Source organism: Pseudomonas sp. TWR1-1-4 (assembly GCF_049897165.1).
Taxonomy (GTDB): Bacteria; Pseudomonadota; Gammaproteobacteria; order Pseudomonadales; family Pseudomonadaceae; genus Aquipseudomonas; species Aquipseudomonas canadensis.
On sequence record NZ_JAFCVS010000005.1, the window covers coordinates 339,358 to 450,579 of the forward strand.

Annotated in this window: 109 protein-coding genes and 1 other RNA gene (1 of these 110 only partly in view); 50 read left to right on the forward strand and 60 right to left on the reverse strand. The window is 61.0% G+C overall.

Annotation, left to right across the window (positions count from 1 at the left end; genetic code table 11):
* Positions 1-84: 84 nt before the first annotated feature.
* Positions 85-1,386, reverse strand: a complete 1,302-nt coding sequence (gene argA / locus ACP7C6_RS17340; protein WP_068937307.1) for an amino-acid N-acetyltransferase — start codon at positions 1,384-1,386, stop codon at positions 85-87.
* Positions 1,387-1,522: 136 nt separating this feature from the next.
* Positions 1,523-2,671, reverse strand: a complete 1,149-nt coding sequence (gene argE / locus ACP7C6_RS17345; RefSeq protein ID WP_311893571.1) for an acetylornithine deacetylase — start codon at positions 2,669-2,671, stop codon at positions 1,523-1,525.
* 158 nt (positions 2,672-2,829) lie between these two features.
* Between argE and ACP7C6_RS17350 the strand changes: the two genes are divergently transcribed.
* Positions 2,830-4,197 (forward strand): inorganic triphosphatase, encoded by a 1,368-nt coding sequence (locus ACP7C6_RS17350; RefSeq protein WP_311893570.1) that lies wholly within the window; start codon positions 2,830-2,832, stop codon positions 4,195-4,197.
* Positions 4,198-4,216: 19 nt separating this feature from the next.
* On the opposite strand, the gene ACP7C6_RS17355 is transcribed toward ACP7C6_RS17350, so the two are convergent.
* Entirely contained in the window at positions 4,217-4,687 is a 471-nt protein-coding gene (locus ACP7C6_RS17355; RefSeq protein ID WP_010207358.1) for an Lrp/AsnC family transcriptional regulator, read from the reverse strand.
* 127 nt (positions 4,688-4,814) lie between these two features.
* Between ACP7C6_RS17355 and ACP7C6_RS17360 the strand changes: the two genes are divergently transcribed.
* From ACP7C6_RS17360 to ACP7C6_RS17385, 6 genes are all read left to right on the forward strand, one after another.
* Positions 4,815-5,153 (forward strand): hypothetical protein, encoded by a 339-nt coding sequence (locus ACP7C6_RS17360; protein ID WP_311893569.1) that lies wholly within the window; start codon positions 4,815-4,817, stop codon positions 5,151-5,153.
* 84 nt (positions 5,154-5,237) lie between these two features.
* A complete protein-coding gene (locus tag ACP7C6_RS17365; RefSeq protein ID WP_311893568.1) occupies positions 5,238-6,917 on the forward strand; it encodes a GspE/PulE family protein in 1,680 nt (559 codons plus the stop codon).
* A gap of 77 nt (positions 6,918-6,994) precedes the next feature.
* Positions 6,995-7,915, forward strand: coding sequence for an SPFH domain-containing protein (locus ACP7C6_RS17370; RefSeq protein ID WP_010207363.1), 921 nt, complete (start codon positions 6,995-6,997; stop codon positions 7,913-7,915).
* A gap of 10 nt (positions 7,916-7,925) precedes the next feature.
* Positions 7,926-8,372 carry an NfeD family protein gene (locus ACP7C6_RS17375; protein WP_016978979.1) on the forward strand — a complete coding sequence of 149 codons (447 nt, stop codon included), beginning with the start codon at positions 7,926-7,928 and terminating at the stop codon, positions 8,370-8,372.
* Between the two features lie 69 nt (positions 8,373-8,441).
* Positions 8,442-8,756, forward strand: coding sequence for a DUF2388 domain-containing protein (locus tag ACP7C6_RS17380; protein ID WP_003176799.1), 315 nt, complete (start codon positions 8,442-8,444; stop codon positions 8,754-8,756).
* 270 nt (positions 8,757-9,026) lie between these two features.
* Positions 9,027-10,169, forward strand: coding sequence for a DegT/DnrJ/EryC1/StrS family aminotransferase (locus ACP7C6_RS17385; RefSeq protein ID WP_068931513.1), 1,143 nt, complete (start codon positions 9,027-9,029; stop codon positions 10,167-10,169).
* 126 nt (positions 10,170-10,295) lie between these two features.
* Here the strand turns inward: ACP7C6_RS17385 and gcvH are convergent, their stop codons facing one another.
* From gcvH to ACP7C6_RS17430, 9 genes are all read right to left on the reverse strand, one after another.
* Positions 10,296-10,679 (reverse strand): glycine cleavage system protein GcvH, encoded by a 384-nt coding sequence (gene gcvH, locus ACP7C6_RS17390; protein ID WP_426109036.1) that lies wholly within the window; start codon positions 10,677-10,679, stop codon positions 10,296-10,298.
* 53 nt (positions 10,680-10,732) lie between these two features.
* On the reverse strand, positions 10,733-11,815 hold the full coding sequence (gene gcvT, locus ACP7C6_RS17395) for a glycine cleavage system aminomethyltransferase GcvT (protein ID WP_122686927.1): 1,083 nt from the start codon (positions 11,813-11,815) through the stop codon (positions 10,733-10,735).
* Between the two features lie 156 nt (positions 11,816-11,971).
* Entirely contained in the window at positions 11,972-13,588 is a 1,617-nt protein-coding gene (locus ACP7C6_RS17400; protein ID WP_426109037.1) for an ABC transporter permease, read from the reverse strand.
* Between the two features lie 139 nt (positions 13,589-13,727).
* Positions 13,728-14,732 carry an extracellular solute-binding protein gene (locus ACP7C6_RS17405; RefSeq protein WP_028618388.1) on the reverse strand — a complete coding sequence of 335 codons (1,005 nt, stop codon included), beginning with the start codon at positions 14,730-14,732 and terminating at the stop codon, positions 13,728-13,730.
* 160 nt (positions 14,733-14,892) lie between these two features.
* On the reverse strand, positions 14,893-16,110 hold the full coding sequence (locus ACP7C6_RS17410; protein ID WP_305385627.1) for a 2-octaprenyl-3-methyl-6-methoxy-1,4-benzoquinol hydroxylase: 1,218 nt from the start codon (positions 16,108-16,110) through the stop codon (positions 14,893-14,895).
* 9 nt (positions 16,111-16,119) lie between these two features.
* The gene (locus tag ACP7C6_RS17415; RefSeq protein WP_028618390.1) at positions 16,120-16,605 is read right to left on the reverse strand and encodes a DUF4442 domain-containing protein; all 486 of its coding nucleotides are present in this window, start codon (positions 16,603-16,605) and stop codon (positions 16,120-16,122) included.
* Positions 16,598-17,785, reverse strand: coding sequence for a 2-octaprenyl-6-methoxyphenyl hydroxylase (gene ubiH, locus ACP7C6_RS17420; RefSeq protein WP_426109038.1), 1,188 nt, complete (start codon positions 17,783-17,785; stop codon positions 16,598-16,600). Before ubiH ends, ACP7C6_RS17415 begins: the two co-directional genes overlap by 8 nt.
* Positions 17,782-19,104: a Xaa-Pro aminopeptidase gene (gene pepP / locus ACP7C6_RS17425; RefSeq protein WP_028618392.1), complete on the reverse strand. Its 1,323-nt coding sequence runs from the start codon at positions 19,102-19,104 to the stop codon at positions 17,782-17,784. Before pepP ends, ubiH begins: the two co-directional genes overlap by 4 nt.
* A 20-nt stretch (positions 19,105-19,124) precedes the next feature.
* Positions 19,125-19,682: a YecA family protein gene (locus ACP7C6_RS17430; RefSeq protein ID WP_017739071.1), complete on the reverse strand. Its 558-nt coding sequence runs from the start codon at positions 19,680-19,682 to the stop codon at positions 19,125-19,127.
* 138 nt (positions 19,683-19,820) lie between these two features.
* Between ACP7C6_RS17430 and ACP7C6_RS17435 the strand changes: the two genes are divergently transcribed.
* From ACP7C6_RS17435 to ACP7C6_RS17450, 4 genes are all read left to right on the forward strand, one after another.
* On the forward strand, positions 19,821-20,030 hold the full coding sequence (locus ACP7C6_RS17435; RefSeq protein WP_007982902.1) for a TIGR02449 family protein: 210 nt from the start codon (positions 19,821-19,823) through the stop codon (positions 20,028-20,030).
* Complete coding sequence (locus ACP7C6_RS17440; protein ID WP_003176812.1) at positions 20,027-20,344, forward strand: cell division protein ZapA; 318 nt, start codon at positions 20,027-20,029, stop codon at positions 20,342-20,344. The genes ACP7C6_RS17435 and ACP7C6_RS17440 overlap by 4 nt, the downstream gene beginning before the upstream one ends.
* Before the next feature lie 30 nt (positions 20,345-20,374).
* Positions 20,375-20,553: non-coding RNA, 6S RNA (ssrS, locus tag ACP7C6_RS17445), on the forward strand.
* Positions 20,554-20,609: 56 nt separating this feature from the next.
* Positions 20,610-21,239: a 5-formyltetrahydrofolate cyclo-ligase gene (locus tag ACP7C6_RS17450; protein ID WP_028618394.1), complete on the forward strand. Its 630-nt coding sequence runs from the start codon at positions 20,610-20,612 to the stop codon at positions 21,237-21,239.
* A 7-nt stretch (positions 21,240-21,246) separates the two neighbouring features.
* On the opposite strand, the gene ACP7C6_RS17455 is transcribed toward ACP7C6_RS17450, so the two are convergent.
* Positions 21,247-21,396: a hypothetical protein gene (locus ACP7C6_RS17455; RefSeq protein ID WP_010207387.1), complete on the reverse strand. Its 150-nt coding sequence runs from the start codon at positions 21,394-21,396 to the stop codon at positions 21,247-21,249.
* A gap of 195 nt (positions 21,397-21,591) precedes the next feature.
* Between ACP7C6_RS17455 and ACP7C6_RS17460 the strand changes: the two genes are divergently transcribed.
* The 4 genes from ACP7C6_RS17460 (at position 21,592) to ACP7C6_RS17475 (ending at position 27,019) form a co-directional block, all read left to right on the forward strand.
* Positions 21,592-22,041: an EVE domain-containing protein gene (locus tag ACP7C6_RS17460; protein ID WP_028618395.1), complete on the forward strand. Its 450-nt coding sequence runs from the start codon at positions 21,592-21,594 to the stop codon at positions 22,039-22,041.
* Between the two features lie 174 nt (positions 22,042-22,215).
* Complete coding sequence (locus ACP7C6_RS17465; protein ID WP_122686930.1) at positions 22,216-23,181, forward strand: HlyD family secretion protein; 966 nt, start codon at positions 22,216-22,218, stop codon at positions 23,179-23,181.
* Positions 23,178-25,904: a ribosome-associated ATPase/putative transporter RbbA gene (rbbA, locus tag ACP7C6_RS17470; RefSeq protein ID WP_426109039.1), complete on the forward strand. Its 2,727-nt coding sequence runs from the start codon at positions 23,178-23,180 to the stop codon at positions 25,902-25,904. Before ACP7C6_RS17465 ends, rbbA begins: the two co-directional genes overlap by 4 nt.
* Positions 25,904-27,019 carry an ABC transporter permease gene (locus ACP7C6_RS17475; RefSeq protein WP_028618398.1) on the forward strand — a complete coding sequence of 372 codons (1,116 nt, stop codon included), beginning with the start codon at positions 25,904-25,906 and terminating at the stop codon, positions 27,017-27,019. The genes rbbA and ACP7C6_RS17475 overlap by 1 nt, the downstream gene beginning before the upstream one ends.
* A 19-nt stretch (positions 27,020-27,038) precedes the next feature.
* Here ACP7C6_RS17475 and ACP7C6_RS17480 read toward each other — a convergent pair whose 3' ends face one another.
* On the reverse strand, positions 27,039-27,446 hold the full coding sequence (locus ACP7C6_RS17480; protein ID WP_016978962.1) for a flagellar basal body-associated protein FliL: 408 nt from the start codon (positions 27,444-27,446) through the stop codon (positions 27,039-27,041).
* A 150-nt stretch (positions 27,447-27,596) separates the two neighbouring features.
* Between ACP7C6_RS17480 and ACP7C6_RS17485 the strand changes: the two genes are divergently transcribed.
* Together ACP7C6_RS17485 and glpT are read left to right on the forward strand one after the other, a co-directional pair.
* Positions 27,597-28,574 (forward strand): NADPH:quinone oxidoreductase family protein, encoded by a 978-nt coding sequence (locus ACP7C6_RS17485; protein ID WP_028618399.1) that lies wholly within the window; start codon positions 27,597-27,599, stop codon positions 28,572-28,574.
* A gap of 252 nt (positions 28,575-28,826) precedes the next feature.
* Entirely contained in the window at positions 28,827-30,164 is a 1,338-nt protein-coding gene (glpT, locus tag ACP7C6_RS17490) for a glycerol-3-phosphate transporter (RefSeq protein WP_028618400.1), read from the forward strand.
* Here the strand turns inward: glpT and ACP7C6_RS17495 are convergent.
* Positions 30,161-30,814, reverse strand: a complete 654-nt coding sequence (locus ACP7C6_RS17495; protein WP_028618401.1) for a gamma-glutamylcyclotransferase — start codon at positions 30,812-30,814, stop codon at positions 30,161-30,163. The two genes, glpT and ACP7C6_RS17495, sit on opposite strands and share 4 nt — an antisense overlap.
* 26 nt (positions 30,815-30,840) lie before the next feature.
* Complete coding sequence (locus tag ACP7C6_RS17500; RefSeq protein ID WP_028618402.1) at positions 30,841-33,228, reverse strand: TonB-dependent receptor plug domain-containing protein; 2,388 nt, start codon at positions 33,226-33,228, stop codon at positions 30,841-30,843.
* A 326-nt stretch (positions 33,229-33,554) separates the two neighbouring features.
* On the opposite strand from ACP7C6_RS17500, the gene ACP7C6_RS17505 reads away from it, so the two are divergent.
* On the forward strand, positions 33,555-34,037 hold the full coding sequence (locus ACP7C6_RS17505) for a sn-glycerol-3-phosphate transporter (protein ID WP_068935472.1): 483 nt from the start codon (positions 33,555-33,557) through the stop codon (positions 34,035-34,037).
* Here ACP7C6_RS17505 and ACP7C6_RS17510 read toward each other — a convergent pair.
* The 5 genes from ACP7C6_RS17510 to ACP7C6_RS17530 form a co-directional block, all read right to left on the reverse strand.
* Positions 34,034-35,002 (reverse strand): CDP-6-deoxy-delta-3,4-glucoseen reductase, encoded by a 969-nt coding sequence (locus tag ACP7C6_RS17510; RefSeq protein WP_122686933.1) that lies wholly within the window; start codon positions 35,000-35,002, stop codon positions 34,034-34,036. The two genes, ACP7C6_RS17505 and ACP7C6_RS17510, sit on opposite strands and share 4 nt — an antisense overlap.
* Positions 35,002-36,468 carry a 4-hydroxy-3-polyprenylbenzoate decarboxylase gene (ubiD, locus tag ACP7C6_RS17515; RefSeq protein ID WP_028618405.1) on the reverse strand — a complete coding sequence of 489 codons (1,467 nt, stop codon included), beginning with the start codon at positions 36,466-36,468 and terminating at the stop codon, positions 35,002-35,004. Before ubiD ends, ACP7C6_RS17510 begins: the two co-directional genes overlap by 1 nt.
* Positions 36,469-36,624: 156 nt before the next feature.
* On the reverse strand, positions 36,625-37,884 hold the full coding sequence (rho, locus tag ACP7C6_RS17520; RefSeq protein WP_016973082.1) for a transcription termination factor Rho: 1,260 nt from the start codon (positions 37,882-37,884) through the stop codon (positions 36,625-36,627).
* Positions 37,885-38,118: 234 nt separating this feature from the next.
* Entirely contained in the window at positions 38,119-38,448 is a 330-nt protein-coding gene (trxA, locus tag ACP7C6_RS17525; protein ID WP_015886460.1) for a thioredoxin TrxA, read from the reverse strand.
* 121 nt (positions 38,449-38,569) lie between these two features.
* Positions 38,570-39,265 carry a FadR/GntR family transcriptional regulator gene (locus ACP7C6_RS17530; RefSeq protein ID WP_028618406.1) on the reverse strand — a complete coding sequence of 232 codons (696 nt, stop codon included), beginning with the start codon at positions 39,263-39,265 and terminating at the stop codon, positions 38,570-38,572.
* Between the two features lie 255 nt (positions 39,266-39,520).
* Between ACP7C6_RS17530 and ACP7C6_RS17535 the strand changes: the two genes are divergently transcribed.
* From ACP7C6_RS17535 to ACP7C6_RS17550, 4 genes are read left to right on the forward strand one after another with little or no spacing between them, the layout of a single operon-like run.
* Positions 39,521-40,306, forward strand: a complete 786-nt coding sequence (locus tag ACP7C6_RS17535) for a transporter substrate-binding domain-containing protein (protein WP_095013955.1) — start codon at positions 39,521-39,523, stop codon at positions 40,304-40,306.
* A gap of 17 nt (positions 40,307-40,323) precedes the next feature.
* Positions 40,324-40,992 carry an amino acid ABC transporter permease gene (locus ACP7C6_RS17540; protein ID WP_426109040.1) on the forward strand — a complete coding sequence of 223 codons (669 nt, stop codon included), beginning with the start codon at positions 40,324-40,326 and terminating at the stop codon, positions 40,990-40,992.
* The gene (locus tag ACP7C6_RS17545; RefSeq protein ID WP_028618409.1) at positions 40,989-41,639 is read left to right on the forward strand and encodes an amino acid ABC transporter permease; all 651 of its coding nucleotides are present in this window, start codon (positions 40,989-40,991) and stop codon (positions 41,637-41,639) included. The genes ACP7C6_RS17540 and ACP7C6_RS17545 overlap by 4 nt, the downstream gene beginning before the upstream one ends.
* Positions 41,626-42,363, forward strand: coding sequence for an amino acid ABC transporter ATP-binding protein (locus ACP7C6_RS17550; protein WP_016978950.1), 738 nt, complete (start codon positions 41,626-41,628; stop codon positions 42,361-42,363). Before ACP7C6_RS17545 ends, ACP7C6_RS17550 begins: the two co-directional genes overlap by 14 nt.
* Here the strand turns inward: ACP7C6_RS17550 and ACP7C6_RS17555 are convergent.
* From ACP7C6_RS17555 to ACP7C6_RS17570, 4 genes are all read right to left on the reverse strand, one after another.
* Positions 42,344-42,874, reverse strand: a complete 531-nt coding sequence (locus tag ACP7C6_RS17555; protein ID WP_426109041.1) for a hypothetical protein — start codon at positions 42,872-42,874, stop codon at positions 42,344-42,346. The genes ACP7C6_RS17550 and ACP7C6_RS17555 overlap by 20 nt on opposite strands.
* Positions 42,864-45,380 (reverse strand): fimbria/pilus outer membrane usher protein, encoded by a 2,517-nt coding sequence (locus ACP7C6_RS17560; protein WP_426109042.1) that lies wholly within the window; start codon positions 45,378-45,380, stop codon positions 42,864-42,866. The genes ACP7C6_RS17555 and ACP7C6_RS17560 overlap by 11 nt, the downstream gene beginning before the upstream one ends.
* 7 nt (positions 45,381-45,387) lie before the next feature.
* On the reverse strand, positions 45,388-46,089 hold the full coding sequence (locus ACP7C6_RS17565; protein ID WP_372514818.1) for a fimbria/pilus chaperone family protein: 702 nt from the start codon (positions 46,087-46,089) through the stop codon (positions 45,388-45,390).
* Between the two features lie 130 nt (positions 46,090-46,219).
* The gene (locus tag ACP7C6_RS17570; RefSeq protein WP_028618413.1) at positions 46,220-46,870 is read right to left on the reverse strand and encodes a DUF1120 domain-containing protein; all 651 of its coding nucleotides are present in this window, start codon (positions 46,868-46,870) and stop codon (positions 46,220-46,222) included.
* Between the two features lie 444 nt (positions 46,871-47,314).
* On the opposite strand from ACP7C6_RS17570, the gene ppx reads away from it, so the two are divergent.
* Positions 47,315-48,817, forward strand: a complete 1,503-nt coding sequence (gene ppx, locus ACP7C6_RS17575; protein WP_028618414.1) for an exopolyphosphatase — start codon at positions 47,315-47,317, stop codon at positions 48,815-48,817.
* 220 nt (positions 48,818-49,037) lie between these two features.
* Here ppx and ppk1 read toward each other — a convergent pair whose 3' ends face one another.
* Both ppk1 and hemB read right to left on the reverse strand, forming a co-directional pair.
* Positions 49,038-51,260, reverse strand: coding sequence for a polyphosphate kinase 1 (gene ppk1 / locus ACP7C6_RS17580; protein WP_426109043.1), 2,223 nt, complete (start codon positions 51,258-51,260; stop codon positions 49,038-49,040).
* 18 nt (positions 51,261-51,278) lie between these two features.
* Positions 51,279-52,292: a porphobilinogen synthase gene (gene hemB, locus ACP7C6_RS17585; protein ID WP_068935457.1), complete on the reverse strand. Its 1,014-nt coding sequence runs from the start codon at positions 52,290-52,292 to the stop codon at positions 51,279-51,281.
* A 208-nt stretch (positions 52,293-52,500) separates the two neighbouring features.
* On the opposite strand from hemB, the gene ACP7C6_RS17590 reads away from it, so the two are divergent.
* On the forward strand, positions 52,501-53,136 hold the full coding sequence (locus tag ACP7C6_RS17590) for a DedA family protein (RefSeq protein ID WP_033897595.1): 636 nt from the start codon (positions 52,501-52,503) through the stop codon (positions 53,134-53,136).
* Here the strand turns inward: ACP7C6_RS17590 and ACP7C6_RS17595 are convergent.
* Positions 53,117-54,352 carry a sterol desaturase family protein gene (locus ACP7C6_RS17595; RefSeq protein WP_426109044.1) on the reverse strand — a complete coding sequence of 412 codons (1,236 nt, stop codon included), beginning with the start codon at positions 54,350-54,352 and terminating at the stop codon, positions 53,117-53,119. The two genes, ACP7C6_RS17590 and ACP7C6_RS17595, sit on opposite strands and share 20 nt — an antisense overlap.
* Before the next feature lie 116 nt (positions 54,353-54,468).
* On the opposite strand from ACP7C6_RS17595, the gene elbB reads away from it, so the two are divergent.
* A complete protein-coding gene (gene elbB, locus ACP7C6_RS17600) occupies positions 54,469-55,134 on the forward strand; it encodes an isoprenoid biosynthesis glyoxalase ElbB (RefSeq protein ID WP_426109045.1) in 666 nt (221 codons plus the stop codon).
* A gap of 36 nt (positions 55,135-55,170) precedes the next feature.
* On the opposite strand, the gene ACP7C6_RS17605 is transcribed toward elbB, so the two are convergent.
* Together ACP7C6_RS17605 and ACP7C6_RS17610 are read right to left on the reverse strand one after the other, a co-directional pair.
* A complete protein-coding gene (locus ACP7C6_RS17605; protein ID WP_426109046.1) occupies positions 55,171-55,626 on the reverse strand; it encodes a YaiI/YqxD family protein in 456 nt (151 codons plus the stop codon).
* Position 55,627: 1 nt separating this feature from the next.
* Positions 55,628-57,523 (reverse strand): FTR1 family protein, encoded by a 1,896-nt coding sequence (locus ACP7C6_RS17610; RefSeq protein WP_426109047.1) that lies wholly within the window; start codon positions 57,521-57,523, stop codon positions 55,628-55,630.
* A 268-nt stretch (positions 57,524-57,791) separates the two neighbouring features.
* On the opposite strand from ACP7C6_RS17610, the gene ACP7C6_RS17615 reads away from it, so the two are divergent.
* Genes ACP7C6_RS17615 through ACP7C6_RS17630 form a run of 4 tightly spaced genes read left to right on the forward strand, consistent with a single transcriptional unit; the run spans position 57,792 to position 60,935 of the window.
* Positions 57,792-59,186: a COG3014 family protein gene (locus ACP7C6_RS17615; RefSeq protein WP_426109048.1), complete on the forward strand. Its 1,395-nt coding sequence runs from the start codon at positions 57,792-57,794 to the stop codon at positions 59,184-59,186.
* 10 nt (positions 59,187-59,196) lie between these two features.
* Positions 59,197-59,568, forward strand: coding sequence for a YcfL family protein (locus ACP7C6_RS17620; protein WP_028618423.1), 372 nt, complete (start codon positions 59,197-59,199; stop codon positions 59,566-59,568).
* Positions 59,569-59,603: 35 nt separating this feature from the next.
* Positions 59,604-60,191, forward strand: a complete 588-nt coding sequence (gene lpoB / locus ACP7C6_RS17625; RefSeq protein ID WP_028618424.1) for a penicillin-binding protein activator LpoB — start codon at positions 59,604-59,606, stop codon at positions 60,189-60,191.
* A 3-nt stretch (positions 60,192-60,194) separates the two neighbouring features.
* A complete protein-coding gene (locus ACP7C6_RS17630) occupies positions 60,195-60,935 on the forward strand; it encodes a penicillin-binding protein activator LpoB (RefSeq protein WP_426109049.1) in 741 nt (246 codons plus the stop codon).
* Between the two features lie 91 nt (positions 60,936-61,026).
* On the opposite strand, the gene ACP7C6_RS17635 is transcribed toward ACP7C6_RS17630, so the two are convergent.
* The 3 genes from ACP7C6_RS17635 to ACP7C6_RS17645 form a co-directional block, all read right to left on the reverse strand.
* Entirely contained in the window at positions 61,027-61,659 is a 633-nt protein-coding gene (locus ACP7C6_RS17635) for a LysE family transporter (RefSeq protein WP_028618426.1), read from the reverse strand.
* An 88-nt stretch (positions 61,660-61,747) separates the two neighbouring features.
* Complete coding sequence (locus ACP7C6_RS17640) at positions 61,748-62,320, reverse strand: mechanosensitive ion channel family protein (RefSeq protein WP_028618427.1); 573 nt, start codon at positions 62,318-62,320, stop codon at positions 61,748-61,750.
* Positions 62,320-64,230: an ATP-binding cassette domain-containing protein gene (locus ACP7C6_RS17645; protein ID WP_028618428.1), complete on the reverse strand. Its 1,911-nt coding sequence runs from the start codon at positions 64,228-64,230 to the stop codon at positions 62,320-62,322. The genes ACP7C6_RS17640 and ACP7C6_RS17645 overlap by 1 nt, the downstream gene beginning before the upstream one ends.
* Positions 64,231-64,280: 50 nt before the next feature.
* On the opposite strand from ACP7C6_RS17645, the gene ACP7C6_RS17650 reads away from it, so the two are divergent.
* Positions 64,281-64,748 (forward strand): TIGR02444 family protein, encoded by a 468-nt coding sequence (locus ACP7C6_RS17650; protein WP_028618429.1) that lies wholly within the window; start codon positions 64,281-64,283, stop codon positions 64,746-64,748.
* Here ACP7C6_RS17650 and ACP7C6_RS17655 read toward each other — a convergent pair.
* Complete coding sequence (locus tag ACP7C6_RS17655; protein WP_426109050.1) at positions 64,745-65,932, reverse strand: AlgP family protein; 1,188 nt, start codon at positions 65,930-65,932, stop codon at positions 64,745-64,747. The genes ACP7C6_RS17650 and ACP7C6_RS17655 overlap by 4 nt on opposite strands.
* A 192-nt stretch (positions 65,933-66,124) precedes the next feature.
* On the opposite strand from ACP7C6_RS17655, the gene ACP7C6_RS17660 reads away from it, so the two are divergent.
* Positions 66,125-66,802: an FKBP-type peptidyl-prolyl cis-trans isomerase gene (locus ACP7C6_RS17660; protein WP_028618431.1), complete on the forward strand. Its 678-nt coding sequence runs from the start codon at positions 66,125-66,127 to the stop codon at positions 66,800-66,802.
* A 53-nt stretch (positions 66,803-66,855) separates the two neighbouring features.
* Here ACP7C6_RS17660 and ACP7C6_RS17665 read toward each other — a convergent pair whose 3' ends face one another.
* The 7 genes from ACP7C6_RS17665 to ACP7C6_RS17695 form a co-directional block, all read right to left on the reverse strand.
* Entirely contained in the window at positions 66,856-67,314 is a 459-nt protein-coding gene (locus ACP7C6_RS17665; protein WP_028618432.1) for an Rsd/AlgQ family anti-sigma factor, read from the reverse strand.
* A 209-nt stretch (positions 67,315-67,523) separates the two neighbouring features.
* On the reverse strand, positions 67,524-68,045 hold the full coding sequence (locus ACP7C6_RS17670; RefSeq protein WP_028618433.1) for a disulfide bond formation protein B: 522 nt from the start codon (positions 68,043-68,045) through the stop codon (positions 67,524-67,526).
* Positions 68,046-68,281: 236 nt separating this feature from the next.
* On the reverse strand, positions 68,282-69,523 hold the full coding sequence (locus tag ACP7C6_RS17675; RefSeq protein WP_426109051.1) for a heme biosynthesis protein HemY: 1,242 nt from the start codon (positions 69,521-69,523) through the stop codon (positions 68,282-68,284).
* A gap of 5 nt (positions 69,524-69,528) precedes the next feature.
* Positions 69,529-70,641, reverse strand: coding sequence for a uroporphyrinogen-III C-methyltransferase (locus ACP7C6_RS17680; RefSeq protein WP_028618435.1), 1,113 nt, complete (start codon positions 70,639-70,641; stop codon positions 69,529-69,531).
* 18 nt (positions 70,642-70,659) lie between these two features.
* Positions 70,660-71,418, reverse strand: a complete 759-nt coding sequence (locus ACP7C6_RS17685; RefSeq protein ID WP_028618436.1) for a uroporphyrinogen-III synthase — start codon at positions 71,416-71,418, stop codon at positions 70,660-70,662.
* Positions 71,415-72,356 (reverse strand): hydroxymethylbilane synthase, encoded by a 942-nt coding sequence (gene hemC, locus ACP7C6_RS17690; RefSeq protein ID WP_028618437.1) that lies wholly within the window; start codon positions 72,354-72,356, stop codon positions 71,415-71,417. Before hemC ends, ACP7C6_RS17685 begins: the two co-directional genes overlap by 4 nt.
* 138 nt (positions 72,357-72,494) lie before the next feature.
* Complete coding sequence (locus ACP7C6_RS17695) at positions 72,495-73,241, reverse strand: LytR/AlgR family response regulator transcription factor (protein WP_028618438.1); 747 nt, start codon at positions 73,239-73,241, stop codon at positions 72,495-72,497.
* A 505-nt stretch (positions 73,242-73,746) separates the two neighbouring features.
* Between ACP7C6_RS17695 and argH the strand changes: the two genes are divergently transcribed.
* Entirely contained in the window at positions 73,747-75,141 is a 1,395-nt protein-coding gene (gene argH, locus ACP7C6_RS17700) for an argininosuccinate lyase (protein ID WP_028618439.1), read from the forward strand.
* Between the two features lie 93 nt (positions 75,142-75,234).
* Here argH and ACP7C6_RS17705 read toward each other — a convergent pair whose 3' ends face one another.
* Complete coding sequence (locus tag ACP7C6_RS17705; protein ID WP_028618440.1) at positions 75,235-75,894, reverse strand: glutathione S-transferase family protein; 660 nt, start codon at positions 75,892-75,894, stop codon at positions 75,235-75,237.
* Between the two features lie 126 nt (positions 75,895-76,020).
* On the opposite strand from ACP7C6_RS17705, the gene ACP7C6_RS17710 reads away from it, so the two are divergent.
* From ACP7C6_RS17710 to ACP7C6_RS17720, 3 genes are all read left to right on the forward strand, one after another.
* Positions 76,021-76,305 carry a hypothetical protein gene (locus ACP7C6_RS17710; protein WP_028618441.1) on the forward strand — a complete coding sequence of 95 codons (285 nt, stop codon included), beginning with the start codon at positions 76,021-76,023 and terminating at the stop codon, positions 76,303-76,305.
* Between the two features lie 96 nt (positions 76,306-76,401).
* Complete coding sequence (locus tag ACP7C6_RS17715) at positions 76,402-76,656, forward strand: TIGR02647 family protein (RefSeq protein WP_010207442.1); 255 nt, start codon at positions 76,402-76,404, stop codon at positions 76,654-76,656.
* A 168-nt stretch (positions 76,657-76,824) separates the two neighbouring features.
* Entirely contained in the window at positions 76,825-79,665 is a 2,841-nt protein-coding gene (locus tag ACP7C6_RS17720) for a class I adenylate cyclase (protein ID WP_068935439.1), read from the forward strand.
* On the opposite strand, the gene rnk is transcribed toward ACP7C6_RS17720, so the two are convergent.
* The 3 genes from rnk to cyaY form a co-directional block, all read right to left on the reverse strand.
* On the reverse strand, positions 79,662-80,075 hold the full coding sequence (gene rnk / locus ACP7C6_RS17725; RefSeq protein ID WP_028618443.1) for a nucleoside diphosphate kinase regulator: 414 nt from the start codon (positions 80,073-80,075) through the stop codon (positions 79,662-79,664). The two genes, ACP7C6_RS17720 and rnk, sit on opposite strands and share 4 nt — an antisense overlap.
* A gap of 131 nt (positions 80,076-80,206) precedes the next feature.
* Complete coding sequence (locus ACP7C6_RS17730; protein WP_028618444.1) at positions 80,207-80,425, reverse strand: DUF1289 domain-containing protein; 219 nt, start codon at positions 80,423-80,425, stop codon at positions 80,207-80,209.
* 2 nt (positions 80,426-80,427) lie between these two features.
* Complete coding sequence (gene cyaY, locus ACP7C6_RS17735; protein ID WP_028618445.1) at positions 80,428-80,760, reverse strand: iron donor protein CyaY; 333 nt, start codon at positions 80,758-80,760, stop codon at positions 80,428-80,430.
* A gap of 238 nt (positions 80,761-80,998) precedes the next feature.
* Here cyaY and lptM point away from each other — a divergent pair, with 238 nt between their 5' ends.
* The 6 genes from lptM to ACP7C6_RS17765 are packed head-to-tail and all read left to right on the forward strand — an operon-like array spanning position 80,999 to position 85,584.
* The gene (gene lptM, locus ACP7C6_RS17740) at positions 80,999-81,169 is read left to right on the forward strand and encodes an LPS translocon maturation chaperone LptM (protein ID WP_010207449.1); all 171 of its coding nucleotides are present in this window, start codon (positions 80,999-81,001) and stop codon (positions 81,167-81,169) included.
* Between the two features lie 9 nt (positions 81,170-81,178).
* Positions 81,179-82,426, forward strand: a complete 1,248-nt coding sequence (gene lysA / locus ACP7C6_RS17745; RefSeq protein WP_068935427.1) for a diaminopimelate decarboxylase — start codon at positions 81,179-81,181, stop codon at positions 82,424-82,426.
* 3 nt (positions 82,427-82,429) lie between these two features.
* Positions 82,430-83,260 (forward strand): diaminopimelate epimerase, encoded by an 831-nt coding sequence (gene dapF, locus ACP7C6_RS17750; protein WP_028618447.1) that lies wholly within the window; start codon positions 82,430-82,432, stop codon positions 83,258-83,260.
* Positions 83,261-83,273: 13 nt separating this feature from the next.
* Positions 83,274-83,990 (forward strand): DUF484 family protein, encoded by a 717-nt coding sequence (locus tag ACP7C6_RS17755; RefSeq protein WP_068935429.1) that lies wholly within the window; start codon positions 83,274-83,276, stop codon positions 83,988-83,990.
* A 2-nt stretch (positions 83,991-83,992) separates the two neighbouring features.
* Positions 83,993-84,892: a tyrosine recombinase XerC gene (xerC, locus tag ACP7C6_RS17760; RefSeq protein WP_028618449.1), complete on the forward strand. Its 900-nt coding sequence runs from the start codon at positions 83,993-83,995 to the stop codon at positions 84,890-84,892.
* Positions 84,889-85,584, forward strand: coding sequence for an HAD family hydrolase (locus ACP7C6_RS17765; protein WP_426109052.1), 696 nt, complete (start codon positions 84,889-84,891; stop codon positions 85,582-85,584). Before xerC ends, ACP7C6_RS17765 begins: the two co-directional genes overlap by 4 nt.
* 160 nt (positions 85,585-85,744) lie before the next feature.
* On the opposite strand, the gene sutA is transcribed toward ACP7C6_RS17765, so the two are convergent.
* From sutA to glnK, 4 genes are all read right to left on the reverse strand, one after another.
* Positions 85,745-86,071: a transcriptional regulator SutA gene (sutA, locus tag ACP7C6_RS17770; RefSeq protein WP_015886504.1), complete on the reverse strand. Its 327-nt coding sequence runs from the start codon at positions 86,069-86,071 to the stop codon at positions 85,745-85,747.
* Between the two features lie 103 nt (positions 86,072-86,174).
* Complete coding sequence (locus tag ACP7C6_RS17775; RefSeq protein ID WP_010567185.1) at positions 86,175-86,600, reverse strand: secondary thiamine-phosphate synthase enzyme YjbQ; 426 nt, start codon at positions 86,598-86,600, stop codon at positions 86,175-86,177.
* A 211-nt stretch (positions 86,601-86,811) separates the two neighbouring features.
* Positions 86,812-88,149, reverse strand: a complete 1,338-nt coding sequence (locus ACP7C6_RS17780; protein WP_016975881.1) for an ammonium transporter — start codon at positions 88,147-88,149, stop codon at positions 86,812-86,814.
* 34 nt (positions 88,150-88,183) lie between these two features.
* Complete coding sequence (gene glnK / locus ACP7C6_RS17785; protein ID WP_002555808.1) at positions 88,184-88,522, reverse strand: P-II family nitrogen regulator; 339 nt, start codon at positions 88,520-88,522, stop codon at positions 88,184-88,186.
* 422 nt (positions 88,523-88,944) lie between these two features.
* Here glnK and ACP7C6_RS17790 point away from each other — a divergent pair, with 422 nt between their 5' ends.
* From ACP7C6_RS17790 to ACP7C6_RS17800, 3 genes are all read left to right on the forward strand, one after another.
* On the forward strand, positions 88,945-89,205 hold the full coding sequence (locus tag ACP7C6_RS17790) for an accessory factor UbiK family protein (RefSeq protein WP_010207460.1): 261 nt from the start codon (positions 88,945-88,947) through the stop codon (positions 89,203-89,205).
* A gap of 17 nt (positions 89,206-89,222) precedes the next feature.
* Positions 89,223-90,503 (forward strand): MFS transporter, encoded by a 1,281-nt coding sequence (locus tag ACP7C6_RS17795; RefSeq protein WP_426109053.1) that lies wholly within the window; start codon positions 89,223-89,225, stop codon positions 90,501-90,503.
* Between the two features lie 94 nt (positions 90,504-90,597).
* Complete coding sequence (locus ACP7C6_RS17800) at positions 90,598-92,094, forward strand: YifB family Mg chelatase-like AAA ATPase (protein WP_236317239.1); 1,497 nt, start codon at positions 90,598-90,600, stop codon at positions 92,092-92,094.
* Here ACP7C6_RS17800 and ACP7C6_RS17805 read toward each other — a convergent pair.
* The gene (locus tag ACP7C6_RS17805; protein WP_426109054.1) at positions 92,091-92,675 is read right to left on the reverse strand and encodes a TetR/AcrR family transcriptional regulator; all 585 of its coding nucleotides are present in this window, start codon (positions 92,673-92,675) and stop codon (positions 92,091-92,093) included. The genes ACP7C6_RS17800 and ACP7C6_RS17805 overlap by 4 nt on opposite strands.
* 111 nt (positions 92,676-92,786) lie before the next feature.
* Between ACP7C6_RS17805 and ACP7C6_RS17810 the strand changes: the two genes are divergently transcribed.
* Positions 92,787-93,701 carry an ABC transporter six-transmembrane domain-containing protein gene (locus ACP7C6_RS17810; protein ID WP_177005061.1) on the forward strand — a complete coding sequence of 305 codons (915 nt, stop codon included), beginning with the start codon at positions 92,787-92,789 and terminating at the stop codon, positions 93,699-93,701.
* Between the two features lie 3 nt (positions 93,702-93,704).
* Here the strand turns inward: ACP7C6_RS17810 and ACP7C6_RS17815 are convergent, their stop codons facing one another.
* Entirely contained in the window at positions 93,705-95,681 is a 1,977-nt protein-coding gene (locus ACP7C6_RS17815) for a methyl-accepting chemotaxis protein (RefSeq protein WP_122729850.1), read from the reverse strand.
* A gap of 177 nt (positions 95,682-95,858) precedes the next feature.
* Complete coding sequence (locus ACP7C6_RS17820) at positions 95,859-96,779, reverse strand: LysR substrate-binding domain-containing protein (RefSeq protein ID WP_028618456.1); 921 nt, start codon at positions 96,777-96,779, stop codon at positions 95,859-95,861.
* A gap of 152 nt (positions 96,780-96,931) precedes the next feature.
* Here ACP7C6_RS17820 and ACP7C6_RS17825 point away from each other — a divergent pair, with 152 nt between their 5' ends.
* Positions 96,932-98,329 (forward strand): NorM family multidrug efflux MATE transporter, encoded by a 1,398-nt coding sequence (locus ACP7C6_RS17825; RefSeq protein ID WP_028618457.1) that lies wholly within the window; start codon positions 96,932-96,934, stop codon positions 98,327-98,329.
* Between the two features lie 113 nt (positions 98,330-98,442).
* Here ACP7C6_RS17825 and ACP7C6_RS17830 read toward each other — a convergent pair whose 3' ends face one another.
* Positions 98,443-100,107: a putative bifunctional diguanylate cyclase/phosphodiesterase gene (locus ACP7C6_RS17830; RefSeq protein ID WP_311893535.1), complete on the reverse strand. Its 1,665-nt coding sequence runs from the start codon at positions 100,105-100,107 to the stop codon at positions 98,443-98,445.
* Positions 100,108-100,362: 255 nt separating this feature from the next.
* On the opposite strand from ACP7C6_RS17830, the gene rep reads away from it, so the two are divergent.
* Together rep and ACP7C6_RS17840 are read left to right on the forward strand one after the other, a co-directional pair.
* The gene (rep, locus tag ACP7C6_RS17835) at positions 100,363-102,372 is read left to right on the forward strand and encodes a DNA helicase Rep (protein ID WP_028618459.1); all 2,010 of its coding nucleotides are present in this window, start codon (positions 100,363-100,365) and stop codon (positions 102,370-102,372) included.
* A gap of 58 nt (positions 102,373-102,430) precedes the next feature.
* On the forward strand, positions 102,431-103,003 hold the full coding sequence (locus ACP7C6_RS17840; protein ID WP_025856334.1) for a xanthine phosphoribosyltransferase: 573 nt from the start codon (positions 102,431-102,433) through the stop codon (positions 103,001-103,003).
* Positions 103,004-103,086: 83 nt separating this feature from the next.
* On the opposite strand, the gene ACP7C6_RS17845 is transcribed toward ACP7C6_RS17840, so the two are convergent.
* The 6 genes from ACP7C6_RS17845 to dadA form a co-directional block, all read right to left on the reverse strand.
* The gene (locus tag ACP7C6_RS17845; RefSeq protein ID WP_426109055.1) at positions 103,087-105,009 is read right to left on the reverse strand and encodes an acetyl-CoA hydrolase/transferase C-terminal domain-containing protein; all 1,923 of its coding nucleotides are present in this window, start codon (positions 105,007-105,009) and stop codon (positions 103,087-103,089) included.
* 133 nt (positions 105,010-105,142) lie between these two features.
* Positions 105,143-105,556 (reverse strand): c-type cytochrome, encoded by a 414-nt coding sequence (locus tag ACP7C6_RS17850; protein WP_016975909.1) that lies wholly within the window; start codon positions 105,554-105,556, stop codon positions 105,143-105,145.
* 181 nt (positions 105,557-105,737) lie between these two features.
* A complete protein-coding gene (locus ACP7C6_RS17855; RefSeq protein ID WP_003176893.1) occupies positions 105,738-106,286 on the reverse strand; it encodes a cupin domain-containing protein in 549 nt (182 codons plus the stop codon).
* Between the two features lie 116 nt (positions 106,287-106,402).
* Positions 106,403-107,476, reverse strand: coding sequence for an alanine racemase (alr, locus tag ACP7C6_RS17860; RefSeq protein WP_028618461.1), 1,074 nt, complete (start codon positions 107,474-107,476; stop codon positions 106,403-106,405).
* 79 nt (positions 107,477-107,555) lie between these two features.
* Positions 107,556-107,909, reverse strand: a complete 354-nt coding sequence (locus ACP7C6_RS17865; RefSeq protein WP_028618462.1) for a RidA family protein — start codon at positions 107,907-107,909, stop codon at positions 107,556-107,558.
* On the reverse strand, positions 107,881-109,182 hold the full coding sequence (gene dadA / locus ACP7C6_RS17870) for a D-amino acid dehydrogenase (protein ID WP_028618463.1): 1,302 nt from the start codon (positions 109,180-109,182) through the stop codon (positions 107,881-107,883). The genes ACP7C6_RS17865 and dadA overlap by 29 nt, the downstream gene beginning before the upstream one ends.
* 156 nt (positions 109,183-109,338) lie before the next feature.
* On the opposite strand from dadA, the gene ACP7C6_RS17875 reads away from it, so the two are divergent.
* A complete protein-coding gene (locus tag ACP7C6_RS17875; protein WP_003176896.1) occupies positions 109,339-109,827 on the forward strand; it encodes an Lrp/AsnC ligand binding domain-containing protein in 489 nt (162 codons plus the stop codon).
* Between the two features lie 8 nt (positions 109,828-109,835).
* Here ACP7C6_RS17875 and ACP7C6_RS17880 read toward each other — a convergent pair whose 3' ends face one another.
* Positions 109,836-110,189 carry a YkgJ family cysteine cluster protein gene (locus ACP7C6_RS17880; protein WP_068935975.1) on the reverse strand — a complete coding sequence of 118 codons (354 nt, stop codon included), beginning with the start codon at positions 110,187-110,189 and terminating at the stop codon, positions 109,836-109,838.
* 115 nt (positions 110,190-110,304) lie between these two features.
* Here ACP7C6_RS17880 and ACP7C6_RS17885 point away from each other — a divergent pair, with 115 nt between their 5' ends.
* Positions 110,305-111,222: the 5' portion of an NAD(P)/FAD-dependent oxidoreductase gene (locus tag ACP7C6_RS17885; protein ID WP_426109056.1), read on the forward strand. Its footprint extends 375 nt past the window's final position; only the first 918 of its 1,293 coding nucleotides appear in the window; it begins with the start codon at positions 110,305-110,307; the stop codon falls past the right edge of the window.

Here is a 111,222-nt window from a genome sequence, read left to right on the forward strand (position 1 = left end):
CCCCCCGTTTGGTGGGGGGGGGTGGCGGGGTGTGCCCCCATAAAAACCCCCCCCCCCCCCCCCCCGACTCCTACAGAATGGGGATTACAGGGCCTTCTCGAAAATCTTCGAATTACGCTGATAGTTGTACAGCGATGCCCGCGCCGACGGTAGACGGTCCACGCTACTCGGCACAAACCCCCGCTCACGGAACCAGTGGGCGGTGCGGGTGGTGAGCACAAACAAAGTCTTCAACCCCTGCGCACGAGCGCGGGCCTGGATGCGTTCCAACAACACATCGCCGCGCGCGCCATGACGGTATTCCGGATTCACCGCCAGGCACGCCAGCTCACCTGCGTCCGAATCTGCGATCTGGTACAGCGCCGCACAGGCGATGATCATGCCTTCGCGCTCCACCACACTGAACTGTTCGATCTCACGCTCCAGCACTTCCCGCGAACGGCGCACCAGGATGCCCTGCTCTTCCAACGGGCTGATCAGGTCGAGCAAGCCGCCCACGTCTTCAATCGCCGCTTCACGCACCTGCTCAAATTGTTCCTGGGCCACCAGCGTACCGCCGCCGTCCCGGGTGAAGAGTTCAGTAAGCAAGGCACCGTCTTCGGCGTAGCTGACAATATGACTACGCCCTACCCCACCCCGGCACGCTTCGGCAGCCGCATCGAGCAATTCAGCCTGATAGTTGCTGTTGCCCAAGCGCTGCAGGTGAGCCGGCACTTGTTGCGGGCGCAGTTCGCGCACCAGGCGACCGTTTTCATCGAGCAGGCCCATGTCGGCGCCGAACAGCAGCAGCTTGTCGGCACCCAGGTCGATGGCGGCGCGGGTGGCGACGTCTTCGCAGGCCAGGTTGAAGATTTCACCGGTCGGCGAGTAGCCCAACGGCGACAGCAGCACGATGGAGCGCTCGTCCAGCAGGCGGTTGATGCCCTTGCGGTCGACACGGCGCACTTCGCCGGTGTGGTGGTAGTCCACGCCGTCCAATACGCCGATGGGGCGTGCGGTCACGAAATTACCGCTGGTTACACGCAAGCGCGAGCCCTGCATCGGCGACGAGGCCATGTCCATCGACAGGCGCGCTTCAATGGCGATGCGCAGGTGGCCGACCGCGTCGATCACGCACTCCAGCGTCGCCGCGTCAGTGATGCGCATGCCTTCGTGATAAGTCGGGATCAGGCCACGCGCTTCAAGGCGCACTTCGATCTGTGGCCGCGAACCGTGGACCAACACCAAGCGCACGCCCAGGCTGTGCAGCAGCACCAGGTCGTGGACGATATTGCCGAAGTTGGGGTGTTCCACACCATCGCCGGGCAGCATGACCACAAAGGTGCAGTCGCGGTGGGCGTTGATGTAGGGGGACGCGTGACGAAGCCAATTAACGTAGTCGGGCATAACACCTGGGCCTGTAATAAAAAGCAGCCGAAAAAGGATGAATCGTGAAAGCGCACAGCGGGCTGATGGTTATCGTCGGAACAGGCTTGGCGACACGCTCACTCTCCTTTCTATGTACGAACAGGTTGGGGTTAATTTATGCAGGTTTCAGGCAGTAATGGTCGATCAGTTCCCGCAATAGACGCACTGTAGGCGTCAAGCGTGACATTTCGAGGTACTCGCCGGGTTGGTGAGCGCAGGCGATGTCGCCAGGGCCGAGCACCAGGGTTTCACACCCAAGGCGCTGAAGATAAGGCGCTTCGGTGCCGAACGCTACTGCTTCGGCACGATGGCCAGTCAATCGTTCCGCGACCCGCACCAGTTCGGCATCTTCGGGTTGCTCGAAAGGCGGCACTTCGGGGAACAGCGGCGCGTAATCGATCTTGACCTGATGGCGTTCAGCCAAGGGGACGAGCTTTTGCCGGATGGCGTCGCGCAGCACCTGCGGGTCCATGCCGGGCAGAGGGCGCAGGTCGAATTCCAGGGAACACTGACCGCAGATGCGGTTGGGGTTGTCGCCGCCGTGGATGCAGCCGAAGTTCAGGGTCGGTTGCGGCACGCTGAATTGCGGGTTGCGGTATTCGCGCTGCCAGGCCAGGCGCAAGCCGCGCAGTTCGCCAATGGCGTCGTGCATGGCTTCGAGGGCGCTGTGCCCAAGGCTGGGATCCGACGAATGGCCGCTTTGGCCAAGAATGTCGATGCGTTCCATCATTACGCCTTTGTGCAGGCGGATCGGCTTGAGCCCGGTTGGCTCGCCAATCACCGCGGCGCGGCCCAACGGGCGCCCTGCCTCTGCCAATGCGCGAGCGCCGGACATGGAGCTTTCTTCATCGCAGGTGGCGAGAATCAGCAGTGGCTGCTTGAACGGCTGATCCAACAACGGCAGCACCGCCTCGATGGCCAGGGCGAAAAAGCCTTTCATGTCGCAACTGCCCAGTCCTACCCAACGACCGTCGACTTCCGTCAGCTTGAGCGGATCGGTCTTCCACAACGCGGCGTCATAGGGAACGGTATCGCTATGGCCTGCCAACACCAGCCCGCCGGGGCCGCTGCCGTAACTGGCCAGGAGGTTGAACTTGCCGGGGCTGACTTGCTGAATGTCGATGGCGAAACCCAGGTCGCCCAGCCAACTGGCGAGCAAATCGATCACCGAGCGGTTGGTCTGGTCGAGAGACGCCTGGGTACAACTGACCGATGGCGCGGCAATCAGCGCGGCGAACTGCTCTTTCATGGACGGTAATGGCATGCGCGGCCTCTCGACTTCCCGGATGAGCCCCACTATAGAGCCATCTGCACGACACAATAAACCGTTGCGGCACGTTGCCGGGCTCAGTCCTGTACACTGCACGACCTTGGCAGCCACTCTTTTCCCCGGCTGCGCTCCCGATCCTGGATGTACCGGCCATGCAAAAAGAAACTGAAATCAAGCTTCGCGTCAGCCGCGAGACCCTCGCCGCGCTGCGTGAGCACCCGCTGCTGAAAAAACGCAACAAAAGTGGCTGGGAACGCCGTGAGTTGATGAACCAGTATTTCGACACCCCCGAGCGCGACCTGGCCCAGGCCAAAGTCGCCCTGCGCCTGCGCAAGGACGGTGACGACATCATCCAGACTCTCAAGACACGTGGCCAGAGCGTCGCCGGCTTGTCGGAACGTAACGAATACAATTGGGAATTGCCCAAAGCCAAGCTCGACGTGAAAAAACTCGACGGCGAATGCTGGCCCGAGCAACTGGCCGAGCTGGACAAAAAGACCCTCAAGCCGATCTTCACCACCGACTTCGTGCGTGAACGCGCCGAAATCGCCTGGGGCCGTGGCAAGGCCAAGGTGGTCATCGAAGCTGCTCTGGACCTGGGCCACGTGGTGGTCGGCAAGCAGAAAGAAGAAATCTGCGAGCTGGAACTGGAACTGCGCGAAGGCGAACCGGCCGCCCTGCTGGAGTTGGCCGCCGAACTGGCCGCCACCCTGGCCCTGATGCCGTGCGATATCAGCAAGGCCGAGCGTGGCTACCGCCTGTACGACGCCAGCAGCTACTCCCTGAGCCTGCCGGCGCCGCAGATCCACGCTGAAATGCCGCTGGACGATGCCTTCGCCGCGATCATGTGGCACCTGCTGGGCAGCAGCCAACGCCTGGCCGAGCAATACCGCTTCAATGGCCACTGGCGCCTGCTGCAAGATTGGGTCGACAACCTCGGCGAACTGCGCGCCTTGGTCGGCAGCCTCGGCCAGGCAGCACCACGTCAATCCACCAGCGAGCTGCGCAGCGCATTGGATGCCCTGCTGGAAGACTGGCGCCCACTGGTGCAAGCCGGTGACGACGACGAAGACATCCGCAAAGCCGCGCCGGAACAGTTCGCCGAAGAACTGGAAGACGTACGCTGGGGCCTGTTCTCACTAAACGCTTCACGCTGGCTGCTGGCCCGTACCTGGACCGCCGACCGCAACGTGCGTGGCAACCGCCAGGGCGCTGCACAAATCACCAACTGGCTGCCACGCCTGCTGGCCGAAGACGCCGTCGCCCTGCAACTGCCGCGCTACCAGCAACAGCCGGAAGACCTGGCCGAGCAACTGCCGCGCATCGAACGCATCCAGGCCTGGCTGCACCATGCGCGTCAGGTGGTGGACATCCCGGAACTGGACCGTCTGTACGGCGAGCTCAACAAGTTGGCACAACTGGCTAACCAGCCGATTACCGATGAGTCGCTGGATGCGCGGATGCATCAGGCGATTGCGGTGTACCAGAACCGTGCGTGGAAGACGCTGCTGCGTCTGTAAAATCGCTACCTCCAGCCTGTCAGCGCAACACTGGCAGGCTGGTGGTGGACTTGATCTCCGACAACGCCACAATCGAATTGACCTCCTGAATCCCCGGCACCATCGACAACTTCTCGAAGAAAAACCGCTCGTACGCCTCGATATCCGAGGTGACGATACGCAACAGAAAATCCACCGCCCCCATCAGCACATAACACTCCAGCACTTCCGGAAACCCGCGAATCGCGTCGGTGAACTCGGTGAAGTTGGAGCGGCCGTGGGCGTTGAGTTTGACCTCGGCAAAGATCTGCGTGTTGAGGCCGATCTTCTTGCGGTCCAGTAACGTCACCTGGCCGCGAATTACCCCCTCTTCCTTGAGACGTTGAATACGCCGCCAGCACGGTGACTGGGATAAGCCGACCTGCTCGGCGATCTGAGCACTGGACAGCGAGGCGTCCTCTTGCAGCAAGGCCAGGATACGGCGGTCGTAGGCGTCCAACTCACTGTGCATATAAATACCCTAAATGGTGCCTGTCTTGAATTGATCAATTCGATTAATCCTGAAACAGCCTCATCTTAGATAAGAAATCTCCGTTGGCGAATGTAAAAATTTCTACAGTCGAATCTGGAGCTTTCCCATGCACGCCGTTGAAACCCCCCATCCTGTTACCCGCGTCGATGCGTGGGCCGTCACCAGCGTTCATTGCCAGGCGCATTACCGGATCGTTGCCGAGGCGGAGCCTGATGTTTTGTGCCGGGTCCTCAACTATTTCGCGCTGCAATTCCTCACGCCGCGACAGATCATGGTGAACCGGGAAGGTGACCTGCTGAACATCGACATCATGATGGACGGCCTGAGCTGGCACCGCGCGCAAGTGATCGGTGAAAAGATTCGAAACCTGATCAGCGTGTGCACGCTGGATGTGTGGTCGGCTGACTCCATGGGGCCTCAAGCGGTGGTGGCGGTCGCCCAGTAAAAGCCTGCAATACACGTTGGGAGGCAGATATTCAGGGGCTGGCTAGCCTGGGATTTACACCCACTGCCACCCAGGAAAACCTTCATGCCGGTTGATCAACGATTGGAACTGCATCAGCTGTTGCCGGCTTTGGTCGAAGGGCGGCTGATCACGCCTGAACTCGCCCACCGCTTGTCGGCGCTGCCGGCCAGCAACACCCAGCATCCACTAGAGAGCATCGCAGCCCAAGGCGCATGCCTGGAGACCCTGACCGAATGGCTCGCCCAGCAGGCCAGGCAACCTTATCTGCGCATCGACCCGTTGAAGATCAACGTGGCGACAGTGGTGCCGCTGATGTCCCACGCATTCGCCCAGCGCCACGCCATCCTCGCGGTGGCGGTGGATGCGCAAACCGTTACCATCGCCAGCGCCCAGCCCCATGTCACCAGCTGGGAAGCCGGGCTTGCGCAGGTGCTCAAGCGCTCGATCAAACGCGTGGTCGCCAATCCCCAGGACATTACGCGCTGTATCGATGAGTTCTACCGACTGGCGAAATCCGTCAGCAGCGCCGATCAAAAGGTCACGGCGCCTGGCAATGTCGACCTGCTCAACCTTGGCGCCAGCGACCAGGAACCGGATGCCAACGACGCGCACATCGTTAATATCGTCGATTGGCTGCTGCAGTACGCGTTCGCCCAGCGCGCCAGCGATATCCATGTCGAACCCTGCCGTGAACAAGGGCGTGTGCGGTTTCGCATCGACGGGCTGCTGCACGACGTCTATCAATTTCCGCCCCAGGTGACGATGGCCGTCGTCAGCCGCCTGAAAAGCCTGGGTCGCATGAACGTGGCAGAAAAACGCAGGCCCCAGGACGGACGGGTCAAGACCAAAAGCCCGGCGGGCGTGGAAGTTGAGCTGCGCCTTTCCACCTTGCCCACGGCGTTTGGCGAGAAGCTGGTAATGCGGATTTTCGACCCGCAGGTCCTGCTCAAGGGCTTTGACCAGCTGGGTTTGTCGGCTGATGACCAGCAACGCTGGCAATCCATGACGCGCCAGACCCACGGCATCATCCTGGTGACCGGTCCGACCGGTTCGGGCAAGACCAGCACGCTCTACACCACGCTCAGGCAACTGGCGACCCGGGAGGTCAACCTATGCACCGTGGAAGACCCGATTGAAATGGTCGAGCCGGCGTTCAACCAGATGCAGGTGCAGCACAACATCGACCTCACCTTCGCCAGCGGCATCCGCGCCCTGCTGCGCCAGGACCCGGACATCATCATGATTGGCGAGATCCGCGACCAGGAGACCGCCGAAATGGCGATCCAGGCCGCACTGACCGGGCATCTGGTGCTGTCGACCCTACATACCAACGACGCACCCAGTGCCATCAGCCGTTTGCAAGAACTGGGCATTGCTCACTATTTGATCAAGGCCACGTTATTGGGGGTGATGGCGCAGCGGTTGGTGCGGGTTCTGTGTCCTCACTGCAAGCGGACGCTGGGTGAGGTCCATGAGGCGGTCGGATGCGTGGAATGTCGACACAGCGGTTATCGGGGCCGAGCGGGTGTTTACGAAATCATGGTGCTGAACCAAGCGCTCAAGATGCTGATCACACCCGGCGCCGATGTACAGGCCTTGCGCCAGGCGGCGATTACCCAAGGTATGTGCAGCCTGCGCATGGCTGGCCTGCATAAGGTCGAGACGGGGCTGACCACGATGGCGGAAGTGTTACGAGTGACACCTGGGGATTCGGTAACAAATCCTTTGTTTGATGAGCAGTGAAACCGTTCTTATCGGTGACAACACCGTTACAATCGGCCCAACGTCGTTTCACTGACACATTCAGATAGGGAATCGCTATGCAGATCGGAACCGTACTGCTTCTTTTCGTGGGCTTGGCCATCGCCATCCTGTTCATGGGTTTCAAGGTCGTCCCCCAGGGTTACCAGTGGACAGTCGAGCGTTTCGGCCGCTACACCAACACCCTCAAGCCTGGCCTGAACATCATCATCCCGGTCATGGACCGCATCGGTCGCAAGATCAACGTGATGGAAAGCGTGCTGGATATCCCGCCCCAGGAAGTCATCACCGCCGACAACGCCACCGTGCAGATCGACGCCGTGTGCTTCTTCCAGGTGGTCAACACCGCCCAGGCCGCGTACGAGGTCAACAACCTCGAACACGCCATCCGCAACTTGCTGCAAACCAACATCCGTACCGTGCTCGGTTCCATGGAGCTGGATGCCATGCTCAGCCAGCGTGACGGCATCAACGAAAAACTCCTGAAAACCGTGGACGAAGCCACCGCACCGTGGGGCATCAAGATCACCCGTATCGAGATCAAGGACATCAGCCCGCCTGCCGACCTGATGGCCGCCATGTCGGGCCAGATGAAAGCCGAGCGGATCAAGCGTGCGCAAATCCTTGAGGCTGAAGGCCTGCGAGCGTCGGCAATCCTGACCGCCGAAGGCAAGAAGCAAGCGCAGATCCTGGAGGCCGAAGGTAGCCGACAGGCGGCATTCCTTGAGTCCGAAGCCCGTGAGCGTCAGGCCGAAGCCGAAGCCCGCGCGACCCAGGTGGTGTCGGAAGCGATTGCGTCGGGCAACGTGCAAGCGGTCAACTACTTTGTCGCGCAGAAGTACATCGATGCGCTGGGCAAGCTGGCATCGGCCAACAACAGCAAGGTCATCCTGATGCCGCTGGAAGCCAGCCAAGTGATCGGTGCGGTCGGCGGTATCGGCGAAATCGTCAAGGCAACGTTCGACAACAAGAAAGGCTGAGGCCAGCGCCATGTGGGATTTCCTGCAGCATCTGTCGTTTTGGGATTGGCTGGCGCTGGGTACGGTCCTGTTGATTCTTGAAGTATTCGGCGCCGGTGGTTACCTGCTGTGGATGGGCATCGCCGCGGCAGCCGTGGGCGTGATCAAGTTCCTGGTGCCGCCTTTGGGGCTGGAGTGGCAACTTCTATTGTTTGCCGTGTTGTCGATCCTGACAGCCGTGTATTGGTGGAAGCGCCAGCGCAGCAGTGCCAAAGCCAGCGACCAGCCGGGCCTCAACGAACGCGGTTCGGAATTGATCGGCCGCACATTCATGGTGCATCAAGCGATTGTGGATGGCCGGGGCAAGGTAAAAGTCGGTGACGGCGTGTGGATGGTGACGGGTCCAGACAGTCCCGTAGGCGCTCAAGTCCGGGTGGTTGGCCAGGATGGTGTGGTGTTAAGGGTTGAAACTGTTTAGTCAGTGATGGAACTCGGTTGGGTTAACTACAATCATAAAGTACAGATAACCCACCCGGAGTCACCCATCATGCGTCTCAAATATGCTGTCGCAACCCTTGCTGTGCTTTCCCTCCCAGTCGGTTCAGCCATGGCCGACAGTTTCTGGCGCAATGTCATCTCGTCGGGCGCCACTACCGGCTCGACGTACCTGACCTTCAAGGACCATAAGCTGGTGGTCGCTGCGCAAGACGACGCAGGCAGCTTTGTTGCCAGCGACGGCGGCATCCGTGGCCCGTACCTGGAAGCCGCCATGCAGAAAGTCCGCGCCGACAACCCTGGCCTGCAAGCCACGGATATGGAGCTGGCCAACGCCATCCTCGCGAAAAACGCCGTTACCGAATAACTCGGGTTTAGTAAAAAATACCGCTTTGAACAGCGGTATTTTTTTGTCTTCAATTCCTATGATCATCGCGGCTGAGCACTACGTAAGCATTCCTGCTTTCACAGCTGATAAAGCCCGGTAGAGAATGCCGCTGTTGAAGCGGCATTTTTTTGCCCGGACGGTGACGATTCATTCACAGGCGACAGGCTATATTCAGTCAAGCCGTGCAACCATGCCGGTACTGATACCTCGCCTACTCATCGCCAATCTGAAACGGATGCCTTCGTCGTCATGAGCCAACAGCCCTTCCTGCCGTTCTCCAAACCCACCATTGATGAAGCCACCATCGCGGCGGTCGGCGATGTACTGCGCTCGGGCTGGATCACCAGCGGGCCGAAAGTGCAGGCATTCGAAGCTCAGCTGTCGGAATACTTTGGCGGCCGGCCGGTGCGCACCTTCAACTCGGGCACCTGCACCATGGAGATTGCCTTGCGCATTGCAGGGATCGGGCCTGGCGATGAAGTCATCACCACGCCGATCTCCTGGGTTGCCACGGCCAACGTGATCCTGGAAGTCGGCGCCACGCCGGTGTTTGCCGATATCGACCCGGTCACCCGCAACATCGACTTGGCCCAGTTGGAAGCCGCGATTACCCCACGTACCAAGGCGATCATCCCGGTTTACCTGGCCGGCCTGCCGCTGGACATGCCGATGCTGTATGCACTGGCGAACAAGTACAACCTGCGCATCGTCGAAGACGCGGCCCAGGCACTGGGGTCGAGCTGGGATGGCGAACGCATTGGCGCCACCGGTGATTTCGTGTCGTTCAGCTTTCAGGCCAACAAGAACATCACTTCTTCCGAGGGCGGTTGCCTGGTCTTGAACAACGCCGAAGAAGCGCGGCTGGCGGAGAAGTATCGCCTGCAAGGCGTGACCCGCACCGGCTTCGATGGCTTGGATGTGGATGTGCTGGGCGGCAAATTCAACATGACCGACATCGCCGCAGCCATTGGCTTGGGGCAGTTTGCCCATATCGAGCAGATCACCACGCATCGCCAGCACCTGGCGCGGCACTATTTCAAATGCTTTGGCAGTGATTTTGAAGAGCAGTACGGCGCACAACTGCCACCAGCCGACTTCGAAAACAGCAACTGGCACCTGTTCCAACTGGTGCTACCGGAACGCCAGGACGGCCAGCCGGCCCGCGCCACCTTCATGGAACAGATGCAGGCCCACGGCGTCGGCATTGGCTATCACTACCCGCCAATCCACCTGCTGAGTCTTTATCGGGCACAGGGCTTCAAGGAAGGCATGTTCCCGGTGGCGGAAAAAGTCGGTCGTTTGATTGTGTCGTTGCCGATGTTCACGGCGATGACGGAGGCGGATGTGGAGCGGTCGGTGGCAGCAGTGAAAGCGGTTCTGAAAGCGAACTAAGCACTCACAGCTGACACAATCCAATGTGGGAGCGGGCTTGCTCGCGAAAGCGGTGTATCAGAGACACATTCAGTGACTGACATTCCGTTTTCGCGAGCAAGCCCGCTCCCACAGTGGGTTTTGCGTTTACTCGCCGATGGCGGCTTTGTAGCCAGCAGCATCCAGCAGTTTTTCCAGATCAGCCGGGTTGCTTGGCTTGAGCTTGAAGATCCACGCGCCGTACGGGTCGGAGTTCAGCAGCTCAGGGCTACCGCTCAGTTCCTCGTTGACTGCAATCACTTCGCCGGCAACCGGGGCGTAGATATCCGAAGCAGCCTTCACCGACTCAACCACACCCGCCTGGCCTTCGGCTTCAAACGTAGCGCCGACTTCAGCCAGCTCAACAAACACCACATCACCCAATGCTTCCTGAGCATGGTCGGAAATACCGACGGTCACGGTGCCGTCAGCTTCCAGGCGTGCCCATTCGTGGCTTTCGGCAAAACGCAGTTCGGCAGGGATATTGCTCATAATCTGTGTCCTCAATAAGTAATGTCAGCGGCCACTGGCCTGCCGGAAATAGGTTAGATCAAGGTTTTGCCATGGCGCACGAAGGTCGGCTTGACCACTCGAACCGGGTACCACTTGCCGCGGATTTCCACTTCGGCCCGATCAGCGGTTGCCGTCGGTACTCGCGCCAGGGCAATGGATTTGCTCAGCGTAGGAGAGAAACTACCACTGGTGATCTCCCCTTCGCCAATATTGGCGATACGAACCACCTGGTGAGCGCGTAAAACCCCACGTTCTTCCAGTACCAGCCCGACCAGTTTGAACTGCACACCCGCCGTTTTTTCCGCTTCCAGCGCGGCGCGGCCGATGAAATTGCGCTCGGCCGGCTCCCACGCAATGCTCCAGGCCATGTTCGATGCCAACGGCGAAACCTCCTGATGGATGTCCTGGCCGTAGAGGTTCATACCGGCTTCCAGGCGCAGAGTATCGCGAGCGCCGAGGCCAATGGGGGAAATACCGGCGCCTACCAGATCGTTGAAAAAGCCCGGCGCCTGATCAGCCGGCAGTACAATCTCCAGTCCATCTTCGCCGGTGTAACCCGTGCGTGCGATAAACCAATCGCCATCGGCCTGGCCTTCGAAAGGCTTGAGCTGGTGAATCAGCGTGCTGCGAGACTGCGTGACCAACTCGGCGATCTTCTGCCGGGCGTGGGGGCCTTGGATGGCGAGCATGGCCAACTCAGGGCGTTCATGCAGCTTCACCTGGTAATTGCCCAGTTGCGCGTGCATCCAGGCCATGTCTTGGTCACGGGTAGCAGCATTCACCACCAGCCGATAAGCGGCTTGCGTGCGGTAGACAATCATGTCGTCCACCACGCCGCCCTTTTCGTTGAGCATGGCGCTATACAACGCACGGCCGCAGCCATGCAGACGTTCGACATCGTTGGCCAGCAGGTACTGGAGCCATTCCTTGGCCTGGGGGCCGGTGACATCGATCACGGTCATATGAGATACATCGAACACCCCGCAGTCGCGTCGCACCTGATGGTGTTCTTCAACTTGCGAGCCGTAGTGCAGAGGCATATCCCAACCGCCAAAATCGACCATTTTCGCGCCGAGGGCGAGATGCAGGTCATACAGAGGCGTACGCTGTCCCATGGGTTTCTCCTTCCGGGCGTGGCGAAGGTGCGCGGAGCTACTGTTCGTGCTGAACGCCTTGAATTACAAGGCCTGCAGCCACGCCCAGCGACCCGCTCCGAAAGACGAAGCGCACCGAATGCCGCGCATTGTAGCCGCAAGCTGTAGGACTGGCACCTAACCGATTTGCCGGGCGGAGCGTCGAATCAGCCCGATCACCGGCAACAGGCCGACCAGCACCAGTGTCAACGCGGGCAGAGAAGCCCGTGCCCATTCGCCTTCACTGGTCATTTCAAAGATCCGCACCGCCAGCGTGTCCCAGGCGAACGGGCGCATCAGCAGGGTCGCGGGCATTTCCTTGAGCACATCGACGAAGACCAACAGCGCTGCACTCAAGGTCCCCGGCAGCAGCAACGGCAGATACACTTTGCAAAACAGTCGTGGGCCGCTGACGCCAAGGCTGCGCGCTGCCTCCGGCAACGAGGGCCGGATGCGCGCCAGGCTGTTTTCCAGCGGCCCATAGGCCACTGCCAGGAATCGCACCAGATACGCCAGCACCAGCGCCGACAGGCTACCCAACAGCAAGGGCTTGCCCGCGCCGCCGAGCCAGCCGGACAACGGCACCACCAATTCACGGTCCAGATAGCTGAACGCCAACATGATCGACACCGCCAGCACCGAACCCGGCAAGGCATAACCGACATTGGCCAGACTAATGCCGGAGCGGATCGCCCGCGTCGGTGCCAGCCGATTGGCGAAGGCCAGCACCAGCGCCACACTGACCGTGATCAAGGCGGCGATCCCGCCCAGATAAAGCGTGTGAACTATCAAGCCGGAGTAGCGCTCATCCAGATCGAAGCGACCGCGCTGCCAGAACCAGGCGACCAGTTGCAGCATCGGGATGACAAAAGCGCAGGCGAACACCAGCCCACACCAACCACTGGCCGCCGCCGCCTTGAACCCGCGCAGGTGATACAGCGCCTTGCCCCGTGGCCGCTCGTTGCTCGGCCGGCTGGCGCCGCGTGCTCGGCGCTCGCCATACAGCACCAGCATCACCACCAGCAGCAACAGGCTGGCCAACTGGGCGGCGCTGGATAGGCTGAAAAAGCCGTACCAGGTCTTGTAGATGGCTGTGGTAAAGGTATCGAAGTTGAACACCGAGACCGCACCGAAATCCGCCAGGGTTTCCATCAACGCCAGGGCCACCCCGGCCCCAATCGCCGGCCGCGCCATGGGCAGGGCCACATGCCAGAACGCTCGCCACGGCGATTGCCCCAACACCCGCGCCGCTTCCATCAGGCCTTTGCCCTGGGCCAGGAATGCGCTGCGCGCCAGGAGGTAAACGTAGGGGTAGAACACCAGCACCAACACGATGATCACTCCACCGGTGGAACGTACCCGTGGCAGCCTCAAGCCGCTGCCGAACCATTCGCGCAGCAAGGTTTGCACCGGGCCGGAGAAATCCAGCAAGCCGACAAACACAAAAGCCAGGACGTACGCAGGAATGGCAAACGGCAGCATCAACGCCCAGTCGAGCCAACGCCGACCGGGGAACTCACAGAGGCTGGTCAGCCAGGCCAGGCTCACGCCCAGCAGGGTCACGCCGACACCGACACCCAACACCAGGGTCAGGGTGTTGCCCAGCAGGCGCGGCATCTGGGTTTCCCAGAGGTGGGACCAGATTTGTGCGTCGATACTTTGCCAGGACAGCAACAGCACACTCAGCGGCAGCAGCACCAGGGCGGCGACGGTGAAGACCGGCAGGTACCAGCGGCGTTGGGCGGGGTGGGCCAAAGTCAGTTCTCAGTGAGTGAATAGCTTGAAAACACCACAATCGAATCTGGGAGGGGGCTGCTGCGCAGCCCAGCGCGGGGCAAGCCCGCTCACCACAGCAAGCCCGCTCCCACATTTCGATCTGCGGCGTTTTACAAATTTAGTTCCAGCCAGCTCGATCCATCAACCGGATCGCCTCGGCCTGGCGCTTGCCCGCCACTTCCACCGGCAAGGTGTCCGCCACGAACTTGCCCCAGCTCGCCACTTCCGCCGACGGCGGCACGGCCGGGTTGGCCGGGAATTCCTGGTTCACGTCGGCAAAGATCTTCTGCGCCTCAGGCGTGGTCATCCACTCCACCAGTGCCTTGGCGGCTTCCGGGTGCGGAGCGTGTTGGGTCAGGCCGATGCCCGACAGGTTCACGTGCACACCACGGTCACCCTGGTTCGGCCAGAACAGTTTTACCGCCAGGTCCGGCTTCTGCTTGTGCAAGCGACCATAGTAGTAGGTGTTGACGATGCCCACGTCGCATTGCCCGGCGTTGATGGCCTCCAGCACGGCAATGTCATCGGAGAACACGTCGGTGGACAGGTTGTTCACCCAACCCTTGACGATCTCTTCGGTCTTGGCCGCGCCATGGGTTTCGATCAGGGTGGCGGTCAGCGACTGGTTGTAGACCTTTTTCGCCGTGCGCAGGCACAGGCGGCCTTCCCACTGCTTGTCGGCCAAGGCTTCGTAGGTGGTGAGGTCACCCGGTTTTACCCGGTCGGTGGAATAGGCGATGGTCCGCGCGCGCAGGCTCAGGCCGGTCCAGGTGTGTTTGGAAGAACGGTATTGCAGGGGGATGTTCTTGTCGATCACCGGGGAGGTGAACGGTTGCAGGATGCCCATTTGCTCAGCCTGCCAGAGGTTGCCGGCATCGACGGTGAGCAGCAGGTCGGCGGTGGCGTTTTCGCCCTCGGCCTTGATGCGCTGCATCAGCGGGGCTTCCTTGTCGGTGATGAACTTCACCTGCACGCCGGTTTTTTTGGTGTAGGCATCGAACACCGGCTTGATCAGTTCGTCGATGCGCGAGGAGTAGACCACCACTTCGTCGGCGGCCTGCACGGTGGTGCTGCCGATCAGGGTGAGTGCCAGGGCAGTCAGGAGGCGCTTGGGTGCCAACATGGGTGCGGTCTCTCATTTGCAAAAAGTGGGCAAATGATAAGGACTCACATTTGGTAGCGCTCGGTGGAGGCGTTACCAGATGTTGCATGGCCGGGATTTGCAGTGCGGCTTATGGCCTCATCGCGGGCAAGCCGGCGCCCACAGGGATCGTATTTCAATGTCAGGGCTTGGCCAGCTCCGGCAGATCCCCGCTCAGCCCCAGCGCCTGGCGCACAAACACGGCCTTGGCTTCGGGCATTTGATCGACCATCTTCAATCCGGCATTACGCAACCAGCGCAGCGGCAGTTGATCGGCCTGGAACAGTCGCTCAAACCCTTCCATTGCCGCCATCAACGCCAGGTTATGCGGCATGCGTCGACGCTCGTAGCGGCTCAACACCTTCACATCGGCCAGGCGCTCGCCGCGCTCGGTTGCCGACAACAAGACTTCAGCCAATGTCGCCGCATCCAGGAAACCCAGGTTCACACCCTGCCCCGCCAAGGGATGGATGACGTGAGCCGCGTCGCCAATCAACGCCAGGCCTTCGGCCACATAGCGCTTGGCGTGGCGCTGGCGCAGTGGCACGCAGACGCGCGGGTCGGCGCTTACCACCGTACCGAGCCGCCCCTCAAAGGCGCGCTCCAGCTCATGGCAGAAGCTTGCATCATCCAGCGCCATCAAGCGCTCAGACTCAGCAGGCGTGGTCGACCAGACGATCGAACACCAATCCTCCTGACCATCGCGCACCAGCGGTAAGAACGCCAGTGGGCCGGTGTCGGTAAAGCGTTGCCACGCAGTGCGCTGGTGCGGCTGGCTGCTGCGCACGCTGGTGACGATGGCGTTATGCAGGTAATCCCATTCGCGGGTCGCGGTGCCGGTCAGGCGGCGCACGGCGGAGTTGGCGCCATCGGCCGCCACCACCAGCGGCGCGCGTAACGTGCGGCCGTCAGCCAGGGTTAGCAGCCAGTCATCGCCGGAACGGCGCATCTGTTCCAGGCGCGCATTGGCCAACAGGCCCAGATCGCAGTCGTGCAGACGGTCGAGCAGCGCATCCTGCACCACGCGGTTCTCGACGATATGCCCCAGCACCTCGGCATGCACGCTGGCGGCCGAAAAGTGAATCTGACCGGTGCCGCTGCCGTCCCACACCTGCATCTCGCCGTAAGGGCTGGCGCGGCGCGACACAATGCCGTCCCACACGCCCAGGCGCTCAAGGATGCGCTGGCTCGCGGCCGACAAGGCGCTCACGCGCGGTTCGAAAGCGGCCTCGCGGTCGAACGGCTTGACGCTCAGCGGGCTGCCGTCGAGCAGCAGCACCTGCAGGCCACTGCCCTGTAACGCCAGCGCCAGGGCGCTTCCGACCATTCCGGCCCCGACAATCAGCACATCTGCGCGCATGTCCATGCTTTAAGCCTGTCTCACTGGCGGCTTGCGCCGCACGTAAAGGGTTTTGTCGACCTGCGCCACCAGGGTGCCGGAGCCGTCATGAATCTGGACCTTCAGGTGGGGCAAGTACTTCTCGCCTCCTTCGGTCTGCCGGCGGACCTCATCGAGCAAGGCGTCGTCGATGGAGAACTCCGCGTACACCGGGCCTTTGCCCGGCGAAATGAAGTCGATACTCGCGGCCTTGTCCCACACGATGTAATCGCGGCCCAGGTTCTCCATCAGCATCAGCATGTAGAACGGATCAACCATCGAATACAGGCTACCGCCGAACTGCGTGCCGACATAGTTGCGGTTGTACCAGCCCAGGCCCATGCGCACTTTGACGTGACGAAAATCGGCGCTCATGTGCCGCACGCTCACTCCCGCACCCAAGTAGGGCGGATACAAGGTCATGATCCAACGCAACAACCGCGCCTTGCCCAGGCGCTCGATCAACCACTTACGCATCGGGACGCGTGCCCAGGCCCATGGCCTGACGGGCGAACCAGCGCTTGGCCGGCGGCAGCAAGTCCAGGCCCAGCAGGCCCATATTGCGGCCCAGGGCGACCAGCGGCTGGGCGCTGCCGAACAGGCGCGTGACCTGGTCGGAGAAGCCCACGGTGAGTTTCTGGTCCAGGCGCTGACGCTCGCGATAGCCTTGCAAGGTCGCCAGGTCACCTGGCACTTGCGGTCCGGCCAGCAAGGCCTCGGCCAGCGCATTCGCATCGCGCAGGGACAGGTTGAAGCCCTGCCCGGCAATCGGGTGCAAGCTGTGAGCGGCATTGCCGAGAATCGCCAAGTGCGAGCGTACTTGCTCCTCGGCTTCCACCAATGTCAGCGGGTACAGATGACGGGCGCCCACTTGCTTAAGCGTACCCAGACGGTAGCCGAACACGCCCTGCAATTCACTCAAGAAGCTGCGCTCATCGAGATTGGCCAGGCGCTGGGCGTCCATGCCGATGCGCGTCCACACCAGTGCGCAGCGGTTTTCCGGCAGCGGCAACAGGGCCATCGGGCCTTCGTCGGTGAAACGTTCGAAGGCTTCGCCGTTATGGGATTCGCTTGGCGTGATGTTGGCGATCAACGCGCTCTGGTTGTACGGGCGGGTTTTCACGCCGATGCCCAACTGCTCGCGCAAGCCGGAACGGCCACCGTCAGCCAGCACGGCGAGGTCGCATTCCAGCAAGGTTTCATCATTGAGGGTCAGACGGTAGCCGTCGGGCAGCGGCTCCATGCGTGTGACTTCGGCCGGGCAACGCCAGCTGACCACGTCTTTGTCCAGGCCCTGCCACAGGCATTGGCCCAGCCAGGCGTTCTCCACCACGTAGCCGAGGGCCGGCACGCCCTCTTCCATGGCAGACAAGCGCGCGGTGGAGAAACGCCCACGGTCAGACACATGGATTTGCTTGATCGGTTCGGCGCGGCGCGAAATGTCCTGCCACAGGCCCAGGCGCTGATAAATCTGCCGGGCGCCGTAGGAGAGCGCCGAAGAACGCGCATCGTAGCTCGGCTGGTAGCTGTCGCCCGGCGCAAAGGGCTCGATCAGCACGATCTTCCAACCGCGCGCTTTGGCCCCAGCCTGCAACGCCAGCGCCAGGCTGGCGCCGACCAGGCCGCCGCCAATGATTGCCAGGTTGACCCGGCTCATCGGGCAGCCGCCATCAACGCTTCAATTTCAGCGACGGTCTTGGGCACGCCACCGGTCAGGATTTCACAGCCTTGCTTGGTCACTACCACGTCGTCCTCGATGCGTACGCCAATGCCACGCCATTTCTTTGCCACGTTCGGGTTGTCCGGCGAAATGTAGATGCCCGGCTCCACGGTCAACGCCATGCCAACTTCCAGCACCCGCCATTCACCGCCCACTTTGTACTCGCCCACGTCATGCACATCCATGCCCAGCCAGTGGCCGGCGCGGTGCATGTAGAAGGCTTTATAGGCTTCGCTGGCGATCAACTCGTCGACGTCACCCTGCAACAATCCCAGCCTCACCAACCCGGCGGTGATCACCTGCACGGTTGCCTCATGCGCCTGGTTCCAATGCTTGTCCGGGGCGATCTCGGCAAACGCGGCTTCCTGGGAAGCCAGCACAATTTCGTAGATCGCCTTCTGTTCCGGCGAAAACCTGCCATTGACCGGCCAGGTGCGGGTGATGTCGCTGGCGTAGCAGTCGATCTCGCAGCCGGCGTCGATCAGCACCAGATCGCCGTCCTTGAGCACCGCGTCATTCTGCTGGTAATGCAGGATGCAGCTGTTGCGCCCGGCGGCGACGATGGAGCCGTAGGCTGGCATTTTCGCGCCGCCTTTGCGGAATTCATAATCCAGCTCGGCTTCCAGGCTGAACTCATGGAGACCGGCACGGCTGGCCTGCATCGCCTTCACGTGGGCGGCGCAGGAGATTCGCGCGGCCTCGCGCATCACCTTCACTTCCGCAGCCGATTTATACAGGCGCATGTCGTGGAGCAGATGATCCAGGGCAACGAATTCGTTCGGTGGCTGGGCGCCCAGGTGGGCCTTGGAGCGGATCACGTTGATCCATTCCATCAGGTGCCGGTCAAACTCGGCATTGCTGCCCATGGCCGAGTACACCCGGTCGCGGCCTTCGATGAGGCCGGGCAGGATGTCGTCAATATCGGTGATGGGGAACGCGTCGTCGGCGCCAAAGTCACGGATCGCGCCTTCGGTGCCGGCGCGCAGGCCGTCCCACAGTTCGCGTTCGGCGTTGCGCTCGCGGCAGAACAGCACGTACTCGCCGTGCTGGCGACCGGGCATCAGCACGATCACCGCTTCCGGCTCCGGGAAACCGCTCAGGTACTGGAAGTCACTGTCCTGGCGGTACACGTGCTCGACATCACGGTTGCGGATCGCCACGGCGGCAGCCGGCAGGATCGCGATGCTGTTGGGTTCCATCTGCGCCATGAGCGCCTTGCGGCGTCGGGTGTATTCCGCTCGGGGGATATGGATCATGGGCAGATGGACTTCCTTTCTTAGTGCAGCGAAGGCTTGGGCGCGGCTGGCTCAGCGGACTTCTTGGTCTCGGTGAACAGCAGCAACGGCGCGACGCGCAGGTATTCCATGACTTCCATGTAGTCGCCTTCGCCATCTTCGGACTCTTCCAGGGCGTCTTGCACCTGGGAGATCGCCGCGAGGTCCTGCAACACTTCCTTGGCGTCGGTGCTCAGTTCCAGGCCGCCGGCGTTGACGCCGAAACCGTGGAGGAAGCCTTGGCACCATTGGCCCAGGGCGGCGGCGCGCTCGGTGAGCGGCGCGTCGTCGGTCGGCAGCAGCAGGACCACGGTGACGTCATCACCGGTCAGCTCGCCCTTGACCATCTCTTGCAGGCCGATCAGTGCGTTACGCACGTTCTCGGTCGGTTCGGTTTCCAGCAGCTCGGCCACGTCGGCCAGCCAGTTGTCGGCATCAAAGCCAACGCCAGTGCAGCTGCGGCCCAACAGCACGCCGTGCAGTTCGGCAGGCGAGCAAGGGTGGCCGCTGGTGCTCAGCAGTTTGGAAAAAGCATCGTACGGGGAGTTCTGAATGGGCATGGTGAGCTAGGCGCCAGACGGCGCAATGTCTAGAATGGAGCGCTGTATCCTAGCACCGGCAGACGTACCAAGACTATCAAGGGCGTCAGATCGTTTATCCTGCAGTTGCCATTCATCAGACAAATCCAGTGGAACCCAATGGAAGACACCGACCTGCAAGCGCTGATGGCCAGACTCGAACTGCTAATTACTCGGGTCGAGCAACTTAAGAGTCAAAACGGACTCCTATTAGCTCAGGAAAAGACCTGGCGCGAGGAACGCGCTCACCTCATTGAAAAAAACGAAATCGCCCGGCGTAAGGTCGAATCGATGATTTCGCGCCTGAAGGCCCTGGAGCAAGACTCATGAGTTCAAGCAATAGCGTCACCGTGCAGATCCTCGATAAAGAATATTCGATCATCTGCCCCCAGGAAGAGCGCAACAACCTGGTGAGCGCCGCCCGCTACCTGGATGGCAAGATGCGCGAAATCCGCAGCAGCGGCAAAGTGATCGGCGCAGACCGTATCGCCGTGATGGCCGCGCTGAACATTACCCACGATTTGCTGCATAAGCAGGAACGCCCTGACGTACAGGCCAGCGGCTCGACGCGTGAGCAGGTGCGTGACCTGCTGGAGCGTGTCGATCTGGTGCTTTCCAGCGATTCAGACGCACCCAAGGGCTGATTGCCGCGACTGTTTAAGGTATACTCGCCCCACTCCCTGGCGTGTTTGCCAGTCGGCGATGTCCCTGAGCCGATTCGCACTACCCTGGAAGTTGCACGTTGGGCTGGTGTGCATGTCCGCTAGACGGAAAGCCTTAAAGCCTACTGCATCTTCCACCTTGAACTTTCGGGTTCAAGGGCTAAGTCGACAGCGGCTCTGTCGGGGAGCCTGAATTCCTAAACTCAATGCCAGTCCTCGGACTGGCATTGTTTTATGAGCCGAAACCATGACCGAACCTGCGCCGCTTTCCCGTCCGCAACTTCGACGCATGTTGCGTAAAGCCCGCCGCGCCCTCACGCCGAGCGAGCAACGCAAGGCCGCCCACGGCCTATATCGGCAACTGGCACAGCACCCGCTGTTTCGCCGGGCCAAACATATCTCTTTGTATCTACCGACGGACGGTGAAATCGATCCGCGCCTGCTGCTGCGCGCCGCCCAGCGCCGTGGCAAGGCCACTTACCTGCCGGTGCTCAGCGCGTGGCCGCGAACCAAGATGGTGTTCCAGCGTGTACGGCCTGGGGAAAAGCTGCTGCCCAACCGTTTTCGCATCCTGGAGCCACGGGTGAATATCAGCCGCCAACGCAAAGTCTGGGCGCTGGACCTGGTGCTGCTGCCGCTGGTGGGGTTCGATGATGCCGGGGGGCGCCTGGGCATGGGCGGCGGGTTCTACGATCGCAGCCTGGCTTACCTGGCGCGGCGACAGAGCTGGCGCAAGCCGACGCTACTGGGCCTGGCCCATGAATGTCAGAAGGTTGATCGGTTGGCACAGGCAAGCTGGGATGTGCCGTTGGCGGGCACCGTCACTGATAAGCATTGGTATATTGCGAAGACGCCACTGGAGTCAGCGGCGCCTTGAAGACGGGTCAGCGTTTGAACGGTTGCGGCTGCTGCTGAGCCAGTTCAACGGGAGCATCGGTCTTGTTCGACCATAAGCTTTGGGCATACCCGGTGGTCACGACGCCCAGACCAAACAAAATCACCAAAATCCATAGTAAATCCGGTTTACGTTGCATCGATTGCCCCCCTGCAGGCACCTCGTACACGATGACAACAACGTTCCAAAGTAGTCCGTTGCAGCTGCGTCAAGCTTTAAAAGCCGGCATTCTGCGGTAACGTGAACCAACACGCAAACCTTGACGCCAACCGACTGTCGGTTTGTCACCAAATTGCCTGACAACTTGCCCACTGCCTTTTTCAGGAGCCCCAAAATGGCCTACTGGCTGATGAAATCCGAGCCCGACGAACTCTCTATCAAAGGCCTGGAAAAGCTCGGCGAAGCGCGCTGGGACGGGGTGCGCAACTATCAGGCGCGCAACTTCCTGCGTGCCATGGCGGTGGGTGACCAATTTTTCTTCTACCACTCCAGCTGCCCGGAGCCGGGCATTGCCGGCATCGGCAAAATCGTCGAGGCGGCCTACCCGGACCCCACCGCGCTGGAGCCCGATAGCCACTACTTCGACGCCAAGGCCACCCCGGAAAAAAATCCGTGGAGCGCGATCAACGTCGCGCATGTCCAGACGTTCCCCAAAGTGCTGGGCCTGGGCTACCTGAAACAGCAAACCGCCCTCGCCGAAATGCCTTTGGTGCAAAAAGGCAGCCGGCTTTCGGTGATGGCCGTCACGCCCGAGCAATGGGCCGCCGTACTGGCGCTGCGCTAAGCACTGTAGGAGCGAGCTTGCTCGCGAAAAACGCCAGGACACCGCGTCAAATCAGAGAGGACGCGTTATCGTTGACGTTTTTCGCGGGCAAGCCCGCTCCTACAGTTGATGGGTATCAACACTACGCAGGGGCGAACCGCTCACACTAGGACGCTAATGCCGCAGGAAGCAGCCATGTCGACGAACCACCACACCTCCCGTCTTTTCGCTATCGCCCTCATCGCCCTGTTGTTGGGTGCCGGTGGCTTCGGCTACTGGCGCTCCACCCAGGACCGCTTGCCCGAAGGCCTGAGCATGGGCAACGGCCGCCTGGAATCCACCGAAGTGCAGATCGCCGCCAAGATCCCAGGGCGCCTGGCAGAGGTGCGGGTGGACGAAGGCGACAAGGTCCTCAAAGGCCAACTGCTCGCACGCATGGATACTCGCACGCTGGAAGCCCAGCGCGCCCAGGCCGAAGCCGAAGTGCTGCGCGCCAAGGAAAACTTCGCTGCCGCCGAGGCCAACGTGCAATTGCGCCAGAGCGAGCAACTGCTGGCCAACCAGGAACTCAAGCGCACCCAGGAGCTGTACAAACGCGGCTTCGCCAGCAGCCAGTTGATTGACCAACAGCAGGCGCGGCAGAACACCGGCAATGCGGCCGTGATCGCGGCACAAGCCCAAGTCAACTCGGTGAAGGCCGCGATCGGCGCCGCCGAGGCCCAGGTCGCCCAGCTCACCAGCGAGATCGACGACAGCAGCCTACGCGCGCCCATCGACGGGATTATCCAACTGCGCCTGGCCGAGCCGGGCGAAGTACTCGGCGCCGGCGGGCGTGTCCTGTTGCTGATCGATCCCAACGATCAATACATGAACCTCTACCTGCCGGCCTCCGTCACCGGCCAGCTCACCGTCGGCAGCGATGCGCGCATTCTGCTCGACGCCCTGCCCGGCCAACCGCTGCCGGCCAAGATCAGCTTTGTCGCCGCCAAATCCCAGTTCACTCCCAAGGAAGTGGAAACCCGAGACGAACGCCAGAAACTGGTGTTCCGGGTCAAACTGCGCCTGACCCAACCCAGCGCCGTGCCCCAAGCCAAACCGGGCATGCCCGGCGCCGGCTACGTGCGCACGGCTGATATCGACTGGCCGGCCAACCTGCGATGAGCGCCCTGGCGCTGAAAGCCACGGCAATCAACCATCGCTACGGCAAGCAACAGGCCCTGGTCGACATTACGTTCAGCCTGCCAGCCGGTACGCGTTGCGGGTTGATCGGACCGGATGGCGCGGGCAAGTCGAGCCTGCTGGGGTTGATCGCCGGGGTTAAAAAGCTTCAGGACGGTCAACTGCAAGTGCTTGGTGGTGCGATTGAAGACCGCCGCCACCGCAACAGCCTGTACCCGCGCATCGCCTTCATGCCTCAAGGGTTGGGCGGCAACTTGTATCCCGAGTTGTCCATCAGCGAAAACATCCGTTTCTTTGCCACGCTGTTTGGCCTGTCGAAAGCCGACTGCGACCAACGCATGCACAACCTGCTGCTGGCCACCGACCTTGCGCGCTTCGCCGAACGCCCGGCGGGCAAGCTCTCCGGTGGGATGAAGCAGAAACTCGGCCTGTGTTGCGCGCTGATCCACGACCCGGACCTGTTGATTCTCGACGAGCCCACCACCGGCGTCGACCCACTGTCACGTCGGCGCTTCTGGGAGCTGGTCGAAAGCGTACGTAGCGAACGCCCGCAACTGACACTGCTGGTGGCCACGGCCTACATGGAAGAAGCCGAGCAATTCGAACATTGCCTGATGCTCGATCGCGGCAAGCTGATTGCGGACGGCCTGAGCCGTGAATTGGCGGGCGCGACCGCCAGCGGCAAACTGGACGAAGCGTTCACCCACTTCCAGGGCGACAGCGCCCACGACAACCAGCCGCTGGTGATTCCACCGCGACAAAGCGACAACGCCGATATCGCCGATATCGCCATCGAAGCTCACGACCTGACCCTGCGTTTCGGCGATTTCACCGCCGTGAACAAGGTCAGCTTCGCCATTGGCCGCGGCGAGATCTTCGGCTTCCTCGGCTCCAACGGCTGCGGCAAGACCACCACCATGAAGGTGCTCACCGGCCTGATGCCCGCCACCGAGGGCAGCGCGACGCTGCTGGGCAATCCGGTGAACGCCAAGGACCTCGCGACCCGCAAGCGCGTGGGCTTCATGTCGCAAAGCTTCTCGTTGTATGGCGAACTCAGCGTGCGCCAGAACCTGGTGCTGCATGCGCAATTGTTCGACCTGCCCAAGGCAGACAGCGGCCCGCGCATTGATGAGCTGATCCAGCGTTTCGACCTCGCTGACGTGGCCGAACAACCGTCCGGCGAGCTGCCGCTCGGCTTGCGTCAGCGTTTGTCATTGGCCGTGGCGGTGCTGCATCGCCCGGAAGTGCTGATCCTCGACGAACCTACGTCGGGCGTCGACCCGGCGGCGCGGGATGACTTCTGGCGATTGCTGATCGAGCTGTCCCGCGAACAAGGTGTGACAATTTTCCTGTCCACGCACTTTATGAACGAGGCCCAGCGCTGCGACCGCATTTCCCTGATGCACGCGGGCAAGGTGCTCGCCTGCGATACGCCGGATGCGTTGCAACGGCAGTTCCAGGGCGACACCTTGGAAGCCGCGTTCGTCACCTGCCTGGAGCAAGCACAGGGTGAACCGGAGCCCACTGTGCCCGCCGCGACCGTCAGCGAAACCAGTGCCCCTCCCGTGAGCAAACGCGGCTTCAGCCTGGCCCGCCTATTGGCCGTGGCCAGCCGCGAAGGCAAAGAGCTGCTGCGCGACAAGGTGCGCATGGCCTTCGCGTTGCTGGGCGCGATGTTCATGATGGTGATCTTCGGCTACGGCATTTCCCTGGATGTGGAAAAACTCGCCTTCGCCGTCTACGACCAGGACCAGACACCGCAAAGCCGCGCCTACCTGGAGGCATTTCGCAGTTCACGCTATTTCGCCGAGCAGCCGCCGATTCAGGACTCAACCGAATTGCACCGGCGCCTGCAACGTTCAGAAATCAAACTGGCCCTGGAGATACCACCCGGCTTTGGCCGCGATCTCTACGCCGGCCGCCAGCCCAGCGTGGCCGCCTGGCTCGATGGCGGCATGCCGTTTCGCGCGGAAACCAGCCGCAACTATGTCGAGGCCGTGCACCAGGAAAACCTGCAGCAACTGGCCGAACTGAGCAGCCTGCCGCGCAACACCCCAGCGGCCGCCAAGCTGGAAACGCGCTTTCGCTATAACCAAGACGTGGTCAGCGTGAATGCCATCGGCCCCGGTGTGATGGCACTGATCCTGGCGTTTATCCCGGCGATGCTCACCGCCCTCGGCATCGTGCGCGAGAAGGAACTGGGCTCGATCACCAATTTCTACGCCACACCGCTGACGCGCCTGGAGTTCCTGCTCGGCAAACAGGCGCCGTACCTGGCCGTGAGCCTGGTCAACCTGGCAGTACTGGTGGCGATGAACCGCTGGCTGTTCGGCGTGCCGTTCAAGGGCAGCGGCCTGACGCTGGCGTTCGGCGGCCTGCTCTATGTGCTGGCGACCACCAGCATGGGCCTGCTGATTTCGGCGTTCACCCGGACGCAGATCGCGGCGATCCTCGGCACCATGATCATCACCAGCCTGCCGACCATTCAATTCTCCGGACTGATCGTGCCGCGCTCGTCCCTTGAAGGCGCAGCGGCGTTGATGGGCATGCTGTTTCCGGCGGGGCACTTCCTGGATGTCGCCGTGGGCACCTTCACCAAGGCCTTGGACCTGCGCCAGTTGTGGCCGCAATGCCTGGCGCTGTTCGGGTTCTTTGTCGGGTTTACCGGGCTGAGCCTGGTCATGCTCAAGAAGCAGGAGGCCTGATGCATAAGTTCGCGCACATCCTGCGCCTAGGGATCAAGGAACTGACCAGCCTGCGCCATGACAGCGTATTGCTGCTGTTTCTGTTCTACGCCTTCACCGTCGCCATCTATATGCCCGCCGCCGGCTCGGTGATCGGCGTGCATAACGCCAGCGTGGCGTTTGTCGATGAAGACCACAGTTCGCTGTCGCGGCAACTGGCCGAGGCGCTGCAGCCGCCCGAGTTTCAAACCCCCACGCCGTTGGCCTATGACCAGTTGGACAGGGTCATGGACAGCGGCGAATACACCTTCGTGATCAATGTGCCGGCGAACTTCCAGGCTGACCTGTTGGCCGGTCGCCAACCCGGCGTGCAGGTGAACGTGGACGCCACGGCCATGAGCCAGGCGTTCATGGGCGCGGGCTACATCGGGCGGATTTTCCAGCGGGAATTGCTGACCTACAGCGGGCAAGCCGCCGCCAGCCCGACGCCCGCCCTGCTCACGACTCGCGCGCTGTTCAACACCAACCTGGAGGGTGGCTGGTTTTTGGCAGTGATCCAGATCGTCAACAACATCACCATCCTCGCCATTATCCTGACCGGCACCGCGCTGCTGCGTGAACGCGAACACGGCACCCTCGACCATCTGCTGGTATTGCCGCTGACAGCGCTGGAAATCATGCTGGCGAAAATCTGGAGCAATATGCTGGTGGTGGTGCTGTGCACTTGGCTGTCGCTGGAAGTGGTGGTCAAAGGTTTGCTCGGCGTGCCGCTGGCCGGGTCGCTGAGTTTGTTTCTGTTGGTGACGGCGCTGTACTTGTTTGCCAGCACCGCGCTGGGCATCTTCCTCGCCACCCTCGCCCGCTCGACGCCGCAGTTCGGCCTGCTGGCAATCCCGGTGATCATCCCGATGCTGCTGCTCTCCGGCGGCAGTACGCCGTTGGACAGCATGCCCGAGTGGTTGCAGTGGGTGATGCAGGGCTCGCCGTCGACGCATTTTGTGAGTTTGAGCGCGGCGATTCTGTTCCGCGATGCGGGCGTGAGCGTGGTGTGGCCGGACTTGCTGGCGCTGGCGGGGATTGGGTTGGTGTTCTTTGCAGTGGCACTGGCGCGGTTCAGGAAGAGCCTGGCTTCCTGAAACCGCACCCTATTGGTGATTACTGGATGATCAAGTTGTTGAACAGCAGATCTTCCACCACCGGTTTGCCGGTCTCGTCATTCATCACTTGCTGGGTTTGCTTGAGGGCTTCCTGGCGCAGTTTTTCCTTGCCTTCAACGGTGCTCATAGCCTCGTTGGTCTGCTGGGTGAACAGCGCCACCAGCTGATTACGGATCAACGCGTCGTTGGCTTTGACGGCAGCAGCCGCTTCGGGGCCGGTCACGCGCAGGGCGATGTCGGCCTTGAACACCTTGAGTTTCGCCGTGCCATCCAGGCCGTAGTTGCCCACAAATGGCGGGCTCAGGCTGATATAGCTGACCTTCGGCGCCTCGCCTTCTTTGGCTTCTTCGGCTTGGGCCGCCATCGGCAACGTCAGGGCCAGCATCAACAGGATCCACGCTTTCACAGTTCATTCCTCACATTCGGTTGCCGGGTAGCATAACGCTAGCAAGGCAGAGCACAAGCTTATGGCGGCTTATCAGGCCCGGGCATGCTCGTTGACCCACGGGCGTACCCTCCTACACTTATCGGCCACGATGCCAAAAGGAATAGTCCGATGAAAGCTGTGCTGTGCAAAGCCTTCGGCCCCGCCGAAACCCTGGTGCTGGAAGAGATCGCCAGCCCGGCGATCAAGAAGAACGAAATCCTGCTGGACGTGCATGCCGCCGGGGTCAACTTCCCGGACACGCTGATCATCGAGGGCAAGTACCAGTTCAAGCCGCCTTTCCCGTTCTCGCCGGGTGGCGAGGCGGCGGGCGTGGTCAGTGAAGTCGGGGAAAAGGTCAGCCACCTGAAAGTCGGTGACCGGGTGATGGCGCTGACCGGCTGGGGCAGTTTTGCCGAGCAGGTCGCGGTGCCCGGCTACAACGTGCTGCCGATCCCGCCTAGCATGGACTTCAACATCGCCGCCGCCTTCAGCATGACCTACGGCACCTCCATGCACGCGCTGAAACAACGCGCCAACCTGCAACCCGGCGAAACCCTGCTGGTGCTCGGCGCCTCCGGTGGCGTGGGCCTGGCCGCCGTAGAGATCGGCAAGGCCATGGGTGCGCGGGTAATCGCCGCCGCCAGTAGTGCCGACAAACTCGCAGTGGCCAAGGCCGCCGGCGCCGATGAGCTGATCAACTACAGCGAAGCCAGCCTGAAAGACGAGATCAAGCGCCTCACCGACGGCAACGGCGCCGATGTGATCTACGACCCAGTGGGTGGCGACCTGTTTGACCAGGCCATCCGTGCCATTGCCTGGAACGGCCGCCTGCTGGTGGTGGGTTTTGCCAGCGGGCGCATACCGGAGCTGCCGGTGAACCTGGCGCTGCTCAAGGGTGCCGCGGTGGTCGGGGTGTTCTGGGGTTCGTTTGCCCAGCGCCAGCCGCAGGATAATGCCGCGAATTTCCAGCAGTTGTTCAGTTGGTATGGTGAAGGCAAGCTCAAGCCGCTGGTGTCGCAGGTGTATCCGCTGGAACAAGCCGCCCAGGCGATCAATGACCTGGGGCAGCGCCGGGCTGTGGGCAAGGTCGTCGTCCAGACTCGCTGACCTTCCCCTGTAGGAGCCGGCTTGCCGGCGATGACCGCCGAAAGATCACCGCCACCTTTCGGGCCTCATCGCCGGCAAGCCAGCTCCTAGAGATCTATTTACGACCATCACTTATCTATTCGCGACATGTTCGTAAGAGAACATGCAATTGCTCTGATTTCCGGTGTTTGCAGATAAGAGGCGATGCTATTTTCGGTAACGAAACTGTAACATTCGCATCCGCAGTCAAAACAAGAAATTTGGAGCTCTTGAATGTTTGCTTTCTTTCGTCCTGCCGCCCATCAGGCGCCCCTGCCTGAAGAAAAAATAGACAGTACCTACCGACGTCTGCGCTGGCAGATCTTCGCCGGTATTTTCTTCGGCTACGCCGGTTACTACCTGCTGCGCAAAAACTTCTCCCTGGCCATGCCCTACTTGATCGACGAGGGTTACACCCGCGGCGAACTGGGCCTGGCGATGTCGGCCATCGCGATTGCCTACGGCCTGTCCAAGTTCCTCATGGGCCTGGTGTCCGACCGCTCCAACCCACGCTACTTCCTGCCCTTCGGCCTGCTGGTTTCCGCCGGGGTGATGTTCATTTTCGGTTTCGCACCTTGGGCGACGTCCAGCGTGACCATGATGTTCATTTTGCTGTTCATCAACGGATGGGCCCAAGGCATGGGCTGGCCGCCAAGTGGGCGCACCATGGTGCACTGGTGGTCGCAGAAAGAACGCGGCGGCGTGGTTTCGGTATGGAACGTGGCGCACAACGTCGGCGGCGGCCTGATCGGCCCGCTGTTCCTGCTGGGCATGGCCTGGTTCAACGACTGGCACGCAGCCTTCTACGTACCGGCCACTGTGGCCCTGCTGGTGGCGGCCTTTGCCTTCATCACCATGCGCGACACCCCACAGTCGGTGGGCCTGCCCCCGATCGAGCAGTACAAGAACGACTACCCGGAAGGCTACGACGCCAGCCACGAAGACGAATTCAGCGCCAAGGAAATCTTCGTCAAGTACGTACTGCGCAACAAAATGCTGTGGTACATCGCCTTCGCCAACGTGTTCGTCTACCTGCTGCGCTACGGCGTGCTGGACTGGGCACCGACCTACCTGAAAGAAGCCAAGCACTTCACCGTGGATAAATCCTCGTGGGCGTACTTCTTCTATGAGTGGGCCGGTATCCCGGGCACGCTGCTGTGCGGCTGGATGTCGGACAAGATCTTCCGTGGCAACCGTGGCCTGACCGGCATTGTGTTCATGGCGCTGGTAACGGTGGCGACCCTGGTGTACTGGCTCAACCCGCCAGGCAACCCGATGGTCGACATGATCGCGTTGTTCTCCATCGGCTTCCTGATCTACGGCCCGGTGATGCTAATCGGCCTGCAGGCGCTGGAGTTGGCTCCGAAGAAAGCTGCGGGTACGGCTGCGGGCTTTACCGGCCTGTTCGGTTACCTGGGTGGTTCGGTGGCGGCCAGTGCGGCCATGGGCTACACCGTGGACCATTTCGGCTGGGACGGTGGTTTCGTGCTGCTGATCGGTGCGTGCCTGCTGGCGATCGCCTTCCTGATCCCAACGCTGTGGCACACCAACAGCGTCAGCTCGGCGCGTTAAGCGCCTGAGCCACCCTTTGCACAACGCTTGAGCCGCGCCTCCAGATTCTTGTCTGGCATGGCGTGGCTACGCAGGGCGTTGACGGTCTGCTCGACATAATCGCGAGTGGTACCGTAACGCCCGCAAGCACTCTGCAACACATGGTTCAACACGATATCGGGCAAGTTGCCGGCGTAGCTGGGCAAGTGCCGCTCCAAGACAAATCCCAACGCCTGCACCGTGCTGCCATCTTCGAGACGGCAACTGAGCCAATGCGGCCGGTAAGAAGGATAGGGCATCTCGCGCTGCCACAAGGCGTAGAGCGAGGCCTCCAGCTGATCTTCCGGCAAGCGGTAGGCAAACCCGCTGCAGGAACCGCCGCGATCCAGCCCAAAGACCAATCCTGGAATTTCCGGTGTCCCACGATGCTCATGGGACCACAGGTACAGGCCCCGGTGATAACCGTGGACCCGTGCCCGCATCCGCTCGGTGGACGAACACTCAGGGCGCCAGATCAGCGAACCATAAGCGAAAAGCCAGACCGGCCCACCCTTATGCTGGGCCATGGTGGCCTGCATCGAGCTCATCAACTGTTCGTGAGTGAGTTGCGGCCCAAGATCGAGCCGCGGAGGGTAAGCCAATTGCAAAAGATCGGATTCAATAACGGTCATGGCGGATCGCTTAGGTCTCCTGTGCTTTACCAGTTATAGGCAACTTTACCGTAATAGAACGCGCCGCTGTAACCGTACGGCGAAAAAGTGCTATAGGCCAAATTGCCACCACTGCTGGCGAAGGCATTGACCTTTTCCGGGTATTTATCGGTGACGTTGTCGCCGCCGAGGGTGAAGGTCCAGTTCTTCAACTTGTAGTCCGCCGACAAATCCAACACCCAGGCCGCCTTGAAGGTCTGGTCGTTGGCCTTGTCGGCCTGGTAGCTGGTGAATTCACCATAGCGCACCAGGTTACTGTGCAGCGCCCAATTGCCGAAGGTGAAGTCGTTACCCAGGCTCAGCTTGTGTTCAGGCGTGGTATCGCCCAGCAAACCGCTCTTCTCGCGACGGTCCACGCGCACCAGATTGGCGCCCAGGCTGTCGAGGATGGCCGGATTGGGCTTCACGTCCGTGACCTTGGTGTGGTTGTAGTTGTAGCCCACGGTGCTGTTCCAGCGGATGCCGTTATCGAACTGGTAGCGGTAGTTGGCCACCAGGTCGACGCCGTCAGTGCTGGTATCGGTGGCGTTGGTGAAGTAGCGGGCAGTGGTGTAGTTGATGTTGCCCACGCCATTGGCGCGCAGATAAGCCTGGGTGGCCGGGTCCAGGTTGAGGTTGGACGACAGGCTGATGCGATCACGAATGTCGATGCGGTACACGTCCACCGTTACGGTCAGGTCGTCGGCGGGCTCCAGTACCAGACCAAGACTGTAGTTACGCGACTTCTCGGCCTTCAGGTCCTCTGCGCCCAGCAGGCGTGCGACCTGGCTGGAGGCTGGGAAAGTACCGGCCTCGCGGATGTCGCTGCCGATCAACTGCGACGAAGTAAACGCGAAGTTCTGCTGAGCCAGGGACGGCGCGCGGAAACCGTTGGAAATACTACCGCGCAAGGCCACCTGCGGGGTGAAGTCGTAGCGGGCCGACAGCGAGCCGCTGACATTGGAACCGAAGTCACTGTAATCCTCATGCCGTACGGCTGCCGACGCGCTGAGTTTGTCGGTGAAGTTGGTTTCCAGGTCCAGGTACTGCGCCCAATTGTGACGTGAACTGCTGCCGGCGTCGGCATCACGGAAACCACCGAGGCCCGAACTGCCGGTCTGGTAGTAGGACGCCGGCTCACCCGCTTCAATCTCATAGCCCTGGCGCAGGTATTCTCCGCCAAAAGCCACGGAGACCGGGTATGGCAGGAAGCCCACGTCGAATTCACGGGACAGGTCCAGGCTGACTTGTTTCTGGTCGTTGCTCAGGGTGCCGTTGTCGAACTTGCGCGGCGTGGCCAGGCCCAGTGACGTGTTGATGGTTTCGGTGCTCAGCTCGTACTGGTTCTTGCCGTAGTTGGCCGACAGGTCGTAATGCCAGTCATAGGCCAACAGCCCACGCAGGCCCACCACCAACGACGTGTCTTCCAGGTTGCCCTTGATCAACGGCAGGTAGCCATTGGGGTTCAGCGCCGGAATATTGTTGGACGCATTGCTCGCCCGGTAGAACGCCGCCGTCTCGCCGCGACGCTTGCTGTAGCCGCCGAAGGTGTAGAACTCGGCCGCATCGTTGAAGGAATATTCCGAGTTGAACTGGAACTTGCCTTCATTGGTAGCCGGCTCGCCCTGGCGAAACACCTGCTGGCCGTAGGTCGTAGAACCTACGCTGGCCGGGCGCAAATCCTTGCCGGCGCGGTTGGTGTAGTCGTTGTCGGCGCCTTCGGCCGAGAGATTGATAAAGCCGTTGTCACCCAATGCCACGCCGGTATTGCCACTGAGGTTGCGCTGGATGCCGTCGCCCTTCTTGTACTCGCCGAACTTGGAGGAGATCGAACCACCATGGTCGGCGTGTTTGAGGATCACGTTGATCACCCCGGCAATCGCATCGGAGCCATAGCGCGCGGACGCACCATCGCGCAGCACTTCGATATGGTCGACTGCCGACAGCGGGATCGCATTCAAGTCCGCCGGGGCCGAGCCACGGCCCACCGCCCCGCCCAGGTTGACGAAAGCACTGGTGTGGCGGCGCTTGCCATTGACCAACACCAGCACCTGATCCGGCGACAACCCACGCAACTGCGCAGGGCGCACCAGTTCGGCGCCGTCCACCAGGCTTGGACGCGGGAAGTTGATCGACGGAATCAGCCGCGCCAATACCGCCCCCAGCTCATCGGAGCCGGTGCTGCGCAGGGTGTCGCCGGAAATCACATCGATCGGCGACAGCGACGCACTGGCCGTGCGCTCTTGGGCGCGGGTGCCGGTGACGATCACGGTGTCGAGCTTGGGTGCATCGGTGGCGGACGTTTCGGCCGCGAAGACTGGATTGAAACTCACGGCGGTCAGCAAATTGGCCGACAAAATCGCCGAGTACAGCGCGTGTTGCTTGTAGCTCCCCATACCGCTCCCCTTGAATCAAAAACCAGAACGTCGTGTCCTGAGTTCATACGATCGATCCGGCTGGCGGGCGGTGGCGGTCAGTTATTGGTGGTTGTGAATGAGTCGGTAGTCCGTTGCGATATAGCTTAAGGATATTTATGTAACAAATTAAATACCTTTAAAGCATAAGCGAATGCATAAGCAAATGGCCCATTCGTCAGGATTGCATGGGCCAATCCAGCTACTTTCAGCCCCGGTTCAGCCTGGGAACACGCCAAGCCGTCAAAATGGCGCACAGATCACGACCCACCTAGCCGCCCATCACATCGACTACCGAGGTCGCACCCATGAAAAAATTCCGCTTGCCTGGCCTGCTGTTCCTGGCCCAGGCCACCACCGCCCTGGCGGGTGAAGCGCCGGTCACCGAAGACGACAAAGGCTTCTGGTACGCGCAAACCAGCGTCTACACCCGGCATTTCGCGCCCGACCCCGAGCACAACAATAACCAGGACTTGATTGGCCTGGAGCGCAATGAAGCCTCAGGTTTTGTGTATGGCGGGGCGACGTTCCGCAACTCGTTCCGGCAGCGCTCGTACTATGCGTATGCGGGAAAACGCTACGACATGGCCGACTATCCGGTGTATTTGAAGCTGACGGGCGGGGCGATCCAGGGTTATCGCGGCAAGTACCGCGACAAGATCCCGTTGAACCGTTTCGGCGTGGCGCCGGTGATCATTCCGTCCGTGGGCGCGCATTACGGGCCGGTGGCGGCGGAATTGGTGTTGCTGGGGTTCAATGCCGCAATGGTCACGACTGGCGTACGCTTTTAGGGCCGAGGCGCGTAGGCAAATACATCGGCACGCATCTGGTGCGCATCCATACCAGCCTCGACCAGTGCGTCCAGCGTGCCGTAGATCATGGCCGGTGAACCGCTGGCGTAGACGTGTACCGACTTGAGGTCGGTGATGTCTTCGCACACGGCTTCATGCAACAACCCGCAACGCCCCTCCCAGCCGCACAGGTCACTGACGACTTTGTGCAGGAACAGGTTGGGCAGTTGCAGCCACTGGTCCCAGTGTTCGATCTGGTAGAAATCTTCCGGGCGACGCACGCCCCAGTACAGGTGCACCGGGTGCTTGAAGCCGGACGCGCGGCAATGTTCGATCAGGCTGTGCATCTGCGCCATGCCGGTGCCAGCAGCGATCAACACCAGCGGCCCATCCGGCAGCTCGGCCAGGTGGGTATCACCAAATGGCAGCTCGACGCGGGCCATCTGGTTGCGCTGCAGTTGCTCCAGCAGGCTGCGCGCGCTGTCTTCACGCACCAGCACATGCAGCTCCAGCTCGCGCCCCGCATGGGGTGCCGAGGCCAGGGAGAATGCCGACTTCTCGCCGTTCTCGCGCTCGATCATCAGGTACTGACCGGCGTGGTAACGCACCGCCTTGCCGGCCGGCGCGCGCAGGCGCACACGCCACACATCGCCACCGACCTCGACGCATTCACTCAATTGGCACGACAACTTGCGCAACGGCAACTCTCCCGGCGCCAGCACGCCATCCCACAACACCACGCAATCTTCCAGCGGCTCGGCAATGCAGGTGTAGAACTCACCATGGTCACGCACTTCCCCGGCTTGCTGCACCCGGCCTTCTACCAACAGCGCGGCACACACGTGGCACACGCCGTTGCGACAGGCCTGAGGGCATTCGTACCCTAGGCGGCGCGCGCCTTCGAGGATTCGCTCGCCAGGGACCAGCTCCAGCACGGCGCCGGAAGGTTGCAGGGTTACACGCATCAATCTATTCCCAATTCTTTCCAGATCGCATCGACACGGGCGGTGACAGCCTCATCCTTGACGATCACCCGACCCCATTCGCGGGTGGTTTCACCCGGCCACTTGTGGGTGGCGTCCAGGCCCATCTTCGAACCCAAGCCCGACACCGGCGAGGCGAAGTCGAGGTAGTCGATCGGCGTGTTGTCGATCATCACCGTGTCGCGCTTGGGGTCCATGCGCGTGGTGATGGCCCAGATCACGTCGTTCCAGTCGCGGGCATTGATGTCGTCGTCGGTGACAATAACGAACTTGGTATACATGAACTGTCGCAAAAACGACCACACACCGAGCATTACCCGCTTGGCATGGCCTGGGTACGACTTCTTCATGGTCACAATGGCCATGCGGTACGAGCAGCCTTCCGGCGGCAGGTAGAAGTCGGTGATCTCCGGGAATTGCTTTTGCAGGATCGGCACGAACACTTCGTTGAGTGCCACGCCCAGAATCGCCGGCTCATCCGGCGGACGGCCGGTATAGGTGCTGTGGTAAATCGGTTTGATCCGGTGGGTGATGCGCTCGACGGTGAACACCGGGAAGCTGTCGACTTCGTTGTAGTAGCCGGTGTGGTCGCCGTAAGGGCCTTCATCGGCCATTTCGCCCGGATGAATCACACCCTCAAGGATGATTTCGGCAGTAGCCGGCACTTGCAGGTCGTTGCCACGGCACTTCACCAACTCGGTGCGGTTACCTCGCAGCAGGCCGGCGAAGGCGTATTCGGACAGGCTGTCGGGCACCGGGGTCACGGCGCCGAGGATGGTGGCCGGATCGGCGCCCAGGGCCACGGAGACCGGGAAAGGTTTGCCGGGGTGTTTTTCGCACCATTCGCGGAAGTCCAGCGCGCCGCCACGGTGGCTCAGCCAACGCATGATCACCTTATTGCGGCCGATCACTTGCTGGCGGTAGATACCGAGGTTCTGGCGGTCCTTGTTCGGGCCCTTGGTGACGGTCAGGCCCCAAGTGATCAACGGGCCGACATCGCCGGGCCAGCAGGTTTGCACCGGCAGCATGGACAGGTCGACATCGTCGCCTTCAATAACTACTTCCTGGCACACCGCGTCCTTGACCACTTTGGGGGCCATGGCAATGATCTTGCGGAAGATGGGCAGCTTCGACCAGGCGTCCTTGAGCCCCTTGGGCGGCTCGGGCTCCTTGAGGAAGGCCAGCAGCTTGCCGATCTCGCGCAGCTCGCTGACCGACTCGGCGCCCATGCCAAAGGCCACGCGCTCGGGCGTGCCGAACAGGTTGCCGAGCACCGGGATATCAAAGCCGGTCGGGTTCTCGAACAGCAGCGCCGGACCCTTGTTACGCAGGGTACGGTCGCAAATCTCAGTCATCTCCAGCACCGGGGAAATCGGCATCTGGATACGTTTCAACTCTCCGCGCTGCTCAAGTTGCTGCACGAAATCCCGAAGATCCTTGAATTTCATTAACCATGCCACCCGTAAAATAGGCGTACATCCTACCTGCTATGGCGGCCGCTGGCAGCTTATCGCGGTGCATTTGGGTGCCAACGGCGCTTAAAAAGCAGGCGAAAAAAAATGGCGCCCCTGAGGGCGCCATTCTTTCGGACCTGAAACGTCGTATTACTTACGCTTCATCGACAGGAAGAACTCGTCGTTGGTCTTGGTGGTTTTCAGCTTGTCGACCAGGAACTCGATGGCTGCAACTTCATCCATCGGGTGCAGCAGCTTGCGCAGGATCCACATGCGCTGCAGTTCGTCGTCGGCGGTCAGCAACTCTTCGCGGCGAGTGCCGGAACGGTTGATGTTGATCGCCGGGAACACGCGTTTTTCCGCGATGCGACGGTCCAGGGGCAGTTCCATGTTACCGGTACCCTTGAACTCTTCGTAGATCACTTCGTCCATCTTCGAACCGGTTTCAACCAGTGCGGTGGCGATAATGGTCAGCGAGCCGCCTTCTTCGATGTTCCGCGCGGCGCCGAAGAAACGCTTCGGTTTCTCCAGGGCGTGGGCATCGACACCACCGGTCAATACCTTGCCAGAGCTTGGGATCACGGTGTTGTAGGCACGGGCCAGACGGGTGATGGAGTCGAGCAGGATCACCACGTCTTTCTTGTGTTCGACCAGGCGCTTGGCCTTCTCGATCACCATTTCGGCAACCTGCACGTGGCGGGTTGGCGGCTCATCGAACGTGGAGGCAACCACTTCGCCGCGCACGGTGCGCTGCATTTCGGTCACTTCTTCCGGACGCTCATCGATCAACAGCACGATCAGGTGAACTTCAGGATTGTTACGCGCGATGTTCGCTGCAATGTTCTGCAGCATGATGGTCTTACCGGCTTTCGGCGGTGCGACGATCAGGCCACGCTGGCCCTTGCCGATCGGGGCGCACAGGTCGATCACACGACCGGTCAGGTCTTCGGTGGAACCGTTGCCGGCTTCCATCTTCATGCGCACGGTCGGGAACAGCGGGGTCAGGTTCTCGAAGAGAATCTTGTTTTTCGCGTTCTCGGGACGATCGAAGTTGATCGTGTCGACCTTGAGCAGGGCGAAATAACGCTCGCCTTCCTTCGGAGGTCGGATCTTGCCAACGATGGTGTCACCGGTGCGCAAGTTGAAGCGACGGATCTGGCTCGGCGAGACGTAGATATCGTCTGGGCCGGCAAGATAGGAGGCGTCAGCAGAGCGGAGGAAGCCGAAGCCGTCCTGGAGAATCTCCAGCACGCCATCACCGGAGATTTCCTCGCCGCTTTTCGCGTGCTTTTTCAGCAGGGAGAAAATCACGTCCTGCTTGCGCGAACGGGCCATATTTTCTATGCCCATTTCTTCGGCCAGCTGGAGCAGGTCGGTAATCGGCTTTTGCTTGAGTTCAGTCAGATTCATATAGGAATGACGTAATCATTTATGGAGGGGGGAAATTAAGCTTTTGGCTTAATGAGGCCGCGCCGCGGAGAAGGCGACAGGATCGCGTACTAATCGAAAAGGAGTGCGTCGGCGACGGCATGCAGGGGGCAGTGGAGAAACCAGTGCGGGGCCGAATGTACCACCTGAGTTTCGGAGCGTCTAGCCCTGTTTCACGAAAAAGCCCCGCTATTTGCGGGGCTTTTTTGACGACGCTTAGATGTTCGCGTCGAGGAAAGCTTGCAGCTGAGACTTCGACAGCGCGCCTACTTTGGTCGCTTCGACGTTGCCGTTCTTGAACAGCATCAGGGTCGGGATACCACGCACGCCGTGCTTGGCCGGGGTTTCCTGGTTGTCGTCGATGTTCAGCTTGGCAATGGTCAGCTTGCCTTCGTAGGTGGTCGCAATGTCGTCCAGGACTGGAGCGATCATTTTGCAAGGGCCACACCATTCAGCCCAGTAGTCAACCAGCACCGGGCCAGCAGCCTTGAGTACTTCGGCCTCAAAGGTCGCGTCGGTGACGTGCTTGATAAGATCGTTGCTCATGGATGTCTCCGGATTGTAAGCAAAAAAAACGTGGCCCATCATAGCCGCCCTTCCACCGTTCAGGAAGCCGCCTCTGATTGAGTCTTGCTATGGTGATGCATGAGTTTGGGTATAGCCCAACTCAGGGCGTGACGGGAATCACGAAGGCAATACCTGTACGCAGCGCCGCATTGCGCACGTGTTCCTGCATGGTTTTCTGCGCCGCCGCACTGGCGCGCCGAGCCAGGGCGCGCAGGATCCGGCGGTGTTCCTGCCAGGTTTCCATGGCCCGCTCCGGCCGGATGAACGGTAGCTTCTGACTCTCCAGGAACACCTCGGCGCTGGCACTCAGGATGCTCACCATGGCCTGATTACCGCTGGCCAGCAGGATGCGCTGGTGGAATTCGAAGTCCAGTCGGGCGGCCGCCTCGAAGTCGCCAGTCTTGAGTACCTTGCGCATGGCCTCGACGTTATCTTCCAGGCTGTCCAGCTCATCAAGGGTCAGCGTCACCGCCGCCAATCCCGCCGCGAACCCTTCCAAGGCATAACGCAGTTGGAAGATATCCAGTGGCGTGGCCTGGGCCGCGAAGGGCCAGGCAAACCCTGGCGATTCCTCCGCGGCCTGCACGAACACGCCCTTGCCGGGCTGCACACTGACCACACCCAGCGCGCTGAGGGACGACAACGCCTCGCGCAACGACGCCCGGCTCACGCCCAACTGCACCGCCAGGTCGCGTTGGGACGGCAGTGCATCGCCCGGCCCGAAGCCTTGCTCCTTGATCAGTTTGCGGATGGCCTGCAGGGCCGCTTCCGGTACGGCTTGGGCGATGGAATTCATAGAAAACTCAAGGTTCCAGTCAACTGAGCGGCTAGTTGTAAAGCTATTCGAAGCCGGCGGCAAGCCACGCCCCAAAGGGGCTCGCGGGGTTTTGTCGGCGCTCGAAAAGGGTGCGAAAAGTCCGCGAACTGTTCAGACCAGTCCGACCACCAAAACGCAATGGGTGCCTGGCTTTCAAGCGTTATTGAGCGTGATGGCATGGGCTGTGCACTGAGCAAATCCAGAAAATTCCTTCGCCCTTCTCGGAGAGTTGCCATGACCAAGCGCTACAGCGCCCTGCTTACTGCCCTGTTTGCCAGCCTGATGCTGAGCCAGGCACCCGCCCAGGCCAACGGTCTGGACGACATCGTCGCCCGTGGCACCCTCAAGGTCGCCGTGCCTCAGGACTTCCCGCCGTTCGGCTCGGTCGGACCCGACATGAAGCCCCGCGGCCTGGACATCGACACCGCCAAGCTGCTGGCCGACCAGCTCAAGGTCAAGCTGGAACTCACCCCAGTCAACAGCACCAACCGCATTCCCTTCCTCACCACCGGCAAGGTCGACTTGGTGATCTCCAGCCTGGGCAAGAACGCCGAGCGGGAAAAGGTCATCGACTTCTCCAAGGCCTATGCACCGTTCTACCTGGCCGTGTTCGGCCCGCCTGAAGCGGCCATCAGCAGCACCGACGACCTCAAGGGCAAGACCATCAGCGTGACCCGTGGCGCCATTGAAGACATCGAGCTGACCGCCGTCGCGCCCAAGGAAGCCACGATCAAGCGTTTCGAAGATAACAACTCGACCATCGCCGCCTACTTGGCCGGCCAGGTCGACCTGATCGCCAGCGGTAACGTGGTGATGGTGGCGATCAGCGAACGCAACCCGAAACGCGTGCCCGCGCTGAAAGTGAAGCTCAAGGATTCGCCGGTGTACGTGGGCGTGAACAAGAACGAGCCGGCACTGCTGGAGAAGGTCAACCAGATCCTGGTCGCGGCCAAGGCCGATGGCAGCCTGGAAAAGAACGCACTGCAATGGCTTAAAGAGCCACTGCCCGCCGATCTCTGAAACGACGGAGCTGACTCATGGCGTATCAATTTGACTTCGTGCCGGTGCTGGCCAATACCGACCTGCTGTTGCGCGGCGCGCTGTTCACCCTGGAGCTGACGGCCATCGGCGCTATCCTCGGCGTGGCCCTGGGCACCGTTGGCGCCGTGGTGCGGGCGTGGAAGATCCAGCCGTTTGCGTGGATCTTCGGTGTGTATGTCGAGTTGATCCGCAACACGCCATTCCTGGTGCAGTTGTTCTTCATCTTCTTCGGCCTGCCGTCCCTGGGGCTGAAGATCACCGAATGGCAAGCCGCGGTGCTGGCGATGGTGATCAACCTGGGCGCCTACTCCACAGAAATCATCCGCGCCGGCATTCAAGCGATACCGCGCGGGCAGCTGGAAGCCGCCGCCGCGCTGGCCATGACGCGCTTCGAAGCCTTCCGCCACGTACTCCTGCTGCCGGCGTTGGGCAAGGTGTGGCCGGCCCTGAGCAGCCAGATCATCATCGTGATGCTCGGTTCGGCGGTGTGCTCGCAGATCGCCACGGAAGAACTCAGTTTTGCCGCCAACTTCATCCAGTCGCGCAACTTCCGCGCCTTTGAAACCTATGCCCTGACCACCCTGGTGTATCTGTGCATGGCGCTGATGATTCGCCAGTTGCTCAACTGGATCGGCCGCCGCTTCGTGATGAGGAACAGCCGATGAGTGATTTTTCGTTCTGGGACATCGTGCGCAACCTGGCTACAGGCCTGCAGTGGACCTTGCTGCTGTCATTGGTGGCGTTTGTCGGTGGCGGGGTGATCGGTTTGCTGGTGATGACGATGCGCATCAGCCGCAACGCGTTCCCGCGCAACCTTGCGCGCACCTATATCGAACTGTTCCAGGGTACGCCGCTGTTGATGCAGCTGTTCCTGGTGTTTTTCGGCATCGCCCTGCTCGGCGTGGATATCTCGCCCTGGCTGGCGGCGGCAATTGCCCTGACGTTGTTCACCAGCGCCTACCTCGCCGAAATCTGGCGGGGCTGCGTCGACTCCATCGCCCACGGGCAATGGGAAGCTTCGGCCAGCCTTGCACTTAACCCGCTTGAGCAACTGCGCTACGTGATCCTGCCCCAAGCGCTGCGGATTGCCGTCGCGCCCACCGTGGGGTTTTCGGTGCAGGTGGTCAAAGGCACCGCCGTGACCTCGATCATCGGCTTTACCGAACTGACCAAGACCGGCGGCATGCTCGCCAACGCGACCTTTGAGCCCTTCATGGTCTACGGCCTGGTGGCCCTTGGTTACTTTTTGCTCTGCTACCCCTTGTCCCTCAGTGCGCGCTACCTGGAAAGGAGACTGCATGCCTCTGCTTAGAATTTCCGCCCTGCATAAGTATTACGGCGATCACCATGTACTCAAAGGCATCGACCTGACCGTTGAAGAAGGCCAGGTGGTCGCGATCATCGGCCGCAGCGGTTCGGGCAAATCCACTTTGCTGCGTACCCTCAACGGCCTGGAATCGATCAACGACGGCGTGATCGAAGTCGATGGCGAATACCTCGACGCCGCCCGCGCCGACCTGCGCAGCCTGCGGCAGAAAGTCGGCATGGTGTTCCAGCAATTCAACCTGTTCCCGCACCTGACCGTCGGCGAAAACGTCATGCTCGCGCCGCAAGTGGTGCAGAAAGTGCCGAAGGCCAAGGCGGCCCAGTTGGCCAGGCAAATGCTGGAGCGCGTCGGGCTGGGCGAAAAGTTCGACGCCTTTCCCGATCGCCTGTCCGGTGGACAGCAACAACGCGTGGCGATTGCACGCGCCCTGGCCATGTCACCCAAGGTGCTGCTGTGCGACGAAATCACCTCGGCCCTCGACCCGGAACTGGTCAATGAAGTGCTCAGCGTGGTGCGCCAACTGGCCAAGGACGGCATGACCCTGATCATGGTGACCCACGAAATGCGCTTCGCCCGTGAAGTCGGCGACAAGCTGGTGTTCATGCACCAGGGCAAGGTGCATGAGGTGGGCGACCCCAAAGTGTTGTTCGCTAGCCCGCAAACCGCCGAGCTGGCCAATTTCATTGGTTCTACGGAACAGCCGGGCTGACCAGTTCGAATTGGCCATTGCCTTCCAGCAGCGTCTCACGAGTCACCGCGAGGGCATTGGCCGGCAGTTGAACCGCGACCTCCACCTGGGCTGTCAGCCGACGGCCCGTCACCGGCGTACCGCCTACGCTTGCATACAACATACGCCCCGGTAGCAACTGTCCGCTGGAGGTGTCATCGGACTGCCACGATACCGGCCTGCCGTCGACCTGAGCCTGCCTCAGGTTCAAGGTAAAACGTCCCTGTCGACCAAACTGGAAGCCCTGGGCATCGGCGGCTGCACCGTTGAAACGCAGCGACATCGCCGAAGGGTCCGTGCAAAGCAAGCTCAAGTGCAGCGTGCGCGGTGTGTCCAGCGTCATTAGCGCCCTGCTGGAGGAAGCTTGCGCTGGGCGAATCACACCATAGTCGACACGGGGCTCACTCAGGGTCATCCGGCAGTTTTCAGCCTGCACCTGGGTCGCCACAAGGGCCACCCACAACAGCCACAGGTTCCTGCGCTTAGCGAACATGGCAGACCACCGGTGCGGTTTCATAGAGTTTGTCATCGTCAGGCTCTTGCTCCCGGTTGACTTGCAGCAGGCAGGATTGCGAATCCGGCAGTGAAACCTTCAAGGTTTGAGGACCATCGATATTGCTGAGGAAAATCATGCCGTCACCCACCACACTGGTCACAAAGGTGTTGTCCTGACCAAACACTGCGGCGCCTTGAGGCAGTGGCCGGCCCTGTTCGTCCTGGGCTTCAAGCAACAGACGACGGACTTTCACCACATCAAAGTTGAGAATATTGACTGAACCCCGACCGGCAGCGAGCACCTTGGTGCCGTTCTTCAAGTCGACGCGCTTGGGCAGCGACTGGGTCTGCACCTGCAGATGGTTGTTGCTGTAGGCCTGCAGCCCGGGGATCACCGCCTGGCCGCTGAAATCGGTCCATACCGGTCCTTGGGGCGTCGAAACCTTGGCCGTCCCGATATCGCCCACCGAAACAATGCCAAAGGTGTCCTGCACCGCATACGGCGAGAAGGTTACCCCGCGCTCATGGGCTACGATGCCGCCTTGCAGTTGGCCGGAATAGTTGGTGTTCGTCGGATCGCGGTCGATACCCAAGCTCACGCGGGTATACAGCGGTAAGGCGTCCACACGACCGCGCACACTTTGCTCGCGCTCTTTCATGTCCCGATCAACACCGACCTCGTAGTTCACATAGTCGTTGACCCGCTCGCTGAGGGCGGTGCCGGCATCCAGCCGGTCACCTCGACGACTGATGTAAGTGCTCATACTCCGATCGGCCCCGAGGGGCACCGTGACCTGCAGCCTGACAGACGTGCCCTCATCCAGCCGATCGTCGCGGCGACTGCCCCGAGCCGGGTCCAGGCGCCGAGGCTCGGTCGCACCTACCTGGGCGTCGGCAATCAGTGCAACACCCACGCCGTTGAACGTGTTGTTCCACGAGGCAAAGAGGTGATCGTTGGATTGCCCGTCGAATTGCGAATTGCGGGTAAAACCGAAGGAGAAGCCGCCCAAGGACGGGTCCGCCCAGTTCAACCCTGCCGTGTACTGGCGCTTGAAACGCGCATCGAGGTTGTACCCCCGCGACGCCTGGCCGGCGTCCAGTACCTCACGGTAGCCGCGAGTCTGTGCCGAAGCGCTCAGGTTGATATCAAGATTGGCGAATAGAGGAGCTCCCAAAGATAGCGTGCTACGCGCGCCACCCACTTCATCTTGAGCATCACGGGACAGGTTATGACGCACGCCCACGGTCATCTGATGGAAAAACACACTGCTCAGTGATCCGCCGGCCGACTGGTACTCGTCGGTACTCAGCAAACCGAAGCCCAGCGACGAGCGCTGGCCCAGCCCCCAGGTGCCGCTGCCCATGGCGACCACTGGTGAGTCCTGGTTGTCGATGGACGTTTCACGCACCTTGCCGAGGGAAAAGTAATATCCCGGCTCGATCGGAGCCCCACCCCGAAAGGACGCAGCGGGCACCACAAAACTGCGCTTTGCCCCACGCACGTCAATCACGCTCACGTCGAGATCGCTGGTGCTGTTCAGCAACGGCAAACCGGTCAGCCTGAACGGACCTTCCGGTACCAGGGTGGAATGGATCAATGCACCTGATTGACGAACCTCGACCCGCGACTGGCTTTGAGCCAGCCCTTCAACCACAACGTTGCTGTCGCCCGTACCACTGCGCTGCTGGCCGTCCGGAGAGAACTGCAAGCCTGTGAGTTGTACACCGCCAAAAATCGGGTTATTGCTGGAAATCTGCCCCACCTGGAACGTCGAATGCAACGCCGCGATATCACGCTGGGCATAGGCGTTCACCTGTTCGGTGCGCATCTCGCCATTGTCGGAGACATAAAACTGGCGGCTACGCACAATCCAATTACCCAGATTGAATCCCGCCTCGGTATAGGCCGATACGAAGCGACTTGACCCACTGCGCGAGTGGGTATCGAAACCCAATATGTCGTAGTTGAAGATGGCGGCCGCGCCACCCTCGGAAAAACTCCCGCCCTCCCACTCCGGCGCACGCAGGGACTGGGTCGGCACCACCAGGGTGACTTCGTCGCTGCTGGGGCGCAGCCGCACCATGGTCGCGGGGTATTCGCCAACGAAATCATGGCAGGCCTGGTCAGGGGTGATGCCCTCGCGCAGAAGCCTGGACGGAGTAACCAGACCGGCCTTTGCCAGCAACGCGGGGGTGAAGCACAACTGCCCCTGGTAATCGAAACGGGCGTCAACCAATCCCAACGGAGTGCCATTGACTCGCAGTCCGACCACATGGACACCTTCACGAAAGCGCGCTGCGCTGCGAAAGTATTCAGACACCTGCGGATCAATCCCGAGGGAGGTCAACGCGGCCACGTCAAAACCCTGCCCCAGCCCAACCGCTGCGCTGGTGCCTGGCAGACTCCAGAGCGTCGCGAGCCCCAGCAAAATTCTGGAATGAAGCTGGGAAACATTGCTCGGCACGCTATTGGCAGAACGACGGGTATGCCTGATCTTTTTCATAGGCCCGTCAATCCGCATCAGCCGTAACGGGCGCGCGGTAATTGTCCACCGTAAACCCATAGACCGTGGCCGGATGAATCTCCACGGCCATCACTCTCGCCAGCGAGCCGGCCGACGCGAGCGTCAGCACTTCGCCCGGCAGGATGTAGGTTCGCGGCAACGTTGCCAAGCTTGCCTGCGGGTGCAGTTGTACTTCCATCCCCAGGCGTACGACGTAGGCGCTGTTGTTGTGGACCTTCAACTGATCCCCTTCACGCTTCCAGGTCAGCAACTGCCAGGGCGCATCATGCCTGGGCAAGCCCTTAGGGTGCAGGATCAATGGCAGGCTTTGGCGCAGAGTGATACCAATGGTCGCACCGCCGGGAGCACGTGCCTCGGGGATACCTTCAAATGAAACCCGTTTCAGGCGCTGGGTCTTGAGCGGTTTCTTCGTAGTACTGATGAAGCGCACCAGTTGAGTGTCACCCGCTTCGACCCGAGTAATCGGGGGCGTCACGATCAACAAAGGTTCCAGGTCTTCCGGTATGTTTTGTATGACCGAATGAAGTAACGCAGGGCCAGGGTCCGTATTTTTAACATTAAGTGTCGCCTCACCCTCTTCCTCATTCAGAATGACAACGGTTGTTTCCGGTTGCATTCCGTCCGCTACTGCCATACCACACAAAAAAAGGCACAAGCTTATATAGCGCAACAACGACTTCAGGATTATTGATAGAGCATTCACCGATTTTCCCCACAACCATAAAGTCGAACACCAACAAACGCACACATCAAAACAGCCGACACTTAACAAAGAGAGGTAAGTATCTTTGCGTTCATGTCGGCCATTAATGACGTACTTAGATGTAATCCACTGACAGACTGGTGCGACCATCCAGCGTTACATCACGGGTCAGGTCCAAATCGTTCGTGCGGTTGATAACGGCTTTCACTTCAAGCGTGCCTGTAAGACTGGTGATGGATGCAGGTACCGCAGTGGTACCGCTACGCCACGAATACTGGGCAGGCGATTGGGCGACTTTACCGTCACTGTTCTGCCAGGCCGCCCCCTGGCTGGTGCGCATGATAGGGTTCAGGGCCCCGCTGGACGATTGCAGGTTTTTGAGAGTAACGGAGTACCCACCGGTACGCTTGTTATTGGCGAGTCCCAGGCCGTAGTTCTGCGCCTCGGTGAACCCGGCACCGAGGATGCCTGCCACCTTGCTGGCGGATTTCAGGTCGCTTAGCGCCACTCGAAACTGCGCCGGCGATTGGCCGCAACTGATGTTCAAGCTCACCGTTTTCGCGGCAAGAGGAGTGAAGTTCGTCGGCGACAGGCTTGAGGCGGGAATTGTCTGGTAATCGACGATGCCGCTACCGGCGAGGCTAAGGTTGCAAGCCACCGGTTTGATAGTCCCTCGTACAATCAGTTCAGCAACATCAGCTGCGTGGGCCCCAATACTTGCGGCCAAGCAAAGAGCACCCACTGTCACACCAAGCATTTTTTTCATATTCAACCTGTCATCTGTAATGAGTAGGTGCATTTACGACAGCCGAAAACTCTGACCATAAATAAATAACACCACGGCAAAATTGCCGGATGACAGTCTGTAGCGTTGGCACCTAATTAATGAATCAGAGAACACGCCAATATTTGTGGGAGGCGTAAAAATAAAAAGTGGGCCGAACCTAAGTGCCGAGTAGGTTTAAAGTCAATTCCGACAAGCTATTAATCTCCACGTTGTAGGCAAAGTCGTAAACACCACAACTACAATCAATCGTTAATAACTCCTACAAAGACAACCACCACTTTTCTTTCAACTTAGAAAACCTCCCTACATATCCCCCAAGAATTCCTCATAGACACCCGCAGGAAAATTACCGAAGCCGTACGCGTTGGCACCAAAGGTCGATCGTGGCACGATGGCTGGGTTATCGACCGAGACCCCCTTACCATGCCGCAATCCCAAGCCAAGAATCTGTCCCTGATCGCCGCCATCGACCTGGGCTCCAACAGCTTTCACATGGTCGTGGCCAAGGCCCAGAACGGCGAAATCCGCATCCTTGAGCGGCTCGGCGAGAAAGTACAACTGGCTGCCGGCATCGACGACGAGCGCCAGCTCAATGAAGAGTCCATGCAGCGTGGGCTCGATTGCCTGAAGCGATTTGCCCAGTTGATCAACGGCATGCCCCTGGGTGCCGTGCGAATCGTCGGCACCAACGCGTTGCGCGAAGCCCGCAACCGTGGCGAATTCATACGCCGCGCCGAGGAGATCCTTGGGCATCCCGTCGAAGTCATCTCCGGTCGTGAAGAAGCGCGCCTGATCTATCTAGGCGTGTCCCACACCCTGGCCGACACCCCCGGCAAACGCCTGGTCGCCGACATCGGCGGCGGCAGTACCGAATTCATCATTGGGCAAAGATTCGAGCCCTTGCTGCGCGAAAGCCTGCAGATGGGTTGCGTCAGCTACACCCAACGTTACTTCAAGGACGGCAAGATCACCCCGGCGCGCTACGCCCAGGCCTATACGGCGGCGCGGCTGGAGATCATGAGCATCGAGCACGCCCTGCACCGCCTGACCTGGGACGAAGCCATCGGTTCGTCCGGCACCATCCGCGCCATCGGCCTGGCCCTGAAAGCCGGCGGCCACGGCACTGGCGAAGTAAATGCCGAAGGCCTGGCATGGCTCAAGCGTAAGCTGTTCAAGTTGGGGGACGCCGAGAAAATCGACTTCGACGGTATCAAGCCCGATCGTCGCACCATTTTTCCGGCCGGCCTGGCGATTCTCGAAGCGATCTTCGACGCCCTTGAGCTGCAACGCATGGACCACTGCGATGGCGCACTGCGTGAAGGCGTGCTCTACGACCTATTGGGCCGCCACCACCATGAAGACGTGCGTGAGCGCACGCTCACCTCGTTGATGGAGCGTTACCACGTCGACCTGGAACAAGCCGCCCGTGTGGAGCGCAAAGCCCTGCACGCCTTCGACCAGGTGGCCGAGGACTGGGACCTGGAAGACGGCGTCTGGCGCGAGTTGCTGGGCTGGGCCGCCAAGGTGCATGAAGTGGGCCTGGACATCGCCCACTATCATTACCACAAGCACGGCGCCTACCTGATCGAACACTCGGACCTGGCCGGTTTTTCCCGCGAAGACCAGCAAATGCTCGCCCTGCTGGTGCGCGGCCATCGCCGTAACATCCCCAAGGACAAATTCGCTGAATTCGGTGACGAAGGCATCAAGCTGATCCGCCTGTGTGTGTTGCTGCGCTTTGCGATCCTGTTCCACCACATCCGTGGTACCCAGGAAATGCCCCAGGTGACGCTGCGCGCCGACGGCGACAGCCTGGATGTGGTGTTCCCGAAAGGCTGGCTGGATGAAAACCAGCTGACCCAGGCGGATTTTGCCCAGGAAGCCGAGTGGTTGACGCGGGTGGGGTTCAGCCTGAACCTGCGTTAACCCAATCCAATCGGGGTGGGCTTGCTGTGGTGAGCGGGCTTGTTGTGGTGAGCGGGCTTGCCCCGCGCTGGGCTGCGAAGCAGCCCTAAAACCAAACGCCGCATTCTGCCTGACAGTATGCGGCGTTTTTATTGGGGCGGCTTCGCCACCCAGCGCGGGGCAAGCCCGCTCACCACAACAAGCCCGCTCACCACACAAGCCTGCTCATACAAACCGCTACTCAATTCACAGTCAAAATCGGGCTACCCAGCTTCTCCAACAACGTCGCCTGCGCACTGCGCGGGTTCTGGTTGCCGGTCGGTGTGTTGCGCACGTAGCGGCCGTCCGACTGCAGGCTCCAGCTGTGAGTGTTGTCGGTGAGGTAGCTTTCCAGCTCCTTCTTGACCCGCATGATCAGCTTCTTGCCTTCCACCGGGAAGCACGTTTCTACCCGCTTATCGAGGTTGCGCTCCATCCAGTCGGCACTGGAGAGGAACATCTGCTCTTCGCCGCCGTTGAGGAAGTAGAACACCCGCGTGTGTTCCAGGAAGCGGCCGATGATCGAGCGCACATGGATGTTGTGCGACACCCCGACAATGCCTGGACGCAGGCAGCACATGCCGCGCACCACCAGGTCGATGCGCACACCGGACTGGCTGGCCTTGTACAACGCACGGATGATCTTCGGATCGGTCAGCGAGTTGAACTTGGCGATGATGTGCGCCGGTTTGCCGTCGAGGGCAAACTGGGTTTCGCGGGCAATCATGTCGAGCATGCCCTTTTTCAGAGTGAACGGCGCGTGCAGCAGCTTCTTCATGCGCAAGGTCTTGCCCATGCCGATCAACTGGCTGAACAGCTTGCCGACGTCTTCACACAAGGCATCGTCGGAGGTCAGCAGGCTGTAGTCGGTGTAGAGCTTGGCATTGCCGGCGTGGTAGTTACCGGTACCCAAGTGGGCGTAACGCACGATTTCACCGGCCTCGCGGCGCAGGATCAGCATCATCTTGGCGTGGGTCTTGAAGCCGACCACACCGTAGATCACCACTGCACCGGCCGCTTGCAGACGGCTCGCCAGTTGCAGGTTGGATTCTTCGTCAAAACGCGCACGCAGTTCGATCACCGCCGTGACTTCCTTGCCGTTACGCGCGGCGTCGACCAAGGCGTCGACGATTTCCGAGTTGGCGCCAGAACGGTACAGGGTCTGGCGTACCGCCAATACATGCGGGTCCTTGGCCGCCTGGCGCAGCAGGTCGACCACCGGGGTGAAGGACTCAAACGGGTGCAACAGCAGGATGTCCTGCTTGCTCACCACGCTGAAAATGTTCTCGCTGTTTTGCAGCAGTTTCGGGATCTGCGGCGTGAACGGCGTGTATTGCAACTCCGGATGGCTGTCCAGGCCGGTGATGCTGAACAGGCGCGTCAGGTTGACCGGGCCGTTGACCTGGTACAGCTCGGATTCGGCCAGGTTGAACTGCTTGAGCAGGTAGTCCGACAGGTGTTTCGGGCAGGTGTCGGCCACTTCCAGGCGTACCGCATCGCCGTAGCGCCGCGAGAACAACTCGCCGCGCAGCGCACGGGCCAAGTCTTCGACGTCCTCGGAGTCCAGCGCCAGGTCGGCGTTACGGGTCAGGCGGAACTGGTAGCAACCTTTTACCTTCATGCCCTGGAACAGGTCATCGGCGTGGGCGTGGATCATCGACGAGAGGAATACATAGTTATCGCCAGCGCCCCCCACCTCTTCAGGTACCTTGATGATGCGTGGCAACAGGCGCGGGGCCGGGATAATGGCGAGGCCGGAATCGCGACCGAACGCGTCGATACCTTCCAGCTCGACGATGAAGTTGAGGCTCTTGTTCACCAACAACGGGAACGGATGCGTCGGGTCAAGGCCGATCGGGGTAATGATTGGCGAGATCTCATCACGGAAGTAACGACGCACCCAGGTCTTGATCTTGGTGGTCCAGTGACGGCGACGGATGAAGCGGACCTGATGTTTCTCCAGTTCCGGCAACAGGATGTCGTTGAGGATCGCGTATTGGCGGTCTACATGGCCGTGCACCAGCTCGCTGATGCGCGCCAGGGCCTGATGCGGCTGCAGGCCGTCGGCGCCGGCTTGCTCACGAGCGAAGGTGATTTGCTTCTTGAGGCCGGCGACGCGGATCTCGAAGAACTCGTCCAGGTTGCTGGAGAAAATCAGCAGGAACTTCAGGCGCTCCAGCAGCGGGTAGGACTCATCCAGCGCCTGCTCCAGCACGCGGATGTTGAATTGCAGTTGTGACAGCTCGCGGTGGATGTACAGGCTGCTGTCATCCAGGTTGGTCACCGCCGCCACCGGGGCCGGCACGGGCGGCTCAGCCACCACGGCAGGCGTCGCAGGCTCATGTTCCGGCGGGGTCTCGGTGACTTGTTCAACCACCGGGTGAGCGTCTTTTACGGCAACTTCTGAGAGTCCTTCGGTATTCATTGAATGTTCCTGTGAGGGCTATTGTTGCTCTCTAAGCAATTGGGCGGCGCGGGCGGCGAAGTAGGTCAGAATGCCATCAGCCCCGGCGCGTTTAAAGGCTGTCAGGGATTCTAGGATCACCCCTTCACTCAGCCATCCATTCTGTATTGCAGCCATGTGCATCGCGTACTCGCCGCTGACCTGGTAGACAAACGTCGGCACTTTGAATTCTTCTTTGACCCGGTAAAGGATGTCCAGGTACGGCATCCCCGGCTTGACCATCACCATGTCAGCGCCTTCGGCCAGGTCGGCCGCCACTTCGTGCAGGGCTTCATGGCTGTTGGCCGGGTCCATCTGGTACGAAGCCTTGTTCGCCTTGCCCAGGTTAAGCGCCGAGCCCACCGCATCGCGGAACGGCCCGTAATAGGCGCTGGCGTACTTGGCCGAGTAGGCCATGATCCGCACATTGACGTGACCGGCCAGCTCCAGGGCTTCGCGAATCGCCTGGATGCGGCCGTCCATCATGTCTGACGGCGCAACCACCTGGGCGCCAGCGGCGGCGTGGGACAAGGCTTGCTTGACCAGCGCATCGACGGTGATGTCGTTCTGAACATAGCCGTCTTCGTCCAGAATGCCATCCTGGCCGTGGGTGGTAAACGGGTCCAACGCCACGTCGGTGATCACCCCAAGCTCCGGGAAACGCTCGCGCAGGGCGCGGGTGGCGCGCTGGGCGATCCCTTGAGGGTTCCAGGCTTCGGCAGCATCCAGGGACTTGAGTTCAGACGGCGTGACGGGGAACAGCGCCAACGCCGGAATCCCCAACTCGACCCAACCGGCGGCTTCTTCAAGCAGCAGATCAATGGTCAAACGCTCCACTCCCGGCATCGAAGCCACCGCTTCCCGACGATTTTCCCCGTCCAGCACAAACACCGGCAGGATCAGATCGTTGGTCGTGAGCACGTTTTCACGCACCAGACGGCGAGAGAAATCATCACGACGATTGCGACGCAGACGGGTGGCGGGGAACAGACGATTGGCAGGGGTAAAGCTCACGACAGACTCCTGAGCCCGGGTTCACGGGCGAGCGTTGCAGTTATAAGCGGCCATTATGACGAAGGTATGACAGTTGTGCTTAAGCATGCGACCTGTAGCCGCATTCGTCATTTACGTAGGAATTGTTCACTTCGTGACACATCTCGATACTTTCATGAATCTTCGTGAAGGCGTAGGCTGCGCGTTCATTTCGCCAGCACCCCAGACCATGCTTCAACAATTTCTGCATGACTTCGGCTACTTTGCGCTCTTCCTGGGCACCTTCTTTGAAGGCGAGACCATTTTGGTTCTCGCAGGCTTCCTGGCGTTCCGTGGCTACATGGATATCAACCTGGTGGTGGTCGTTGCCTTTTTCGGCAGCTACGCCGGCGACCAGCTTTGGTATTACATGGGCCGCAAACACGGTCGTAAGTTGTTGGCGCGCAAGCCACGCTGGCAATTGATGGGTGACAAGGCCCTGGAGCATATCCGCAAACACCCGGATATCTGGGTGTTGAGCTTCCGCTTCGTCTACGGGCTGCGCACGGTCATGCCGGTGGCGATCGGCCTGTCCGGCTACCCACCTCTGCGCTACCTGATCCTCAACGGCATTGGTGCCGCGATCTGGGCGTTGGCCCTGGGCGCTGCGGCCTATCACTTCGGCGCGGTGCTGGAAGGTATGTTGGGCAGCATCAAGAAGTACGAACTGTGGGTGTTGGGCGCGTTACTGCTACTGGGCTTCGGCCTGTGGCTGCGCCGCCGCATCAAGAATGCACGCATCGCCCGCGAGGCCTGCGCCGAGGCCAAGGCCCGGCTCGCGGCCGAGCCGGTCCCGGTCGAAACGCCTAAGACACCAGTCGAGTAAACCGGCTTCTACAGCAGTAGAGGCCGATCACGCTGAGCAGGCTGTAGCTCAGCAGGCCCAGCCAGCCCAGGTTGCTGGCGGGCCATAGCCCAACCAACGGCGCCAGCCAGATCAGCGGCACATTCAACACCAGCCGCGAAAGCTCGGCCCTCAGCGCCCAAGGGCGATTCTCCAGGGCCACACCCAAGGTAAACAACCCCAGCGCCATGGCACTCCAACCCAGGATCAGCGCCGCCGTGGGCAAGCCTTCGCCGAAATTCATCAAATAGCTGCCAAAACCCACATACGCCGCGAATTGCAGGGCGATGTAGACCTGCTGGCGACCATCCAGCGGCACTTCGAATTTACGGAACTGGGTCAGGTCATGCTTGGCCAGCGGGTACTTGGCCTTCACGTCGGCCGGGCGCCAACCGGTACGCATGAACCAGATGCGTAACTTGTCCCACCAGCGCTCTGTACGTCGCGCATCACTCCACAACTGCGCATAAAACTGCAGGTTGGCCCACAGCGGATTCCAGCTGGCCAACGGCGTGGTCACGCCGAAAATCACCGGTTCGTTGTCGTCCTCTTCCTGGAAGGTGCCGAACAGCCGGTCCCAAATAATGAACACCCCGCCGTAGTTGCGATCCATGTAGAGAGCGTTCTGTGCATGGTGGGCCCGATGATTGGACGGCGTGACGAAAAACCATTCATACCAGCCGAGCTTGGGCACATGCCGGGTGTGCACCCAGAATTGATAGAGCAAATTGAGCGATGCCACGCTGATAAACACCACCAATGGCACGCCGAGTACGGCCAGAGGCAGGTAGAAGATCCAGCTCAGCAGGAAGCCGGTGCTGGTCTGGCGCAGGGCGGTGCTGAGGTTGTAGTCCTCACTCTGGTGATGCACCGAGTGCGCGGCCCACAGGATGTTGCGTTCATGGCCCATGCGATGCAGCCAGTAGTAGCAGAAGTCGTAGAACACAAAGGCGAATACCCAGGTCCAGACGCTTTGGGCCGGGAGATCAATCAATGCAAGATGTTTGAGAGCGAACGCGTAGGTCAAAATCCCTACACCCTTGGTCAACAGCCCTGTGGTGGTAGACAGCACGCCGGTGCTGAGGCTGTTGATGGCATCCGCCACCCGGTAGTTGCGCTCGCCGCGCCAGCGGTCAGCAAGCAGCTCTACCACGATCAAGGCGATGAAAAACGGTACCGCGTAAGGCACGAAGTCCATGGTCTGGTCCGGTCTGATTTTGTTACATCAAGATTAGGTGCAGCGACACGAGATCCCATTGGCAACAGATGACAAATTAGTAGACATTTAACGCCAAGACCCCAGGAGAAATGCCCATGAGCAAAAAGATTGCAGTGATCCTTTCCGGCTGCGGCGTGTACGACGGCGCAGAGATCCACGAAAGCGTGATCACCTTGCTGCGCCTGGACCAGCGCGGCGCTCAGGTCCAATGTTTTGCCCCCAACATTGCGCAACTGCATGTCATCAACCACCTCACCGGCGAAGAAATGCACGAGTCGCGCAACGTACTGGTGGAGTCGGCCCGAATTGCCCGCGGTGATGTGAAAGACATCCGCGAAGCCAATGCCGAAGATTTTGATGCGCTGATCGTGCCCGGCGGGTTTGGCGCGGCGAAGAATCTGTCGAACTTTGCCGTGGAAGGCGCAGGCTGCAGCGTCAACCCACAGGTGCTGGAGCTGGCCGAGGCCTTTGCCGAAGCGGGCAAGCCGGTGGGGCTGATCTGCATCTCACCGGCCCTGGCGGCGAAGATCTATGGCCCGGGCGTGACCTGCACCATCGGTAACTGCGCCGACACCGCCGCCGCACTGGACAAGATGGGCGCTACCCACCAAGAGTGCACGGTGGAAGATATCGTCGAGGACAAGGCGCGCAAACTGGTGAGCACGCCGGCCTATATGCTTGGCAAGAGCATCAGCGAGGTCGCTTCGGGGATCAACAAGCTGGTGGACCGGGTGTTGGAACTCACCCACGAAAACGACTGATCACCAATGCTGGCGAGGAGTCTCCCTCGCCACAGGTCAGGGTTGGCGCATCAGGCGCGTGAGGATTCGGTCCAGGGCATTGGCAAACGCCTGCTTTTCTTTTTCACCGTGAGGCGGTGGTCCCCCACCCATCTGGCCCTGTTCACGCAGATCCGTGAACAGGTTACGCACCGCCAGGCGTTCGCTCATGTTCGCCGGGCTGAACTCCTTGCCCCGTGGATCGAGGACGGTGACGCCCTTTTTCACCAGGCGGTCGGCCAAGGGCACGTCGCTGCAGATCACCAACTCACCAGGCAGCGCGTGCTCTACGAGGTAGTCATCCGCCGCGTCCGGGCCGCTGGGCACCACAATCAGCTTCACACACGCAAAGCTCGGCTTGATCTGGCTTTGCCCGGCCACCAGCACCACCTCGAACTGACGCTTGAGGGCGAACTTCACCACTTGGTCCTTGGCTGCCCGAGGGCAGGCGTCGGCATCGATCCACACGCGCATGTCAGGCCGCCACTCGGCGTTTCTCGGCCAACCGACTGCGACCATACAGCACCACAATCGCCAGGATCGCCACAGCCTGCGCACTCAGCGAGTACGCATCGGCGTGGATGCCCAACCAGTCGAAGTCAAAGAACGCCACCGGCCGCGTACCGAAGATGCCGGCTTCCTGCAACGCCTTCACGCCATGCCCGGCGAACACCACCGACAGCGCACACAGCAACGCCGCATTGATACCGAAGAACAGCGCCAGCGGCAGCTTGGCCGAACCGCGCAGAATCGCCCACGCCAGGCCCACCAGCAGCACCAGCGCCGTCGCACCGCCCGCCAGCACGGCGTTGTGTCCAGCCGGGCCGGCTTGCAGCCACAGGGTTTCGTAAAACAGGATCACCTCGAACAGCTCGCGGTACACCGAGAAAAACGCCAGCATCGCAAAGCCGAAACGCCCACCGCCGCCTACCAGGCTGCTCTTGATGTAGTCCTGCCAGGCGGCCGCGTGGCGGCGGTCGTGCATCCACACGCCGAGCCACAGCACCATCACACTGGCAAACAGCGCCGTGCAGCCTTCAAGCAATTCACGCTGGGCGCCGCTCACGTCAATCACATACGCGGCCAACGCCCAGGTGGCGAGACCCGCCAACAGCGCCAGGCCCCAGCCCACGTTGACGCTACGCACCGCCGACTGCTGGCCGGTGTTGCGCAGGAACGCGAGGATCGCGGCGAGCACCAGAATGGCTTCCAGGCCTTCACGCAGCAGGATCAGCAGGCCCGAGATGTAGCTCAGAGACCAACTCAGGCCATCGCTGCCCAGCAGGCCGGCGGATTCGGTGAGTTTGCCTTTGGCCACATCCAGGCGCTGCTGCACCTGCTCGACCGGCAAACCGTCCTGCAACGACTGCCGGTAGGCCATCAGCGCCTTCTCGGTGTCCTTACGCACGTTGGCGTCGACGTTATCCAAAGAGCTTTCCACCAGCTCGAAGCCTTCCAGGTAGGCGGCTACCGACAGGTCGTAGGCCTGTTCGTGGTCTCCGTTGCGGAACGCGGCCAGGCTCTTGTCGAGGGTGGTGGCGGTGTAGTCGAGTAGCTGCGCCGGGCCACGCTTGACCTGCGGCGGTTGCGCACGCTGGGCGCGGAATGTCGTAGCGGCAGCTACACCGTCGGCGGCCAGGACTTCGTTCGGAGTCTGGCGCGCCAGGTCGGCGAGGTTGAACGGTTGCTCGCTTTTCGCCGCGGCCGGGTCGGCGGTGAAGCCGGCGATGTAGGTGGCCAGGTCCCAGCGCTGACGGTCGTCCAGTTGATCAGCGAAGGACGGCATATCGGTGCCTTCGACGCCCAGGCCAAGAGTGTTGTAGATCGCATAGAGGCTCAAGCGGTCCAGGCGCACAGGGTCGCGCAGATTGGCCGGTGGCGGCGTCATACCGACGCTGGCCGGGCCATCACCGGCGCCCGCGGTGCCGTGGCACACCGAGCAATGCTGGGCGTAGAGCGGCGCACCTCGCGTTGGATCAGGGGTGATTGCCGGGGCCTGGCTGACTTCATAGGCCACGGCCAGTTGGGCACCCAATTGGCGGGCTTGCCGAGCAACCGTTGCGCCGTCCTGATGGGCAGTTACAGCCGCTAACAGTTCATCGACACCTTTGACCAACGCCGCGCGCTCCGGGCGCTGAGGCAACTCTGCCACCAGCCCTTGCAACACCCCGAGAAACTCCACCTGTTCGCGGTATTCGGATTCATCGATAACCTTGCCCGCCTCCACCGTCGGAGGATAGTCAGCGCCAATGTAGTCCAGCAAATGCAGGGCTTGTGGCGCGCCCTCGGCTGTCGCAGCCAGCAGGTTGAAGCTGCACGACATCAACGCCGGCAGCATCAGCCAGGCGAGAAAACGGAAGGGGGCAGTCATGAACGAATCTCAAATGGAAATACGAAGTAACACATTGTTAGGGCTTAAGGGATTTGACTCAAGGCGTAAGTGATTTGTCGTTGGTAAAAGCGAAGCATTTTTAGAAGCGGACTGGTGGCGCATTGGGCGACTTCGTCGGGCAAATAGCCATTGTTTTGCCAGTAATGGTGCTTATAATGCCGCGCCCTGTTAGTGCGAAAGGGAATTTCGTTCCTCGTTTTTATGAGGAATTACCACATCGGTTACTACTTTCAGGGAAGAAGGCTGCATGGCATTTCGCGCTTTACCTTTGCTTGCGCTCTCGGCGGTAACGTTGTTGTCGGGCTGTTCGATGTTCCGCAGCTATGACACCGAGTTGCAGGCTACCAATCAGCAATTGGCCACCGGGAATGTCGACGCGGCGTTGACGCTGTTGGAGAAGAACAACAGCGGTGAAGACAAAGACTTGCTCTATTTCTTCGAGAAGGGTGAGTTGCTGCGGGCCAAGGGTGATTTGACGGGGAGTCAGACCGCGTGGCGCAGTGCTGATTTGCAGGTCTACAAATGGGAAGAGACGGTCAAGTTCGACAGCGCCAAATACCTGGCCCAGTTCGGCAGTTTCCTCGCCAACGACAAGGTGCGGCGCTACGAAGGCTATGACTACGAGAAGGTCATGCTGACCACGCAGATGGCCCTGAACCTGCTGGCCTTGAACGACTTCGATGGCGCGCGCACCGAGATCAAGAAGACCCACGAACGCGAAGCGGTGATCGCGGACCTGCGGGATAAGGAATACCTCAAGCGCGAGGACGAAGCCGAGCGTGAAGGCGTGACCACCCAGATGAAAGACCTGCGCGGCTATCCGGTAGCAGCCCTCGACGCGCCGGAAGTGGTCGGTCTGAAGAACAGTTACCAGAGTGCGTTCAGCCATTACCTGGCCGGTTTCGTCTACGAAGCCCTGGGCGAAAAAGATCTGGCGGCCCCCGGTTACCGTAAGGCGGCTGAGTTGCGCCCCAACACACTATTACTTGAACAGGCCTTGCTGGACCTGGACAAATCCAAGGTCGGTGCCGATGAAACCGACGTGCTGATCGTGGTGCAGAGCGGTCTGGCGCCGGCCCGCGATTCGATTCGCCTGCCGATTCCGATCCCGATCAACGGCAACCTGGTGATCACCCCGCTGTCGTTCCCGGTGATCAAGGCCGACACGTCCACCGCGACCTTCGCCCAGATCGGCGTCGACGGCCAGCAACGGAACCTCACGGCACTCAACAGCACTACGGCCATGTCCCGCCGTGCCCTGCGCGATGACATGCCGGGGATCATCCTGCGTACCACGGTGCGTGCGGTCAGCCGTGGCGTGGCGCAAAACAACCTGAACAAGACCAACCCCATGGCGGGCCTGGTGCTGGGTATCGCCTCGGCGGTCACCGAAGGTGCCGACACCCGCACCTGGCGCACCCTGCCGAACATGACCCAGGTGACGCGCCTGCGCCTCAAGCACGGCGAGCATCAAGTCAGCCTGCCCAACGCCCTGGGCGGCACCTTGGTGACGGTCAAGGCTGACCAGCGTTACCAGGTGATCACGCTGCGTGTGGTGGGTAACCAGGTATTCGCTGGTGGCCTGGCCGCTCATGTGGTGCCGAGCACCGCCAACCAGGCCATCGCCCTCAAACAACCTTAAGGAGCACGCTATGCGTCATTTTATCCTCGGCGCCTTGGCGCTGGTCCTGCTGGCCGGCTGCGCCACCCCGCCACCCCCGGAGCCTGGCAGCGCCGCAAGCAAAATCGTGGTGATGGGCAAATTCAAAGGCATCGCCGTCGGCGCCATCCGCGTTGCGCGCGAGAACGGCTTCCTCACCGCCAAGGTGCAGTTGAGCAATATCACCAGCAGCAACCAGACGATGTATTACCGCTTCGCCTGGCTAGGCGCCGACGGCTTCCCGGTAGGCGACGAAGAAACCTGGAAAGTGCTGAGCCTGTACGCCAACCAGGCGACCTTCCTGCCGGCCATTGCCAACCTGCCCCAGGCGGCGGACTTCCGCCTTGAAGTGAAGACGCCTTGAGCCGTTCCCCTTTTACGTTTCAGAGAGAATTCCCCATGTTTGCACGCTTCTCGATGCTCGCTGTCGTTGCCCTGCTGGCCAGCGGCTGCTCCAACACCTCGCCCGTACTGGGCAGCAAGAACATCAGCTACGGCGATACCAAGGCCGTAGAAACAGTCACCAACGAGTTCGGCTCCACCGACCTGCAGATGATCGCCGAAAGCATGACCCGCTCCCTCGCCCAATCCGGCATCTTGCAGGGTCGCCCGGTGGTGCAGGTGTATGACGTGAAGAACAAGACCAGCGAGTACATCGACACTCGCGAGATCACCACGTCGATCAAGACCCAGTTGATGAAGACCGGCACCGCCCGCTTCGCCAGCGACAACACCGACATGCAGAGCCAGGTCGACCAGCTCAAGCTGCAGAACCAGAGCGGCCTGTACAAGAAGTCGACCGTCAGCAAGACCGGCAACATGGTCGCCGCCAAGTACCGCCTGGAAGGCTCCATCAGCTCCATCGTCAAACGCAGCTCGGACTACAAGGACGTGTTCTACAAATTCAGCCTGCAACTGGTGGACGTCGAGAGCGGCCTGGCCGAATGGATGGACGAAAAAGAAATTCGCAAGACCACGGAGCGCTAAGCAATGCGTGCATGGATCGGCATGATCGGCCTGTTGTGCGCCTTTGGCGCCTCGGCCGCCCCGAAGATCGCGGTGACCGACCTGGCCTACGAGGCGCGGGTCGAGGAATACATCCACCAGGTATCGGCCAGCAACAACTTCCAGGCAAGCAGCCACCACGCCAGCGGTGCGTCGAACTACAGCGAGTACGAAAGCCGTACCAGCTATATCGAACAGACCGAGCTGCGCAAATTCAGCGGTGACATCAAGGGCGAGATCCTCAAGTCGCGTCAGTTCCAGCTGGTACAGGGCACGCCCTACACCGCCGATGCCAAGGGTGACGTCTACGACGTGATCAAGCGCATCAAGGCCGGTAACTTCAAGGGCGCCGACTATGTACTGTTCGGCACCCTGTCGGACATCGACTTCACCCAGGACATCAACGCCCTGGACCACACCAACAGCTACTCGGCCGTACTGGGCCTGACGTTGGTGGCGGATTTCAGCCTGATCAATACGCGCACCTACGAGATCACCTCGGCGTTCACCGCCATGGGTGAAGGCCAGGACACCAAGCTGGTGAACAGCCGCGATGTACGCGTGAGCCTGAACCGGCCGCGTGTGGTGAAGGAAGTATCGAAAGCACTGGGTGAGGATGTGGCGCGGCAGTTGGCGGAACAGTTGGGTGGCGGGTATCAAGACCCCGGCAAGCCGCCGCTACGCAACAACCTGCCAAGGGATGAAGCACCGAAGATTTTGCGCTGAGCCTAGAACTCACTGCCAACACAAAACCAATGTGGGAGCGAGCAAGCCCGCTCCCACATTTTTGATTCGGTTTCTTCAGTTGGCGTGCGGTTTACGCCGTTGCGCGATGCAAGCTGGCCAGGAAACCCGCAGCGCCGACAAATAACCCGGCAAACGTACGGTTCATGCGTTTCTGCTGCTTAGGCGTGCGCAACAGGCGCAACACCTTCGACGCCAACCCCGTATACCCCGCCATCACCACCATGTCGACGCAGATCATCGTTGCACCCAAGATCAGGTACTGGATCAGCAGCGGCGCCTGCGGGTTCACGAACTGTGGCAGCACCGCCAGCATGAACACCAAAGCCTTGGGGTTGCTGGCATTGACCAGAAAACCACGGAACATCATCGCCATCGGCTTACCGATCGGGCGCACAGCGGCGTCATCGGTCATGTCCATGGGCAAGGCGCGCCATTGCTTGATGGCCAGGTACACCAGGTACGCCACGCCAAACCATTTGATCGCATAGAACGCGGTGGAAGATGTCGCCAGGATGGCACCCAGGCCGCAAGCGACGACGGCAATTTGCATCGCCAGCCCCAGTTGCAGGCCGATGGCGTTCCAGTAGCCGCGCAGGAAGCCGTATTGCAGGCCGCTGGACATCGAAGCGATGGCGCCGGCGCCGGGGGAAAGGGAGATGATCCAACTGGCCAGGAAAAAGGCCAGCCACGTATCAAGTGCCATTGCACACCTCAAGAGGGAGTTTGCTGTTGTGCCTTAAGCTAACTCCGCCGACCAAAGGCTGGCTATAGTTTTTTACAAGATGTGAATACTAGCGGTCGCCCGGAAACACGTGAGTACCGGGCCAACGCCGCACAGAGCGCTGAAAGAACAGGCTGTTGGGCACTTGAACCATTGCGCTGTCGGTACCGGCCTCTGCCACTTCGACCAGCGTGGTGTAGAGCAGGTTGATCGCCACGACCCGCCCCTTCACCCCCGGTTTGTCGACGGTATCCACCAACTCGACGATATCGCCCAGGCGAAACGGCCCGACGGTGAAGATCAGAATGGCGCACAGCAGGTTGGACAGTACCGACCACATGGCGAAGAACGCCACAGCGGCAACCGCGACAAACCCCGACAACGCCGTCCACAACACCGTGGCGGACACACCCAGGCGCCCCAGCACAAAGATCAGCGCACTGCCCATGATCAGCCAGCGCAGACCACCGCGCAGCGGCATCAGCAGCTGCGGCGGGAACGGGTAACGCTCACCCAGCCGGGTCAGGCCTTTGGCGACAAAACGCTGGGCAAGGTAACCCGCCAGCAGGATCAGCAGGATTTGCACGCCAACCCACACGGGCTCGACCCACTGCGTCGGTATCGGCAACTGCAACGCTTCCATCAGGACAGCGCCTCCAGCTCCGCTTGCAGGGTTTCGAGCAATTCGAGGGCTTCCATCCAGGTCTCCTCCAATTGCCCTTCACGCACCTTGAGCTTGGCCTGTTCGGCCAGCAGGTCGCGCAACTCATCCTTGCGGGCGGCCTCGTAGACGGCGCTGTCGCCGAGGCTGGCTTCGATCTTGGCCAGGCGCTCATGCACCTTGCCCAACTCGGCTTCCAGCTTGTCAGCCTCACGCTTGTGCGGCGCCAGTTGCTGACGCAACGCGGCGGCGGCTTGGCGCTGGGCCTTTTTGTCGGTCTTGTCCGGGTTGACCGGGGTGTTGCTGACCGGCGCGTTGCGCAGGCGGTAGTCCGTCAGCCAGCGCGCGTAGTCGTCCAGGTCGCCGTCGAATTCCTCGACTTTGCCGTCCGCCACCAGCAGGAAGTTATCCGTGGTGCTTTTGAGCAAATGGCGATCGTGAGACACCACCAGTACCGCGCCGCTGAACTCCTGCAGCGCCATGGTCAGCGCCAGGCGCATTTCCAAGTCCAGGTGGTTGGTCGGTTCGTCGAGCAGCAGCAGGTTCGGACGGTCCCAGGCGATCAATGCCAGGGCCAGGCGGGCTTTTTCGCCGCCGGAGAAGTTCAGCACCGGCTCGTCGATGCGCGCGCCACGGAAGTCGAAACCGCCGAGGAAGTCGCGCAGGGTCTGCTCGCGCTCGGTCGGCGCCAGGCGCTGCAGGTGCAGCAACGGGCTGGCCTTGGAATCGAGAGAGTCCAGCTGATGCTGGGCGAAGTAACCCACCACCGTGTTCTCGCCTCGGGTCAGTCGGCCGGCCAGGGGCGAAAGCTCACCGGACAGGTTCTTGATCAGCGTCGACTTACCCGCGCCGTTGGGGCCAAGCAAACCGATGCGCGCACCCGGCGTGAGCTGCAGCTTCACTTTTTCCAGGATGGTTTTGTCGCCGTAACCCAGGCGCGCATCGGAAAGATCCAGCAACGGGCTGGAGATCTTCACCGATTCGCGGAACACGAAGTCGAACGGCGAATCGACATGGGCCGCCGACAACTCCTCCATGCGCTCCAGGGCCTTGATCCGGCTTTGGGCCTGGCGGGCCTTGGTGGCCTGGGCCTTGAAGCGGGCGATGTAGCTTTCCATATGCGCACGCTGCGCCTGTTGCTTCTCGAACGCTTGCTGCTGCTGGGCCAAGCGTTCGGCACGGGCACGTTCGAACGCGGTGTAGCCGCCACGGTAGAGGGTGATTTTCTTCTGTTCGACGTGGGCGATGTTGTCGACCACGGCGTCAAGGAAATCCCGGTCGTGGGAAATCAGCAGCAAGGTGCCCTGGTAACTTTTGAGGAAGTCTTCCAGCCACAGGATCGCATCGAGGTCCAAGTGGTTGGTCGGTTCGTCGAGCAGCAACAGGTCCGAGGGGCACATCAAGGCCTGGGCCAGGTTAAGGCGCATGCGCCAGCCGCCGGAGAAGTCAGCAACCGGGCGGTCCATCTGTTCGTTGGTAAAGCCAAGGCCGGCGAGCATTTTGCGGGCGCGGGCGTCGGCGGTGTAGCCGTCGGCACTGTCGAGTTCCGAGTGCAGGCGGGCCTGGGCGGCGCCGTCCTGGGCTTTCTCGGCCTCGGCCAGGTCGTGTTGCACCTGGCGCAGGCGCAGGTCGCCATCGAGCACGTAGTCGATCGCGATACGGTCCAGGGTGTCGATCTCCTGGCGCATATGGGCGATGCGCCAGTCGGCCGGCAGCAAGCAGTCCCCGGAATCCGGGGTCAGCTCACCCAGCAACAGGGCGAACAACGTGGATTTGCCGGCGCCGTTGGCACCGATCAGGCCGGCTTTGTGACCGGCGTGCAGGGTCAGCTCGGCGTCTTCGAGAAGACGTTGCGGGCCACGCTGTAATGTTAGGCTTTGAAGTCGGATCATAATGGCGGCGGAGTCTACCAGCTTCGTTGGCCGCTGGCTTGGGTGTGAATATGTACGCTGACCTGTGGAGCTTTGCCCTCTCGACTTACGCCCGCCCAGGGTGCGAAGCCGCTTGCCTGCGTTTGCAGGCGCAAGGTGCAGACGTGTGCCTGTTGCTGTGTGGCGCGTGGCTGGAACAGCGTGCGGTGACAGTAACCGCCGAACGCATACAGGCGCTGAAGCACATCGCCAGGCCTTGGCAGACAGACGTGATCGAACCGCTAAGACGGGTGCGCACACAATGGCGCGCCATGGCGCAGCAGGATGAGGATTTGGCTGGGTTGCGCGAGCGAGTCAAGGCCCTGGAGCTGGACGCCGAACGGCAGTTGCTGGGGCGCCTGGAAGCGTTGGCGCAAACATGGCCTATAGGGAATGCGATAGATCAACTGCACTGGCTGGAAGGACTGGCAGCTGAGGATGCCGCCAACCTTGACCACGACGCGCTGCAGCAGCTGCGCGTCGTGGTCACCAACGCTTAAGAAGCGCTGGTTGGAGTGGTGCTTGGCGCTACCGGGGCAGTCGCGCTGCTGGCCGGTGCAGTTGGAGCGGTGGACGCTACCGGGGCAGCAGCAGGCGTTGCTGGCTTGGCCGGTGCTGGTTTTGCGGCAGTTGGCTTGGCAATGGCTGGCTTCGCAGCGGGTTTTGCAGCGGCAGGTTTAGCAGCTGGCTTCGCGGCTGGTTTCGCAGCAGCAGGTTTAGCGGCTGGCTTGGCGGCCGGTTTTGCAGCAGCAGGTTTAGCAACTGGCTTAGCGGCTGGTTTCGCAGCAGCAGGTTTAGCAACTGGCTTAGCGGCAGGTTTCGCAGCAGCAGTTTTGGCAGCTGGCTTGGCGGCTGGTTTCGCAGCAGCAGTTTTGGCAGCTGGCTTGGCGGCTGGTTTCGCAGCAGCAGTTTTGGCAGCTGGCTTGGCGGCTGGTTTCACAGCAGCAGTTTTGGCAGCTGGCTTGGCGGCTGGTTTCGCAGCAGCGGTTTTAGCAGCTGGCTTGGCGGCTGGTTTCGCAGCAGCGGTTTTAGCAGCTGGCTTGGCGGCTGGTTTCGCAGCAGCGGTTTTAGCAGCTGGCTTGGCGGCTGGTTTCGCAGCAGCGGTTTTGGCCGCTGGCTTGGCGGCTGGTTTCGCAGCAGCGGCTTTGGCAGCTGGCTTGGCGGCTGGTTTCACAGCAGCAGTTTTGGCAGCAGGTTTTGCCACAGCTTTAGCAGGTGCCTTGGCAGCAACAGCCTTGCTCGCTGGCTTTTTCGACGCGCTCGCTGCAACCGCTTTTGCAGGGGTACGAGCACCCAGCACTTTAGCCACAGCTTCCTTCACACGACCAACGCCCTGGGCCAGTTTCAGGCTTTCCTGGGCATCTTTTTTCAGTTGGGAAATGTAGGCGCGGGTTTCAGCTTGGCGATCCTTGAGGGCGTCCAGCAGGTCCTCAAGTTCTTTGACAGCGTCTTTGGCTTTGGCTTGTGCCTTGGCCTTGCCGGCAGTGGCGGCGTCTTGCAGTTTGGTGCGGGATTTGTGCAGCTTTTCTTGCGCTTTACCGCGTTGTTTTTCCAGCTTGGCGAGCAGTTTTTCTGCATCGGCCAGAGCTTGGGAACAAGCGCTTTCCAGATGTTCGAGCAAGCTGCCCGAGAGTTGTTGGAGTAAGTGCAACGGGGTATTAACAGGCTTCTGTTTGGCCGACATGGTTTACCTCCTGGCTGACGTGGGTGCGGCTCATACTAGCCCTCTGCTCTTACCGCCGCTAGGGCATGTTGACAGTATCGTTTGCCTTGCGTTGCACCGTGTGAAAATTCTTATCGATATAACGAAAATACACGGCACTTTTTGCGCCTTCACACTGGCATAATCCGTCGCACTTTCGGCGGGAGAATGCCCATGTCGCGTTACCTTTTTCTTGTGCTGGGCTTGGCGGTTTCGGTGGCCAATGCAAGCGATCAATTGCCGACAAAAAACACTGATCAGAATCAGCATGACCTCGCCTACAGCCTGGGCGCCAGCCTTGGTGAACGCCTGCGCCAGGAGGTCCCCGACCTGCAAATCCAGGCGCTGATCGAAGGCCTCAAACAAGCCTACCAAGGCAAACCCTTGGCGCTGGACAACGCTCGCATCGAACAGATTCTCGCCCAGCACGAAGCACAAAACGAAGCCGACGCACAGGCGCCTCAAAGCGAAAAAGCACTCGCGGCCGAACAACAATTCCTGAGCAAAGAAAAAGCGGTAAAAGGCGTGCGTGAATTGGCGGATGGAATCCTGCTCACCGAACTCACCTCTGGCACAGGTGAAAAACCCAAAGCCAGCGACCAGGTCCAAGTGAAATACGTGGGGCGGTTACCCGATGGCACGGTGTTCGACCAGAGCACACAACCACAATGGTTTCGCCTGAACAGTGTGATCAGCGGCTGGAGCATTGCGCTGCAACAGATGCCGGTGGGGGCGAAATGGCGGCTGGTGATTCCATCGGCCCAGGCCTATGGCGCGGATGGCGCCGGCGAATTGATTCCGCCTTACACGCCATTGGTGTTCGAGATCGAATTGCTCGGAACGCGTTCCTGATCCAATAAAAAACGGTGCGTCATGCGCACCGTTTTTTGTATGGCTATCGAGGGTCAGGCCTGAGTGGCAGGCTCTTCCTTGTGGGCGTTGTGCAGCACTTCGATCAGGCAGTCTTCCAATTCGAAACGCTCGTGAAGCAGTGCGCCCAATTCTTTGAATTTCTCTGCAACACATTGCCCGGCATCACACAGGTCGGTGAACGCCAGCAGCTTCTCGGTAATGGCATCGATGCGCGGGTAAAGGGTCTCAGCCAATTCCAGGCCACGCTGATCGTCGAAGGCTTCCGCTTCCTTGGTCAGCTGTTCGTAGACGCCGAAATGGCCGGCTGACACGTAGTCCACCAACACACCGCAAAAATCCTGCAACGGTTCACGGTTCTGCGCCAGTGCCTCGGGCTTGGCGCCGAGCGCATCAAAGGCCCGAACCAGTTCGTGACGTGCCTTCAGCCAGCTGTCGATCAGCTTGTGCACCCCACCCCAGCGTTCCTGAGCATTCTGACAACTTTCCAGCATGATGATCTCTCTTCCCTATAGGGGCGCTGCCGCCTGGTGCCCGCGCAACACTTCAAGGATAAAGCAGCAGCCGGACAAGGCCGCATCTGACAAACGGTTTCAATCATACGTGCGGGCCAGATTATGCCCGCATGACTGTGGCTTCAAGGTACGCAGGACAGAAAGTTCATACAAGTGTTTAATCCCGTCCTACGAACCGCAACTGACCTTCAGCGTCTCACCGGACGCAAATGATGGCTTAAAAGCAGCCGTGAAAACTGCATGCCCCCCAGGATCAACATCCCGACGAAGAACAACAAGCTCCATTCCGGCACACTCAAGTCAAACAGCGTCCAGTTGATCTCCACACAGTCAACAGTGCCTTTGACCGTCAATTGCAGGGCCTGCGAAAACGACAGGTTTTCGATCATGTAGTGCAGGCTAGGCCAGCAATCAGCCGCCTGACCCGGTGCGGCGTTTTGTAGCAATACCTGGCGTGTGGCGGTAATGGCGCCGAGCAACGCGAAGGCCATGCCCGCCAGCCCATACACGCAGCCCACGGAGCGCTGGGGGTTATGGATCACGGCGACCAGATTGATCAATGTGAAAGCAGCCAGGAACCCCCTTTGCATCTGGCACAGGAAGCAGGGGCGCAAGGAGACGCCGAACTCGAGGTAAAAGGACGCGCCCAATGTCAGCGCACCTGCCAGGAACGCAAGGAAAAACAAGGAGCGTGAAGGGGCCAAAGACATGCTTTATCCGCACCGCGAAAGATAGGTCGCTACGGTAGAGGAAAGGCCTGACCCCTTTCAATACGTGCCAGAGCAGACGATTCCGCGAGACGGTAAGGACTTACCGCCAGAAGATGGAAGACGTTGGGCTATTGAGCGTCGGACGCCGCCCACAAACGCTCTACAGCCCGTCTTTTCTACGTAATGAGGGGGTGGCTGCCAGACATATCCGAGCCGACCATCAACCATCGCCTACATCAAGCGCGGACCGGAACAGGCAGCGGTGACGCCAGCAAACGGTTATCCAACAACCCCAGCCCCTCTTGGAACAGCTGGTTGCTGCGCTCCGTATCACCCAGTTGCGCCAACAATCGCGCCAACTCGGCACAGGCCTCGGGATTACGCTGCACCTGAAGGCTACTTTCCAGATAATCCCGCGCTTTGCCCCACAGGCTGTTTTGCAAGCACAGGCGGCCAAGCGTCAGCAGCAGGCTGGCATCACCTGGGTGATCCTTGAGCCAACCTTCGGCAAACTTCAATTGCTTGGCGGAGTCACTGCCACGCAGCAAGCCGTAGAGTCGAATCAGGTGGCTGTCGTAGCCGCGCTTGATCGCACCACGCAGCGCTTCTTCGGCGTTGGCATCGGCGCCCAACTGGCGCAGTTGCTCGGCATAAGCCAACACCAATTGCGGCTCCTGGCGCTGGGCTGAAGTGAGTTGCTGCCAGGCCCGCTCGAGGGATTGCAAGCCGGCCTCGCCCTGCTCTTCACGCTGGGCCGCGAGGCTCAGGTTCTCGCCCCACGCGCGACGCTCAAGCTCGGCCAGCTCGCTGGCGGGCAGCACTTTATCCTTGCGCAGTTCCGGCAGCAGGCGGATCACCGACGACCAATCGCCCCGCTGCTGATGCAAACGCTGCAATTGACGCAGGACTTGGGCGTTGTGGGGATGACGTTCGTGCATGGCCTGCAAGGTGGTCAGTGCGCCGTCAGTATCGCCGCGGTCCAGTTGCAGTTGTGCATGGCTCAGGGCAACCGCGAGCTCGGCTTGGGGCTGACGCTCCAGGGCGCGCTCCAGCAGACCGTCGGACTCTTCGTAACGCCCCTGCTCATTGGCGGCACGGGCTGCGCCGAGGTAGTAGAGCAGTGGCTGACGCTCGGCTTCGGCTGCACGGTGCAAGTGGCGCTCGGCACTGGCCCAGCGGCCTTCGGCGAGGTCCATCTGGCCCTGCTCGATGGCGATCTGCACGCGACGGCTGCGGTTACGCCGCGACCACGGGTTGACCACCCCACCGGAGGTGGTGACCAGGCTCAGCAGCACACGGACCAAGTAGATCGCCAGGCCGATGGCAAACACCGCTACCAAGGTCGCCCACAAGCTCGACTCGTAATGCAGCACATGAGGGTAGGTAATCAGCACGTAGCCGGTGTGTTTCGAAATGCCCACGGCCAGTGCCAGCGCGATTGCAATCGCCAGCACCAGAATCACATAGAAACGTTTCATCGGCTCTACTCCTGCTTCGCCGGCGTGGCCGCCGCCTTGGCTTCGTCGGCAGACAGATGACGACGTTCAAGGTACGCCTGCACGGCAGCAAGGCTCGCAGCCAGGTCCGGCGTCACCACCGATACCGCCTTGGGCTCAAGCTCGGCGATACGCGCCAGCATCGCCTTGCTCTGCGGGTTGTCCTGGTTGAAGTTGTCCTGCAACACGCTGCGCGCCTCGCCCAATGAGCGGCTATAAACCGCCGACTCACCATTGAGCGCTGCCCATTGCGCCTGTTCCAGCGCCAGGCTCAGGGCCAGGCGCACTTGGTTCAAACCTTGGCCGGCCAGCAGCGGACGGATGTTGTCATCCGGGTTGAAGTCGATGCGGAAGTAACGGGAAATCTGCTCCCACCATTGGCTCCAGCGGCTTTCCGTATCGGTGCTTGGACGCCCCTGGGAAGCAGGTTCGGTCAACTGATATTCAGGAGCGATAGCTGCCAGTTGCACCACTTGATCACGCAAGGCCGCCAATTGCAGGTACAACCCGGTGCGGTCTGGCTGCTCGGTACTGCGCAACGCGGCAAGGCTCTTGGCCAACTGCTCACGCGCGGCGTAGGCGCCTGGATCGCTTTGCTCGCGAAGAATCTCGTCGGCACCCTGGACCAACGCCTGGGCGCTGTTGATATCCTGAAGGGCAGAAAGGCGCAGGCTCGCCAGGCGAATCAAGTGCTCCGCCTCAGCCAGGCGCCAGTCCTTGCGGCTGGATCCCAGCACAGTTTCCAGGCGTTGGCTCAGGCGCTGCTGATCACCCTGCAATTGGGCCACCAGGCGACGGCGCTCCTCCAGCTCATCCGCAGCCGGCAACTGCGCCAGTCGCGCTGCCAGTTGTTGCTGGCTTTGCTTGAGGGACTGGGATTGGTCATCGAGGGTCTGCACCTGGCCCAGCTGCTGCTGGCTGCTGGCTTGCAGGGCGCGGACCTGCCAGATTCCCCAACCGCCAGCGGCCACACCAGCAACGCCGAGCAACAGGGCGACGATTGCCAGGCCATTGCCACGGCGCGGCGCGGAGACCGGTGACTCAACCGGCGCATCAAGTGCGGGTTGGGTTTCATCTTTAGGCAAGGCTGTTTCGCTCACGTATCCGTCCTTTGCGTTTCAGAGAGTGGGAACGGGATAGCTCCGTATCGCCACTAACAAAGCCGCGGCACTCGCGCCGCGACAATCCACAACTTTTTCTGCGCCAGCGGCCCGCGCCATCTCTAGGACTCGCGGGCTTGGCACGAACAACGGCAGCTGTGCCACTTGGGGCCAATCGGCTCCAGCCAGGGTTTGCAGGTGTAAAAAACCCTGCCCACTGCTGACCACCAGGCCGTTCAAGCGTTCCAACTGGATGCGTTGCATCAGTGCCCCGGCGTCGTAGGCCGGCAGGAAACGGCGATACAACTCCAGATAGTCGACACTAGCACCTTGTTCACGCAAACGCTCCGCCAGCAGCTCCCGACCGCCCTCGCCGCGCAGGATCAACACCTGGGCATCCGGGCGGGCGATAGCCTCGCGTAACGCGGGCAATTGAAGCAAAGCCTCGCTGTCGTCGCCAGTAGGCGGATACTGAACATTGAGGCCATGCTCGGCCAGCACCTGCGCGGTAGCCGCGCCGACACTGAACCACGTCAGCTGTGGCCATGCGCGATCCAGCTGCACCACGGCAAGGCGCGCCGCCGGCTTACTGACGACGATCACCGCACAGTAACGCCCCAGGTCATGGAAGACGGATTGCTGTTCAGGCGTGACGGGGAGCGGCTCAATATCCAGCAAAGGCAGGCTGCTGCTGAAAATGCCAGCTTCGGACAACGAGGCGGCCAGGGCCACCGACTCCTCGGCAGGCCGTGTCAGCAACACGCGCCATTCAGTCACTGCGGACCGGCCTCGCCGTAGACTTTCTGCAGGATGGCACCAGCGCCTTTGTCCAGCAGCTCCTCGGCTACCTGGATACCCAAGGCCGTGGCTTCACGCTGCGGGCCGCGCACCTCGGCGGTCAGGAGGGTGCCGCCGTCCGGATCGCCCACCAGGCCACGCAACCAAAGATTTTCACCTTCAAGCACGGCGTAGCAGGCGATCGGCACCTGGCAGCCACCGTTGAGGTGCTTGTTCAGGGCACGCTCGGCCGTGACGCGGACTTCGGTGTCATGGTGATCCAGGGGTTCGAGCAGGGCGTGGATTTCACTGTCGGCGGTGCGGCATTCGATACCCACGGCGCCCTGTCCGCCTGCAGGCAGGCTGTCCTCGACACTGATGGCCGAGGTGATGCGGTCTTCGAAGCCCAGGCGAATCAAGCCGGCCGCGGCGAGGATGATCGCGTCATATTCACCGGCGTCCAGCTTGGCCAGTCGGGTGTTGACGTTGCCGCGCAGGAAGCGGATCTGCAGGTCCGGGCGACGGGTCAGCAGCTGTGCCTGACGACGTAGGCTCGACGTGCCGACGATGCTACCCAGAGGCAACTCATCCAGGGACGCGTAGGTGTTGGATACAAAAGCATCACGCGGATCTTCGCGCTCGCAGATGCAAAACAGGCCCAGGCCTTCGGGGAAGTCCATGGGCACGTCTTTCATCGAATGCACGGCGATGTCGGCTTCGTTTTCCAGCAGCGCGGTTTCCAGTTCCTTGACGAACAAACCCTTGCCGCCGATCTTCGACAGTGGCGAGTCGAGCAGCTTGTCACCGCGACTGACCATGGGCACCAGGGACACCTTGAGACCAGGATGGGCCTGTTCCAGGCGTGCTTTGACGTATTCGGCCTGCCACAAGGCCAGGGCGCTTTTACGGGTGGCGATGCGGATTTCGCGAGAGGACATGGATCAATCCGTACTGAATAGATACGGCAGATAATAACAGCTCAGGCAAATACGCTTTGATTTGAATCAGCAAGTGCGGGGCCTCCCTGGCCTCGTCGCACCGGGATATGGAATGCAAGCCTCGCCACAGCCCTGGGGCTAAAGCTGCTGCATCATCTTGCGCACACCGGCGACGTGCCGTCGGCTGACGATCAACGCGTCACCGTTAAGGCCTTTCAGGAATAGCTGAAAGTGGCCCAGGGGCGTGCGTTGCAGGCGTTCGATTCGCTCGCGGGCCACCAGCGCATTGCGGTGGATACGCACGAAGCGGTCGCCGAATTCATCCTCAAGCGCCTTGAGCGGTTCATCGAGCAGCACTTCGCCGCCCTGATGGCGCAAGGTCACATACTTGTGATCGGCGATAAAATAGACCACCTCGCCCAAGGGGATCAGCTCGATACCTTTGCGGGTGCGTGCGCTGATATGGCTGCGCGGCCCGTTGCCACTCTGGGCTGCTGGCTGAGTCAGGGCGGCGAGTTGCACACGGGTTGGGCGTTCGGCTTTTTTCAGGGCCTTGAGCAATGCTTCGCCAGCCACCGGTTTGGTGAGGAAGCTGACACCGCTAGCTTCCAGCGTCTCCGCGGAAAACTCATCGCCTGCTGCGCAAAACACCACGGCGGGTGGCGACTCTCGCTCGCTCAGTCGGGCGGCAACTTGCAGGCCATCGAGGCCTGGCATACGGATATCGAGCAACACCACATCCGGCTTGAGGCTGTCGATCAGCGTCAAGGCCTCTTCGCCCGTGGTGGCGCTCGGTTCGAGTACTGCGTAACCCTCGAGATCACTGACCAAACGGCTCAGTCGCTCGCGGGCTTGGGGTTCGTCATCAACGATCAGGACATTCATATTGCGCTGGATTCCTGCGTGAGTCTCGCACAAGGATAGCGTAGACAGGTGCGGTGACTTGCGTCACAGCGATCCACGCTAAGACTAGCGCGAGCGGCAAAAAGTGCCCTGAGAGTGGCACCCATATTTACCCGGACCTGTTCAATAGCGCCCAAGACCTGCTGCCTTCGGGCATCGTCGTAGGGTTTGCTGATACACAATCCGAATACCCCCCTTTTTAAATGGATAGTCTGGGCTCTGACCGCATCACCCGACTTTGGTGCATTCACACACTATCAGTCCAACTGTAGACGCTCACTGAGACGACATTGCTCAATCGTCAAATATCGTTTCAATAAACCCCTGTACCCAGTCTCGTCCTGGACGCGTTCGGCGGCAAGGCACTTAGCCATCCTTTGCACAAATAAAAATGCCGACGACCCGCAGCACCGCGTCCACGGGCAACCCTGTTATTATCGCCGGCACACTTCCATGCCTCTTTATTAAGCAGATCACGAGCGAATCCATGAGCACCGACAAGACCAACCAGTCCTGGGGCGGCCGCTTCAGTGAACCCGTCGACGCCTTCGTCGCCCGCTTCACCGCCTCCGTCACCTTCGACCAGCGCCTGTACCGCCACGACATCATGGGCTCCATCGCCCACGCGACGATGCTGGCCAAGGTCGGCGTGCTGACCGACGCCGAGCGCGACAGCATCATCGACGGCCTGACCACCATCCGTGGCGAGATCGAGGCCGGCACCTTCGACTGGCGCGTCGACCTGGAAGACGTGCACATGAACATCGAGGCCCGCCTAACCGACCGCATCGGTGTGACCGGCAAGAAGCTGCACACCGGCCGTAGCCGTAATGACCAGGTGGCCACCGATATCCGCCTGTGGCTGCGTGATGAAATCGACCTGATCCTGTCCGAAATCACCCGCCTGCAAAAAGGCCTTCTGGAACAGGCCGAGCGTGAGTCGGACACCATCATGCCGGGCTTCACTCACCTGCAGACCGCACAGCCTGTGACCTTCGGCCACCACCTGCTGGCCTGGTTCGAAATGCTCAGCCGCGACTACGAGCGCCTGGTGGATTGCCGCAAGCGCGCCAACCGCATGCCATTGGGCAGCGCCGCGCTGGCCGGCACCACCTACCCGATCGACCGCGAATACACCGCGCAATTGCTGGGCTTCGACGCCGTAGGCGGCAACTCCCTGGATGGCGTGTCGGACCGTGACTTCGCTATCGAATTCTGTGCCGCCGCGAGCATCGCCATGATGCACCTGTCACGTTTCTCCGAAGAGCTGGTGCTGTGGACCAGCGCGCAATTCCAGTTCATCGACCTGCCGGACCGTTTCTGCACCGGCAGCTCGATCATGCCGCAAAAGAAAAACCCCGACGTCCCCGAACTGGTGCGTGGCAAGAGCGGCCGCGTGTTCGGCGCCTTGATGGGCCTGCTGACCTTGATGAAAGGCCAACCCCTGGCCTACAACAAGGACAACCAGGAAGACAAGGAACCGCTCTTCGACGCTGCCGACACCCTGCGCGACTCACTGCGCGCGTTTGCCGACATGATCCCGGCGATCAAGCCCAAGCACGCGATCATGCGTGAAGCGGCGCTGCGCGGATTCTCTACCGCGACTGATCTGGCGGACTACCTGGTACGCCGTGGCCTGCCGTTCCGCGACTGCCACGAAATCGTCGGCCACGCAGTTAAGTACGGCGTGGACACCGGCAAGGACTTGGCGGAAATGAGCCTGGAAGAACTGCGTCAGTTCAGTGACCAGATCGAGCAGGACGTGTTTGCCGTGCTGACCCTGGAAGGCTCGGTAAATGCCCGTAATCACATCGGCGGTACTGCACCGGCGCAGGTGAAAGCAGCTGTGTTGCGCGGCCAGGAATTGCTCGCCAGCCGCTAAAAGCATCGCAGGCAAGCCAGCTCCCACAGGAAATCGCATTCCAATGTGGGAGCCGGGCTTGCCCGCGATAGCGTCCTGCCAGACGCCAAAAATCTATTTCTTGGCCGCGATCATCGCCATAAACGCCGGCATTGCCGCCTCCCTGTCCGCCGCCACTTTCTGAGCGTTGGGCATGGCGTGCAACCTTTCCAGCAACGCCTTGGCCGCCGGCATTTCAGCCAGCAGATCCAGGCCAAACAGCTTCTCGCCCACCGCGCAGGCGAGGTTCACGCTGTACATGAAATACAGATCGGCAATGGTGAAACTCTCCCCCGCCACATAGGGTGCGAACTTGCCGTGCCTGCCCAACGACCCGAAACCCAACAGCAACTCGGCCTTGGACTTCTCCTTGATTGCCTCCGGTACCGGCATGCCAAAAAACGCCTCGGCAAAACACGCACGGGCAGGCAACTCGATGTACAGCTCGATTTCTCGGCACAGCGCCAGCACCTGTGCACGCTGGAACGGCTCGGCCGGGAGCAGTGCCGGCCCTTCCTGGGTGTGTTCGATGTATTCGAGGATCACGCTGGTCTCGTTGATATACCCCTGCTTCACGCCCAGCACCGGCACCTTGCCGCGCGGGCTGACGGCCAAAGCCTCCGGGGTTTGCCCGGCATAAAAGGGCACCTCTTCGAACGGCAGCCCTTTCTCCAGCAGCGCCAGCTTGACCATGTTGTAGTAGTTACTGACCGAGAATCCGTAGAGCTTGAGCATTGCAGGTGCCTCCAGGCCGGGAATGGGGTTGGCTGCAAGTGTTATAGATCCCGACGCCAGCCCTGACCAGAAGCATCACCGGCCTGAATGGAGTTAGACTGGCGCCCTTTCCTTGAGGAGCCTGCCATGAGCGAGCCGACCGATATCGACAACGACGAAGAAGAATTCGCCGAAACCACCCTGATCGAAGCGATCGAGAACCAGATCGAGAGCGAAAACCCACCGGCCGCCAAGGCCACGTTCAACAAGCTGACCTTGGTGGGCTACGAGCGTGAAGAGATCCTGCAACTGATGGCTCACGTGCTGGCTATCGAGATCGACGCGCTGCTGGAAGAGGACCGCGCCTTCAATACCGAATGGTATGAAACTGCACTGCGCGCGCTGCCGGAATTGCCGCCCGAAAAGCAATAAATCCAACACGCGGCAACACACTGGACAGTTCGGCAAAGTGCGTTCACCTTATGGCCTGCTAGCCTCTAATAAATTCTTAGAAAGTCTGGAGTCCTTATGTCGTATACCCCTGAGTTGGTTGCCGAACTGGAAATCCTTGTACTCTTCCCATTGGACAGCACCAAAGAAGGTCTGAAAGTCCACCAGACCGCCGCGCCGACTGCCATCGCCGCTGCCAAACGCCTTCACGCGAAAGGACTTATCGACCAGCCGGACGGGGGCTACCTGACCAGCCTTGGCCGGGACGCCGCAGAGCAGGCCCAGACCCTGCTGACTATCTTGACCACTGCCACGACCAAAGAAGCCGCCTGATACCGGATACCGCCCATGGAGTCCGCCCTTTGCGGATTCCAAGGGCGTTGCTGTGTAAGTGCAAAAATTCTGACGTCAAAAACCATTTGCCTCTAAAACTCCTACGCTACTGGCTGTAAACTCCTACACGGCCGCCCACGTCGGGCCCTGCGAGCCACCGAGTTCGACATGACCCGCACCCATGAAATCCGCCCCGACCTGGACGAAGGCATCGACCGCAAGGTGCTGGCCCAGTTGCGCGCGCGGTTCATGGCCCTCAATGAAGGCCGCATGGCCCGGGCCATCGAGGGGCTGACGCCGCGCCAGCAAAGCGTGCTGAACCTGTTGCCGCTGTTTTTCCACGTCAACCATCCGTTGCTGCCAGGTTATGTGTCGGGCAGTACGCCGGCAGGCTTGTCTAATTACGAACCGGACGCCCAAGCCCTCACCGAAGCCCAGCGCCTGACCCGTTCGTTCTCCTACAAACCGCGCCACGGCAACCCGCCGCGACCGATCCATGGCCTGTTCCTGATGGGCAGCCTGGGCACCCTGGCCCAGGCCGACCAGAGCGATATGGATGTGTGGGTGTGTCACGCCCCGGACCTGAGCGAAACTGAGCTGGCCGAACTGCGCAAAAAGTGCCAGTTGCTGGAGGCCTGGGCCCTGACCATGGGCGCCGAGGCGCACTTCTTCCTGATCGAGCCGACACGCTTTGTGCTCGGAGAGCGTGACACGCAACTGAGCTCCGACGACTGCGGCACCACTCAGCATTACCTGTTGCTGGATGAGTTCTACCGCACCGCCATCTGGCTGGCCGGACGCACACCGATCTGGTGGCTGGTGCCGGTGTATGAAGAAACCCGTTATGCCGAGTTCACCCACACGCTGATTTCCAAGCGTTTTATCCGCGCCGACGAAACCCTCGACCTGGGTCACCTGGCGCGCATTCCCCCAGGCGAATTCATTGGTGCCGGGCTGTGGCAACTGTTCAAAGGCATCGAGTCACCCTACAAATCCGTGCTCAAGCTGCTGCTGACCGAGGTCTACGCCAGCGAACACCCGAACGTGCACTGCCTGAGCCTGCGCTTCAAGCGAGCGGTGTTCGCCAACCAGATGGATCTGGATGAGCTGGACCCGTACATCGTGGTGTATCGCCGCATCGAGGAATACCTCAAGGCCCGCAACGAGCCCGAGCGCCTGGAACTGGTGCGGCGCGCGCTGTACCTGAAGGTCAACCGCAAGCTCAGCGCGGGCCAGCGCACCACCAGTTGGCAACGCCTGCTGCTGGAGCGCCTGGCCCATGAATGGGGCTGGGACCAGCGCCAATTGGCGTTGCTCGACAGCCGCAGTCAATGGAAGGTGCGCCAAGTTGCCTCCGAGCGTCGGGCGCTGGTCAGCGAGCTCAATTACAGTTACCGCTTCCTGAACCAATTCGCCCGCACCGAACAAACGGTCAGCCTGATCAACAAGCGCGACCTCAATGTGCTGGGTAGGCGCCTGTACGCCGCCTTTGAACGCAAGGCCGGCAAGGTCGAGTTCATCAACCCCGGCATTGCCCCGGACTTGGCCGAAGACACCCTGACCCTGGTGCAATCGCCCAACCGCAAGGAGCCGGGCCAGCACCACTGGGGCCTTTACAACGGTAACCTCACGGCGCTGGAATGGGAGCATTTTGCGCCGATCAAGCGCAGCCGCGACCTGCTGGAAATGCTCACTTGGTGCCATCGCAACGGCGTGATCGACAGCAGCACCCGCCTGGCCTTGCACCCCGGCACCAGCGACATGACCGAATTCGAGCTGTTCAACCTGCTGGGCAGCCTGCAACAAACCATCGCCCTGCCCCTGGCCAGTGTGGATGAAGAGCGCCTGCTGCGCTCGGCCGTGCCGGAGGAAGTGTTGTTGCTGATCAACGTCGGCGTCGACCCGCTCAAGCATCACCGCGACCTGAATATCCTGATGACCACCGAGCGCACCGACTCCCTGAGCTATGCCGGTGTACGCGACAACCTGGTGCTGACCCTGGACCAGGTCACGCTCAACAGCTGGAACGAGGTGATGGTCAGCCGCTTTGACGGCCCGCACGCGCTGCTCGACTGCCTGCGCGACTACCTTAACCAGTTGCCGCCGGACCATCTGCCACGCCTGCGGGTACGCTGTTTCTGTCACAACCGTGCGCAATTCATTGCCCAGCGCGTGGAAGAAATCTTCGACACCGCGCAGAACCTGCTGCTCGGCCAGGGCAATCACCGCTATTTGCTTCAAGTGCAGCAGCACTATCACGTCATGGAGCTGATTCCGGGCCAGGCCACCCATGTATCCCTGCCGACCCAGGATGCGCTGATCGCCTACCTCAGCGAAGAATTAGCCAACTACAGCCCGTTGCACCTGGACGCCATGGCCCTGGAAGACCACGACCTGGCGTTGCTGCTGCCGATGGGGATGGCCGATTGCGTGCAGGTGTTCTACCGGGTCAACGAAGGCTTCGCCGAGCTGTATGTGCTGGATGAATTCAACGCGCTCTGGCAACAGCGCCTGCCGTTTCACGATGAACAGAGCCTGTTGGCGCCGTTGCAGCGTTTCTTGCAGTCGATCATTTATCGCCGGGACGCGCTGTCGCCGCTGGACCCGCAAGAGCCGCTGGGCGCGGTACAGGTCTTGTATTACCAGCTATTGCCATCTGGCAACGGCCGCGCGCGCGGCATCGAACCTCGACCTGCGCCGCTGAACCCGGCGAACAAACCGTTTTACGACGTGCAGGCGATTATCGGCAAGGCCGCCCCAGGCCAGGTGGGCATTACCTTGTACTGCAATCAGCGAGAGTTTTCCGAACTGGAATTTGGCGACCAACTCTTTGCAGTGGTCGCCCAGGAAATCGTCGGGCAACGCCGGGAGATCGAGCGTTACCGCTGCTACATCACCGACCTGGACCTGTCCGGCCTGCTCGGCGATGTGCAAAGCCCGAGCAACCTGTACCTGCGTTACAAGGCCGAGCTGGAGCTGTCGCTCAACGTGGCGCTGAGTCAGATTTAGAGAGGGAAGGCGCCGCCATCCTTGGGCTGGCCTTCAACGCTGAGCAATTCCAGCTTGAGCGTCTTGCCACCCGGAGCCGGCCAATCGATGTGCTGCCCAACCTTCAGGCCGAGCAAAGCGCTGCCGACCGGCGCCAGGATCGAAATCTTGCCTTCGTCCGCATTGGCGTGTTTCGGGTAGACCAGGGTCAGGTGGTAGTCCTTGCCGCTGCCTTGCTCACGGCAATGCACGCTGGAGTTCATGGTCACGACACCCGCAGGCACTTCATCGTGACCAACCACGTCTTCGGCGCGGTCGAGTTCGGCTTGCAACGCTTCGACACCGGGAGATTCGTCGCCCAAGCGGTCGATCAGTTGCTCCAGACGCTGCACGTCAAGACGGGTGAGGATGATGGACGGTGCGGTGGTCATGATTCAGGCAGACTCCTTTTTCCTGCACAAAAAAGCAAAACCCCGCCAGGAAAAGGCGGGGTTCTCACGGGCCTCGATGAGTTGAGGCGTACCCGGACACTACCACAGCGTCACAAATAAACAAGACGGGCTCAGGCGTGGGCCCGGCGCTGCTCGGCCTCGGCGCAGATCACCCGGCGCCGCGCGTCGTCGGCAGAGCGCCATTCACGGATGTCTTCCACGTGGCGGAAGCAGCCGAGGCAGACTTTCTGCTCATCCAGGCGACACAAACTGATACAAGGTGATGGCACCGCGGGGCTGACATTACTGAACAGCGGCTTGGGCGGGCGGGCGGGTGCAGGCTGGGTCACCATCAGATCTCGTCGAAATCCAGGTCGACGCCGGTGTACTCGCTGACCAGGCGCACGAGCATTTCACTCAGCAGCTCTTCACTCTTGTCGCACTGCCATTTGCCGCTTTCTTCGTCGTAGTCGAAGTGCACGCCACCGGAGCGCGCCGCCAGCCACAGCTGACGCAGCGGCTCCTGGCGACTGAAGATCAGTTGCTGGCCGCTTTCGAACTTGACGGTCAGCACGCCGGCTGAGTTTTCCAGGTCCACGTCCAGGCCGCTGTCGTCGAAAATATCTTCCAGCGCCTGCTGGGTCGAATCCACCAGGTCGTGAAAACGGGCTTCGGTCAAACTCATTGTGGCAACCTCAAAAGTGTCTGGTTTTGCTCAAGCGCCGCACGATACGGGCGAGCCCCGCCGATTGCAAAGGATACCGATTTCAACACGATTGACGGTGTGAAAAATCCTCAAGCAGCGTAGTCCGCTTCCCGGCCGTGTCGGCAAACCCCCGCCGGACGGGTATTCCAGCGCATAGGCAAGCTGGCGGGTGGTCGGTATACTCGGGCGCAATTAATGCATATTCAAGGATTTCGCCATGAAGCGCCTGATCTCTTCCCTTGCTGCGCTCGTCGCGGTCGCTTGCCTCGTTAGTGCCTGTGGTCAAAAAGGCCCGCTGTACCTGCCCGATGACAGCAAAGATCCGAATGAACAGGCGCAATCGTCGCAAAAGCCTTCCAAAGCGCATAAGCACGACACCTACGAATAAGGGACTTCCATGGACGCTTTTAACTACCGGGACGGCGAGCTGTTCGCGGAAGGCGTGGCGTTGTCCGCGATTGCCCAGCGCTTTGGCACCCCAACCTATGTGTATTCCCGTGCGCATATCGAAGCCCAGTACCGCTCGTTCACCGATGCCCTCGACGGTGTGCCGCACCTGGTGTGCTACGCGGTCAAGGCCAACTCCAACCTCGGCGTACTGAATGTCCTGGCCCGCCTCGGCGCTGGTTTCGACATCGTGTCGCGTGGCGAGCTGGAACGTGTACTGGCCGCTGGCGGCAAGGCTGACAAGATCGTGTTCTCCGGCGTCGGCAAGACCCGCGATGACATGCGCCGCGCCCTGGAAGTCGGCGTGCATTGCTTCAACATCGAATCCACCGACGAGCTGGAACGCCTGCAGGTCGTGGCCGCCGAAATGGGCGTTCGCGCGCCGATCTCCCTGCGCGTCAACCCGGACGTCGATGCCGGCACCCACCCATACATTTCCACCGGTCTCAAAGAGAACAAGTTCGGCATCGCCATTGCCGACGCCGAGGACGTATACATCCGCGCCGCGCAACTGCCGAACCTGGAAGTGCTGGGTGTCGACTGCCATATCGGCTCGCAACTGACCACGCTGCCGCCGTTCCTGGATGCGCTCGACCGCCTGCTGGCGTTGATCGACCGTCTCGGTGAATGCGGCATCTACCTGCACCACATCGACCTCGGTGGTGGCGTGGGCGTGCGTTATCGCGACGAAGAGCCGCCGCTGATTGCCGACTATATCCAGGCTGTGCGCGAGCGCATCGAAGGCCGTGACCTGACGCTGATGTTCGAGCCTGGCCGCTATATCGTCGCCAATGCCGGCGTGCTGCTGACCCAGGTCGAGTACCTCAAGCACACCGAGCACAAGGATTTCGCCATCGTCGATGCGGCGATGAACGACCTGATCCGCCCGGCGCTGTACCAGGCCTGGATGAATGTCACCGCCGTGACGCCGCGCGCCAGCGAAGCCCGCGCCTACGACATCGTCGGCCCGATCTGCGAGACCGGCGACTTCTTGGCCAAGGACCGTCAGCTGGCCCTGGAAGAAGGCGATCTGCTGGCCGTGCATTCGGCCGGTGCCTACGGGTTTGTCATGAGTTCCAACTACAACACCCGCGGCCGTACCGCCGAGGTGTTGGTGGACGGTGATCAAGCGTTTGAAGTGCGTCGCCGCGAGACGGTAGCCGAGTTGTATGCTGGCGAAAGCCTGCTGCCGGAGTAAGCCATGCTGCTGCGTTTTACCAAGATGCACGGGCTGGGCAATGATTTCATGGTCCTCGACCTGGTCAGCCAGCACGCGCATATCCTGCCCAAGCACGCTAAACAGTGGGGCGACCGTCACACCGGCATTGGTTTCGACCAATTGCTGATCGTCGAAGCGCCGAGCAACCCGGAGGTGGATTTCCGTTACCGGATCTTCAACTCCGACGGTTCCGAAGTGGAACAGTGCGGCAACGGCGCACGCTGCTTCGCCCGCTTTGTGCTGGACAAGCGCCTGACCGCCAAGCGGCAGATCCGCGTCGAGACCAAGAGTGGCGTGATCGAGCTGGATATCCGCAGTGATGGCCAGATCAGTGTCAACATGGGCGCGCCACGCCTGGTGCCGGCGGACATCCCGTTCCAGGCTACCGAGCAAGCTGTCAGCTACGCACTGGACGTTGATGGCAAGACCATCGATATCGCCGCCGTGTCCATGGGTAACCCTCATGCGGTGCTGCGGGTCAACGACATCAATAACGCCCCCGTGCATGAATTGGGGCCGAAAATCGAACACCACCCGCGCTTTCCGGCGCGGGTCAACGTGGGTTTCCTGCAGGTGATCGACCGTACCCGCGCGCAATTGCGTGTATGGGAACGCGGCGCCGGCGAAACCCAGGCCTGCGGTACCGGTGCATGCGCCGCTGCCGTGGCCGCGATCAGCCAGGGGTGGATGGATTCGCCGCTGCTGATCGACCTGCCCGGTGGACGCTTGTCCATCGAGTGGGCAGGCCCAGGCCACCCGGTGATGATGACCGGGCCGGCCTCGCGCGTATACGAAGGACAGGTCCGTCTATGAGTGAGCCAATCCAATGACCGATAAGCCTCAAGTACCCGCAGAAGCGTTCCCGAGCGAAAGTCTGGAGGCCGCTGCCGTCGCGGCGTACCTTGAGGCTAATCCGGACTTCTTCGTCGAGCACGAAGAACTGCTGCCGGCGCTGCGCATCCCCCACCAACGTGGTGACACGGTGTCGCTGGTGGAGCGGCAGATGAAGATCCTGCGCGAGCGTAATATCGAGATGCGCCACAAGCTCTCGCACCTGATGGACGTCGCCCGCGACAACGACCGCCTGTTCGAGAAAACCCGCCGCCTGATCCTGACCCTGATGGACGCTACCAGCCTGGAAGAAACGGTGATCGCCGTGGAAGACAGCCTGCGCCAGGACTTCCAGGTGCCGTTCGTGAGCCTGATCCTGTTCAGCGACAACCCGATGCCGGTGGGACGCTGGGTCAGTGGCAGCGACGCACAAACCGCCATCGGCGGCCTGCTGTCCGAAGGCAAGACCATCAGCGGCACCTTGCGCGAACATGAGCTGGACTTCCTGTTTGGTGCCGAACAGCGCAAGCAGATCGGTTCCACGGCGGTAGTCGCGCTCAGCCATCAAGGCCTGCACGGCGTGCTGGCCATCGCCAGCCGTGATCCACAGCATTACAAAAGCTCAGTGGGCACGCTGTTCCTGACCTACATCGCCGAGGTACTGGGCCGCGTCCTGCCGCGCTTCACCACCGCCCTGCGCGCGGTGCGCTAGCCATGGAACGGCAACTGGACGCTTATTGCGCTCACCTGCGCAACGAGCGCCAGGTGTCGCCCCACACCCTGGAAGCCTACCGGCGGGACTTGAACAAGGTCCTGGCGTACTGCGAAAAACAACAGATCGGCAGCTGGAAGGCCCTGGATATCCAGAGCCTTCGCAGCCTGATCGCACGCCTGCACCAGGCAGGTCAATCCTCGCGCAGCCTGTCGCGACTGCTCTCGGCGGTACGCGGGCTCTATCACTATTTGAACCGCGAAGGCCTGTGCGATCACGACCCGGCCAACGGCCTGTCACCCCCCAAGGGCGAACGGCGCCTGCCCAAGACCCTGGATACCGACCGCGCCCTGCAATTGCTGGATGGCGCCGTTGAAGATGACTTCCTGGCCCATCGCGACCAGGCCATCCTTGAGCTGTTCTATTCATCGGGCCTGCGCCTGTCGGAGCTGACTGGCTTGAATCTCGACCAGTTGGACTTAGCGGACGGCCTGGTGCAGGTACTCGGTAAAGGCAGCAAGACCCGCGTGTTGCCGGTGGGCCGCAAAGCCCGCGAAGCCTTGCTCCTGTGGTTACCGCTGCGCCTGCTGACCAATCCGGCGGATGATGCGGTGTTTGTCAGCCAGCAAGGCCGGCGCCTGGGGCCACGGGCGATTCAAGTGCGGGTCAAGGCCGCCGGCGAGCGCGAGCTGGGCCAGAACCTGCACCCACACATGCTGCGACACTCTTTTGCCAGCCACCTGCTGGAATCATCCCAGGACCTGCGCGCGGTTCAAGAGCTGCTCGGCCACTCCGACATCAAGACCACACAGATCTACACCCATCTGGACTTCCAACACCTGGCAACGGTGTACGACAGCGCCCATCCACGGGCCAAACGAATCAAGGGCGGCGACTCATGAGTATCAAGCTGATCACCTTCGACCTGGACGACACACTCTGGGACAACGTACCCGTCATCATCAGTGCCGAAGCGTCGATGCGAGAATGGCTGGCCACCCATGCGACCAAGGTCGGCGACTTGCCGCTGGAGCACTTCGCCAGTCTTCGCCAACAGGTGCTGGAACGCCATCCCGAGCTGAAACACCGAATCAGCATCCTGCGCCACCGGGTGTTGATGCATGCGTTTGAAGAAGCCGGTTATCCACAGCCCGAGGCTACGCAAATGGCGGATGTGTGCTTCGAAGCGTTCATTCACGCGCGGCACCAACTCACCCCCTTCCCCGAAGCGGAGCCCATGCTCCGGGCGCTGCGCCGGCACTTCCTGCTGGGGGTGATCACCAACGGCAATGCCGATGTGCAGCGTGTTGGCCTGGCGGATTACTTTCATTTTGCCTTGCGCGCCGAAGATATCGGCATTGCCAAGCCGGATGCGCGGTTGTTTCAGGAGGCGTTGCAGCGTGGTGGGGTGGATGCCAATGCAGCGGTGCACGTTGGCGATCACCCAGGGGATGACATTGCTGGGGCGCAGCAGGCGGGGCTTCGAGCGGTGTGGTTTAACCCGACGGGCAAAAAATGGGACGCCGATAAACGCCCTGACGCAGAGATTCGCAACTTGAACGAGCTGGCGCCACTGCTCCAGAGCTGGAAATAATCAACCTGTAGGAGCTGGCTTGCCGGCGATGAGCCCCTTGAGTCCAGCACATATTTCAAGGACGCCATCGCCGGCAAGCCGGCTCCTACAGGTTACCTGCCCGCAGGCATGAAAAAGCCCGCAGCGACGGCGGGCTTTTCCTACAAGCAGGTGACTGACCTCAGATAGGTCGGCTGCCGTACTTGTTATCCGGTTTCTTCGGTGGATCCGCCACCACGTTGGCCTCGACTTCCTGCACTTTGCCGCCTTTAGCGAGGAATTCTTCCATCGCACGGGCCAGGGCATCACGCTCTTTGTTCTTGGCTTCAACGCTCGGCAATTCGTCTACCGACACCGCTGCCTTGGCTTTGCCTTTGGCAGCCGGGACAGGTGCATCATCGCCACCGTCGTCGTCAGCAACGTCTTCCGCCGCCGCTTCAAGACCTTCTTCGGTGTCGTCTTCGTCACCTACTTCGAGTTCGTCGTTTTCCAGATCATCGTCGCTCATGTTCTACCTCATGACTTGCGAAAAGCAGATTAGTTATAGCCCAGCTTCACCCTCTGTCGACGGCTGCCGGAAAAAAATCAACATCCACTGGATAACCAGTGGCTTATGCCCCGTCACCGTGCAAGGTGGCGAGGACTTTACGAGCACCGCCATGATCACGGTGCTCGCCCAGATAAACACCTTGCCAGGTCCCCATCGCCAAGCGGCCGGCCTTCACCGGCAAACTCAGCTGGCAGCCCAGGAGACTGGCCTTGAAGTGCGCCGGCAAGTCATCCGGACCTTCGTCGTTGTGTTCAAACCCTGCAAGGCCTTGGGGCACCAGCGAGTTGAAATAACGCTCGAAGTCACGGCGAACCGCCGGGTCGGCATTCTCGTTGACGGTCAACGAGGCCGAGGTGTGCTGCAGCCACAGATGCAACAAGCCCACGCGACAGGCCTTCAATTCAGGCAAGCCGGCCAGCAACTCATCGGTTACCAAGTGAAAGCCCCGGGGCTTGGCCCGCAGGGTAATCAGGGTCTGTTGCCACATACAGTTCTCCGCCCATCGGCGCGCATTCTAGCGCGCTCTGGGAAAAAACAAAGTGCCGAATACGCCCACATGCCTGTAAGACATTGGCACGCAGAAAAGTGCCGAGTGCATCCCATCACAAACACTGGATAAAAACCGGTACAGCTCGTTATGACTGACAAACAACAGACAAAAAAATGCCCGGCAAGCCGGGCATCTTTTTTTCACGCTATTACAAGTTGTAGCCGCGTTCGTTGTGTTGCGCCAGGTCGAGGCCGACGGCCTCTTCCTCTTCGGTCACCCGCAGGCCCATGACCATGTCCAGCACCTTGAGGATGATGTAGGTCACGATCGCCGTGTAGATCACAGTGAAGCCAACGCCTTTGCACTGGATCCAGACTTGCGCAGCGATGTCAGTCACCGTGCCGAAGCCGCCCAGCGCAGGGGCTGCGAACACACCGGTGAGGATCGCACCGACGATGCCGCCGATACCGTGCACGCCGAAGGCGTCCAGGGAGTCGTCGTAGCCCAGCTTGCGCTTGAGGCTGGTGGCGCAAAAGAAGCAGATCACACCGGCAACCAGGCCGATCACCAGGGCGCCCATCGGGCCCACGGTGCCTGCGGCTGGGGTGATTGCAACCAGACCAGCGACTACGCCCGAGGCAATGCCCAGTGCGCTTGGCTTACCGTGGGTGATCCACTCGGCGAACATCCAGCCTAGTGCAGCAGCAGCGGTAGCGATCTGGGTGACCAGCATCGCCATGCCGGCAGTGCCGTTGGCCGCAGCCGCGGAGCCGGCGTTGAAGCCGAACCAGCCGATCCACAGCATCGCCGCGCCGATCAGGGTGTAACCCAGGTTGTGCGGAGCCATCGGGGTGGTCGGGAAGCCTTTGCGCTTGCCGAGCACGATGCACGCCACCAAGCCAGCCACACCGGCGTTGATATGCACCACGGTGCCGCCGGCGAAGTCCAGCACGCCCCAGTCCCACATCAGGCCACCGTTGCCGCTCCACACCATGTGCGCGATCGGCGCGTAGACCAGGGTGAACCAGATCGCCATGAAGATCAGCATCGCAGAGAACTTCATACGCTCGGCGAAGGCACCGACGATCAGCGCCGGGGTGATGATGGCGAAGGTCATCTGGAAGGTAATGAACACCGCTTCCGGGAACAATGCCGCAGGGCCAGTGATGCTGGCTGGGGTCACGCCCGCCAGGAACGCCTTGCCCATGCCGCCGAAGAAGGAGTTGAAATTGACGACGCCCTGTTCCATACCGGTGGTATCGAACGCGATGCTGTAGCCGTAGACGACCCACAGGATGCTGATCAGGCCGGTGATCGCGAAGCACTGCATCATCACCGACAGAATATTCTTGGAGCGGACCATGCCGCCGTAGAACAGCGCCAGGCCAGGGATGGTCATGAACAGCACCAAAGCGGTGGCGGTCAGCATCCAGGCGGTGTCGCCGGAATTGAGGACTGGAGCAGCCACTTCGTCTGCCGCCATGGCCAGGCTTGGCATTACGATGGACAACAGGGCTCCGAGCCCTGCGAATTTACGCAGAGTCATATTGTTTTCTCCTGGGGCGTTGGGGTTTGGCGGCTTAGATTGCGTCGGTATCGGTTTCGCCGGTACGGATGCGAATAGCCTGTTCCAGATTGACCACGAAGATCTTGCCGTCACCAATCTTGCCGGTGTTGGCGGCCTTGGTTATCGCCTCGATAACCCGATCAAGATCCTTGTCGTCAATGGCGACATCAATCTTCACCTTCGGCAGGAAATCGACCACGTATTCCGCGCCGCGATACAGCTCGGTATGACCCTTCTGCCGACCGAAGCCTTTGACCTCAGTAACGGTAATGCCCTGCACGCCGATCTCGGACAACGACTCGCGCACATCGTCCAACTTGAACGGCTTGATGATGGCAGTGACTAGCTTCATGAAAACTCTCTCCCGAATTGGTGGACTTGCCCCAGGAAAACAAACCCGTCTCAAGTCTAAGCGCAGTGCCTGGCTTTGTAACGCGTCGTCGCCTCGGCATTTGCCTTTGCGACGCCAGCGAACCACTGGTGACGAAACCTGTACCCCTGATCCGTCGGCGCACTGCATTCGTCACAGCGACTGCATCAGTGCATGGGTCATGATCGTCTAAGCAGAAACCTTGCCAGCTCCGTAAAAATCACTGAAATCAGTCCTTTGCCCACTTATGCCCACCTGCGGGCCTCTTCGGCGGTTGCAATGCGCACAAAAACAGTGCGCCGCCGCCCGACCCTCTGCGCGAAAAGCGTGCGCCCGCCGTCGTGAAAAAGACTATAGACGCTGCGTGATACACTGCCGGCCAACAGTTTTCCGGAATATTTCCCATGCTCGCGCCCAAAGACCTCCTCGACGCCCTGAGCGGCCACGCCTCTCGCCTGTTCAGCGGTGACACGCCGTTGCCCCGCAATGAAATCGAAAGCCAATTCAAGGCATTGCTGCAAAGCGGTTTCAGCAAGCTCGACTTGGTGAGCCGGGAAGAGTTTGATAGCCAAATGGTAGTGCTGGCCCGAACGCGTGCGCGGTTGGAAAGCCTGGAGGCTAAAGTGGCCGAGCTGGAAGCGCGGTTGACGCCAGCCGGCGAATAACCGGCATCAATCGGTCCATGTGGGGCTTGCCGGCCCTCGACCGGCGCCTGCTGAAAATACAATTCAGCTTTTTGCTGGTGGTACTCGGTGGCCGCTGCAACCAACTCGCCGTGGCGTGGTGGGCCTTGCAGGAAACCGGTTCCGCCATCGCCTTCGCCAACATGATCGCCTGCTCCATCGCGGCAGAGGTGCTGGCCCGCCCGCTGCTGGGATGGCTGGGCGACAAGTACAACAAGATCCTGATCCTGAGGCTGGCCTCCCTGACCAGCGTGCTGACCGCGCTGTGGATGGTTTTTCTGTCTGCAACGCAGCTGTTCAACCCCTGGAGCGTCGGCGCCTTGATGCTGGTCAGCAGTGCCGTCGCCGGTGTGCGTGACCCGTTGCAGTCATCGATCATTCCCTTGTTTGCGCGTGACGATCAGGTCTCACTGGCCATGCGCACCAAAAGCATGCTCTCGTCCATTTCCAACCTGCTTGGGCCAGTCATGGCCAGCGCGTTGATTTTCAGCTTCGGCACCACGCTGGCGTTTACCGTCGACTTCTTTGCGATGCTTGGCGCGGCAGTGCTGATTACCTCGATCCCACTCCGCCTCGACGCCAGCGCCCCCGATGAACAAAGCCCGGCTGCCAGCGGCTGGCGCATGATTTACTCGGGCTTCAAGGCGGTCTATCAGGTGAAGGTCGAGTTCTACCTGGCCCTTGTGGCGATGATCATCAACTTTGCCCTGTTTCCGTTTTTTACCATCCTGCTGCCGCTCTACGTGAAGACGGTTATCCACTTCCCGATCACTTACCTCGGCCTGCTGGATGCGTGCTTCGGCCTGGGCATCCTGGCGGGCAGCTACAAGATCACCGGTTGGTTGACCTATCGGGTGTCCCGCGACCTGTGTGTCGCTGCAGGCTTTGCGCTGTTGGGCGGCAATATGTGGCTGGCCGGCACGCTCTCATCGATAGTCGTCGTGCCCCTGGCGTTTTTCTGCGGTGGGGTGGGCCTGATGCTGATCAACATTCCGACCTCTGCCGTGAGGCTGCTGGCGACCCCCAAGCAACATCGCAACCGGATGTTCGCCACCGTGTCCTTCCTGTCCGCGGCAGCCAGCCCGTTGGGCAGTTTCGCCATGAATGGCTTGATCGCTTACCTCGGCGTCGCCCTGACCATCGCGTCGCTGGGGGCGATGGTGCTGGGGTTGTCACTGCTGGTGTTCCTGATTCCCGATTTCCGCACCTTTATGCGCACCCCAGACACTCAACTCAACAGCGCTTACCTGGATAAGTATCCCGGCGCCTTTGCACGTTGATACGTCCTGTAAAAGTCTGATTCGTTGTACTTCCGTTCCCTCGACTACCTTTGAGAAACCGCAGGAAGCGGTCTCCATTGTTCAAGGAACGAGCATGTCCCTCGCCATCGTCCACAGCCGCGCCCAGATTGGCGTGGAAGCCCCCGCCGTCACCGTCGAAGTGCATATGGCCAATGGTTTGCCATCCCTGACGCTGGTGGGCTTGCCGGAAACGGCGGTCAAGGAAAGCAAGGACCGGGTGCGCAGCGCCATTCTCAATTCTGCGCTGCAATACCCTGCCCGCCGCATCACGCTGAACCTGGCGCCCGCCGACCTGCCCAAGGACGGCGGGCGTTTTGACCTGGCGATTGCCCTGGGAATCCTGGCGGCCAGCGCGCAGGTGCCGGCGTTGACGCTCGACGACGTGGAATGCCTGGGAGAACTGGCACTGTCCGGCGAAGTGCGGGCAGTGAAAGGCGTGCTGCCGGCGGCCTTGGCGGCACGCAAGGCCGGACGCACCGTGATAGTGCCGCGGGCGAATGCCGAGGAAGCTTGCCTGGCGTCGGGGTTGAAAGTGATCGCCGTGGATCATTTGCTGCAGGTGGTGGCGCACCTGAACGGACATCAGCCTATCGAGCCCTACAAATCCGACGGTTTGCTGTACCTGAACAAGCCTTACCCGGACTTGAGCGAAGTACAGGGCCAGCTCGCTGCCAAGCGCGCACTGCTGATTGCCGCGGCGGGGGCGCATAACCTGCTGTTCAGCGGCCCGCCCGGCACCGGCAAGACATTGCTCGCCAGCCGGCTGCCGGGTTTGTTGCCACCGTTGAGTGAGCAGGAAGCGTTGGAAGTGGCGGCGATTCAGTCGGTTGTCAGCCTGGCGCCCTTGAGCCACTGGCCCCACAGGCCGTTTCGCCAGCCGCACCATTCAGCGTCGGGCCCGGCGTTGGTAGGGGGCGGGTCAAAGCCGCAACCGGGAGAAATCACCCTGGCCCATCACGGCGTGCTGTTTCTGGATGAGCTGCCAGAGTTCGACCGCAAAGTGTTGGAGGTGCTGCGCGAGCCACTGGAATCAGGGCATATCGTAATTTCCCGTGCCCGCGACCGCGTGAGCTTCCCTGCCCGCTTCCAACTGGTCGCCGCCATGAACCCCTGCCCGTGCGGGTACATGGGCGAACCCAGCGGACGCTGCCGCTGCACGCCGGAGCAGATCCAGCGCTATCGCAACAAGCTCTCTGGGCCACTGCTGGACCGCATCGACTTGCACCTCACTGTGGCGCGAGAAACCACCGCGTTGAATCCTACCCGGCAGGCGGGCGATAACACGGCCGAGGCCTCGGCACGGGTCGCCCACGCCCGCGATCGCCAACAGCAACGCCAAGGCTGTGCGAATGCTTTCCTTGATCTGCCGGGGCTACGCAAGCACTGCAAGCTGGCGAAGGTCGACGAATGCTGGCTGGAAAACGCCTGTGAACGGCTGACGCTTTCCTTGCGCGCAGCCCATCGGCTACTCAAAGTGGCACGCACCCTAGCCGACCTTGAGCACGCCGGTAGCATCACCCGGGCGCATCTGGCGGAAGCGTTGCAGTATCGGCCCGCGGCTGTTGGCTAGGGCGACGCGGGGAAGTCGAGCAGCAACCGCGCCACTTCCATCACTTCATCCAAGGCCGCCTCGGCCGATTCCGTGGAGGGTTTGAGCATCAAGTCGTCGGCGTAGCCCATCGCCACGGCAAAGATCTGGCGGGCAGCGCGTTGTGGCGAGTCACAACGCAGGACATTGGCAGCGACACCTCGCTCGATCACTTCGGCGAGCATACCTTGCCATTGAGCATTGATTACCAGGTAAGCCTGGGCCATTTGCGGGTCTTGCATCGCTTCGTCCCAGGCATCCAGCCACAGCGCCCAGCCTGCATCCGCGGTGCTCGGAAGGCAGTCACGCAGAAAACCCACGAAGGCTTCCAGAGGTGGTGCTTCTGCCAAAGGCGCCCGCACTTCGTCCAACTGTTCGTTGGCAAACCGCACAAAGGCTTCGCGGCGCAGCTCCTTCCAATCACTGAAGTAGTGATAAACGTGGCTACGGGACAACCCGGCATGTTCGGCCAGGTCGCGGGTGGACACATCGGCAAACCCCTTGCTGCGAAACAGCTCCAGGGCGGCGGCGATGATCTGGTCTTTACGGTCGATACGCGACATGGCAATTCCTTTCGGCACCGGCAGATAGGCGGCGCTTGCTTTTTGAGCGATCGCTCAAGGATACTTGAGCAGTCGCTCAATAATAGCGTCTATCATCCCTTTGGTGCACCCATGACATCCGTCACTCCTCAAATCCTGATCGAAGAAAGCAAGAAAATCGGCCAGCAATCCGCCGGCCAGACCCTCAAGGCGATCGCCAAAGCCTATCCCGGCAAGCTGTTCGGCACGCTGTCATTGGTTGCACTGGAAAATGCCCTGCTGCTGGCATACCCGTTGTTTGCCGGGTTTGCGGTGGATGCAATCATCCGTGGCGATGCCAGCAACGCTCTGTTCTATGCCGCCGTGGTCCTGGCGTTCTGGGTCGTCGGTGCGGCACGCCGGGCGCTGGACACCCGAACCTTCACCCGGATCTACGCCGACCTGGCGGTGCCGGTGATCCTGAACCAGCGCCTGCAGAACCACAGCACCTCCAAGTCAGCGGCACGGGTGGTGCTCGCACGGGAATTCGTCGACTTCTTTGAGAAGCACGTGCCGATCATCGCCACGGCGCTGGTATCGATTATTGGCGCGGCGGTGATGCTGATCGTGATCGAGCCCTGGGTCGGCCTTGCGTGCTTGGGCGCACTGGTGCTGTGCATCACGCTGTTGCCGCGCTTTGCCCAACGTAACCAAGAGCTGCATGAGCGCCTGAACAACCGCTTGGAAAAGGAAATCGGCCTGGTGGAAAAAGTCGGTGCGCCGACCTTGCGCCGCCACTACCAGGTGCTGTCGCGCCTGCGGATCTGGCTGTCAGACCGCGAGGCCGCTGCGTACCTGTTTCTCGGTACGCTGGCCGCCTTGCTCTTTGTGGTCGCCATCAGCCAACTGGCCTTGTCCCCCGCCGTCAAGGCCGGTCACGTGTACGCGGTCATGACTTACCTGTGGACCTTCGTCACCAGCATGGACGAAGCCCCAGGCATGGTCGACCAACTGGCGCGCCTCAAGGACATCGGCAAGCGCGTGGACCCAGGGCTGGGCGACCGCTAGGTCTCAACGAAACCGATCCACCTCATGCCGCAAGCCTGCCGCCAGGGTCTCCAGTTCCTTGGCGGTGATCGCCAGGTTCGACACCACTTCGCGCTGCTCGCTGTTGGCCAGCGCGATGCTCTGCAGGTTGCTGCTGAGCAAGGTTGCGGTGCTGCTCTGCTCTTGGGTTGCGGTGGTGATCGCCGCGAACTGCTGACCGGCCGAGCGGCTTTGCTCGTCGATGCGCGCCAGGGCCGACGCCACGTCGGCGTTACGCGAAAGGCCTTCCTGCATCAACACATTGCCGCGCTCCATGGTGCTGATGGCGTTGCCGGTTTCCTGCTGGATGCTCTGGATCATTCCGGAGATCTCGTCGGTGGCCTCGCGGGTACGCGACGCCAGGTTGCGTACCTCATCGGCGACCACGGCAAAGCCTCGGCCTTGCTCACCCGCGCGTGCGGCTTCGATGGCGGCGTTGAGTGCCAGCAGGTTGGTTTGTTCAGCAATCGAGGTGATCACACCGACGATCCCGCCGATTTCCTGGGAGCGCTGGCCGAGAGTGTTGATCACCGTGGCAGTGCTGTTCAGGGCGGTGGCGATGTGTTCCAGGGACGACGAAGCCTCTTGCATCGAGTTGCGCCCGATACGGGTTTGCTGGGCGTTTTCCTGGGCCAGCCGTTCGGTGCTGCCCATATTGTCGGCGATGTTCAGCGAGGTGGCGCTGAACTCTTCTACCGCGCCGGCCATGCTGGTGATCTCGCCGGACTGCTGCTCCATGCCTTCATACGCACCACCGGACAACCCGGACAACGCCTGGGCGCGGCTGTTGACCTCTTCGGCCGCCTTGCGGATATGCGAGACCATGGTCGACAGCGCTTCACCCATCTGGTTGAAGCTGCGCGCCAGTTGGCCGATTTCGTCATGGCTGGACACATTCAGGCGTGCGCTCAAGTCACCCGCACCCAAGGCTTCGGCCTGGCGCACCAGGTCGCCCAACGGCGCTAATTTGCTACGCAGCAGCCAAACCGTTGCGCCGACCGCCAGCAACATGGCCAGGACGCTACCGATCACCAGGCGGATGCCGACGTCCCACGTCACCGAGCGAATCTCAGCCTTGGGCATGCTCGCGACGACTGCCCATGGCCCGCCTTCGAAGGGCACCGAGACGCTGTAGAAATCTTCGTTCTTGTCCGCCCAGAAGCGGCCCGAACCCGGCGCCTTGGCCAGGTCCAGCATCACCGGGATCGCCTGGTCCAGCGCCTGCACACCAGCCGGCGGCACCAGCCAGCGCTTCTGCTCGTCCAGCAACGCCAGGGAGCCGGTCTGGCCGATACGGAAGCGCTTGAGGTTCTCGAACTGGGCATTCTGCGCATCGGTGTAGTCAAACCCGATGAACAACACGGCGATGACCTGGCCGCTGCTGTCACGCACCGGGCTGTACTGGGTCATGTAGGAGCGGTCGAACAACACCGCACGGCCGATGTAGGTCTGGCCGCCGAGCACGCGCTGATAGGCTGGCCCCTGACGATCCAGCACCGTACCGATGGCACGGTTGCCGTCCTGCTTGGTCAAGGAGGTGCTGATACGGATGAAGTCTTCGCCGCTGCGCACAAACACCGTGGCCACGCCGCCGGACATCTGCTTGAACTCATCCACTTCATCGAAGTTGTTGTTCAGCACTTCACTGCCCAGGTACAGGCTAGGGGTTTGTACCCCAGCCACAGTCACCGGCTGGTCTGCATGCACACTCAAGCCCGCGCCGAAGCGCTTTTCAAACAGCCCGCTCAAACGCTGGGTACTTTCGCGCAAGGTGCTGTGGAAGGTATTGAGTTGGTCGGCGAGCAAGCGCGCCTCACTGGCCAGGTGTTCCTCGCGGGTCGCGAGGTTGGCGGAGTCGAGAGAACGCAAGGCAAACACCGTACTGCCGCTGATGACGACAGCCAGAATCACCGCTAACGCGAGGCCTAACTGGGAGGCAATCCGAGCACGAGGTTGAGACATGACAGCTCCTGGCCGAGGCCAGGATCATCCTGATCTCATAGCGCTGCTCGGCAAATTATCTAGTGGGTAGCGTTGGTGCACGATGGTTCCAACACACCTACTTCGGCGGGCCGAGGCAATACTTGAGCGAATCACAGGGGTATCGCGCAAACGATTGCAAGAATGGTCTGCGAGCACTCAATCGAGGCGTTCGACTGGCGGCAGTTCCATCGCCTTGACCTCGGCCTGCAGAAACTCCGCCAAACGCCTCAATCGCTCGCCGCCGGGGCGGGTTTTCGGCCACACCAGGTAATAATTTTCGCCACTGGCGACCGCCGTCGGCCAGGGTAGGCTCAGCCGCCCCTGGGCCACATCTTCGGCCACCATCAGCAAGTCTCCCATGGAGACGCCGTAACCTCGCGCGGCGGCGATCATGCCCAGTTCGAGGGTGTCGAACACCTGTCCGCCCTTGAGCGACACCTGGGATGACAAGCCCATGCGCTCCAGCCAGTTGCGCCAATCGCGACGGTCAGGCGTGGGGTGCAGCAGTTCGGCGGTGGCCAGGCGCGCCGCATCCCAGGGCCCATCCTCCAGCAGATTTGGCGCACCTACGGGGATCAGCAATTCCGGAAATAGATAACTGGCCTCCCAATCCGCCGGAAAATGCCCGTAGCTCAGCAGCACCGCACAGTCGAACGGCTCCTGGTTGAAATCCACCTCGTCCACACTCATCCAGGCGCTGGTCAGTTGCACTTCGTTGCCTGGCTGCAATGCCCGGAAACGGCTGAGCCGCGCCAACAGCCAACGCATGGTCAGGGTGGACGGCGCCTTCATGCGCAGGATGTCGTCTTCGGCATTCAAGGTATGGCAGGCCCGCTCCAGCGCGGCGAAACCTTCGCGCACGCCGGGCAATAGCAGACGCGCCGCTTCGGTGAGCTGCAAGGTGCGGCCACTGCGCTGGAACAGGCGGCAGGCGAAGTGCTCTTCCAACGTGCGGATATGTCGGCTCACCGCACTTTGCGTGATCGACAACTCCTCCGCCGCGCGGGTGAAGGAGTTGTGCCGGGAAGCGGCCTCAAAAGCCCGCAAAGCGTAAAGAGGAGGAAGACGACGGGACATAGGGAAGGCTCCGACAGCGCAATGCGCAAACCCTACCAGAATCGAACAGGTATGAGTTTTAATCATGTGAACGATCAAATTTATCCCTTTGTGCAATGTGCTGAGAGCGCCGAGAATCAACCCTTCCCCAATCCTCCGATTTCTCGAGTGTGATGATCATGCAACATCCGGCACGTACCGAACTCTGGGCCATTCTGCGGTTGTCAGGGCCGTTGATTGCCTCACAGTTGGCGCACATGCTGATGGTGCTGACCGACACCCTGATGATGGCGCGCCTGAGCCCCGAAGCTCTGGCCGGTGGAGGCCTGGGCGCAGCGAGCTATTCGTTCGTGTCGATTTTCTGCATCGGCGTGATTGCCGCCGTGGGCACGCTTGTCGCTATCCGTCACGGCGCCGGTGATATCGAAGGGGCTACCCGCCTTACCCAGGCCGGACTGTGGCTCGCCTGGCTGATGGCCTTGGCGGCTGGCTTGCTGCTGTGGAACCTCAAGCCGCTGCTGCTGATATTCGGCCAGACGGAAACCAACGTGCAGTCGGCCGGGCAATTCCTGACGATCCTGCCGTTCGCGCTGCCCGGCTACTTGAGCTTCATGGCCTTGCGCGGCTTTACCAGCGCCATCGGCAAAGCCACTCCGGTGATGATCATCAGCCTCGGCGGCACAGTCCTGAATTATCTGCTCAACCACGCACTGATCGAGGGCATGTTCGGACTGCCCAAACTCGGCCTGATGGGCATCGGCTTGGTCACCGCCATCGTCGCGAACGGCATGGCACTGGCGCTGATGTGGTACATCCGCAGCAACCGCGCCTATGCCGCCTACCCACTGGCCCCCGGCCTGATGCGCCTCAATACCCAGTACCTGCGCGAGTTGTGGCGCCTGGGCCTGCCGATTGGTGGCACCTATGCGGTGGAGGTCGGGTTGTTTGCCTTTGCGGCGCTGTGCATGGGCACCATGGGTAGCACGCAGTTGGCGGCGCACCAGATCGCGCTGCAGATTGTGTCGGTGGCGTTTATGGTGCCGGCGGGGATGTCTTACGCGGTGACCATGCGCATCGGCCAGCATTACGGCGCCGGGCAGTTGCTGCAGGCACGCCTGGCCGGGCGTGTCGGCATAGGATTTGGCGCAGCAGTGATGTTGGGATTTGCCGCCATGCTGTGGCTTTATTCCGACCCGTTGATCGGCCTGCTCATCGACCATAACGACCCGGCATTCCACGACGTGATCGTCCTGGCCGTCAGCCTGCTGGCCGTAGCGGCGTGGTTCGAACTGTTCGACGGCGTGCAAACCATCGCCATGGGCTGCATTCGCGGACTCAAGGACGCCAAGACCACCTTCCTGATAGGAGCGGGCTGCTATTGGCTGATTGGGGCACCGTCGGCCTGGCTGATGGCCTTCACCCTGGGCTGGGGGCCGACCGGCGTATGGTGGGGCTTGGCCCTGGGCCTGGCGTGCGCGGCAGTCAGCCTGACCTGGGCGTTTGAAGCGAAGATGAAGCGCATGATTCGGCAGGAGCCGGAACCTCACCAGGCACTCCACACCGCGCATTAACCTGTAGGAGCCGGCTTGCCGGCGATGGCGGCGTGTCAGTCAGAACATCTGATACTGATACACCGCTATCGCCGGCAAGCCGGCTCCTACAGTTGACTGGGTTCGCAACCCGTTCATCCCAGCAAGGCCTGCTGGCTTTTCCCGAACGTCAGGTACTCCACCAACTCCGGTAGCGGCAGCGGCTTGCTGATCAGGTAACCCTGGGCCTGGTCACAACCAAACAGCCTCAACAACGCCAACTGCTCCGGCGTTTCCACACCTTCGGCAACCACTTCCAGATTGAGGTTGTGCGCCAGATTGATCATCGCGTGCACCAACTTGCGGTTCTCTTCACGCTCTTCCATGCCACCGACAAAGCTCTTGTCGATCTTCAACAGAGCAATCGGCAGGCTGTTGAGGTGCACGAACGATGAGAAGCCGGTGCCAAAGTCATCCAGGGAAAACCGCACGCCGAGGCGGCCGAGGGCGTCCATGGTCTGCTTGACCAGATCGCTGCGGCGCATCACGGCGGTTTCGGTGAGTTCAAACTCCAGCCACTGCGCCTCCACGCCCCGCTCGGCAATCAGCCGACTGAGGGTGGAGAGCAACTGGCTGTCCTGGAACTGGCGGAACGACAGGTTGACCGCCATGTGCAGGGGCGGCAGGCCACGTTCGCGCAGGTCCTGCATATCGCGCAGGGCGCGGGAGATGACCCAGTAGCCCAACGGCACGATCAGGCCGCTTTGCTCAGCCAGGGGCACGAACTCACTCGGCGGCAACAGGCCGCGCTCGCCATGCCGCCAGCGCACCAGGGCTTCAAGGCCGACGATATGCCCGTCGTCCAGGTCCAGGCGCGGTTGGTAATGCAGCTCCAGTTCGTCACGCCGCAAGGCGCGGCGCAATTCACTTTCCAGGTCGGCCAGGCTGCGCGCGTTGCGGTTGATGCGTTCGTTGAAAATATGAAAGGTGCAGCCCTGGGTGCTCTTGGCCTGTTGCATGGCGATATGCGCGTGCCACATCAGCGGGTCGGCACCGGCACGGGCGCGGGCATGGGCCACGCCCAGGCTGCAGCCGATCAGCAGGCTTTCGCCATCCACCCAATAGGGTTCGGCCATGACTTCGGTGATGCGCTCGGCCATCCACTCGGCACGCTGGGGCGCGCGGCGGGTGTCGATCAATAGGGCGAATTCGTCGCTACCCAGACGCGCCAGTTGGTCCCCGACCTCAAGCTGGCTTTTGAGCCGCGAAACCACTTGCAGGATCAACCGGTCGCCGGCCTGGTGGCCGAGGGCATCGTTCGCGTGGCGAAAATTGTCGAGGTCCAAGTGACCAAGGGCCAGGCCACGGCCTTCGTTCTCGGCCAACCGCGCGGCGAGCAAGGTCTGAAAACCCTGGCGGTTGGCGATGCCGGTCAGCGGGTCCTGTTCGGCCAGGCGTTGCAGGGTGTTTTCCAGCACACCGCGCTCGCGGACGTGGCGCAGGCAGCGGCGCACTGTATCGGCGTCCAATACATCCCGTACCAGCCAATCGCTGACGCCAAGCGGCGCAACCAACGGTTCCTGCTCCAACAGCAATACGCACGGCAGGCTGCAGCGCCCAGGGCCGGGTTGCAGGCTGGGCGTGGTCAACAGCACGGCGCTGTGGTCGTCATCGAACAGACGGCTCACGGACTCCCAATTTGGTGCGCTGATCAGCACAGCCCCATCGCCCATCGGCGCCAGGCACTCGCGCAACAACGCTGCCCACGCCGGCTCATCGGCCAGCAGCAGCAAACGCAAGGGTTCGACAGGCGTAGACAAGCTAGCTCCCTAGACTCTGCAAAATTTCGTGGCGGCGGGCATTATGACGCGCGGCCGGATAATCACCAATGATAGGGGTTATCAAACACGCGAACTGTAAACATTAGTCGCAAACAACCCCGACATCCTGCGGCAAAGTATCAAAACCGGCAAATTTAGATCGAGCGGTACGTCACACTGTCGTTCTGACAGAGCAGAATCCTGCGAGCCTGTTAAAATGCCCGCCCTTTTGAACAACGACTCCTAAAATTTCGTATGTCCCGACTCAATCCCCGGCAGCAAGAAGCCGTGAACTACGTCGGCGGCCCTCTATTGGTGCTCGCCGGTGCAGGCTCCGGCAAGACCAGCGTGATCACCCGCAAGATCGCGCACTTGATCCAGCAGTGCGGCATCCGCGCCCAGTACATCGTCGCCATGACCTTTACCAACAAGGCGGCGCGGGAAATGAAAGAGCGCGTCGGCACCCTGCTCAAGGGTGGCGAAGGCCGTGGCCTCACTGTGTGCACCTTCCACAACCTGGGGCTGAACATCATCCGCAAGGAGCATGTGCGGTTGGGCTACAAGCCGGGCTTCTCGATCTTTGACGAGACCGACGTGAAGTCGCTGATGACCGACATCATGCAAAAAGAGTACGCAGGCGACGACGGCGTGGACGAGATCAAGAACATGATCGGCGCCTGGAAAAACGACCTGATCCTGCCCGCCCAGGCGCTGGAAAACGCACGCAACCCCAAGGAACAGACCGCCGCCATCGTCTACACCCACTACCAGCGCACGCTCAAGGCGTTCAACGCGGTGGACTTCGACGACCTGATCCTGCTGCCGGTGAAGCTGTTCGAAGAACACGCCGACATCCTCGAAAAATGGCAGAACAAGGTGCGCTACCTGCTGGTGGACGAATACCAGGACACCAACGCCAGCCAATACCTGCTGGTGAAAATGCTGATCGGCAAGCGCAACCAATTCACCGTGGTCGGCGACGATGACCAGTCGATCTACGCCTGGCGCGGCGCCCGCCCGGAAAACCTGATGCTGCTCAAGGACGATTACCCGTCGCTGAAAGTGGTGATGCTGGAGCAGAACTACCGCTCCACCAGCCGCATCCTGCGCTGCGCCAACGTGTTGATCTCGAACAACCCCCACGAGTTTGAAAAACAACTGTGGAGTGAGATGGGCCACGGCGACGAGATCCGCGTGATCCGCTGCCGCAACGAAGACGCCGAAGCCGAGCGCGTGGCCGTGGAAATCCTCAGCCTGCACTTGCGCACCGACCGGCCCTACAGCGATTTCGCGATCCTGTACCGCGGCAACTACCAGGCCAAGCTGATCGAGCTGAAATTACAGCATCACCAGGTGCCGTATCGCCTGTCGGGCGGCAACAGCTTTTTCGGACGCCAGGAAGTGAAAGACCTGATGGCCTACTTCCGCCTGATCGTAAACCCGGACGACGACAACGCCTTCCTGCGCGTGATCAACGTGCCGCGCCGCGAGATCGGCTCCACCACCCTGGAAAAACTCGGTAACTACGCCACCGAACGCAAGATCTCGATGTACGCCGCCACCGACGAAATCGGTCTGGGCGAACACCTGGACACGCGCTTCACCGATCGCCTGTCGCGCTTCAAGCGCTTCATGGACAAGGTGCGCGAGCAGTGCGCCGGCGAAGACCCGATCAGCGCCCTGCGCAGCATGGTCATGGACATCGACTACGAAAACTGGCTGCGCACCAACAGTTCCAGCGACAAGGCCGCGGATTACCGCATGAGCAACGTCTGGTTCCTGATCGAGGCACTGAAGAACACCCTGGAAAAAGACGAAGACGGCGAAATGACCGTCGAAGACGCCATCGGCAAGCTGGTGCTGCGCGACATGCTCGAGCGCCAGCAGGAAGAGGAAGACGGCGCCGAAGGCGTGCAGATGATGACCTTGCATGCGTCCAAGGGTCTGGAATTCCCCTACGTGTTCATCATGGGCATGGAAGAGGAAATCCTCCCGCACCGCTCCAGCATCGAAGCCGACACCATCGAAGAAGAACGCCGCCTGGCCTACGTGGGCATTACCCGCGCGCGTCAGACGCTGGCCTTCACCTTTGCCGCCAAGCGCAAGCAATACGGCGAAATCATCGATTGTGCCCCCAGCCGGTTCCTCGACGAACTGCCGCCGGACGACCTGGCCTGGGAAGGCAATGACGACACCCCGACTGAGGTGAAGGCCGTTCGCGGCAACACCGCCTTGGCGGATATACGCGCGATGTTAAAGCGCTAGAATCGACTACTTTTTAATCTACTTTCGGCGCGCACCGCGCCATTAGAGGAAGCTTTCCGTGGAAGCACTGCACAAGAAAATTCGCGAAGAAGGCATCGTGCTTTCCGATCAGGTACTCAAGGTCGACGCCTTTCTGAACCACCAGATCGACCCGGCACTGATGAAACTGATCGGCGACGAATTCGCCGCACTGTTCAAGGATTCGGGCATCACCAAGATCGTCACCATCGAAGCCTCCGGCATCGCCCCGGCGATCATGACCGGCCTGAACCTGGGTGTACCGGTGATCTTTGCACGCAAGCAGCAATCCCTGACCCTCACGGAAAACCTGCTGTCCGCGACGGTGTATTCCTTCACCAAGAAGGTCGAAAGCACCGTGGCGATTTCACCTCGCCACCTGACCAGCAGCGACCGCGTGCTGGTGATCGATGATTTCTTGGCCAATGGCAAGGCGTCCCAGGCGCTCATCTCGATCATCAAGCAGGCCGGCGCGACCGTCGCCGGTTTGGGGATTGTGATCGAGAAGTCGTTCCAGGGTGGCCGTGCAGAGTTGGATGCGCAGGGATACCGAGTGGAATCCCTGGCACGGGTGAAATCGTTGGAAGGCGGCGTAGTGACCTTCATCGAATAATCACGCCTGGCGGTATTTTTGTAGTGAGCGAGCTTGCCTCGCGCGGGGCAAGCCCGCTCACCACAAAAGCCCGGCGCTGCTGGCTAATTCGCGGTGGCCTGCAGGCCAGCGAGCAACAGCCGCTGATACAAATCTTCTTTCAGCCCATCGGGCTTATTCAATCCCATACGCTCCAGATGCTTGGGAAACGCCTCCGGCTCCGGCGCATCCAACGCCGCCTTGCCCAACTCCAGAATCTCAGTGAGCTTGAATTTGCTCTTGAGCCAGTTCAGCGCCCGCAGCAAATCCCGCTCCTCGTCCGTGAAATCGCTGCCCAGCGGATACTCCGGGAACAGCCGACGATGACGCGCTTGAATCGCCTGTAGCCGCTCGGGCGTGTTATCGGCAAAACGCGGGTCCAGCTTGAAATCCTTGGGCAACTTGCCGGCCTTCTGCGCCTGTTCGATCAAATCATCCTGGAAGCGTGAGTCGGCGATATTGAGCAACGCCTCGATCACCTTGGCATCCGTCTGCCCACGCAAATCGGCAATGCCATACTCGGTGATGACAATGTCCCGCAGGTGCCGAGGAATCGTGCAGTGGCCATAGTCCCAGACGATATTGGAGCTGACCTCCCCCGCCGACTCCCGCCAGCTGCGCAGGATCAGGATCGAGCGCGCACCTTCCAGCGCATGGCCTTGGGCAACGAAGTTGTACTGCCCGCCCACGCCGCTGAGTACACGACCATCCTCCAACTGATCGGCCACGCCCGTGCCGAGCAACGTCACCATGATCGCGCTGTTGATAAAGCGCGCATCCACGCGCTGCAGGCGCTTGAGTTCTTCCTGTCCGTACAGTTCGTTGATGTAGCTGATGCGGGTCATGTTGAATTCGAGGCGTTTGGCGTGGGTCATTTCCTGCAGGCGCTGATAGAAACTTCGCGGGCCGAGGAAGAAACCGCCGTGGATCGAAATGCCATCCGGCTGTGCGGCATCATCCAGCAAACCGGCGTTGGCTTGCTCCTGTGTCGCCACGTCGGGGTAGACCTTGCGGCGGATAATCCCTGCGTCCGCCAGCACCAGCAGGCCGTTGACGAACATTTCGCTGCAACCGTAAAGGCCACGGGCGAACGGATCGACGCCGCCTTCGCGGCTGATCAACGGCGCCCATTGGTACACATCGAGGTCTGTCAGCAGCAGTCGATAGGATTCATTGTCCGCCTGGCGGGCCAACAGCGCGGCCGTCAGCGCATCACCCATGGAGCCGATGCCGATCTGCAAGGTGCCGCCGTCGCGCACAAGGGTGCTGGCATGCAGGCCGATAAAGTGGTCCTGGAAACCCACCGGCATATTCGGCGTGGAGAACAACGTGGTGCTGTCTTTTTCATCGATCAGGTAATCGAAAGCGTCCATGCCCAGTTCAGCGTCCCCGGGCATGTAGGGCAAGTCACTGTGAACCTGGCCGACCACCAGAATGGTTTCGCCGGCCTCACGACGCTTGGCAATCATGGGCAATAGGTCAAGGGTGATATCCGGGTTGCAGCTCAGGCTCAGGCGATCCGGGTGTTCGCTGCTGCTGGCGACCAGCTGCGCGACCAGGTTCAGGCCCGCTGCGTTGATGTCGCGGGCAGCGTGGCTGTAGTTGCTGCTCACGTAATCCTGCTGCGCCGACTCGCTGTGCAGCAAGCTGCCGGGCTGCATGAAGAACTGCTGCACATGGATATTTTTCGGAAGGCTGTCTTTGTGCAGGTCGGCCAGGAAATCCAGCTCGGGATAATCGCCAAACACCCGCTCGATAAAGGGTTCGAGAAAGCGTTTCTGTAAACCATCGCCCATCGTCGGCCGGCCCAGGCTCAGCGCGGTGTAGATCGTCAGTGCCCGCTCCGGCAACTTGGCGACGCGCCGGTACAGCGCGTTGGCAAACAGGTTCGGCTTGCCCAAGCCCAACGGCATGCCCATATGGATATGTGCCGGCAACCGTTCCAGTACATCGACAACTGCTTGCTCGATTGAACACAACTGCACCATCCGACCCTCCTGAACATTCCATGATTAGGGGTTGGACCGAGCTTGCCGGGTCTTTGCTGCAAAGAACAGCGCTGAAACACAAATCACGGGTACAAAAAAGCCGCTCGAAAGCGGCTTTTTGGCGAAGGTCGGTTTATTTCAAGCCGGACATCTTCTCGATCGCACCTTTGAGGTCGTCATCCGAGCAGTCGGAGCAGGTGCCTTTGGGTGGCATGGCATTGATGCCCGTAATCGCCTTGGCCAGGATGCCATCCAGGCCGCCTTGATGGTCGGCGCGTTCTTTCCAGGCAGCGGTGTCGCCGATTTTTGGCGCACCTAACAGGCCGGTGCCGTGGCAAGCGTTGCAATGCTTGGCGATGATCTCATCCGGCGTCTTCGCAGCGCCGCCGCCTGCGGCGACCGCCACTTCCATGCCCTTGCACTCCTGGCCCTGGACACATACCTGGCCGACAGGCTCCAGGCGCTTGGCAATGTCATCATTGGTCGCAGCTTGAGCGCTGACAGCCCATAGGGCCAGTACGGTTGCTGGTGCAGCCAGCATTTTCATAATTAGGTTCACGCGTTCACCCTCAATGGTGGCTATTCACGCCTGCGGCCACGGTTTCGCAGGCGGCGAAAGTATAACGGTTAGCCCGCCCGGCCGAAACAACCCTATTAAATAAAGGGAGATTCGGCTTCACGGATACAGCTACGGGAGTCTCTGCAACGCTGGCAGGACGCCTCTTTTCTTAAAAGTTCGCGGGTGTGGCTGCGCTGATTAGTCGCGCCGGCACGTCGAACGGATTGCGAAAACGATGGGGCTTGGTACTTTCAAAGTAGTAGCTATCGCCCGCTTCGAGCACAAAAGTTTCAAGACCGACCACCAGCTCCAGGCGACCTTCCACCAGAATCCCGGTTTCTTCGCCTTCGTGAGTGAGCATTTCTTCGCCCGTGTCGGCGCCCGGTGGGTAGATTTCGTTGAGAAACGCAATCGCCCGGCTGGGGTGAGCCCGGCCTACCAGTTTCATGGTGACGGCGCCGTCAGAGATGTCGATCAGCTCATTGGCTTTATAGACGATCTGCGTCGGTATTTCCTGGAGGATCTCCTCGGAAAAGAACTCGACCATGGACATGGGGATGCCGCCCAGCACCTTGCGCAAGGAGCTGATCGAGGGGCTGACGCTGTTTTTTTCGATCATCGAAATGGTGCTGTTGGTGACACCCGCGCGCTTGGCGAGCTCGCGCTGGGAAAGACCCTTCAGTTTACGGATGGATTGCAGTCGTTCGCCGACGTCCAATGCAGGAGCCTCCTAGGATTCAGGCTTTGTTGTAATTGAGCGTTATCATGGCGACAGCGTTCAGTATTTACAACACTTGGGCCTAAATCCCGGGCGGTTGTGTTCGTACCGGACGATCAAGCCCCGGAATAGAGCCTTGGCACGCGGCGCAGGTTGCAAAACAGCTGGTAAGGAATGGTCTCGGCGGCGACCGCGACGTCACTGGCGAGGATGTTTTTACCCCACAGCTCCACCGTGGAACCGAGCCCGGCCTGGGGTACGTCCGTCAAGTCGATGCACAGCATGTCCATGGACACGCGGCCCAGCAAATGGCTGCGCTGCCCCGCCACCCATACCGGCGTACCGGTCGGCGCGTGACGCGGGTAGCCATCGGCATAACCCATGGCAACCACGCCGATGCGCATCGGTTTGGGCGTGATGAATTTGGCGCCGTAACCCACCGGCTCACCAGCCGGCAGTTCACGCACGCAGATCACCTTGGACTCCAGGGTCATCACCGGCTGCAAACGCGCGGCCACGGCCTGGTCTTCGCCAAACGGCGTGGCACCGTAAAGCATGATGCCGGGGCGCACCCAGTCGCTGGACACATTCGGCCAGCCCATCACCGATGGCGAATTGCGCAGGCTAACCTCAGCCGACAAGCCCTGTCGCGCCGCCTCGAACACCGCGACCTGTTCATCGCTGCGCACACAGTCGAGTTCATCGGCGCGCGCGAAGTGGCTCATCAAAACGATCTTGGCGACTTTGCCACTGGCCAGCAGGCGTTGGTAAGCCTCCTGATAATCCTTCGGATGCAGGCCAACACGGTGCATGCCGGAATCGAGTTTGAGCCAGATAGTCAGCGGTTTGCTCAGCTTGGCTTGCTCAATCGCATCCAACTGCCACAGCGAATGCACCACGCACCAGAAATCATGCTCGATGATCAGCGGCAGCTCGTCAGCCTCGAAAAAGCCTTCCAGCAGCAGCACTGGCGCGCGAATTCCGGCAGCGCGCAGTTCCAGTGCCTCCTCGATGCAGGCCACTGCAAACCCATCCGCTTCGCCTTCCAGCGCCTGGGCCACGCGCACGGCGCCGTGCCCGTAGGCATCGGCCTTGACCACGGCAAGGGCTTTGGCCGCCGTGACTTCACGGGCCAATTGATAGTTGTGGCGCAGGGCTTGGAGGTCGATCAGGGCACGGGCAGGACGCATGGCGGCAGGCTTCTAGGCGGCAAAGTGAAAAAAAACCGGCACCGACCGACAACGTCGGCACCGGGAGAGGGATCTGGGTTTAAGGCAAGGCCGCCACGACGGACAGCTCTACCAGGATTTCCGGTTCGCACAGCTTGGCTTCAACGGTGGCGCGGGCAGGCGCAACACCCTTGGGCAGCCATTTGTCCCACACCGCATTCATGCCGGCGAAATCCGCGTCGATGTCTTTCAGGTAGATCGTCACCGACAGCAGCTTGCTCTTGTCAGTGCCAGCCAGGTCGAGCAAACGCTCGATATTGGCCAGGGTTTCACGGGTCTGCTGTTCAATCCCGGCGTTCATGTCGTCGCCGACTTGCCCGGCCAGATACACGGTACCGCTGTGGACAACGATCTGGCTCATTCGCTCATTGGTGAGCTGGCGCTGGATTGACATGTTGTGCGGACTCCTGGTGGTTGCCATAACGGGAAATATCGAGGCCTTCGGCACTGATCTGCGGGGTTTTCTTCGCCATCAGGTCGGCCAGCAAGCGACCGGAACCACAGGCCATGGTCCAGCCGAGGGTGCCGTGGCCGGTATTCAGGAACAGGTTCTTGAACGGGGTGGCACCGACAATCGGCGTGCCGTCGGGCGTGGTCGGGCGCAGACCGGTCCAGAAACTGGCTTCGGTCAAATCGCCGCCCTGAGGATAAAGGTCGTTGACGATCATCTCCAGGGTTTCGCGCCGACGTGGATTCAGCGACAGGTCAAAACCGGCTATTTCAGCCATGCCACCGACGCGGATGCGGTTGTCGAAACGGGTGATCGCGACCTTGTACGTCTCGTCGAGAATGGTCGAAGTCGGCGCCATGGCCGGGTTGGTGATCGGCACGGTCAGCGAGTAACCCTTGAGTGGGTACACCGGTGCCTTGATCCCCAGCGGCTTGAGCAACTTCGGCGAGTAGCTGCCGAGGGCCAGCACGTAGCGGTCGGCGGTTTCCAGCTTGCCATCAATCCACACGCCGTTGATGCGGTCACCGGCGTAGTCGAGACGCTGGATGTCTTGTTCGAAGCGAAACTCCACGCCCAGATGCTTGCACATCTCGACCAGGCGGGTGGTGAACATCTGGCAGTCGCCGGTCTGGTCGTTCGGAAGGCGCAAGGCGCCCGCGAGGATATCGGTGACGCTGGCCAGGGCCGGCTCGACGCGGGCAATGCCAGCGCGGTCGAGGACTTCGAACGGCACGCCGGACTCCTTCAGCACAGCGATGTCCTTGGCCGCACCATCCAGCTGCGCCTGGGTGCGGAACAGTTGGGTCGTCCCGAGGCTGCGGCCTTCGTAGGCAATGCCGGTTTCTGCGCGCAGTTCGTCGAGGCAGTCACGGCTGTACTCGGACAGGCGCACCATGCGCTCCTTGTTCACCGCATAACGGTTGGCGGTGCAGTTGCGCAGCATCTGCGCCATCCACAGGTATTGGTCGATATCGGCAGTGGCCTTGATCGCCAGCGGCGCGTGGCGTTGCAACAGCCATTTGATGGCCTTGAGCGGCACGCCCGGCGCAGCCCATGGCGACGCATAGCCTGGGGACACCTGGCCGGCGTTGGCGAAACTGGTTTCCATGGCAGCGGCGGGCTGACGGTCGACGACCACCACTTCAAAGCCGGCCCGCGCCAAATAGTAGGCACTGGTCACACCAATGACGCCGCTACCCAAGACCAGAACGCGCATTTTTATATCCTCATCGCGGGCATGGCCGCTGACGTGTGTTATTCGAGCAATGATGAGCGCAGTTTAAAAAACAATTGCCAGTGCATTTCACTATATAACTGCCTATATTTGGCGACAATTCTCGGCAAAAACCCTTTTCACAGAGGCGTATCCCCTATGCGTACCAACACCCAGACCAAGCGGGAGCTGGACAAGATCGATCGCAACATCCTGCGCATCTTGCAAACCGATGGGCGTATTTCGTTCACGGAGCTGGGGGAAAAAGTCGGGCTGTCGACCACGCCCTGTACCGAACGTGTGCGCCGGCTGGAGCGCGAAGGGATCATCATGGGCTACAACGCGCGGCTCAACCCGCAGCATTTGAAGGGCAGTTTGCTGGTATTTGTCGAGATCAGCCTCGATTACAAGTCCGGCGACACCTTTGAGGAGTTTCGCCGCGCCGTGCTGAAACTGCCCCATGTGCTGGAGTGCCACCTGGTATCAGGCGACTTCGATTACCTGGTAAAGGCACGGATTTCCGAGATGGCGTCGTACCGCAAACTGCTGGGCGATATCCTGCTCAAACTGCCCCATGTACGGGAGTCCAAGAGCTATATCGTGATGGAAGAGGTGAAGGAGAGCCTTAACCTGCCGATTCCGGACTGAAGAGCGGGCTAAACCAAAACCTGCCGCGTGCTCGCCATGTACTCATGGATCTGCTTCTCCACCCGCGGATGAATCAGCTCCACCGGGCGCCGCCCATTCGGGCACGGCAAGGCCTTGGTGGTGCCAAACAGCCGGCAGATCAACGGTCGCTCGTCATACACCGTGCAGCCGTTGGGGCCCAGGTGCACACAGTTCAGTTCATCCATGGCCGCATCTTGCTCGGCGGCGGTCTTGCGCGGCAGGCGCGACATTTCCTCGGGTGACGTGGTCACCGGCCCACAGCAGTCGTGGCAACCGGGGACGCAATCGAACGAAGGAATCTGCCGACGCAGTGCGCTGATTTTCTGACTGTTGCAACTCATCGAAACACATACCGAACGGCGAATAGGCGTGGATTCTGCCGCAAAACGCCCTGCGCAGACAGCTTCATCCGACCACTGTATCCTGCGTCAAATTTTCCAAACAGGGATGCTCCCCATGACTGCCAGCGCCCGGCACACCCCGTCCTATTACGCCGCCAGCAGCGTGCCGCAACCCGATTACCCGGTGCTGACCGGCGAAGTGACGGCCGATGTATGCGTGGTGGGCGGCGGTTTTTCCGGGCTGAACACGGCGCTTGAACTGGCCGAGCGGGGTTTCAGCGTGGTGTTGCTGGAGGCGCGCAAGGTCGCCTGGGGCGCCAGCGGACGCAACGGCGGCCAGTTGATCCGTGGCGTCGGCCATGGCCTGGACCAGTTCGCCAATGTGATCGGCACCGATGGCGTGCGCCAGATGAAGCTGATGGGCCTGGAAGCCGTGGAGATCGTGCGTGAGCGCGTCGAACGCTTCCAGATTCCCTGCGACCTGACCTGGGGCTACTGCGACCTCGCCAACAAGCCTCGCGACCTGCAAGGCCTGGCCGAAGACGCCGAAGAGCTGCGTGGCCTGGGTTATCGCCACGAAGTGCGCCTGTTGCAAGCCAACGAGATGAGCAGCGTAATCGGTTCGGACCGCTACGTGGGCGGCATGATCGACATGGGTTCCGGTCACCTGCACCCGCTGAACCTGGCCCTTGGCGAAGCCGCCGCCGCGCAGCAACTGGGCGTGAAGCTGTTCGAGCGGTCTGAAGTCACCCGTATCGACTACGGCCCCGAAGTCAACGTGCACACCGCCCAGGGCAACGTGCGCGCCAAGACCCTGGTGCTGGCGTGCAATGCTTACCTCAATGGCCTCAACCCACACCTGAGCGGCAAAGTGTTGCCCGCCGGCAGCTACATCATCGCCACCGAGCCGTTGAGCGAAGTGCAGGCCGCCCACCTGCTGCCGCAGAACATGGCGGTGTGCGACCAGCGTGTCACCGTGGATTACTTCCGACTGTCCGCCGACCGTCGACTGCTGTTCGGCGGCGCTTGTCAC

What these genes read in the sequence shown, in the direction of transcription:
- ACP7C6_RS17805 (WP_426109054.1), bottom strand. Translation starts at nt 92,675, where the DNA reads ATGTCGCGTATCGACCGTAAAGACCAGATCATCGCCGCCGCCCTGGAG.
- hemC (WP_028618437.1), bottom strand. Translation starts at nt 72,356, where the DNA reads ATGTCCTCTCGCGAAATCCGCATCGCCACCCGTAAAAGCGCCCTGGCC.
- elbB (WP_426109045.1), top strand. Translation starts at nt 54,469, where the DNA reads ATGAGCAAAAAGATTGCAGTGATCCTTTCCGGCTGCGGCGTGTACGAC.
- ubiH (WP_426109038.1), bottom strand. Translation starts at nt 17,785, where the DNA reads ATGAGCCGGGTCAACCTGGCAATCATTGGCGGCGGCCTGGTCGGCGCC.
- dadA (WP_028618463.1), bottom strand. Translation starts at nt 109,182, where the DNA reads ATGCGCGTTCTGGTCTTGGGTAGCGGCGTCATTGGTGTGACCAGTGCC.
- ACP7C6_RS17755 (WP_068935429.1), top strand. Translation starts at nt 83,274, where the DNA reads ATGACCGATAAGCCTCAAGTACCCGCAGAAGCGTTCCCGAGCGAAAGT.
- rbbA (WP_426109039.1), top strand. Translation starts at nt 23,178, where the DNA reads ATGAGCGCCCTGGCGCTGAAAGCCACGGCAATCAACCATCGCTACGGC.
- ACP7C6_RS17865 (WP_028618462.1), bottom strand. Translation starts at nt 107,909, where the DNA reads ATGTCAATCCAGCGCCAGCTCACCAATGAGCGAATGAGCCAGATCGTT.
- ppk1 (WP_426109043.1), bottom strand. Translation starts at nt 51,260, where the DNA reads ATGAATACCGAAGGACTCTCAGAAGTTGCCGTAAAAGACGCTCACCCG.
- ACP7C6_RS17620 (WP_028618423.1), top strand. Translation starts at nt 59,197, where the DNA reads ATGCGTCATTTTATCCTCGGCGCCTTGGCGCTGGTCCTGCTGGCCGGC.
- trxA (WP_015886460.1), bottom strand. Translation starts at nt 38,448, where the DNA reads ATGAGCAACGATCTTATCAAGCACGTCACCGACGCGACCTTTGAGGCC.
- glpT (WP_028618400.1), top strand. Translation starts at nt 28,827, where the DNA reads ATGTTTGCTTTCTTTCGTCCTGCCGCCCATCAGGCGCCCCTGCCTGAA.
- ACP7C6_RS17440 (WP_003176812.1), top strand. Translation starts at nt 20,027, where the DNA reads ATGAGTTCAAGCAATAGCGTCACCGTGCAGATCCTCGATAAAGAATAT.
- ACP7C6_RS17590 (WP_033897595.1), top strand. Translation starts at nt 52,501, where the DNA reads ATGCTTCAACAATTTCTGCATGACTTCGGCTACTTTGCGCTCTTCCTG.
- ACP7C6_RS17385 (WP_068931513.1), top strand. Translation starts at nt 9,027, where the DNA reads ATGAGCCAACAGCCCTTCCTGCCGTTCTCCAAACCCACCATTGATGAA.
- ACP7C6_RS17430 (WP_017739071.1), bottom strand. Translation starts at nt 19,682, where the DNA reads ATGCCCATTCAGAACTCCCCGTACGATGCTTTTTCCAAACTGCTGAGC.
- ACP7C6_RS17630 (WP_426109049.1), top strand. Translation starts at nt 60,195, where the DNA reads ATGCGTGCATGGATCGGCATGATCGGCCTGTTGTGCGCCTTTGGCGCC.
- ACP7C6_RS17485 (WP_028618399.1), top strand. Translation starts at nt 27,597, where the DNA reads ATGAAAGCTGTGCTGTGCAAAGCCTTCGGCCCCGCCGAAACCCTGGTG.
- argE (WP_311893571.1), bottom strand. Translation starts at nt 2,671, where the DNA reads ATGCCATTACCGTCCATGAAAGAGCAGTTCGCCGCGCTGATTGCCGCG.
- glnK (WP_002555808.1), bottom strand. Translation starts at nt 88,522, where the DNA reads ATGAAGCTAGTCACTGCCATCATCAAGCCGTTCAAGTTGGACGATGTG.
- sutA (WP_015886504.1), bottom strand. Translation starts at nt 86,071, where the DNA reads ATGAGCGACGATGATCTGGAAAACGACGAACTCGAAGTAGGTGACGAA.
- ACP7C6_RS17435 (WP_007982902.1), top strand. Translation starts at nt 19,821, where the DNA reads ATGGAAGACACCGACCTGCAAGCGCTGATGGCCAGACTCGAACTGCTA.
- ACP7C6_RS17815 (WP_122729850.1), bottom strand. Translation starts at nt 95,681, where the DNA reads ATGTCTCAACCTCGTGCTCGGATTGCCTCCCAGTTAGGCCTCGCGTTA.
- ACP7C6_RS17660 (WP_028618431.1), top strand. Translation starts at nt 66,125, where the DNA reads ATGTCGCGTTACCTTTTTCTTGTGCTGGGCTTGGCGGTTTCGGTGGCC.
- ACP7C6_RS17825 (WP_028618457.1), top strand. Translation starts at nt 96,932, where the DNA reads ATGATCATGCAACATCCGGCACGTACCGAACTCTGGGCCATTCTGCGG.
- ACP7C6_RS17380 (WP_003176799.1), top strand. Translation starts at nt 8,442, where the DNA reads ATGCGTCTCAAATATGCTGTCGCAACCCTTGCTGTGCTTTCCCTCCCA.
- ACP7C6_RS17705 (WP_028618440.1), bottom strand. Translation starts at nt 75,894, where the DNA reads ATGCTCAAGCTCTACGGATTCTCGGTCAGTAACTACTACAACATGGTC.
- ACP7C6_RS17880 (WP_068935975.1), bottom strand. Translation starts at nt 110,189, where the DNA reads ATGAGTTGCAACAGTCAGAAAATCAGCGCACTGCGTCGGCAGATTCCT.
- ACP7C6_RS17665 (WP_028618432.1), bottom strand. Translation starts at nt 67,314, where the DNA reads ATGCTGGAAAGTTGTCAGAATGCTCAGGAACGCTGGGGTGGGGTGCAC.
- gcvH (WP_426109036.1), bottom strand. Translation starts at nt 10,679, where the DNA reads ATGAGCAATATCCCTGCCGAACTGCGTTTTGCCGAAAGCCACGAATGG.
- ACP7C6_RS17465 (WP_122686930.1), top strand. Translation starts at nt 22,216, where the DNA reads ATGTCGACGAACCACCACACCTCCCGTCTTTTCGCTATCGCCCTCATC.
- ACP7C6_RS17695 (WP_028618438.1), bottom strand. Translation starts at nt 73,241, where the DNA reads ATGAATGTCCTGATCGTTGATGACGAACCCCAAGCCCGCGAGCGACTG.
- ACP7C6_RS17800 (WP_236317239.1), top strand. Translation starts at nt 90,598, where the DNA reads ATGTCCCTCGCCATCGTCCACAGCCGCGCCCAGATTGGCGTGGAAGCC.
- rnk (WP_028618443.1), bottom strand. Translation starts at nt 80,075, where the DNA reads ATGACCACCGCACCGTCCATCATCCTCACCCGTCTTGACGTGCAGCGT.
- ACP7C6_RS17355 (WP_010207358.1), bottom strand. Translation starts at nt 4,687, where the DNA reads ATGCACAGTGAGTTGGACGCCTACGACCGCCGTATCCTGGCCTTGCTG.
- ACP7C6_RS17350 (WP_311893570.1), top strand. Translation starts at nt 2,830, where the DNA reads ATGCAAAAAGAAACTGAAATCAAGCTTCGCGTCAGCCGCGAGACCCTC.
- ACP7C6_RS17820 (WP_028618456.1), bottom strand. Translation starts at nt 96,779, where the DNA reads ATGTCCCGTCGTCTTCCTCCTCTTTACGCTTTGCGGGCTTTTGAGGCC.
- ACP7C6_RS17555 (WP_426109041.1), bottom strand. Translation starts at nt 42,874, where the DNA reads ATGTTCGCTAAGCGCAGGAACCTGTGGCTGTTGTGGGTGGCCCTTGTG.
- ACP7C6_RS17370 (WP_010207363.1), top strand. Translation starts at nt 6,995, where the DNA reads ATGCAGATCGGAACCGTACTGCTTCTTTTCGTGGGCTTGGCCATCGCC.
- ACP7C6_RS17715 (WP_010207442.1), top strand. Translation starts at nt 76,402, where the DNA reads ATGTCGTATACCCCTGAGTTGGTTGCCGAACTGGAAATCCTTGTACTC.
- cyaY (WP_028618445.1), bottom strand. Translation starts at nt 80,760, where the DNA reads ATGAGTTTGACCGAAGCCCGTTTTCACGACCTGGTGGATTCGACCCAG.
- ACP7C6_RS17670 (WP_028618433.1), bottom strand. Translation starts at nt 68,045, where the DNA reads ATGTCTTTGGCCCCTTCACGCTCCTTGTTTTTCCTTGCGTTCCTGGCA.
- ACP7C6_RS17505 (WP_068935472.1), top strand. Translation starts at nt 33,555, where the DNA reads ATGAAAAAATTCCGCTTGCCTGGCCTGCTGTTCCTGGCCCAGGCCACC.
- ACP7C6_RS17810 (WP_177005061.1), top strand. Translation starts at nt 92,787, where the DNA reads ATGACATCCGTCACTCCTCAAATCCTGATCGAAGAAAGCAAGAAAATC.
- ACP7C6_RS17365 (WP_311893568.1), top strand. Translation starts at nt 5,238, where the DNA reads ATGCCGGTTGATCAACGATTGGAACTGCATCAGCTGTTGCCGGCTTTG.
- rep (WP_028618459.1), top strand. Translation starts at nt 100,363, where the DNA reads ATGTCCCGACTCAATCCCCGGCAGCAAGAAGCCGTGAACTACGTCGGC.
- ACP7C6_RS17495 (WP_028618401.1), bottom strand. Translation starts at nt 30,814, where the DNA reads ATGACCGTTATTGAATCCGATCTTTTGCAATTGGCTTACCCTCCGCGG.
- ACP7C6_RS17375 (WP_016978979.1), top strand. Translation starts at nt 7,926, where the DNA reads ATGTGGGATTTCCTGCAGCATCTGTCGTTTTGGGATTGGCTGGCGCTG.
- ACP7C6_RS17650 (WP_028618429.1), top strand. Translation starts at nt 64,281, where the DNA reads ATGTACGCTGACCTGTGGAGCTTTGCCCTCTCGACTTACGCCCGCCCA.
- ACP7C6_RS17635 (WP_028618426.1), bottom strand. Translation starts at nt 61,659, where the DNA reads ATGGCACTTGATACGTGGCTGGCCTTTTTCCTGGCCAGTTGGATCATC.
- ACP7C6_RS17845 (WP_426109055.1), bottom strand. Translation starts at nt 105,009, where the DNA reads ATGGTGCAGTTGTGTTCAATCGAGCAAGCAGTTGTCGATGTACTGGAA.
- alr (WP_028618461.1), bottom strand. Translation starts at nt 107,476, where the DNA reads ATGCGTCCTGCCCGTGCCCTGATCGACCTCCAAGCCCTGCGCCACAAC.
- ACP7C6_RS17615 (WP_426109048.1), top strand. Translation starts at nt 57,792, where the DNA reads ATGGCATTTCGCGCTTTACCTTTGCTTGCGCTCTCGGCGGTAACGTTG.
- ACP7C6_RS17535 (WP_095013955.1), top strand. Translation starts at nt 39,521, where the DNA reads ATGACCAAGCGCTACAGCGCCCTGCTTACTGCCCTGTTTGCCAGCCTG.
- dapF (WP_028618447.1), top strand. Translation starts at nt 82,430, where the DNA reads ATGCTGCTGCGTTTTACCAAGATGCACGGGCTGGGCAATGATTTCATG.
- lpoB (WP_028618424.1), top strand. Translation starts at nt 59,604, where the DNA reads ATGTTTGCACGCTTCTCGATGCTCGCTGTCGTTGCCCTGCTGGCCAGC.
- ACP7C6_RS17790 (WP_010207460.1), top strand. Translation starts at nt 88,945, where the DNA reads ATGCTCGCGCCCAAAGACCTCCTCGACGCCCTGAGCGGCCACGCCTCT.
- ACP7C6_RS17475 (WP_028618398.1), top strand. Translation starts at nt 25,904, where the DNA reads ATGCATAAGTTCGCGCACATCCTGCGCCTAGGGATCAAGGAACTGACC.
- ACP7C6_RS17850 (WP_016975909.1), bottom strand. Translation starts at nt 105,556, where the DNA reads ATGAAAATGCTGGCTGCACCAGCAACCGTACTGGCCCTATGGGCTGTC.
- rho (WP_016973082.1), bottom strand. Translation starts at nt 37,884, where the DNA reads ATGAATCTGACTGAACTCAAGCAAAAGCCGATTACCGACCTGCTCCAG.
- ACP7C6_RS17450 (WP_028618394.1), top strand. Translation starts at nt 20,610, where the DNA reads ATGACCGAACCTGCGCCGCTTTCCCGTCCGCAACTTCGACGCATGTTG.
- argH (WP_028618439.1), top strand. Translation starts at nt 73,747, where the DNA reads ATGAGCACCGACAAGACCAACCAGTCCTGGGGCGGCCGCTTCAGTGAA.
- ACP7C6_RS17640 (WP_028618427.1), bottom strand. Translation starts at nt 62,320, where the DNA reads ATGGAAGCGTTGCAGTTGCCGATACCGACGCAGTGGGTCGAGCCCGTG.
- ACP7C6_RS17530 (WP_028618406.1), bottom strand. Translation starts at nt 39,265, where the DNA reads ATGAATTCCATCGCCCAAGCCGTACCGGAAGCGGCCCTGCAGGCCATC.
- ACP7C6_RS17360 (WP_311893569.1), top strand. Translation starts at nt 4,815, where the DNA reads ATGCACGCCGTTGAAACCCCCCATCCTGTTACCCGCGTCGATGCGTGG.
- ACP7C6_RS17795 (WP_426109053.1), top strand. Translation starts at nt 89,223, where the DNA reads ATGTGGGGCTTGCCGGCCCTCGACCGGCGCCTGCTGAAAATACAATTC.
- argA (WP_068937307.1), bottom strand. Translation starts at nt 1,386, where the DNA reads ATGCCCGACTACGTTAATTGGCTTCGTCACGCGTCCCCCTACATCAAC.
- ACP7C6_RS17455 (WP_010207387.1), bottom strand. Translation starts at nt 21,396, where the DNA reads ATGCAACGTAAACCGGATTTACTATGGATTTTGGTGATTTTGTTTGGT.
- ACP7C6_RS17645 (WP_028618428.1), bottom strand. Translation starts at nt 64,230, where the DNA reads ATGATCCGACTTCAAAGCCTAACATTACAGCGTGGCCCGCAACGTCTT.
- ACP7C6_RS17405 (WP_028618388.1), bottom strand. Translation starts at nt 14,732, where the DNA reads ATGTTGGCACCCAAGCGCCTCCTGACTGCCCTGGCACTCACCCTGATC.
- ACP7C6_RS17570 (WP_028618413.1), bottom strand. Translation starts at nt 46,870, where the DNA reads ATGAAAAAAATGCTTGGTGTGACAGTGGGTGCTCTTTGCTTGGCCGCA.
- ppx (WP_028618414.1), top strand. Translation starts at nt 47,315, where the DNA reads ATGCCGCAATCCCAAGCCAAGAATCTGTCCCTGATCGCCGCCATCGAC.
- ACP7C6_RS17710 (WP_028618441.1), top strand. Translation starts at nt 76,021, where the DNA reads ATGAGCGAGCCGACCGATATCGACAACGACGAAGAAGAATTCGCCGAA.
- pepP (WP_028618392.1), bottom strand. Translation starts at nt 19,104, where the DNA reads ATGATCCATATCCCCCGAGCGGAATACACCCGACGCCGCAAGGCGCTC.
- ACP7C6_RS17410 (WP_305385627.1), bottom strand. Translation starts at nt 16,110, where the DNA reads ATGCGCGCAGATGTGCTGATTGTCGGGGCCGGAATGGTCGGAAGCGCC.
- ACP7C6_RS17500 (WP_028618402.1), bottom strand. Translation starts at nt 33,228, where the DNA reads ATGGGGAGCTACAAGCAACACGCGCTGTACTCGGCGATTTTGTCGGCC.
- gcvT (WP_122686927.1), bottom strand. Translation starts at nt 11,815, where the DNA reads ATGGGACAGCGTACGCCTCTGTATGACCTGCATCTCGCCCTCGGCGCG.
- ACP7C6_RS17610 (WP_426109047.1), bottom strand. Translation starts at nt 57,523, where the DNA reads ATGACTGCCCCCTTCCGTTTTCTCGCCTGGCTGATGCTGCCGGCGTTG.
- ACP7C6_RS17675 (WP_426109051.1), bottom strand. Translation starts at nt 69,523, where the DNA reads ATGAAACGTTTCTATGTGATTCTGGTGCTGGCGATTGCAATCGCGCTG.
- lysA (WP_068935427.1), top strand. Translation starts at nt 81,179, where the DNA reads ATGGACGCTTTTAACTACCGGGACGGCGAGCTGTTCGCGGAAGGCGTG.
- ACP7C6_RS17780 (WP_016975881.1), bottom strand. Translation starts at nt 88,149, where the DNA reads ATGACTCTGCGTAAATTCGCAGGGCTCGGAGCCCTGTTGTCCATCGTA.
- ubiD (WP_028618405.1), bottom strand. Translation starts at nt 36,468, where the DNA reads ATGAAATTCAAGGATCTTCGGGATTTCGTGCAGCAACTTGAGCAGCGC.
- ACP7C6_RS17560 (WP_426109042.1), bottom strand. Translation starts at nt 45,380, where the DNA reads ATGAAAAAGATCAGGCATACCCGTCGTTCTGCCAATAGCGTGCCGAGC.
- ACP7C6_RS17540 (WP_426109040.1), top strand. Translation starts at nt 40,324, where the DNA reads ATGGCGTATCAATTTGACTTCGTGCCGGTGCTGGCCAATACCGACCTG.
- ACP7C6_RS17655 (WP_426109050.1), bottom strand. Translation starts at nt 65,932, where the DNA reads ATGTCGGCCAAACAGAAGCCTGTTAATACCCCGTTGCACTTACTCCAA.
- ACP7C6_RS17545 (WP_028618409.1), top strand. Translation starts at nt 40,989, where the DNA reads ATGAGTGATTTTTCGTTCTGGGACATCGTGCGCAACCTGGCTACAGGC.
- ACP7C6_RS17720 (WP_068935439.1), top strand. Translation starts at nt 76,825, where the DNA reads ATGACCCGCACCCATGAAATCCGCCCCGACCTGGACGAAGGCATCGAC.
- ACP7C6_RS17605 (WP_426109046.1), bottom strand. Translation starts at nt 55,626, where the DNA reads ATGCGCGTGTGGATCGATGCCGACGCCTGCCCTCGGGCAGCCAAGGAC.
- ACP7C6_RS17875 (WP_003176896.1), top strand. Translation starts at nt 109,339, where the DNA reads ATGCGTACCAACACCCAGACCAAGCGGGAGCTGGACAAGATCGATCGC.
- lptM (WP_010207449.1), top strand. Translation starts at nt 80,999, where the DNA reads ATGAAGCGCCTGATCTCTTCCCTTGCTGCGCTCGTCGCGGTCGCTTGC.
- ACP7C6_RS17775 (WP_010567185.1), bottom strand. Translation starts at nt 86,600, where the DNA reads ATGTGGCAACAGACCCTGATTACCCTGCGGGCCAAGCCCCGGGGCTTT.
- ACP7C6_RS17765 (WP_426109052.1), top strand. Translation starts at nt 84,889, where the DNA reads ATGAGTATCAAGCTGATCACCTTCGACCTGGACGACACACTCTGGGAC.
- ACP7C6_RS17550 (WP_016978950.1), top strand. Translation starts at nt 41,626, where the DNA reads ATGCCTCTGCTTAGAATTTCCGCCCTGCATAAGTATTACGGCGATCAC.
- ACP7C6_RS17510 (WP_122686933.1), bottom strand. Translation starts at nt 35,002, where the DNA reads ATGCGTGTAACCCTGCAACCTTCCGGCGCCGTGCTGGAGCTGGTCCCT.
- xerC (WP_028618449.1), top strand. Translation starts at nt 83,993, where the DNA reads ATGGAACGGCAACTGGACGCTTATTGCGCTCACCTGCGCAACGAGCGC.
- ACP7C6_RS17415 (WP_028618390.1), bottom strand. Translation starts at nt 16,605, where the DNA reads ATGCGTAAGTGGTTGATCGAGCGCCTGGGCAAGGCGCGGTTGTTGCGT.
- ACP7C6_RS17595 (WP_426109044.1), bottom strand. Translation starts at nt 54,352, where the DNA reads ATGGACTTCGTGCCTTACGCGGTACCGTTTTTCATCGCCTTGATCGTG.
- ACP7C6_RS17460 (WP_028618395.1), top strand. Translation starts at nt 21,592, where the DNA reads ATGGCCTACTGGCTGATGAAATCCGAGCCCGACGAACTCTCTATCAAA.